General features: G+C 71.4%; 105 protein-coding genes, 1 tRNA gene and 2 pseudogenes (2 of these 108 only partly in view). 53 read left to right on the top strand and 55 right to left on the bottom strand.

Going from position 1 to position 113,497, the window contains the following annotated elements; genetic code table 11:
* Positions 1–278: the 5' portion of a nicotinate-nucleotide--dimethylbenzimidazole phosphoribosyltransferase gene (locus tag O7614_RS27400; RefSeq protein WP_278142395.1), read on the bottom strand. It extends 886 nt beyond the left edge of the window; the window shows 278 of its 1,164 coding nt (coding positions 1–278); it begins with the start codon at positions 276–278; its stop codon lies beyond the left edge, outside the window.
* Positions 278–1,345, bottom strand: a complete 1,068-nt coding sequence (cobC, locus tag O7614_RS27405) for an Rv2231c family pyridoxal phosphate-dependent protein CobC (RefSeq protein ID WP_278141296.1) — start codon at positions 1,343–1,345, stop codon at positions 278–280. Before cobC ends, O7614_RS27400 begins: the two co-directional genes overlap by 1 nt.
* A gap of 121 nt (positions 1,346–1,466) precedes the next feature.
* Here cobC and O7614_RS27410 point away from each other — a divergent pair, with 121 nt between their 5' ends.
* On the top strand, positions 1,467–3,599 hold the full coding sequence (locus O7614_RS27410) for a transglycosylase domain-containing protein (RefSeq protein ID WP_278141297.1): 2,133 nt from the start codon (positions 1,467–1,469) through the stop codon (positions 3,597–3,599).
* 16 nt (positions 3,600–3,615) lie between these two features.
* Here the strand turns inward: O7614_RS27410 and O7614_RS27415 are convergent, their stop codons facing one another.
* On the bottom strand, positions 3,616–4,185 hold the full coding sequence (locus tag O7614_RS27415; protein WP_278141298.1) for a GNAT family protein: 570 nt from the start codon (positions 4,183–4,185) through the stop codon (positions 3,616–3,618).
* Positions 4,182–5,585 (bottom strand): cobyrinate a,c-diamide synthase, encoded by a 1,404-nt coding sequence (locus tag O7614_RS27420; RefSeq protein WP_278141299.1) that lies wholly within the window; start codon positions 5,583–5,585, stop codon positions 4,182–4,184. The genes O7614_RS27415 and O7614_RS27420 overlap by 4 nt, the downstream gene beginning before the upstream one ends.
* Positions 5,586–5,767: 182 nt before the next feature.
* Here O7614_RS27420 and O7614_RS27425 point away from each other — a divergent pair, with 182 nt between their 5' ends.
* On the top strand, positions 5,768–6,592 hold the full coding sequence (locus O7614_RS27425) for an SURF1 family protein (RefSeq protein WP_278141300.1): 825 nt from the start codon (positions 5,768–5,770) through the stop codon (positions 6,590–6,592).
* Positions 6,593–6,610: 18 nt separating this feature from the next.
* On the opposite strand, the gene O7614_RS27430 is transcribed toward O7614_RS27425, so the two are convergent.
* From O7614_RS27430 to O7614_RS27450, 5 genes are all read right to left on the bottom strand, one after another.
* Positions 6,611–8,203, bottom strand: coding sequence for an ATP-dependent DNA ligase (locus O7614_RS27430; RefSeq protein ID WP_278142396.1), 1,593 nt, complete (start codon positions 8,201–8,203; stop codon positions 6,611–6,613).
* A 190-nt stretch (positions 8,204–8,393) separates the two neighbouring features.
* A complete protein-coding gene (locus tag O7614_RS27435) occupies positions 8,394–8,600 on the bottom strand; it encodes a hypothetical protein (RefSeq protein WP_030333429.1) in 207 nt (68 codons plus the stop codon).
* Between the two features lie 220 nt (positions 8,601–8,820).
* Positions 8,821–10,173 (bottom strand): dipeptidase, encoded by a 1,353-nt coding sequence (locus O7614_RS27440; RefSeq protein ID WP_278142397.1) that lies wholly within the window; start codon positions 10,171–10,173, stop codon positions 8,821–8,823.
* A 36-nt stretch (positions 10,174–10,209) separates the two neighbouring features.
* Positions 10,210–11,355 carry a M48 family metallopeptidase gene (locus O7614_RS27445; RefSeq protein WP_278141301.1) on the bottom strand — a complete coding sequence of 382 codons (1,146 nt, stop codon included), beginning with the start codon at positions 11,353–11,355 and terminating at the stop codon, positions 10,210–10,212.
* A gap of 118 nt (positions 11,356–11,473) precedes the next feature.
* Positions 11,474–12,088, bottom strand: a complete 615-nt coding sequence (locus O7614_RS27450) for a hypothetical protein (RefSeq protein ID WP_278141302.1) — start codon at positions 12,086–12,088, stop codon at positions 11,474–11,476.
* A 381-nt stretch (positions 12,089–12,469) separates the two neighbouring features.
* On the opposite strand from O7614_RS27450, the gene O7614_RS27455 reads away from it, so the two are divergent.
* Positions 12,470–12,871 carry a rhodanese-like domain-containing protein gene (locus O7614_RS27455; protein WP_145785474.1) on the top strand — a complete coding sequence of 134 codons (402 nt, stop codon included), beginning with the start codon at positions 12,470–12,472 and terminating at the stop codon, positions 12,869–12,871.
* 309 nt (positions 12,872–13,180) lie between these two features.
* Here the strand turns inward: O7614_RS27455 and O7614_RS27460 are convergent, their stop codons facing one another.
* From O7614_RS27460 to O7614_RS27470, 3 genes and pseudogenes are all read right to left on the bottom strand, one after another.
* The gene (locus tag O7614_RS27460; RefSeq protein ID WP_278141303.1) at positions 13,181–14,722 is read right to left on the bottom strand and encodes a cobyric acid synthase; all 1,542 of its coding nucleotides are present in this window, start codon (positions 14,720–14,722) and stop codon (positions 13,181–13,183) included.
* Between the two features lie 215 nt (positions 14,723–14,937).
* Positions 14,938–15,903: pseudogene (locus O7614_RS27465) on the bottom strand (cobalamin biosynthesis protein); the annotation flags it as partial.
* A gap of 254 nt (positions 15,904–16,157) precedes the next feature.
* Entirely contained in the window at positions 16,158–16,907 is a 750-nt protein-coding gene (locus tag O7614_RS27470; RefSeq protein WP_278141304.1) for a single-stranded DNA-binding protein, read from the bottom strand.
* Between the two features lie 305 nt (positions 16,908–17,212).
* Here O7614_RS27470 and O7614_RS27475 point away from each other — a divergent pair, with 305 nt between their 5' ends.
* Both O7614_RS27475 and O7614_RS27480 read left to right on the top strand, forming a co-directional pair.
* Complete coding sequence (locus O7614_RS27475) at positions 17,213–17,659, top strand: HPF/RaiA family ribosome-associated protein (RefSeq protein ID WP_278141305.1); 447 nt, start codon at positions 17,213–17,215, stop codon at positions 17,657–17,659.
* A 172-nt stretch (positions 17,660–17,831) separates the two neighbouring features.
* Positions 17,832–18,827, top strand: a complete 996-nt coding sequence (locus O7614_RS27480; protein ID WP_278141306.1) for an alpha/beta hydrolase — start codon at positions 17,832–17,834, stop codon at positions 18,825–18,827.
* 29 nt (positions 18,828–18,856) lie between these two features.
* Here O7614_RS27480 and O7614_RS27485 read toward each other — a convergent pair whose 3' ends face one another.
* Positions 18,857–19,552 carry a hypothetical protein gene (locus O7614_RS27485; RefSeq protein WP_278141307.1) on the bottom strand — a complete coding sequence of 232 codons (696 nt, stop codon included), beginning with the start codon at positions 19,550–19,552 and terminating at the stop codon, positions 18,857–18,859.
* Between the two features lie 160 nt (positions 19,553–19,712).
* Between O7614_RS27485 and O7614_RS27490 the strand changes: the two genes are divergently transcribed.
* Both O7614_RS27490 and O7614_RS27495 read left to right on the top strand, forming a co-directional pair.
* Positions 19,713–19,785: transfer RNA gene (locus O7614_RS27490), tRNA-Arg, on the top strand.
* A gap of 69 nt (positions 19,786–19,854) precedes the next feature.
* Positions 19,855–20,235, top strand: coding sequence for a VOC family protein (locus O7614_RS27495; protein WP_278142398.1), 381 nt, complete (start codon positions 19,855–19,857; stop codon positions 20,233–20,235).
* Positions 20,236–20,282: 47 nt separating this feature from the next.
* Here O7614_RS27495 and O7614_RS27500 read toward each other — a convergent pair whose 3' ends face one another.
* Positions 20,283–20,603, bottom strand: a complete 321-nt coding sequence (locus O7614_RS27500; RefSeq protein ID WP_278141308.1) for a hypothetical protein — start codon at positions 20,601–20,603, stop codon at positions 20,283–20,285.
* Between the two features lie 509 nt (positions 20,604–21,112).
* Between O7614_RS27500 and O7614_RS27505 the strand changes: the two genes are divergently transcribed.
* From O7614_RS27505 to O7614_RS27515, 3 genes are all read left to right on the top strand, one after another.
* Positions 21,113–21,343, top strand: coding sequence for a GntR family transcriptional regulator (locus tag O7614_RS27505; RefSeq protein ID WP_278141309.1), 231 nt, complete (start codon positions 21,113–21,115; stop codon positions 21,341–21,343).
* 222 nt (positions 21,344–21,565) lie between these two features.
* Positions 21,566–22,063: a SigE family RNA polymerase sigma factor gene (locus tag O7614_RS27510; RefSeq protein ID WP_278141310.1), complete on the top strand. Its 498-nt coding sequence runs from the start codon at positions 21,566–21,568 to the stop codon at positions 22,061–22,063.
* Positions 22,063–23,112, top strand: coding sequence for a hypothetical protein (locus tag O7614_RS27515; protein WP_278141311.1), 1,050 nt, complete (start codon positions 22,063–22,065; stop codon positions 23,110–23,112). The genes O7614_RS27510 and O7614_RS27515 overlap by 1 nt, the downstream gene beginning before the upstream one ends.
* Before the next feature lie 184 nt (positions 23,113–23,296).
* Here O7614_RS27515 and O7614_RS27520 read toward each other — a convergent pair whose 3' ends face one another.
* Together O7614_RS27520 and O7614_RS27525 are read right to left on the bottom strand one after the other, a co-directional pair.
* Positions 23,297–23,719, bottom strand: a complete 423-nt coding sequence (locus tag O7614_RS27520) for a VOC family protein (protein WP_278141312.1) — start codon at positions 23,717–23,719, stop codon at positions 23,297–23,299.
* 30 nt (positions 23,720–23,749) lie between these two features.
* Positions 23,750–24,751 carry a hypothetical protein gene (locus O7614_RS27525; RefSeq protein WP_278141313.1) on the bottom strand — a complete coding sequence of 334 codons (1,002 nt, stop codon included), beginning with the start codon at positions 24,749–24,751 and terminating at the stop codon, positions 23,750–23,752.
* A gap of 102 nt (positions 24,752–24,853) precedes the next feature.
* Between O7614_RS27525 and O7614_RS27530 the strand changes: the two genes are divergently transcribed.
* The 6 genes from O7614_RS27530 (at position 24,854) to O7614_RS27555 (ending at position 29,796) form a co-directional block, all read left to right on the top strand.
* Complete coding sequence (locus tag O7614_RS27530) at positions 24,854–25,321, top strand: hypothetical protein (protein ID WP_278141314.1); 468 nt, start codon at positions 24,854–24,856, stop codon at positions 25,319–25,321.
* A 106-nt stretch (positions 25,322–25,427) separates the two neighbouring features.
* Positions 25,428–25,823, top strand: coding sequence for a VOC family protein (locus O7614_RS27535; protein ID WP_278141315.1), 396 nt, complete (start codon positions 25,428–25,430; stop codon positions 25,821–25,823).
* Between the two features lie 118 nt (positions 25,824–25,941).
* The gene (locus tag O7614_RS27540; protein ID WP_278141316.1) at positions 25,942–27,120 is read left to right on the top strand and encodes an ATP-binding protein; all 1,179 of its coding nucleotides are present in this window, start codon (positions 25,942–25,944) and stop codon (positions 27,118–27,120) included.
* Between the two features lie 52 nt (positions 27,121–27,172).
* Complete coding sequence (locus tag O7614_RS27545) at positions 27,173–28,315, top strand: hypothetical protein (protein WP_278142399.1); 1,143 nt, start codon at positions 27,173–27,175, stop codon at positions 28,313–28,315.
* Positions 28,288–29,001, top strand: a complete 714-nt coding sequence (locus O7614_RS27550) for a response regulator transcription factor (protein ID WP_278141317.1) — start codon at positions 28,288–28,290, stop codon at positions 28,999–29,001. The genes O7614_RS27545 and O7614_RS27550 overlap by 28 nt, the downstream gene beginning before the upstream one ends.
* Before the next feature lie 72 nt (positions 29,002–29,073).
* Positions 29,074–29,796: a hypothetical protein gene (locus O7614_RS27555; protein WP_278141318.1), complete on the top strand. Its 723-nt coding sequence runs from the start codon at positions 29,074–29,076 to the stop codon at positions 29,794–29,796.
* Positions 29,797–29,838: 42 nt separating this feature from the next.
* On the opposite strand, the gene O7614_RS27560 is transcribed toward O7614_RS27555, so the two are convergent.
* The 4 genes from O7614_RS27560 to O7614_RS27575 form a co-directional block, all read right to left on the bottom strand.
* Entirely contained in the window at positions 29,839–30,591 is a 753-nt protein-coding gene (locus O7614_RS27560; RefSeq protein WP_278141319.1) for a lysophospholipid acyltransferase family protein, read from the bottom strand.
* Positions 30,592–30,684: 93 nt separating this feature from the next.
* On the bottom strand, positions 30,685–32,745 hold the full coding sequence (locus O7614_RS27565) for a glycogen debranching N-terminal domain-containing protein (protein WP_278141320.1): 2,061 nt from the start codon (positions 32,743–32,745) through the stop codon (positions 30,685–30,687).
* Complete coding sequence (locus O7614_RS27570; protein ID WP_278141321.1) at positions 32,745–33,116, bottom strand: SCP2 sterol-binding domain-containing protein; 372 nt, start codon at positions 33,114–33,116, stop codon at positions 32,745–32,747. Before O7614_RS27570 ends, O7614_RS27565 begins: the two co-directional genes overlap by 1 nt.
* A gap of 217 nt (positions 33,117–33,333) precedes the next feature.
* A complete protein-coding gene (locus O7614_RS27575) occupies positions 33,334–33,750 on the bottom strand; it encodes a CBS domain-containing protein (protein ID WP_145779288.1) in 417 nt (138 codons plus the stop codon).
* Between the two features lie 211 nt (positions 33,751–33,961).
* Here O7614_RS27575 and O7614_RS27580 point away from each other — a divergent pair, with 211 nt between their 5' ends.
* Complete coding sequence (locus tag O7614_RS27580; protein WP_278141322.1) at positions 33,962–34,543, top strand: nucleotidyltransferase family protein; 582 nt, start codon at positions 33,962–33,964, stop codon at positions 34,541–34,543.
* 19 nt (positions 34,544–34,562) lie between these two features.
* Here O7614_RS27580 and O7614_RS27585 read toward each other — a convergent pair whose 3' ends face one another.
* The 4 genes from O7614_RS27585 to O7614_RS27600 form a co-directional block, all read right to left on the bottom strand.
* Positions 34,563–35,003 (bottom strand): PPOX class F420-dependent oxidoreductase, encoded by a 441-nt coding sequence (locus O7614_RS27585; protein ID WP_278142400.1) that lies wholly within the window; start codon positions 35,001–35,003, stop codon positions 34,563–34,565.
* Between the two features lie 139 nt (positions 35,004–35,142).
* Positions 35,143–36,168, bottom strand: coding sequence for an aspartate-semialdehyde dehydrogenase (locus tag O7614_RS27590; protein ID WP_278141323.1), 1,026 nt, complete (start codon positions 36,166–36,168; stop codon positions 35,143–35,145).
* A gap of 264 nt (positions 36,169–36,432) precedes the next feature.
* Positions 36,433–37,770, bottom strand: coding sequence for a pitrilysin family protein (locus O7614_RS27595; RefSeq protein ID WP_278141324.1), 1,338 nt, complete (start codon positions 37,768–37,770; stop codon positions 36,433–36,435).
* Complete coding sequence (locus O7614_RS27600; RefSeq protein WP_278141325.1) at positions 37,767–39,056, bottom strand: pitrilysin family protein; 1,290 nt, start codon at positions 39,054–39,056, stop codon at positions 37,767–37,769. Before O7614_RS27600 ends, O7614_RS27595 begins: the two co-directional genes overlap by 4 nt.
* Positions 39,057–39,156: 100 nt before the next feature.
* Between O7614_RS27600 and O7614_RS27605 the strand changes: the two genes are divergently transcribed.
* Positions 39,157–39,891 (top strand): phosphodiesterase, encoded by a 735-nt coding sequence (locus O7614_RS27605; RefSeq protein ID WP_278141326.1) that lies wholly within the window; start codon positions 39,157–39,159, stop codon positions 39,889–39,891.
* Here O7614_RS27605 and O7614_RS27610 read toward each other — a convergent pair.
* Positions 39,858–40,076: a hypothetical protein gene (locus tag O7614_RS27610; protein ID WP_278141327.1), complete on the bottom strand. Its 219-nt coding sequence runs from the start codon at positions 40,074–40,076 to the stop codon at positions 39,858–39,860. The two genes, O7614_RS27605 and O7614_RS27610, sit on opposite strands and share 34 nt — an antisense overlap.
* A 271-nt stretch (positions 40,077–40,347) precedes the next feature.
* On the opposite strand from O7614_RS27610, the gene O7614_RS27615 reads away from it, so the two are divergent.
* The 3 genes from O7614_RS27615 to O7614_RS27625 all read left to right on the top strand — a co-directional run bounded on the left by O7614_RS27615 (position 40,348) and on the right by O7614_RS27625 (position 42,351).
* Complete coding sequence (locus O7614_RS27615) at positions 40,348–41,442, top strand: 3-deoxy-7-phosphoheptulonate synthase (protein WP_278142401.1); 1,095 nt, start codon at positions 40,348–40,350, stop codon at positions 41,440–41,442.
* A 465-nt stretch (positions 41,443–41,907) separates the two neighbouring features.
* Complete coding sequence (locus tag O7614_RS27620; RefSeq protein ID WP_278141328.1) at positions 41,908–42,132, top strand: hypothetical protein; 225 nt, start codon at positions 41,908–41,910, stop codon at positions 42,130–42,132.
* 24 nt (positions 42,133–42,156) lie between these two features.
* Positions 42,157–42,351, top strand: a complete 195-nt coding sequence (locus O7614_RS27625) for a hypothetical protein (protein ID WP_278141329.1) — start codon at positions 42,157–42,159, stop codon at positions 42,349–42,351.
* Positions 42,352–42,400: 49 nt separating this feature from the next.
* Here O7614_RS27625 and O7614_RS27630 read toward each other — a convergent pair whose 3' ends face one another.
* Genes O7614_RS27630 through O7614_RS27640 form a run of 3 tightly spaced genes read right to left on the bottom strand, consistent with a single transcriptional unit; the run spans position 42,401 to position 43,667 of the window.
* Positions 42,401–42,937: a DUF1360 domain-containing protein gene (locus tag O7614_RS27630; protein ID WP_278141330.1), complete on the bottom strand. Its 537-nt coding sequence runs from the start codon at positions 42,935–42,937 to the stop codon at positions 42,401–42,403.
* Positions 42,938–42,990: 53 nt separating this feature from the next.
* Positions 42,991–43,329: an SRPBCC family protein gene (locus tag O7614_RS27635; RefSeq protein WP_278141331.1), complete on the bottom strand. Its 339-nt coding sequence runs from the start codon at positions 43,327–43,329 to the stop codon at positions 42,991–42,993.
* A complete protein-coding gene (locus tag O7614_RS27640; protein WP_278141332.1) occupies positions 43,329–43,667 on the bottom strand; it encodes a DUF6158 family protein in 339 nt (112 codons plus the stop codon). Before O7614_RS27640 ends, O7614_RS27635 begins: the two co-directional genes overlap by 1 nt.
* 124 nt (positions 43,668–43,791) lie before the next feature.
* Here O7614_RS27640 and O7614_RS27645 point away from each other — a divergent pair, with 124 nt between their 5' ends.
* Both O7614_RS27645 and O7614_RS27650 read left to right on the top strand, forming a co-directional pair.
* Entirely contained in the window at positions 43,792–44,217 is a 426-nt protein-coding gene (locus O7614_RS27645) for a hypothetical protein (RefSeq protein WP_278141333.1), read from the top strand.
* 25 nt (positions 44,218–44,242) lie between these two features.
* Positions 44,243–44,572, top strand: a complete 330-nt coding sequence (locus O7614_RS27650) for a DUF3817 domain-containing protein (protein WP_278141334.1) — start codon at positions 44,243–44,245, stop codon at positions 44,570–44,572.
* A gap of 48 nt (positions 44,573–44,620) precedes the next feature.
* Here the strand turns inward: O7614_RS27650 and O7614_RS27655 are convergent, their stop codons facing one another.
* Positions 44,621–45,142 carry a DUF6232 family protein gene (locus tag O7614_RS27655; RefSeq protein WP_278141335.1) on the bottom strand — a complete coding sequence of 174 codons (522 nt, stop codon included), beginning with the start codon at positions 45,140–45,142 and terminating at the stop codon, positions 44,621–44,623.
* A 491-nt stretch (positions 45,143–45,633) separates the two neighbouring features.
* On the opposite strand from O7614_RS27655, the gene O7614_RS27660 reads away from it, so the two are divergent.
* Positions 45,634–46,611 (top strand): C40 family peptidase, encoded by a 978-nt coding sequence (locus O7614_RS27660; RefSeq protein WP_278141336.1) that lies wholly within the window; start codon positions 45,634–45,636, stop codon positions 46,609–46,611.
* 70 nt (positions 46,612–46,681) lie between these two features.
* Here O7614_RS27660 and O7614_RS27665 read toward each other — a convergent pair whose 3' ends face one another.
* The 4 genes from O7614_RS27665 to O7614_RS27680 all read right to left on the bottom strand — a co-directional run bounded on the left by O7614_RS27665 (position 46,682) and on the right by O7614_RS27680 (position 51,010).
* On the bottom strand, positions 46,682–47,671 hold the full coding sequence (locus tag O7614_RS27665) for a sigma-70 family RNA polymerase sigma factor (protein WP_088987946.1): 990 nt from the start codon (positions 47,669–47,671) through the stop codon (positions 46,682–46,684).
* Positions 47,672–48,050: 379 nt separating this feature from the next.
* Positions 48,051–49,007, bottom strand: a complete 957-nt coding sequence (gene murQ / locus O7614_RS27670; RefSeq protein WP_278141337.1) for an N-acetylmuramic acid 6-phosphate etherase — start codon at positions 49,005–49,007, stop codon at positions 48,051–48,053.
* The gene (locus O7614_RS27675) at positions 49,004–49,918 is read right to left on the bottom strand and encodes a MurR/RpiR family transcriptional regulator (RefSeq protein ID WP_278141338.1); all 915 of its coding nucleotides are present in this window, start codon (positions 49,916–49,918) and stop codon (positions 49,004–49,006) included. The genes murQ and O7614_RS27675 overlap by 4 nt, the downstream gene beginning before the upstream one ends.
* Positions 49,919–49,993: 75 nt before the next feature.
* Positions 49,994–51,010 carry an NAD-dependent epimerase/dehydratase family protein gene (locus tag O7614_RS27680; protein ID WP_278141339.1) on the bottom strand — a complete coding sequence of 339 codons (1,017 nt, stop codon included), beginning with the start codon at positions 51,008–51,010 and terminating at the stop codon, positions 49,994–49,996.
* Positions 51,011–51,175: 165 nt separating this feature from the next.
* On the opposite strand from O7614_RS27680, the gene O7614_RS27685 reads away from it, so the two are divergent.
* Positions 51,176–51,865 carry an SDR family NAD(P)-dependent oxidoreductase gene (locus O7614_RS27685; protein WP_278141340.1) on the top strand — a complete coding sequence of 230 codons (690 nt, stop codon included), beginning with the start codon at positions 51,176–51,178 and terminating at the stop codon, positions 51,863–51,865.
* On the opposite strand, the gene O7614_RS27690 is transcribed toward O7614_RS27685, so the two are convergent.
* On the bottom strand, positions 51,850–52,521 hold the full coding sequence (locus O7614_RS27690) for a thymidylate kinase (protein WP_278142402.1): 672 nt from the start codon (positions 52,519–52,521) through the stop codon (positions 51,850–51,852). The two genes, O7614_RS27685 and O7614_RS27690, sit on opposite strands and share 16 nt — an antisense overlap.
* A 119-nt stretch (positions 52,522–52,640) precedes the next feature.
* Between O7614_RS27690 and O7614_RS27695 the strand changes: the two genes are divergently transcribed.
* The 5 genes from O7614_RS27695 (at position 52,641) to O7614_RS27715 (ending at position 55,118) form a co-directional block, all read left to right on the top strand.
* Entirely contained in the window at positions 52,641–53,288 is a 648-nt protein-coding gene (locus O7614_RS27695; RefSeq protein WP_347404380.1) for a nucleotidyltransferase, read from the top strand.
* The gene (locus O7614_RS27700) at positions 53,285–53,560 is read left to right on the top strand and encodes a hypothetical protein (protein ID WP_278141342.1); all 276 of its coding nucleotides are present in this window, start codon (positions 53,285–53,287) and stop codon (positions 53,558–53,560) included. The genes O7614_RS27695 and O7614_RS27700 overlap by 4 nt, the downstream gene beginning before the upstream one ends.
* A gap of 10 nt (positions 53,561–53,570) precedes the next feature.
* On the top strand, positions 53,571–54,347 hold the full coding sequence (locus O7614_RS27705; RefSeq protein WP_278141343.1) for a metallophosphoesterase: 777 nt from the start codon (positions 53,571–53,573) through the stop codon (positions 54,345–54,347).
* Complete coding sequence (locus O7614_RS27710) at positions 54,338–54,481, top strand: GPGG-motif small membrane protein (RefSeq protein ID WP_007464364.1); 144 nt, start codon at positions 54,338–54,340, stop codon at positions 54,479–54,481. Before O7614_RS27705 ends, O7614_RS27710 begins: the two co-directional genes overlap by 10 nt.
* A 142-nt stretch (positions 54,482–54,623) precedes the next feature.
* Positions 54,624–55,118: a TspO/MBR family protein gene (locus O7614_RS27715; protein WP_278141344.1), complete on the top strand. Its 495-nt coding sequence runs from the start codon at positions 54,624–54,626 to the stop codon at positions 55,116–55,118.
* Positions 55,119–55,173: 55 nt separating this feature from the next.
* On the opposite strand, the gene O7614_RS27720 is transcribed toward O7614_RS27715, so the two are convergent.
* Complete coding sequence (locus O7614_RS27720; RefSeq protein ID WP_278141345.1) at positions 55,174–55,947, bottom strand: peptidoglycan DD-metalloendopeptidase family protein; 774 nt, start codon at positions 55,945–55,947, stop codon at positions 55,174–55,176.
* Positions 55,948–56,198: 251 nt separating this feature from the next.
* Between O7614_RS27720 and O7614_RS27725 the strand changes: the two genes are divergently transcribed.
* The 5 genes from O7614_RS27725 to O7614_RS27745 all read left to right on the top strand — a co-directional run bounded on the left by O7614_RS27725 (position 56,199) and on the right by O7614_RS27745 (position 62,450).
* Positions 56,199–57,545, top strand: a complete 1,347-nt coding sequence (locus O7614_RS27725; protein WP_278141346.1) for an ABC transporter substrate-binding protein — start codon at positions 56,199–56,201, stop codon at positions 57,543–57,545.
* Positions 57,546–57,614: 69 nt separating this feature from the next.
* A complete protein-coding gene (locus O7614_RS27730) occupies positions 57,615–58,661 on the top strand; it encodes a sugar ABC transporter permease (RefSeq protein WP_278141347.1) in 1,047 nt (348 codons plus the stop codon).
* A 1-nt stretch (position 58,662) separates the two neighbouring features.
* Positions 58,663–59,631, top strand: a complete 969-nt coding sequence (locus O7614_RS27735) for a carbohydrate ABC transporter permease (RefSeq protein ID WP_278141348.1) — start codon at positions 58,663–58,665, stop codon at positions 59,629–59,631.
* A gap of 65 nt (positions 59,632–59,696) precedes the next feature.
* Positions 59,697–60,743 carry a LacI family DNA-binding transcriptional regulator gene (locus tag O7614_RS27740; RefSeq protein WP_278141349.1) on the top strand — a complete coding sequence of 349 codons (1,047 nt, stop codon included), beginning with the start codon at positions 59,697–59,699 and terminating at the stop codon, positions 60,741–60,743.
* 33 nt (positions 60,744–60,776) lie between these two features.
* Positions 60,777–62,450: a glycoside hydrolase family 13 protein gene (locus O7614_RS27745; protein WP_278142403.1), complete on the top strand. Its 1,674-nt coding sequence runs from the start codon at positions 60,777–60,779 to the stop codon at positions 62,448–62,450.
* 407 nt (positions 62,451–62,857) lie between these two features.
* On the opposite strand, the gene O7614_RS27750 is transcribed toward O7614_RS27745, so the two are convergent.
* The 3 genes from O7614_RS27750 to xylA all read right to left on the bottom strand — a co-directional run bounded on the left by O7614_RS27750 (position 62,858) and on the right by xylA (position 67,028).
* A complete protein-coding gene (locus tag O7614_RS27750) occupies positions 62,858–64,312 on the bottom strand; it encodes an MFS transporter (protein WP_278141350.1) in 1,455 nt (484 codons plus the stop codon).
* Between the two features lie 91 nt (positions 64,313–64,403).
* Positions 64,404–65,831, bottom strand: coding sequence for a xylulokinase (gene xylB, locus O7614_RS27755; RefSeq protein WP_278141351.1), 1,428 nt, complete (start codon positions 65,829–65,831; stop codon positions 64,404–64,406).
* A 9-nt stretch (positions 65,832–65,840) separates the two neighbouring features.
* Positions 65,841–67,028, bottom strand: coding sequence for a xylose isomerase (gene xylA, locus O7614_RS27760; protein WP_278141352.1), 1,188 nt, complete (start codon positions 67,026–67,028; stop codon positions 65,841–65,843).
* 78 nt (positions 67,029–67,106) lie between these two features.
* On the opposite strand from xylA, the gene O7614_RS27765 reads away from it, so the two are divergent.
* Together O7614_RS27765 and O7614_RS27770 are read left to right on the top strand one after the other, a co-directional pair.
* Positions 67,107–68,345 (top strand): ROK family transcriptional regulator, encoded by a 1,239-nt coding sequence (locus O7614_RS27765; protein ID WP_278141353.1) that lies wholly within the window; start codon positions 67,107–67,109, stop codon positions 68,343–68,345.
* 124 nt (positions 68,346–68,469) lie between these two features.
* A complete protein-coding gene (locus tag O7614_RS27770; RefSeq protein WP_278141354.1) occupies positions 68,470–70,080 on the top strand; it encodes a PP2C family protein-serine/threonine phosphatase in 1,611 nt (536 codons plus the stop codon).
* Positions 70,081–70,155: 75 nt separating this feature from the next.
* On the opposite strand, the gene O7614_RS27775 is transcribed toward O7614_RS27770, so the two are convergent.
* Entirely contained in the window at positions 70,156–70,809 is a 654-nt protein-coding gene (locus O7614_RS27775; protein ID WP_278141355.1) for a MarR family transcriptional regulator, read from the bottom strand.
* A 57-nt stretch (positions 70,810–70,866) separates the two neighbouring features.
* On the opposite strand from O7614_RS27775, the gene O7614_RS27780 reads away from it, so the two are divergent.
* Positions 70,867–71,991: a PP2C family protein-serine/threonine phosphatase gene (locus tag O7614_RS27780; RefSeq protein WP_278141356.1), complete on the top strand. Its 1,125-nt coding sequence runs from the start codon at positions 70,867–70,869 to the stop codon at positions 71,989–71,991.
* A gap of 15 nt (positions 71,992–72,006) precedes the next feature.
* Here the strand turns inward: O7614_RS27780 and O7614_RS27785 are convergent, their stop codons facing one another.
* The 7 genes from O7614_RS27785 to O7614_RS27815 form a co-directional block, all read right to left on the bottom strand.
* Positions 72,007–73,488, bottom strand: coding sequence for a sugar transferase (locus O7614_RS27785; protein WP_278141357.1), 1,482 nt, complete (start codon positions 73,486–73,488; stop codon positions 72,007–72,009).
* A 210-nt stretch (positions 73,489–73,698) separates the two neighbouring features.
* A complete protein-coding gene (locus tag O7614_RS27790) occupies positions 73,699–75,456 on the bottom strand; it encodes a substrate-binding domain-containing protein (RefSeq protein ID WP_278141358.1) in 1,758 nt (585 codons plus the stop codon).
* A 157-nt stretch (positions 75,457–75,613) separates the two neighbouring features.
* Positions 75,614–76,651 (bottom strand): lactonase family protein, encoded by a 1,038-nt coding sequence (locus O7614_RS27795; protein WP_278141359.1) that lies wholly within the window; start codon positions 76,649–76,651, stop codon positions 75,614–75,616.
* Between the two features lie 88 nt (positions 76,652–76,739).
* Entirely contained in the window at positions 76,740–77,342 is a 603-nt protein-coding gene (locus O7614_RS27800; RefSeq protein ID WP_278141360.1) for an ATP/GTP-binding protein, read from the bottom strand.
* Positions 77,323–77,712, bottom strand: a complete 390-nt coding sequence (locus O7614_RS27805; RefSeq protein ID WP_278141361.1) for a DUF742 domain-containing protein — start codon at positions 77,710–77,712, stop codon at positions 77,323–77,325. Before O7614_RS27805 ends, O7614_RS27800 begins: the two co-directional genes overlap by 20 nt.
* Positions 77,702–78,124: a roadblock/LC7 domain-containing protein gene (locus tag O7614_RS27810; protein WP_278141362.1), complete on the bottom strand. Its 423-nt coding sequence runs from the start codon at positions 78,122–78,124 to the stop codon at positions 77,702–77,704. Before O7614_RS27810 ends, O7614_RS27805 begins: the two co-directional genes overlap by 11 nt.
* On the bottom strand, positions 78,124–80,706 hold the full coding sequence (locus O7614_RS27815; protein ID WP_278141363.1) for a nitrate- and nitrite sensing domain-containing protein: 2,583 nt from the start codon (positions 80,704–80,706) through the stop codon (positions 78,124–78,126). The genes O7614_RS27810 and O7614_RS27815 overlap by 1 nt, the downstream gene beginning before the upstream one ends.
* A 381-nt stretch (positions 80,707–81,087) precedes the next feature.
* Here O7614_RS27815 and O7614_RS27820 point away from each other — a divergent pair, with 381 nt between their 5' ends.
* The 5 genes and pseudogenes from O7614_RS27820 to O7614_RS27840 all read left to right on the top strand — a co-directional run bounded on the left by O7614_RS27820 (position 81,088) and on the right by O7614_RS27840 (position 85,307).
* Positions 81,088–81,681 (top strand): hypothetical protein, encoded by a 594-nt coding sequence (locus O7614_RS27820; protein ID WP_278141364.1) that lies wholly within the window; start codon positions 81,088–81,090, stop codon positions 81,679–81,681.
* Positions 81,682–82,022: 341 nt separating this feature from the next.
* Positions 82,023–82,211: pseudogene (locus O7614_RS32270) on the top strand (hypothetical protein); the annotation flags it as partial.
* 641 nt (positions 82,212–82,852) lie between these two features.
* Positions 82,853–84,511, top strand: a complete 1,659-nt coding sequence (locus tag O7614_RS27830; RefSeq protein WP_278141366.1) for a sodium:solute symporter family protein — start codon at positions 82,853–82,855, stop codon at positions 84,509–84,511.
* Positions 84,512–84,526: 15 nt separating this feature from the next.
* On the top strand, positions 84,527–84,835 hold the full coding sequence (locus O7614_RS27835; RefSeq protein WP_278141367.1) for a hypothetical protein: 309 nt from the start codon (positions 84,527–84,529) through the stop codon (positions 84,833–84,835).
* An 85-nt stretch (positions 84,836–84,920) separates the two neighbouring features.
* Positions 84,921–85,307 carry a hypothetical protein gene (locus O7614_RS27840; RefSeq protein WP_278141368.1) on the top strand — a complete coding sequence of 129 codons (387 nt, stop codon included), beginning with the start codon at positions 84,921–84,923 and terminating at the stop codon, positions 85,305–85,307.
* Positions 85,308–85,456: 149 nt separating this feature from the next.
* Here the strand turns inward: O7614_RS27840 and O7614_RS27845 are convergent, their stop codons facing one another.
* Positions 85,457–87,250 carry a glycoside hydrolase family 6 protein gene (locus tag O7614_RS27845; protein WP_278141369.1) on the bottom strand — a complete coding sequence of 598 codons (1,794 nt, stop codon included), beginning with the start codon at positions 87,248–87,250 and terminating at the stop codon, positions 85,457–85,459.
* Between the two features lie 612 nt (positions 87,251–87,862).
* Between O7614_RS27845 and O7614_RS27850 the strand changes: the two genes are divergently transcribed.
* Together O7614_RS27850 and O7614_RS27855 are read left to right on the top strand one after the other, a co-directional pair.
* On the top strand, positions 87,863–89,053 hold the full coding sequence (locus O7614_RS27850; protein WP_278141371.1) for a hypothetical protein: 1,191 nt from the start codon (positions 87,863–87,865) through the stop codon (positions 89,051–89,053).
* Between the two features lies 1 nt (position 89,054).
* Positions 89,055–89,753, top strand: a complete 699-nt coding sequence (locus O7614_RS27855; RefSeq protein WP_278141373.1) for a class F sortase — start codon at positions 89,055–89,057, stop codon at positions 89,751–89,753.
* 72 nt (positions 89,754–89,825) lie between these two features.
* Here the strand turns inward: O7614_RS27855 and O7614_RS27860 are convergent, their stop codons facing one another.
* Positions 89,826–94,907, bottom strand: coding sequence for an NAD-glutamate dehydrogenase (locus tag O7614_RS27860; RefSeq protein ID WP_278141374.1), 5,082 nt, complete (start codon positions 94,905–94,907; stop codon positions 89,826–89,828).
* A gap of 289 nt (positions 94,908–95,196) precedes the next feature.
* Between O7614_RS27860 and O7614_RS27865 the strand changes: the two genes are divergently transcribed.
* The gene (locus tag O7614_RS27865; protein ID WP_278141375.1) at positions 95,197–97,161 is read left to right on the top strand and encodes a penicillin-binding transpeptidase domain-containing protein; all 1,965 of its coding nucleotides are present in this window, start codon (positions 95,197–95,199) and stop codon (positions 97,159–97,161) included.
* A 50-nt stretch (positions 97,162–97,211) separates the two neighbouring features.
* Here O7614_RS27865 and O7614_RS27870 read toward each other — a convergent pair whose 3' ends face one another.
* From O7614_RS27870 to O7614_RS27880, 3 genes are all read right to left on the bottom strand, one after another.
* Positions 97,212–98,549, bottom strand: coding sequence for an arginase family protein (locus O7614_RS27870; protein WP_347404381.1), 1,338 nt, complete (start codon positions 98,547–98,549; stop codon positions 97,212–97,214).
* 66 nt (positions 98,550–98,615) lie between these two features.
* Positions 98,616–99,530, bottom strand: a complete 915-nt coding sequence (locus O7614_RS27875) for a tetratricopeptide repeat protein (RefSeq protein ID WP_278141376.1) — start codon at positions 99,528–99,530, stop codon at positions 98,616–98,618.
* A gap of 170 nt (positions 99,531–99,700) precedes the next feature.
* Positions 99,701–101,389 (bottom strand): methylmalonyl-CoA mutase family protein, encoded by a 1,689-nt coding sequence (locus tag O7614_RS27880; protein ID WP_278141377.1) that lies wholly within the window; start codon positions 101,387–101,389, stop codon positions 99,701–99,703.
* 170 nt (positions 101,390–101,559) lie between these two features.
* Here O7614_RS27880 and O7614_RS27885 point away from each other — a divergent pair, with 170 nt between their 5' ends.
* Positions 101,560–101,760 (top strand): hypothetical protein, encoded by a 201-nt coding sequence (locus O7614_RS27885; protein ID WP_278141378.1) that lies wholly within the window; start codon positions 101,560–101,562, stop codon positions 101,758–101,760.
* Positions 101,761–101,790: 30 nt separating this feature from the next.
* On the opposite strand, the gene O7614_RS27890 is transcribed toward O7614_RS27885, so the two are convergent.
* From O7614_RS27890 to O7614_RS27900, 3 genes are all read right to left on the bottom strand, one after another.
* Positions 101,791–102,192, bottom strand: coding sequence for an Asp23/Gls24 family envelope stress response protein (locus O7614_RS27890; RefSeq protein WP_278141379.1), 402 nt, complete (start codon positions 102,190–102,192; stop codon positions 101,791–101,793).
* Positions 102,193–102,627: 435 nt separating this feature from the next.
* The gene (gene meaB, locus O7614_RS27895) at positions 102,628–103,632 is read right to left on the bottom strand and encodes a methylmalonyl Co-A mutase-associated GTPase MeaB (RefSeq protein WP_278141380.1); all 1,005 of its coding nucleotides are present in this window, start codon (positions 103,630–103,632) and stop codon (positions 102,628–102,630) included.
* The gene (locus O7614_RS27900) at positions 103,629–104,813 is read right to left on the bottom strand and encodes an acetyl-CoA C-acetyltransferase (RefSeq protein WP_278141381.1); all 1,185 of its coding nucleotides are present in this window, start codon (positions 104,811–104,813) and stop codon (positions 103,629–103,631) included. Before O7614_RS27900 ends, meaB begins: the two co-directional genes overlap by 4 nt.
* Before the next feature lie 83 nt (positions 104,814–104,896).
* On the opposite strand from O7614_RS27900, the gene mce reads away from it, so the two are divergent.
* The 4 genes from mce to O7614_RS27920 all read left to right on the top strand — a co-directional run bounded on the left by mce (position 104,897) and on the right by O7614_RS27920 (position 111,078).
* Positions 104,897–105,373, top strand: a complete 477-nt coding sequence (mce, locus tag O7614_RS27905; RefSeq protein ID WP_278141382.1) for a methylmalonyl-CoA epimerase — start codon at positions 104,897–104,899, stop codon at positions 105,371–105,373.
* Positions 105,374–105,729: 356 nt separating this feature from the next.
* Positions 105,730–107,085: a crotonyl-CoA carboxylase/reductase gene (gene ccrA, locus O7614_RS27910; protein WP_278142404.1), complete on the top strand. Its 1,356-nt coding sequence runs from the start codon at positions 105,730–105,732 to the stop codon at positions 107,083–107,085.
* 313 nt (positions 107,086–107,398) lie between these two features.
* Complete coding sequence (locus O7614_RS27915) at positions 107,399–108,661, top strand: DivIVA domain-containing protein (RefSeq protein ID WP_278141383.1); 1,263 nt, start codon at positions 107,399–107,401, stop codon at positions 108,659–108,661.
* Between the two features lie 176 nt (positions 108,662–108,837).
* The gene (locus tag O7614_RS27920; RefSeq protein WP_278141384.1) at positions 108,838–111,078 is read left to right on the top strand and encodes a hypothetical protein; all 2,241 of its coding nucleotides are present in this window, start codon (positions 108,838–108,840) and stop codon (positions 111,076–111,078) included.
* 65 nt (positions 111,079–111,143) lie between these two features.
* Here O7614_RS27920 and O7614_RS27925 read toward each other — a convergent pair whose 3' ends face one another.
* Positions 111,144–112,457, bottom strand: coding sequence for a hypothetical protein (locus tag O7614_RS27925; protein ID WP_278141385.1), 1,314 nt, complete (start codon positions 112,455–112,457; stop codon positions 111,144–111,146).
* A 101-nt stretch (positions 112,458–112,558) separates the two neighbouring features.
* Between O7614_RS27925 and O7614_RS27930 the strand changes: the two genes are divergently transcribed.
* Entirely contained in the window at positions 112,559–112,753 is a 195-nt protein-coding gene (locus O7614_RS27930; protein ID WP_278141386.1) for a DUF397 domain-containing protein, read from the top strand.
* 126 nt (positions 112,754–112,879) lie between these two features.
* Positions 112,880–113,497, top strand: partial view of an AI-2E family transporter gene (locus O7614_RS27935; protein ID WP_278142405.1) — the 5' portion only. Its footprint extends 462 nt past the window's final position; 618 of the gene's 1,080 nt are visible here — the first part of the coding sequence; the start codon lies at positions 112,880–112,882; its stop codon lies off the right edge, out of view.

The raw sequence follows: 113,497 nt of genomic DNA on the forward strand, positions 1-113,497 counted from the left end.
CCGGCCAGGAAGTTGCCGATCATCTGCGCGGTGACCTCCTGCGGCCACGGGCTGACCCCCTGGGCGTGCACCCCGTGGTCGCCCGCGAAGATCGCCACCGCGGCCGGCTCGGGCAGCGGCGGTGGGCAGGCTCCGGCCAGACCGGCGAGGCGTACCGAAAGGTCCTCCAGCGCGCCCAGCGAGCCCGCCGGCTTGGTCAGCCGGCTGTGCAGCTCACGGGCTGCGGCCATGGCCGTCTCGTCAGCCGGGCGGATCGCCGCGATCGTGGTCTCCAGCATCATGCCTCCATGGTCTCGTGCAGCACCTCGATGAAAGCGTCTGTGGTGTTTCGGTCGCGCACCGCCACCCGCAGCCAGTCCGGCCCGAGGCCGGGGAACGTGTCGCCTCGGCGCACCGCCCAGCCGCGCTCACGCAGGGCGGCTCGGATCGCGCTCGCGCCCGGCAGGTGCAGCAGCACGAACGCGCTGGCGGGACGGCCGACGACACGTACACCGGGCAGGTCTTCCAGGCGGGCGACCAGGTGGTCGCGGTCGGCGGCGAGCTCGGCGGCGATCGCGCGTTCGGCCTGGACCGCGGCGGTGGTGGCGCAGGCCGCCGCGGCGGCCAACGCCGGCGTGGAGACGGCCCAGAGCGGCTGGACGGCGGCCAGCCGGGACAGCAACTCCGGGGCACCGAGCAGGTAGCCGATCCGGAGGCCGGCCAGGCCCCACGTCTTGGTGAGGCTGCGCAGGACGAGCAGCCCGGGCAGGTCGCGGCGTTGGGCCAGGGACTCCGGTTCGCCGGAGCGCCCGGGGGCGATGGTGGTGTCCGCGAACGCCTCGTCGACCACCAGCACCCGGCCGGGGCGGGCCAGCGCGGCGAGCGTCGGTGCCGGGTGCAGCACCGATGTGGGGTTCGTCGGGTTGCCGATCATCACCAGATCGGCGTCGGCGGGCACCCGCGACGGGTCGAGCCGGAAGTCGTCGGCGGGGTCCAGCAGCACCCGCTCGACCGGGTGTCCGGCGGCCCGCAGCGCCGCCTCCGGCTCGGTGAACTGGGGGTGCACCACCACCGGCCGGCGCACGCCACGAAGGGCCTGCGCGATCAGCACGAAGCCCTCGGCGGCACCGGCGGTGAGCAGCACCTCGTTCGGGTGACGGCCGTGTCGGGCGGCGACCGCCGCCCGGGCCGGCGCCGGGTCCGGGTAGTGGGCCAGGTCGGACAGGGTGGCGGCGATCGGGTCGGCCAGCCACGCGGGAGGCCGCGCCTGGCGGACGTTGACGGCGAGGTCGATCAGGCCGTCGCCGACCTCGACGTCACCGTGGTGCGCCAGGTCGGGCTCGGGAGCGTCGATCGACTCGGGCATGTCCGCGATCCTGCCGGGAAGGCGGCCGGTGGGACAGACGATCTCGGCGTAAGCCACGTCACCACTAGCCGGTTTATGAGTTCTTCTCAGGTACGAATCGGAAATGTCATAACTTGGCCATGTGAGTAACCGACCCCTTACTGCCGCAGGTCGACTCGTCCCTCTCCTCCGCGCCGGGCTGATCGCCGGGATCGTGATCGCCGCCGCCGCGTACCCACTGGTAGCCCTCACCGGGCTCGGCGCGAAGGCCACCGCGCACGCCGTGGAACAGAAGACCCGGATCCTGACCACCGCGATGCCCGCCGAGACGTCGTACGTCTACGCGCCGGACGGCAAGACCGTGCTGACCATGTTCTACGAGGAGTACCGGCAGTACACCAAGCTGTCGGACATGTCGCCGAACATTCTCCAGGCGATCGTCGCCGCCGAGGACAACCGCTTCTACCAGCACCACGGCGTCGACCCGAAGGGCGTGGCCCGGGCCTTCGTGGCGAACGCCCGGTCCAGCGGGGTCTCCCAGGGTGCCTCGACCCTGACCATGCAGTACGTCCGGATGGCGCTGCGCGACAGCGCGACCACCCCCAAGGAGGTCCAGGAGGCCACCCAGCAGACCAGCCTGCGCAAGGTCAAGGAAATGCGGATGGCGCTGGACCTGGAGAAGGAGATGAGCAAGGACCAGATCCTGGAGCGCTACCTGAACTCGGCGTACTTCGGGCACCGGGCGTACGGCATCTACGCGGCCAGCGAGATCTTCTTCTCCAAGACACCGAAGAACCTCACCCCGGTCGAGGCCGCCACCCTCGCCGGCCTGGTCAAGTCGCCGTCCGAGTACGACCCGGCCGACTCCGACCAGAAGGAGGCCACCGGGCGACGCAACTACGTGCTGGATCGGATGAGCCAACTCGGGTACCTCTCCCCCGACTCGGCCGCCGCCGCCAAGTCCGAACCGATCCGGCTGAAGCTGACGACCCCGCCGCACGACTGCGCCGCCGTGTCGGAGAAGTACAACAGCTGGGGCTTCGCCTGCGACTACCTGAAGAACTGGTGGAGCGCGCAGCCCGCGTTCGGGGCGAACCGGCTGGAACGGATGGACAAGCTGCGCCGGGGCGGCTACCGGATCGTGCTCAGTCTCGACCCGAAGATCCAGGCGGCGGCGGAGAAGAACGTCGGCGCCAAGGAGGCCACCGGCAGCCCGTTCGCCAACGGGATCGTCGTCTCCGAGCCGGGCACCGGGCGGGTCAAGGCGATGGCGGTGAACCGGACGTACTCGCTGGACCTGGCCGACAACCCACCCAGCTCCAACCCGGAGGCCGGGCCGAAGGTGAAGGCCAACTACCCGAACACGGTGGCCCCGCTGCTCGGCGGCGGCGACCTGGCTGGCTACCAGGCGGGATCGACGTTCAAGATGTTCCCGATGCTCGCCGCGCTCGACGCGGGAATGCCGCTCTCCACCTCGTTCAACGCCCCGCACCGCTACCGGTCCGAGGTCTACGACGGCTGGGCACCCTCCAACGCCAGCGGCGCGATGACCGGCCAACAGACCATGTGGTCCGGCTTCGGCAAGTCGGTCAACACGTACTTCGTCTGGCTGGAGGAGAAGGTCGGCGCGGACCGGGCGGTCCGGTTGGCCGAGCAGCTCGGGCTGCGGTGGCGCACCGACGTCGACCGGGACCACGCGTCCCCGGAAAAGGCGAAGAAGTGGGGCGCGTTCACCCTGGGCGTCTCCGACGCCACGCCGCTGGAGATGGCGAACGCCTACGCCGCCATCGCGGCCGACGGCCGCTACTGCGAGGCGATCCCCGTGCAGGCGATCATGAACCGGGACGGCACCCCGGCCACCTACGCCACCCCGGGCGGCATCCACCGTGAGGTGGCCAAACCCCGCTGCCGGCAGGTGGTCAGCGCCGACGCCGCACGCGCAGCCACCGACGCGGCCCGCTGCCCGACCGGAGACACCCCGGCGCGCGGAAGCTGCGGCGGCTGGTCCACCGCCGACAGCGTGCGGGGCACTGTCGGCCGCCCGGTGGCCGGTAAGACCGGTACCACCGACAGCACCCGGTCCGCCTGGTTCGTCGGCTACACCCCGGAGTTGGCCGCGGCGAGTTTCATCTCCGACCCGGACAACCCGTTCAACGCAGTAGGTGACGGGCAGTCCCAGATCCCCATCGCGGCGGTCGCCGAGACCCTGCGCGACGGCCTGAAGGGCACACCGACCCGCCAGTTCACCCCACCATCCGACGCGATCGTCGGCTGACCCGGCGCGAGCCAGGTCAGCGCAGGTCGGCGGCGACGAACGACCAGATTTCGAGGTCGACCCGGCTGCCGCCGACCTGCCCGGCGTTACGCAGCAGGCCCTCGTAGCTGAACCCGGCCTTCTCGGCCACCCGACGCGAGGCCAGGTTGCCGGGCGCCACCCGCAGCTCGACCCGCTGGAATCCGTGCTCCAGGATCAGCGCGATGGCCACCGCGTCGACGGCCTCGGCGGCGAAGCCGAACCCTCGCGCGTGCGGGGCCATCGCGTAGGAGACCTCGGTGAGACGGGCTCCCCAGTCGGTACGCCGAGTCCAGAGCGAGCCCACCATCTGATCGTCCTCGCGGCGGAGCACCGCGTAGTGGTCACCCTCGCCGCTGTCCCGCCGCTGCCGGGCCAGCTCGGTGCACCAGGCGTGCCCGTCGATCGGGCCGGAGTCGTCCGGCAGAGGCAGCCAGCGCCGGGTCAACTTGTCGGCGAAGATCTCCCCGGCCGCCTCCGCGTCCGCGGCGGTGAGCCTTCGCACCTCCGTACGTGGGGTGGAGACGGTCAACGCCGGGAAGCGGCGTACCGCCACCTGACCGATCACACCGGCACCCCGCCGGGTTGCGCCGGCACCGCCTCGGTCGTCGGGTCGGCCGCCGCGGCGGCGACGAACCGGGCCGCCGTCACCGGGTGACCCGCCCAGTGCAGGGTGAGCTGTGAGGCGTGCACGTTTCGCCAGACGAACCCCTCCGGCGTGCCGCCGTCCCAACTCCACGCCGGGCGCTGACCAGCACGAGGGGTCAGGACCGCCCGATGCGCCTTGTGGCCGACCAGCACCGTGCCCTGGGCGGCGACCACGCTGTCGGTCTGGGCGGTGGCCTCCCGGTAGCCGGCCACCAGACCGTCCCGGCTGACGCCGACCGCGTCCAGGACACCGCACATCGGCAACCCGTCCAACTCCCGGGCCAGCCAGAGCAGCCCGGCGCCCTCGGCGATCACCGGACGCCCGGTCCGCGCCAACTCGGCCACCGCGATGCAGAGCCGCCGGTTGGCCGACAACTGCTCGGCGTACGCCTCGGGAAGCGCGCCACCGACGACCAACGCGCGGGTGCCGACCGGCAGCGCCTCGTCGCGCAGCGGATCGACGGTGACGATCTCGGCGCCGGCGGCCCGCAGCAACTCGGCGGTCTCCGGGTGGCCGAAGGTGCCGCCCGGTCCGCCGGCCAGTGCCACCAGCGGGCGGTCCGCCGGGCTGGTGAACGCACCGAGGGCCTCCTCGGGAGACCAGGCCGGGGCGGGCAGCGGCGGCGCGGAGCGGGCCAGCCCCAGCAGACGTTCCAGGTCGACCGTGGCGGCGACGGCCTCACCCAGCCGTCGGACCGCACGGGCGGCGTCGGCGGACCCGTCGACCACCGGTGCCACACCGTGCCGACGCGATGGCAACACCGCCGGCAGGTCCTGGCGGCGCAACGCCCCGTAGACGGGCACTCCCACGTCGTCCAACGCCTCGCGCAACATCGCCTCGTGCCGCGACGACGCCACCCGGTTGAGGATCACCCCGCCAAGCCACAACTGCTCGTCGTACGAGCGGAAACCGTGCACCAGGGCCGCCACCGACTGACCCATCGCGGCCACGTCGACGACGAGCACCACCGGGCTGCGCAGCGCAGCGGCGGCAGCGGCGGTGGACTCCTGCTCGGGGCGACCGCCGACCGCGTCGTACAGCCCCATGCTGCCCTGCACGACGGCGAGGCCGGCACCGGCGGCACCGTGCGCCACCAGCGGGGCGAGCCGGTCCACGCCGACCAGGCGGGGATCGATCACCCGACCCGGGCGACCGGCGGCGAGACCGAGGTAGGCGGCGTCGACAGGGTCCGGCCCCAACTTGAACCCGGCGACGTCGACCCCCCGCTCGGCCAGGGCGGCGAGCAGCCCGATCGCCAGCGCGTTCTTACCGTGCCCGGAGGACGGCGCGCTGAGCACCAGGCGCGGCACGACGGTCATCATCGACTCCTCGCGAGCGGCGGCGGGTACGCGACGGGACGACCGGGGCCGATCCGTCGGCGTGACGATACCCGCCCGGCTGGAGACGCGAGCACCGCCAACCGGGGCCACCGCCAAGACCCTGCCGTCGTGCCGGCCCGGTCCAGGTCAGTGGCGCCGGTCATACGGGTAGCCTCGGTGCCGTGTACCGGTTCCTGCTGAGCCCACGCTGGCTGGGCGCTCTCGCGCTGACCCTGGTCGCGGCCGCCGTCATGGTGTTCCTCGGCAACTGGCAGCTGGACCGCTACCGGGGGCGTACCGAGGTCAACGAGCGGATCGACGCGGGCCAACGAATGGCTCCCGCGCCGCTGGCCGACGCGCTGTCCGCCCCCACCGGCGGCGCGGGCTCGGTCGGCCCGGCCCCCGCCAAGGAGAAGGTCTGGACCCGGGTCACCGCCACCGGCAGGTACGACCCGACGAACACCGTGCTGGTCCGCGGCCGGACGGTGGACAGCCGGGTCGGTTTCGAGGTGCTCACCCCGTTGGTCCTCGCGGACGGCACGGCGCTGTTGGTGGACCAGGGCTGGATCCCGCCGGCGCCGGGTGGGGCGGCGACCGCCCAACCGCAGGTTCCGGCCGTGCCGACCGGCGACGTGACGGTGGTCGGTCGGGTGCACGAGACGGAGAGCGGCGCCCGGGCCGCCGAGCGACGTGACGGGCGCCTGGAGATCCGCCGGATCGGGGTGTCGCGGCTGGCCGACGAGCTGCCCTACCCGGTCTACGGCGCGTACCTGCTGCTGGACGAGCAGACCCCGGCGGCCGACCCGGTGTTCAAGGCGGTGCCGGTCGGGCACGCCAACAACTGGCAGAACTTCGGCTACGTCGTGCAGTGGTGGCTCTTCGCGGTGATGGCCCTGTTCGGCTACGGCTGGGTGGCCCGCCGCGAGGCGCGTCGAGCCGCCGGCCTCGGCGCTCCCGAAGCCCCACTGGACCGGGCGGCCGAGCCGGCGCCGAGCGCGTCCGTCTGAGCGGGCCGGGGTTGCCGGTCAACCGGTGACTCGGCCGGCGTGGATGGCCCGGACGGCGTCGATGGTGTCCGCCTCGGCGGCGGACTTGTCGTCGCGATATCGCACCACCCGGGCGAACCGCAACGCCATCCCGCCGGGATAGCGGGAGCTGGTCTGCACCCCGTCGAAGGCGATCTCCACGACCTGCTCTGGTCGGACCCGGACCACCCAGTCGCCGCGCTCCACCGTGAGGCCGAGGAAGCGCTCGGTCTGCCAGCGCAGCAACTCGTCGGTGAGCCCCTTGAACGTCTTGCCGAGCATGACGAAGCCGCCGGTGTGCGGGTCGCGGGCACCCAGGTGCAGGTTGGACAGCCAGCCTTTGCGCCGACCACTGCCCCACTCGACGGCGAGCACCACCAGGTCGAGGGTGTGCCGGGGCTTCACCTTGACCCAGGCGGCACCGCGCCGGCCGGCGTCGTAGGGAGCGTCCGGCGCTTTGACCACCACGCCCTCCTGCCCGGCGTCGAGGGCTGCGGCGAACGCGGCGGCGGCCTGCTCGGGGCCGTCGACCTCCATCCGGCCGACCAGCAGCGACGAATCCACCGAACCGGCGAGCGCGGCCCACCGCTCCCGGCCGGGCAGGTCGATCAGATCCTCGCCGTCGAGGTGCAGCAGGTCGAAGAAGTACGGAGTGAGCACCGTCGCGCCGGTGCTGGCGGCTGCCGCGAGCACCGCCGGGGCGACAGGTGTGCCCCCTGTGGTGCTGGGGGTGGTGCGTCGGGCGGCCCGACTGGAGGTCTGTTGGAACGGCAACGGGCGGCCCGTCTCGTCCAGACCGATCGCCTCGCCGTCGAGCACCAACTCGCGGCCCGGCAGGGCACGGACCGCGGCGACCACCTCGGGCACTCGCGCGGTGATCTCGTCGAGGCTGCGGGTGAAGACGGCGATGTCGGCGCCGGAGCGGTGCACCTGGATGCGGATGCCGTCGAGCTTCACGTCGACCACCGCCGGCGTGCCGGTCGCGGCGAGTGCCTCGTCGACCGAGGGGGCGCTCTGCGCGAGCATCGGTGCCAGCGGCCGGCCGACCTGGAGGCCGAACCCGGCCAGCTCCGCGGCTCCTCCGGCCAGCGCGGCCACCGCCACGGCGCGCAGGTCACCGGCGAGCAGCAGGGCCCGCCGGACGGTCGCCACCGGCACCTCGGCGGCCCGGGCCACCGCGTCGGCGAGCAACCCCGCCTGCGCGCCCTGGCGCAGCTCCCCGCTGAACAGACCGGTGAGCAGGCGCTGCTCGTCGACGGTCGCCGCCGCGTAGAGGGCCTCGAGCAGTGCCCGCCGGCGGGCCTGCGAACCGGTGCCCCGCACGACGGAGATCTGCTCAATGGCCGCGTCCACGGCCGCCACGGTCAGCGTCGGCTCGGCGGCCGGTGCCGGCAGGTCACGCAGGCTCGCGTAGCCCACCCCGGTCTGCCGTTGGCGCAGCTCACCGGCGAGATAGCCGGCGCCGGGCTCGACCTCGCCCGGGTCGAGCCGGCGCAGCGCATCGGCGAGCAGCTCCACCTTGGCCCGCCGGCCGCTGGTGGCGCTGACGGCGGCGGAGGTGGCCGCCAGGTCGAGAAACCGCACGCAGCTCATCCTGCCAGTCACCACCGACACCGCCCGGGCATTGCCGTGCCCGGGCGGTGTCGGCAGGGTGCCGCCCGCCCATGCGGACGACGATCAGGGCCTGTTTCATGAGGGCGGTCGAGCCGAGGCGGGAGTCCGGGCGGCGATCCGGCGGCGTCGCGGTCCCGCCGCAGGCCGGCCAGTCCTCATGAAACAGGCCCTACGCCGAGACGGGCTCCTCGATGCGCAACCCCCGGGCGCGGACCTCGCCGGCGACGCGGGAGAGCACCGAGTCGAGGGCGACCAGTGCGGCGGAGAGCTCACCGAGCTGCTCGTTGAGCGTGTCCTCGGACCACGCGGAGACGTCGACGTCCCCCAACGCGCTGACAGCGGCCCCCAACCGGGCCATCACCTCGTTCGTACTCATGTTCGAAAGGCTATAACAGCTGACCATGCGACACGCCGTAAAGCGCCAGATCAAGCGCAAAGTTGCCGTGTCGGTACCCAACTGCCGGGGCAGGACGACCCGCCCCACCCACCCCGCCGCCAAGATCCGCGCAACTTCCCGGTTGTTGCAGCCTCCGAGAAGCGGGAGGCACCAACAACAGTGATGTTGCGCGAATCTTGGGTGTGGTGAGGGTGCTGGCCTAACGGCCCGCGCCTCCCGCAGCGGCGACGTTGCCCAGCAGCAGCGCCTCGGCGAGGCAGACCCGGGCGAACTCCCCCAGGTGCAGACTCTCGTTCGGGCCGTGTGCGCGGGCGTGCGGGTCCTCCACACCGGTCACCAGGATCGCCGCCTTCGGGAACATCTCCTGGAAGGTCGCGATGAACGGGATCGACCCACCGATGCCGATGTCCACCGGGTCGGTGCCGTCCCAGGCGGCCCGGAAGGCCGAACGGGCGGCGTCGAACATCGGCCCGGACGCGTCGATCACACACGGGTTGCCGTCGTGTTCGAAGCTGACCGCCACCTGGGCGCCCCACGGCGCGTGCTTCTCCAGGTGCGCGCGCACGGCCGCGTACGCCCGCTTGGGGTCGTCACCCGGGGCCAGGCGGATGCTGAGCTTCGCCTTCGCGGCCGGCACCAGGGCGTTCGGCGCCTCGCCGGTGGCCGGCGCGTCGATGCCGAGCACCGCCAGCGCGGGCTTGGTCCAGATCCGGTCGGTGATCCGGCCGGTGCCGATGAACTGCACGCCGTCGGCCAGCCCGGCCTCGGCCCGCACCCGGTCCTCGGGGTAGTCGACGGTGGCGCCCACCCGGGCGACCAGCCCTTCCACGGCCACGTCACCGGCGTCGTCGTGCAGGGTCGCCAGGAGCCGGACCAGCGCGGTGAGCGCGTCCGGCACGGCACCGCCGAACATGCCGCTGTGCACGGCGTGGTCGAGCGTGCGCACCTCGACGAAGCAGTTGACGATGCCGCGCAGCGAGGTGGTCAACGCCGGTACGCCGATGTCCCAGTTGCCGGAATCGGCGATCACGATGACGTCCGAGGCGATCTGGTCGCGGTGCTCGATCAACAGTTGCTCCAGCGAGTCGGAGCCGTACTCCTCCTCGCCCTCGATGAAGAGCACCACACCGACCGGCAGCGCGTCCCCGTACGCGCGCAGTGCCGCGACGTGCGCCATGATGCCGGCCTTGTCGTCGGCCGCGCCCCGGGCGTAGAGCCGACCGTCGCGCTCCACCGGCTCGAACGGGTCGGACTCCCACAGCGACCGGTCGCCGACCGGCTGCACGTCGTGGTGGGCGTACAGCAGCACGGTGGGCGCACCGGGTGGGGCGGCCCGACGGCCGATCACGGCGGGCTGACCGCCGGAACGCACGATCTCGACGTCCAGACCGCAGCCGCGCAGCAACTCGGCGACCGCCTCGGCGGAACGTTCCACGTGCGAATGGTCGAAGCCCTCGAAGGCGATGCCGGGAATGCGGACGAGGCGTTCCAGGTCGGCGCGGACGCCGGGCATCTCCCGCTCGACGGCGGCCCGCACCTCGGACTCGGACATGATCGGTGAGGTCATGACCGGCATCGTATGCCGGCCTTACCGGGGTGTGCCGCCGGAGCCCGTACCGTCACCTCCGCCCGCCTTACCGCTGCCCGCCTGCGCGCCGGGGGCGGCCCGGCCGGCGCGGTGTGCGCGACCGGCAGCCTCGGTGGCGGCGTCCACCCACGAGCGGGCCCGTCCGGCGGTGCCGCCCACCCACTCGCCGACGTCACTGGCACCGTCGCCGAGCCGGCGCAGCAACCCGACCAGCGGATCGCTGGACCGGCTGAACTCCTCCCGGTACGACTCCGCAGCCGCCTTGATCTCCTCGGTCAGGCTGGTCGAGTTGTCGTCGTCGCGGCGCGGATAGTCCCCGGCCAGCACCTGCCCGTACGCCCCGGAGTCGATCCACTGCCGCAGCTGCGCCGCCCGGGCCACCGGCACCGGGTGGGTGCTCCACGCCGTCATCCGGATCTTGTGCAGGCTGTCGCGCAGGTCGCCGCCGCCGGCGTACTCGGCGGCCTGCTCCAGGAACGCGGTCGTGTCGACCTGGGACAGGTCCCCGCCGCCGGCGAGCTTCATCAGCAACCGCAGCGCGGCGGCCGGATCCTGGCCGGCGAGCAGACCGGCCCGGTCGGCGGAGAGTTCCGCCTTGCGCCACCACTCCAGCATCGCCGCGATGATCGCCCGCAGCGCGATCGCGCCCACCGGCAACCAGCTCAGGTTGGCCGCCCACCGGGTGAGGATCATGAGCATCGTCTTGTAGACCGCGTGTCCGCTGCCCACGTGCCCCAGCTCGTGGCCGAGCAGGCAGCGCAGCTCGTCCTCGTCGAGCTGCTGCACGCACGCGGAGTTCAGCACGACGAACGGCCGTTCCAGGCCGACCGCCTCGGCACCCAACCAGGGCGACTGGGTCACGTACAGCTCGGGCAGTTCGACCACGTCCAGGGCCGCCGCGGCCTCGGTGTAGCGCTGCCACACCGCCGGGTACTGCCGGTGGTCGACCCGGATTCCCGAGGCCAGCACGGACAGGCGGAAGCCACGCTCGTTCCACATGCCGAAGAACGCCCGCAGCACGTCGTCGAAGCCGCGCAGCTCCCGCAGCGCGACCAGGGCGCCCCGGTCGGCCGGATGTTCCCAGGCCCGCGAACTGATGCCGGTGAGAGTGATCCGGCGCCGCGCGGGCGTGTCCGTTGCCGACATGATGAGTCCCCCGATCGCCGTGCCCTTGGTCTTCGCACACCGGGCCTTCCGCATCGCACCGTGCCGATGGCGGCCATCTCGCATCGTGCCGTAGCCGATGGCGGACGTCCATGCCCCCTCAGCGCAGGCGCACGTAGTACCGGTCCGCATCGTGCGGGAGCACCGGCGCGCCGTCCACCAGCAGGTCCGCCCGGTTCGCCGTGTCGTCGGCGGCGAAGTGCGCCCGCTCCCCGGCATGCCATCGACGCAGCTCGGGCAGGATCTCCGGCCCGTCCCGGGCGACCGCGCGAGCCAGCCGCAACGGCGCGGGCGCGGTGACGAACACCGCCAGGGTCAGCTCCGGCCCGATCACCGCCCGCGCCGCGCTGACCCCCTCCAGCACCAACACCGACGCCACCGGAACCGGAACCGGTCGGGCCAGAAAGCGTCGCCGCACCCAGCTGTACCGCTGGTAGGCCCCCGGCCTCCCCGCACGCAGCGGGCCAAGCACCCCCTCGTCGAGCCGGGGCCAGAAGGTGACCTGGTCGTCCCACCCGTCGAGCAGGTCGTCGGTGTGCACCACCGGTGGTCGGCCGCCGGACAGCGACGCCAGGGCGTCCGCGAGGCGCGCGGCGAACCGGCTCTTGCCCGCGCCGCTCGGCCCGTCGACCGCGACCAGCCGGGTCCGCCCCAACCGTGCCGGGCCCGCGAGCACCCGACAAGCCAATTCGGCGTACGCCTCGACAACCGCCACGGTCGGCCGACCAGTTTCCGGATTCAGTGCAGCCTCGCGTCGTGCAGCCTCGCGTCGTGCAGCCTCGCGTCGTGCAGCCTCGCGTCGTGCAGCCTCGCGTCGTGCATCACCGCAGTATGCCGCCAGGGCCGTTGGACAGGGCTATCGACTCCGGATCATCGAAATCGCGGTATCCAGGTCGCTGGGACACCGCGATTCCGTGAAGCCGAGTGGATCATCGGTCTCTGCGCGCCCGCCGGGCGGACTGACACGTCCGGCTGACCGCCCCTGGCCGGCCGCCGTCACGTCCGGGGGAATTGGGGCGGCGACGGGTGACGGGCGGCCCGTTCGCCGCCGTGGCTGCCACCGAATCGGCATCATCGGGTGGTGCTCCGAGACGTAATGAGCCCCGGTATCGACGCCCTGCTCGAACAGGCCCGAGCCGGGCTGCACCGACTGACTCCGCAACAGACCGTCGAGGCGGTCCGCGGCGGTGCGCTGCTGGTCGACACCCGCACCGAGCTGCAACGCCGTGAACAGGGCGACCTGCCGGGCGCTGTCGTCATCGACCGGACCGTACTGGAATGGCGACTCGATCCGGCCAGCGCCTGGCGGATCCCGGAGGCCACCGGTTACGACCGGGAGATCGTGCTGGTGTGCCGGCAGGGCTACAGCTCCAGCCTGGCCGCCGCCAGTCTGCAGACCCTCGGGCTGCGCCGGGCAACCGACATGATCGGCGGTGTTGACGCCTGGCTGGCCGCCGGCCTGCCGACGACCGACCGCCCCGCCGACATCCGCCCCTGATTGCCCCACCCGCCCACCCGGCTGAACCTCACCACTCACCTAGTCACGCCCATCCGCTCAGGCGGCCGGTTCAAGATCGTGCTCGATCCAGGGAAGAGGCCCCTCCCGTCGCCCATGAGGCCACTACAACAAGGATCGAGCACGATCACTCGTCGCTGCCCGCACCCCACGCTCCGCATGGAATGGACGGCCGTCAGGCCGGTGGCGCTCCGCATGAAATGGACGGCCGTCAGGAGTGACCGGCCGGGTGGGATAGGGCGACGGGCCGCCAGGACGGTGGCCCGCCGGGCGGGATAGGGCGACGGGCCGTCAGGACGGTGGCGGGCCTGGTGGGATGAACGGGAGGCCGGCGGGTGGGCCGGCTTCGATGAGTTGCCAGAGCCCGTCGGTGTCCAGGTGTTCCTCGACCAGGTCGCCGAGCAGGTCGAGCGAGCGTTCCCGGGCGACGGCGAAGCTGGTGGCCGGTGCCACCCGGAACCCGGTACGGCCGGCGAGGCGAGCCGCCTCGGTGAGGAACCATCGGCGGAACTCGTCGGACTCGAACGCCCCGTGCCAGTGCGTGCCGTGCACCACCCCGAGCACGGCTCCTTCGCCGACACCGTCGTCGCCGGTCAGCAGTGGAGTCAGGGTGGGTTCGGTCTGCGAGACGTACCCGTGGTGAATCTCGTAGCCACGCACCGGGAGGCCGCCCTGCGCGGTGCCCGCCGACTGCCGGACGGTCTTGCGCGGATCGAAGGTGATCTCGATGGGCAGCAGGCCGAGCCCCGGCACACTGCCCCGTCGGCTCTCCACCGGGTCGTGGATGGCCCGGCCGAGCATCTGGAAACCGCCGCAGAGGCCGAGCACCGGTTTGCCCGCCGCCACGTGAGCGGTCACCGCGTCGGCGAGGCCGGTCTCGCGCAACCAGGCGAGGTCGGTGACAGTGGACTTGGAGCCGGGCAGGACGACGAGGTCGGCGGCGGCCAGTTCGGCTGGTTCGATGGTGAGGCGTACGCGGACGCCCGGCTCGGCGGCCAGCGCCTCCACGTCGGTGGCGTTGCTGATCCGGGGCAGCCGCACGACCGCCACGTCGAGCCATTCGGTGCCGTGCGGGGCGGCCGGGCGGCCCAGCACCCGGCCGTAGGCGAGGGAGTCCTCCGCGTCGAGCCACAGGTCCAGCGCCCAGGGCACCACCCCGTACGTGCGGCGGCCGGTGACGTGACGCAGCATGTCCAACCCGGGCTGGAGCAGCCCGAGGTCACCCCGGAACTTGTTGATCACGAAGCCGGCGATCAGCGCCTGGTCGGCGGGGTCGAGCAGCGCCACGGTGCCGAACATCGAGGCGAATACGCCGCCCCGGTCGATGTCGCCGACCACGATGGTGGGCAGGTTGGCGTGTCGGGCCAACCCCATGTTGACGTAGTCACCGGCCCGCAGGTTGATCTCGGCAGGGCTGCCGGCACCCTCGCAGATCACCACGTCGTACGTGTCCCTCAGCTCGGCCAGCGCCGCGTACGCGGTCTCGGCGAGGCGGGGACGCAGGTGCCGGAACGTGCCGGCGGTGATGGTGTCGACGGCCTCGCCGAGGAGCACCACCTGACTGGCCAGGTCACTGCCCGGCTTGAGCAGCACCGGGTTGAACCGCAGGTCGGGTGCGAGCCCGCAGGCGGCGGCCTGCATGGCCTGGGCGCGCCCGATCTCACCGCCGCGCCCGTCCGGCCCGACGACCACCGCCGAGTTGTTGGACATGTTCTGCGCCTTGTACGGGGCGACCTTCACGCCCTGGCGGTGCAGCCAGCGGCAGATCCCGGCCGTGAGCACGCTCTTGCCGGCGTCGGAGGTCGTGCCCGCGACCAGCAGGCCGCCGTTCACCGGCTGCTCCCCCGCGCCGCCCGGCCAGCCCGCCGCTCGTGCTCGCCGACCGCAGCCAGCCCGCGCCCTCCGGCCACGACACCGAGCCCGCTGCGACGCACCACGGCGCCCAGCCCACGCGGGCCCACGGCGATGAGCCCACGCGGGCCCACGGCACCCAGCCCACGTCGACCCACGGCGCCCAGCCCACGCCGACCCACGGCGCCCAGCCCACGCCGGCCCAGCGCGCCGGCCAGGCGGCCGAGGGTCACCGGGTACGCGGCGGCCAGCCCGACCGCTGCCAGCCCGACCGCGCCGGAGATCCGGGCGGCGCGCTTCAGGTGTCGCGCCTCCGGGCGGGGGCCGTCGCCGAGGAAGGGCCGCACTTCGGAGCGCCCGAAGTAGACGTTGCGGCCACCGAGACGGACGCCGAGCGCCCCGGCCATCGCCGCCTCGCACTGACCGGCGTTGGGGCTCGGGTGGTCGTTGCGGTCACGCCGCCACACCCGCCACGCCTGCTGCCGATCCCCGTGTGCGACAGGCGCGACGGCGATGGTGAGCAGCCCGGTCAGCCGGGACGGCACCAGGTTGAGCACGTCGTCCAGCCGCGCGGCCGGGGTGCCGAACCGCGCGTACCGCGCCGACCGGTGCCCGACCATCGCGTCGAGGGTGTTCGCCGCGCGGTAGCCCAGCAGCCCGGGCAGGCCGGCGACCGCACCCCAGACCAACGGGGCCACGACCGCGTCGGAGGTGTTCTCGGCGACCGACTCGACCGTGGCGCGGGCCAGCTCCGACTCGTCCAGCGTCGACGGGTCACGCCCGCAGAGGTGACCGAGGCGTCGACGGGCAGCGGGCAGGTCACCGGCGCGCAGCGTCCGACCCATGACGGTGGCTTCCTGCCGCAGCGTGCGCCCACCCAACACGCTCCACGTGCCGGCGGCCACGAGCACCGCGCGGGCCACCGGCCGGTTCCGGGTAGCCGCCGCGGCGGCCACCCCGAGCAGCACCGGAGCACCCACGGCCAGTGCGGTGAACGCCGTACCCGCCGACCGGTCCGGCCGGTAGAGGCGGCGTTCCAATGCCCCGGCGGCCTGACCGAAGCCGGCCACCGGATGCCACCGGCGCGGGTCACCGAGCAGCCTGTCCAGCGCGTACCCGGCCAGCAACCCCACCGCGTTCGCCACCGGCGCTGTTCGTCGCACCCGCACCACCTCCGGCCGGCCAGCCTAGACGAGCACCCGGTGAACCAGCCCGGCCCACGGTGCCTCACCACCCACGTGCGGCTCGCGCATCGCCCGGACGGACCAGCCCTGGGCAGGCTGCCGCCACGCGGGGTGGCGACGCCGCTCGCGCCGCCACCCCGCCCCCGTCGTGCCGTCCGGCCTCCACCACGCCGCAGACCGCCGACCGCTGACCGCCCGGCTGTGGCCCGACCCGCGGTGGCCGGACCGACCGGTCAGGCCGGCTGCGGCAGCCGGCCTCGGCCGCGCCGCCCCCGACCGGTCGGCGCGGGCTCCGGCTGACGGTCGTCGGGTGCCGAGGCCAACTCGTCGTCCGAGTCGTCGTCGGTGTGATCGTCGTCCTCCCCGGGTGGAGGGGCGAACTCGTCGTCGAGGTCCGGCAGGACGCTGGCCGGGCCGATCTGGCTTCCGGTCGCGGCGCCATCGGCGTCGAGGAACGGGCTGGTACGCACCGCGACGTAGTCGGGTAACTCGAACTCGTCGTCCAGCGCGCGGTCGTCGGACAGCACGGGCGCCTGCTCGGCCGGCACCGGCTCGGTCGGTTCGCCGTGCACACGGCCCTCGGCCTCCGCGTCCTCCACGGTGCTGGTCGCGACGCTGGGCCGGTTGCGCAGGAACCGGGCTCGGCCCCGGGACAGGTCGTGACCGACGGCGACCGCCTCCAACTCGTAGAGGGTGCGGTGGTTGCCGGCGTCGTCGGTCCAGTCTCGGGTGTAGAGCCGGCCGCAGACCACCACCGGGTCACCGACCATGACCGAGGCAGCCACCCCTTCGGCGAGCTTGCGCCAGCAGTTGACGCGGACGCGCAGCGAATTGCCGTCGACCCACCGGCCGGTGTCGCGGTCGAGCCGTCGGGCGGTCGAGGCGACCTTGAAGTTGGCCACCAGGGTGTTGCTCTGGGTGGTGCGCCGCCACTCGGGTGCGGTCAGAACATTACCGACAATAGTGACATAAGTGTCGAACATCGTCCCTCCAGGGAAGATCGGGGCCTGCCAGCGCGAGTCGACTCGACACCGAGCCTCTGCGCTGCGGGCGACCGCCACCAGCGCCCATCCGCGACCTGTGGACGACGAACCCACCTGTGGACAAAGCCCTGATCATGCCCCGATGTGGTACGCCCGACCCGCCCGGATGACCGTCGGCGGTTTCCGGGGCTGCCCGAACTGGGTATGGATTTGATCAACGCACCACCGACAGCTGCACGTCGACGAGAGGTCAGCGCCATGATGATCACCAACATCGGCTCCGCGAACGCTTCCGAGGCGCGGCGATGAGCGCCGTGGCCAACCCCGCCACCGTGGCCGAGTGCCTGCGGGTTGGTGCCGGGTTCTCGCAGGGTGACCGCAACTGGATCGCCGAGCAGTTCGCCACCCTCGACGCCCGGCTGGCCAGCTTCCACGCGGACGCCACCGAGCTTGAGGTGTCGGTGAAGGACCGGGAGGCCCGTGGCCAGAAGGTCACCCTGGAGTGCTGGATCGCCGGCCGACAGAAGATCGTCACCACCTCCGCGGAAGAGGACCTGCACGCCGCGCTCAACGACGTCCGCGACGACCTGCGCCGCCGACTCAACGACGCGAAGACCCGCCAGGAGCCCCGGCACAACAAGCACCTGCGCGACCTCCCGCAACCGCAGGCCGAGCTGAACCCGGAAAACGACCAGGAGCAGATCCCGGCCGCCGACCCGAGCCGCGAAGCGCCGACGCCGACGCCGAACTGAGCTGACTTTCACCCCTCCGAGTCGATCATGGAATTGTGGTGGGCACTCGATCCACAATCACCCCTTTTGCGGGCCACCACAACTCCATGATCGACCGGGGCGGGCGGGAGGGCTGCGGGGGCGCGGGGGCGTGGGCTACCGCTGGGTAGGTTGGCGGCGTAGCGTCGCGGTCGTGGAACCGGACGTGTTGGGGCCGCCGTACGAGCGGCAGACGATCGACCTGGGCACCGACGACGAGGGCCCGGTCGTCGCGACACTGGTCCGGCGGCGCGCCGAGCGCCCGACCGGGCGGGCCGTGCTCTACGTGCACGGCTTCGTCGACTACTTCTTCCAGACCCACCTGGCTGACTTCTTCGCCGAGCGCGGATGGGACTTCTACGCGCTCGACCTGCGCAAATACGGTCGCAGTCTGCTTCCCGGCCAGACCCCGAACTTCTGCCGCGACATCAGCGACTACTTCCCCGAGCTGGACGCCGCCGCCGAGATCATCCGCAAGGACGACGGCCACGACACCCTGTTGGCGATGGGCCACTCCACCGGCGGCCTGATCCTCTCGCTCTGGGCGGACGCCCGCCGCGACTCCGGCACCGTCGACGGCCTGGTGCTCAACAGCCCCTTCTTCGACCTGAACGCTCCCTGGGCGGTCCGTCGACCCCTCGCGGCCGCCGTCGCCCGGCTGGGCCGCAGGGCGCCGCACCGCATCCTGCCGTTCGGGCTCGGCACTGTGTACGGCGAGAGCCTCCACTCCGACCACCGCGGCGAGTGGACCTATGACCTGGCGTGGAAGCCCCTGGCCGGGTTCCCGGTGCGGGCGGGCTGGCTGAACGCGATCCGCACCGGTCAACGCCGGCTGCGCGCCGGCCTGGACATCCAGGCGCCGGTGCTGCTGGCCTGCTCGACCCGCTCCTTCCGGGGCACCCGCTGGAACGACAACGCGACCCTGGCCGACGCCGTGCTGGACGTCGAACACATGGTCAGGTACGCGCCCCGCCTCGGCCGCCACGTCACCCTCGCCCGCTTCGACGGCGGGCTGCACGACCTCACCCTCTCCGGCCCCGCGGTACGGAAGAAGGTCTTCGACGAGGTGGGCCGCTGGGCCGAGGCGTTCCTCGCCGCCGGCCCCACCGCCCCCGCCGACCAGAGGCGTGTGCCCAACCAGCGCGGCTGAGCAGAGTGGGCGGCGGTCCGGGACGTCGCTCAGACGTCGCCGGGCGTCACCGGGAGGACCGCGCGGATCCGGTCGAAGGTCGCCACCGGGTGACCGTCGACGCCGGGTAGCACCAGCCCGAGGCAGTACAACGAGACCTCCCCCGTCGCGTCGGGCTGCACGATGAAGACCGGCGCGCCGACGTACCCAGGTGGCAGTTCGGTGGTGATCCGCACGGCGTCCCCGGCGCGGACCACGCGCTCGATCGCGACCTCGAGCGGCCGGGAGCCGTCTTCGCGTACCCCCAGGGCCAGCACGAAAGCGGAACCGGCGTCGGCGCCGAGGCGGGCGACCACCTCGGGCCCGGCGGCGATCCCCGCCGGCACCGGCTGGACGCGCCAGCGCCAGCCGCTGTCGCCGGCGTAGCGGTGCAGGCCGCCGGTCGGCAACACCGCGACCCCGTCACCCGGGAAACGGGCCCAGCCGGGCACGATCTCGGCCTCGGACACGACCGCCGGGGCGACCCCGGCCGGCTCGGTGACGCTCGCCCGCAACCCCAGCTCACCACCCGACGCGCCCACCAGGTCGGCCGCCGTCAGCAGCGACTCCCCCACCGGGTCGTCACCGTCCTGGAAGAAGAAGGCGGTGCCGAAGGCGTCGCCCGACCGGTACGGCAGGATGGCGCGACCGACGACCTGGCACAGCTCGTAGGCGACGTCGCTCTCGGAGTCGGAATCCAGCAACACCAGGCAACGGTACGGTCCACGGTCACACCGGTTCCGGGTAACCCGGATGCCCGCCGCAGGGCCGACGTGAGACCCTGCTCGGCAACGTGGACGCGGGCACCCTTTACGCCGCCGGGCACCAGGACGGCGGTACCCTCTGGGCGCGACACCCACGCCACACGCGCCCGTAGCTCAGCGGATAGAGCAGGGGACTTCTAATCCCAAGGCCGCAGGTTCGAATCCTGCCGGGCGCACCGCTCTCCTCCTGCTCGCTACCAGCGTCGTTGCGGCAAACCCTGCGCTGATAGCGTCGGGCCGTGTCGATGTTCCGCGCTCCTCAGGTGATCCTCTTCAGCGAGAACGTGTCCCGCACCGCCGAGTTCTACGCGGGCCTGGGCTTCACCGAGACCTTCCGGGTGCCCACCGAGGGCGAGCCCGTTCACGTCGATCTCGTGCTCGACGGCTACAAGATCGGCATCGCCTCGGTGACCTCCACCCGTGATGATCACGGGCTCGACCCGGTACCCCAGGGCCAGCGGGCCGCCGTGATCCTCTGGACCGAAGACACCCCCGCCGCGTACGCCGAACTCACGGCGAAGGGCGCCCCCGCCCTGGTCGCACCGCACCGGTGGCTCGATCGCCTGCTGATCGCCTGGGTGGCTGACCCGGACGGCAACCCGATCCAGATCGTCCAGCAGCTCTGACGGCATCGTCTGCACGCATCGCTCGGCAGTTGCCGCGACACCGAAAGCTAGCCCGTTCTTCGGGCAAGCCCGCCCCGTTCTCGAATCACACGGGTCTGAGACGAGACTGGCAGGCCGCTCCGACCTGCGGGTAGCGAAGCCGGCGGTTTCTGCTCGACGATGATCCCTGCTCGTTGCACGTAGACCTCCCTTCGATCCGTAGCTGCGCCCTTCGCGTCAAGCACGTAGCCCGTCAGCCACACCCAGCCGTGGTACGAGTCGACGTCGCCGATCGACACGAGCCGAATGCGGAGCGCCCGATCACGGCTGAACTGCACCGAACACGCCGACCCGATCAGCACGACATCGCCGGATTTGAGGGTGGTCACGGGATCCACCCGAGGAAGCGGTGCCGGAGGGCGTCCGGCGGGGCCCAGCTCATGTCCTGCCGAGCGGACGCCAGACACGTGCCCATGTAGAGAGTCAGCGAGCGTGAAGCGTTGGCGTACTCGCCTATCAGCTCATCGCGTCGTGGAGAACAGGGCCATGGCCGGTCGCACACCTCACACAGCCAGATCGGCAGGACCGGCCCGTGCCGCGTCATTGGTCTTCACCGGGCCAGTGCCCCCGGTTGATCGGGATGCGATGACGGGATCGACAGGGGAGCTGCGCGCCACAGCGGCACATGTAACGCCATTGCGACCAGCTCCACCGTGGACGATGACGCCGCGCGAGGGTCAGCGCCACTGACAGCAGGTACTCGTCATAGCGCACCCTTCGCATCCAGCCTCCTACGGTCCGTCACGCTTCTCGCGTTGACCGTAGCGCTGTACGTACCTGTACGTCTATAGACGTACCGACGACCTGGACGTTCATGTACGTGCCCTAGGTTGCGTCCATGATCGATCCACTGTCTCCGACGCCGATGTACGTTCAGCTCGCAGACGTGATCGCCAAGCGGATCGAGGCCGGAGAGCTGCAACCTCGCCGACCGATTCCGAGCGAATCGACGCTTCAGCAGGAGTACGGCGTCGCTCGCGGCACGGTACGCGCGGCAGTGCGCCTCCTGCGGGAGCGCGGCCTGGTGATGACCGTGCCGCAGCGGGGCACCTACGTCAGCGACAAGTAGGCGGGGTCGCAACTGTTCGACGTCCGCACGGCGGAATGGTGATGTCCACGCGAGGTGCTCCCGCTCCTGCCGCCGCCCCATAGATGGGGCAGCTCTACAGGTGCCACGTGGACCGATGCCAACCGGCCTGCCGCAGAACCTGCTGCCCCTGAGTGCGGAGGCCGGGGCAAGAACCGCCCGGCCGGTGTCTACGGGCCGGTTGCCCTACGGCGTTAATAGGGCGTGACGTTCGAGGAGTACGCGTTCGCTCGCACTTCGGCGCTGGTGCGGCTCGCCCGACTGCTGACCGATGACGAGCATCGAGCCGAGGACCTGGTTCAGGAGGTCCTCGCCAAGGCGTACGCCCGCTGGGGGCGTATTTCCCGGACGGACCGGCCCGACGCGTACGTCCGTCGGATGCTCGTCAACGCCCACCACTCGTGGTGGCGGCGGCGGAGCAGTCGGGAGGTCTCGGTCGCGGCGGTGACCGACCGGGCGGGCGCCGCGGACGAGGCGGCCGTAGTGGCCGAGCGTGACGCGTTGTGGCGGCTCGTCCGTGAGCTGCCGAGGAGTCAGCGCACCGTGATCGTGCTGCGCTACTACGAGGATCTCGACGACTCGTCGATCGCCGAGATCCTGGCCTGTTCGGCCGGCACCGTTCGCACGCACGCGAAGCGCGCCCTGGCAACGCTGCGCAAGCGGCAGGAAGCGCCAACCCCCGCACGGACAGGAGAGTTCTGATGTTCAGTGACCTCGATCAGCAGCTCACCGCGACTCTCCAGCACCGCGCGGGTGGCGACGTCGACCCGACGCCAATCGTGGAGCAGGCCCGTCATCGCGGTCGCCGGCTCAAGTTGCGTCGGCGTGGGCTGATCGCCGGGGGCGTGGCAGCGGCGTTTGTCGCCGTCACCTCGGTCGTCCTGGCGTTCCCCACCGGTCGGGGCAGCGACGACCCGATCATGCCGGCTGCGGCGCTCATGCTGCCGGAAGCCTCTGGCCAGAGCGGTGCCGCCACACGACCCGAGGAGGTCGGTGCCGATCCCAGCACTGTGCACTTCTCGACCAACGCCCTGGTCGACGGCGCCGAGCACGCGACGTGGACCGCCGGTCGCGGCATCGAGAGCGTCGAGTTCCGGGGCCCGAAGGGGCAGGCACGTTTCGCGTTGGCGCGCAGCGCGACGGCGCTGGACGGGTTGCAGCAGACGCTGTCCTCGGCCGGGCGACCGCAGCCACGCACCGAGGCGCGGGTCGGTGACCGCCCGGGGGTCGCCTGGTTCGATCCGTCCGGTGATCGCAAACTGTGGTTCGTGCGGTGGCAGCCCGCCGACGGGCTGTGGGCCCAGTTGGATACGTACGCGACCACCCAGGACGAGGCGACTGGCACCGCCGCCCGGGTCCGGTTCGACAGTGCCCACCGCTGCGTCGTGCCGTTCCGCCTGGAGTCGCTGCCATCCGGCGGACGGCTGCTCGGATGCTCGGTCACGCTCGGCCGCTCGCAGGACAGTCGCTTCGTGGACGGCTCACTCGTGGTCGGTGACGATGCCGGTCGCTGGTTGACAGTGCGGGCGCAGCGCGCGCCGGACGGCTACGAAGCCAGATCCGGTGACCTCGTCGCGGGCCCCTACCGGGCCCGACGGCAGGGCAGCGACGTGCTGGAGATGACCGTCAGACCCTGCGTCGTGGAGGCGTTCCGCAAGGGCTGGGGCAGCGGCTACACCGAGGCGGAGGGCCTGACGATCCTCGGCGGTTACCAGCAGGCCGGAGACCTCGACCGCCCGGACACCTGGTGACACCCCTCGGACCCAGCAGGGTGTTGGCACGCCTGCCGGGGTCCGATCGTGCCAGCGGCGCTCGTCGGGGCGCGGAAGAGAGCTGGCGGGGTAGATCTTGGACAGTTTCCGTTCTGACGGAACGGAAACTGTCCAAGATTGCCAGCTCTGGCGCGTGAGAGGGCCTGGCGCGCGCGTAAGAGCCTCAGGCTGAGGTTGCCGCCACGCAGAACTCGTTGCCCTCCGGGTCGGCCATCACCACGTGCTGCCAGTGGACCTCCTCCAGGACCTTCCCGCCGGCCTGCACCAGACGAGCGGCCTCGGCCCTGATCCGCGCCCACCGCTCGTCGGGACTGCCGTGGCCCGGCACCCGGATGTCGATGTGCAGCCGGTTCTTCGCGGTCTTGGGCTCGGGGACGTTGAGGATGGAGAGGAAGGGGCCGACCCCGTCCGGGTCGCACAGCCATACGCCGTGCTCAGGAGGCTCGTCCTCCGGTAGGTCGAACTCCTCCCGAGTGGCGGAGTGCGGTGCTGGTGGCTCGTCGATGTAGCCCAGGGCGGTCTTCCAGAACGCGGCGAGCACCTGGGCGTCGGTGGAGTCGAGGGTCAGGGAGATCCGAGCTGCCATGAACGGGACGGTAGCGCGACCCCACGACCGTCAGACCGGTCCCAGCAGTTTGGCCAGTGCGTCGTCGCCCTGACCGAGCTGCGCGCCACCGGCGGGGGCCGCGACCAGGAACCGAAGGCACCCGTCGAGTTCCACGTACCGGTCGGGTCCGGCGGTCCCGTCCAGCGGACGCAGCACCGCGAAACGGGACGCCGGGGTGGAGCAGTCGACCACCGCTCGACGGTTGGACAGCCCGCGGAGCACGCCCGCCTGGCGCTCGGCGGGCAGCGGCCCGCCGTACACGAAATCTCCCGCCGGTTTGTCGCCGCCCTGTTGCGACGCGGGCACCTCGTAGACGCAGAGGCGCAGCGGCCCGGCGGCCGGCGACACGGCCGCGGCGGGGGGCCCCGGGCGGCCGTGGCGGGTCTCGACCCACACCATGTCCGACCACCGCTGCGCGCATCCGGCGGCCTCGGCCGCCGGGGATTCGACCTGCCCGACGGTACGGGTGTCCACCGTCTTCCAGGACAGCCCGGCCAGTGCGGCGGTCACCTCGGTACGCGGCTTGCGGCAGGAGTCGGTCGGGAGGTACGGCCGCAGCCAGCGCCCCCGCTCGTCGACGAGGGCCAACCAGGGCGGGATGACCAGGTCGAGGGTGCAGGCGATCTCCCCGTCGGCCCGTTGGTCGGGCAGCCGCAGCGCGGCGAGCAGCCCATCGATGTCCTCGGCGCGCCGCTCGGTGGCGGCCTGCTCCTGCCCCCCGCCGGCACCCGGCCGGATCTGCCGCCCGCAGAGCACCACGGCGACCGGGGTGAACGCCGGGTCGATACGTCCGATCGTCGGCTCGGGCACTGCCGGCGCCGACGTCTGCGTGCCCCGCCCGGTGATCACCTCGCCAGCCCGCGGTGCCGCCTCGGCACAGGAGGTCCACCCGTCGACGATCTCGGCCGGGCCGGGCTCCTCGCCCCCGCCCGGTGCCGTTGTCGTGCCACCGCAACCACCCAGGGCCACGCCGAGCAGCGCGATCGCCAGTGCCGTCCGGGACGAGCGCATCCGGTTCACCACCTCTCCACCCGAGGATGGGACGGACGACGGGCACGCTCGGTTCCGCGCTGAGGAACGGAACCGACAACAACCTTCGGGCGTCACAGCGGAATGGACCGACTGCGTGCCGCGACCCTCACCGTGACGGTGCTCCTCGCCACGACGGGGTGCACCGAGGAAGACGGCCCCCCACCGCCGCGCCAAGCCGTGTCGCAGAGCCCGGACGCCGCGGCCGTGCGTCTCGTGGAGAGGGACCAGGCGGATCTGCATCTCTGGGTGAGCAACCAGTCGTTCGCGGACGACCCGGTCGCCCTCACGGTCGGCATCGACGGCACGAAGATCGTCGATCGGCACTTCGCGGTCGGGAGCCAGCACAACTGGGTCCTGTTCCCGGTGCGGGTCGCCCCGGGCCACCATGTGGTGCGCATCGTCGCCGGCACGGGAGTCGAGAAGCAGGAGAGCTTCACGATGCCCGAGACCGGGCGCCGGTACGCGGCCATCGACTACGGCAACGCCGTGGACGAGCGTCAGCGGCACGTCAACTGGTTCATCCGGTCCACCCCTATCGGGTTCGCCTGACGAATCGGGGGCGTGAGGCAAGGCGAGCGCGGCCGGCCGGGTGACGTGGGCGACCGGTGGGCATGCCGCCGGTTCGGCCCGCGACGCCCGCCGGGATGATGGCCGAATGGCACATCTGGGACTTGTCGCACTGCTGGTCAGGGAGTACGACGAAGCGATCGACTTCTACGTCGGTGGCCTCGGTTTCGAGTTGGTGGAGGACAGCGCCCGACCGGATGGTTCGCGGTGGGTGGTGGTCCGCCCGAGCGGTGCCCGGGAGACGGCGTTGCTGCTGGCCCGGGCGAGCACCGCCGAGCAGCGTGCACGGGTCGGCGACCAGACCGGCGGCCGGGTCGGGCTGTTCCTGTACACCGAGGACTTCGCCCGGGACCACGCCCGGATGGTGGCCGCCGGCGTACGTTTCCTGGAGGAGCCGCGCCACGAGGCGTACGGGTCGGTGGCGGTCTTCGCCGATCTCTACGGCAACCGGTGGGACCTGCTCCAACCCCGCAGCACAGAGTGACACATTAGCGACACTATGCACTCAACTAGTCAGCGCTCGCAGTAAAGCATGCTATTGTCCGATGTCGATCTCCGCCCGCGCGGACCCGGATGGGTCGTTGTCGGAAGGACACCTCCCGATGCCGGCCACTGCCGCTCCTTCCGTGCCGCCGCCCACGCTGGACAACCCGGCCGGCGGGGCGCTCGGCCTCATCTTCACCACGTTGCCGGCCATCCTGCGGCTGACCTGCGGCGTGGTCGGCGCGGCAGTGGCCCTGTCGGTGCGAACCCCGCCGGTCGAGCCAGCCGTGTTGCTGCCCGCTGTGGCCGCGCTGACCGGCTGGTCGATCTGGTACGCGCACCGCGCGCTACGCCACGGGATCGGCCCGCACCTGGTCGCCGGTGACGTCGCCGTCACCGCACTGGCCTGCCTCCTCATCCCCGTCCTGGTGGCGCCCGGCGTCCTGCCCGGCGAGGGCAGTTGGATCGCCGTGCTGGCCAGCACCACTGTGATCAACACGCAGGCCACCGCCCCGGCGCGCTGGTCCATACCGGCCGGGCTGCTGGTCGTCGCGACGTACGCGACGGGTGCGCAGGCGGCCGGCAATCCCGCCGAGGCTCGGGCGCACGCGGCCACCCTGCTGATGCAGACCGCCTGCACGGCCATGATGGCGGGGGTGATGCGCCGACGGATCGGCCGGGCGGACCGCGCCTTCGTCGAGCATCAACTGTTGACCCGGGAATCGTTGGTGGCGCGGGCCGCCCGCGACGCCGAACGCCAGCAGAACCGCGACCTGCACGACACCGTGCTCGGCACGTTGACCATGGTGGGGCTCGGTGCGGTGCACGGGCCTTCGGCCGCCTTCCGCGAACGATGTGCCGCCGACCTGCGTACCCTCGTGGCGCTCACCGACGTCGGCCCGGTGGCCGGCGACGGCCCGGTGCCGCTGGACGAGAGGCTGCGGTTGGCGGCGGACCGCCTGCCCGAGCTTCCGGTGCGCCTGGACCTGGACGCGTACGCGGTCCCGGCGGGTGTGGCCGACGCGATCGGCGAGAGCGCCTACGCCGCGCTGTCCAACGTGGTCCGGCACGCGCCGGGCGCGCAGGTCACGCTGCGGATGAGCCGGGACGCGATCGGCGTCGTGGTCGAGGTCGCCGACGACGGTCCCGGCTTCGACCCGGCCACCGTCCCACCTCACCGGTACGGGTTACGCGAGTCGATCCGCGGCCGGATGGCGGCGGTCGGCGGACGGGCCGACGTGCACTCGACACTCGGCGCGGGCACCCGGATCCGACTGGAGTGGCCCGGTGTCGGCTGACCTCGGCACGCCGACGCAGGCCGGCGAACTGGAGGCACTGGACCGGACCAGCGTGCCGGCGCCCCGGGAGCCGGTGGTCGCCGAAGGGCTCGCCGCGCCGGCGGCCGTCGCGCACGCGTCCGACCGGGGTGCCCGGATCGCCGCCGTCGCCATCGCGCTGGCCTGGCATGTCGCGATCGGGCTGCCGGCGGTGTTGGCCGCCCGCACGGAGTTCGCCGCGCCGGCCGTGGTGCTCGGTGCCTGGGTGCTGGTCGCGGTGGTCGGTGGGGTGGCCGGGGTACGACTGCTACGCGGCTCGCCGCTGCCGCCATGGCCGTTGGCCGGGCTTCTCCTCGTCGTCGACGCGGTCGTCTTCGCCGCCGCCGGCGAGGGGCAGTTGTTCACCGCCGCCAACTGGGTGTGGGGCACGCTCGGCTGGTTCTTCGTGCTGACCGTGTGGGGTCGCCGGGTCGTCGGGCTGATCGCGTTGCTGAGCACGCATGCGGTGATCGCGCTGGTCGCCGTGCTCAGGCACGGAGCCGACCCGGCCGACGTGGCCCGCTACGTCATGTACGTCTACGGCACGTTCTCCCTACCGGTGGCGGTGTTCGTGGGCAGCACCGCGATCGTCGCCCTGGCCCGGGAACGGGCCGCCGTCTCGGCTGCCGGCCATGCGCTGGCGGCGGAGCGCGACGCCGCGGAACGTGGCCGAAGAGACCGCCGGGACCGGCTCGCACTGGTCAGCTCAGCAGCCGGGCGGGTGCTCGGGGAGTTGGCCTCCGGTCAGGCCGATCCGGACGACCCGGAGGTGCAACGCCGCAGCGTGCTGGCTGCCGCCCGGCTACGCCGTCTGATCGCCGAGTCCGACGACGTGCCCGACCCGCTGTTGCACGAGTTGCGGGCCGCCGCCGACCTGGCCGAACGCAACGGCCTACCGATCGACCTGGTCACCATCGGCAACCCGCCGCCACTGCCGGTGGAGATCCGGCGTCGGCTGGCCGACCCGCTCACCGCCACCCTCGCCGACGCCCACGGCTGGGCCCGACTGACAGTGGTCTCCGGCCCGAACGAGGTGGTGGTCAGCCTGGTCACCCCGGAACGGGAGGGGCAGGAGGCGACCGGGCCACCACTCGCGGAACACGACGACGGGCAGGTGGAGCACCTCTACGAACGGGACGGGGACATCAGATGGGCGCAGACCCGGTGGCGGCGATGACCGGCGAACGGCCGATCGGGGTGGCGATCGTCGACGACCACCCGGTGGTGGTCGAGGGTGTACGGGCCTGGCTCGCCACCGAACCGCGTCTGACCGTGCTGGCCACCGGCGACGACCCGGACGAGGTGCTGCGGGCCGCGCCGGACGCCGATGTCATCCTGCTCGACCTGCGACTGCACGGGCGGATGGCGCTGGACAAGTTGGCCGAGCTGAGCGCCGCCGGGCGTCGGGTGGTGGTCTACTCGGAGCACACCGACCCGCAGACGATGCTCGCCGCGCTGGACGCCGGGGCGGCGGCGTTCCTGGCCAAGCACGAGGGGCGGGAGCACTGCGTGGCGACCGTGCTGGCCGCCGCGAGTGACCGCCCGTACGTGCCGCCGGCGTTGGCCGGGGCGATGGTCGGCGACCCCCGGCCGGACCGGCCGATGCTGTCCGACAAGGAACGTGAGGCGCTGCTGCTCTGGTTCCAGTCGATGTCCAAGGCTTCGGTGGCCCGCCGGATGCAGATCAGCGAGCACACGGTGAAGCAGTACGTGGACCGTGCGCGGATCAAGTACACCCGGGCGGGGCGGCCAGCCGCCACAAAGGCGGCACTCCTCGCCCGCGCGATCGAGGACGGCCTCGTCCGCCCGGAGGAGATCGGCATCTACCGGTCACAGGCGACGCACGACCGGCCGACCCCCTAACAGGCGTCATGACAGCGGCCCTCCGATCCGACAGGCTTCTCATCACAGCCAGCTGACCGGGAGGTCGTGACGATGCACGCCGACGCGTCCCCCTTTTTCATCGGTCCCCACCGGTTCGACGCGCCCGACGACGATGTGGGACCGACCCTGGACCGCCGCTACAGCCTGCGTCCGGTCCCCGGCGAGCGGGTCCTCGGCCGCCACCGCCTGCTGGTCGCGGGTTACCTGCTCGGTCCGAGCGAGGCGCAGCGCCGTTGGCAGCTACCCGAGCCGGTCGCGGTGACCATCACCGACCAGCGGATCTGCTGGGTGGGCAGCGGATCGCACCTGTCGCTGGTCGTCGACGACACGACCCGGGCACGGCCCTCCGCTCGACTCAACGGCCTGATGAGCGGGCAGATCCGCTGGCAGTGGCCCTCCCGGTTGGAACTGCCGGCGACCAAGCAGGACGGGCCGTCGCAACTGCTGATCGTCTGCGACGCGTTACGCACCATCCAACAGCCGGCGCTGGCCCTCGGCGGGCCGGCCGGCGCGGTCGTGGCGCTGGCCCAGCAGGTCCGCCGGGCGGTGGCCATGTTCCGGCTCACCCACCCTCAACTGGTCGACCTCTCGGCGCAGGAGCGCGACACGCTGTTGCTGCGGGCCGGCCCCGCCCTCCTCGCCGGGGAAACCCGGGTCACGCTGCCCGGCTCGCTGCCGGTGGAATTCCACTCGCGGGACGACTACTACCGCTCGGGGCCGGAGCCGACCTCGTGGGGCGGGCTCGCCGGCGGCGCGGCATCCGGGCATCGCTGAAGCCGGCGGTCCGACGCGGCGGCAGGTGCACCTGCGGGACCGTCAGGCGCGGGGAGTGCTGTGCTCACTGGCGGCGTCCAGGGCGGCGGCCTCCTCCGGCGTGGGCGCGGTGCCGCCCAGGTGCGCCGGCTGCCACCAGGCGTCGTCCGGGCCGGCCGGCTGTTCCGGATAGTCCCGCTGGGCCCGGTCGACGAGAGCGCTGAGCCGGGTGGTCAGCTCGGCGGCCAGCACGTTCGGGTCCGGGAAGTCCGCCGGGTCGATCGGCTCGCCGATCAGGATGGTGATCGGCGTGTGCCGGCGGGTGAGCGTGCGGGGCCGGCCCTTGGTCCAGAGCCGCTGGGTGCCCCACAGCGCGACCGGCAACACCGGCACCTTCGCCGAGCGGGCCATCCGGACCGTGCCGCTCTTGAGTTCCTTGACGGTGAACGACCGGCTGATCGTCGCCTCGGGGAAGACGCCGACGACCTCCCCCTGCTTGAGCGCGTTCACGGCGGCGCGGAACGAGGCCGCACCGGCCTGCCGGTCCACCGGGATGTGCCGCATGCCACGCATCAGCGGACCGGAGATCCGGTGCGTGAAGACCGAGTCCTTGGCCATGAAGCGGACCAGCCGACCCGACGCGTTGGCGCCCAGACCGGCGAAGATGAAGTCGAGGTAGCTGACGTGGTTGCTGGCCAACACCGCCCCGCCGGTGCGCGGTACGTGGTGGGCGCCCTCGATGGTGATCTTCAGGTCGAGGAGACGGAACATCGTCTTGGCGGTGGCGATAACGGGCGGGTACACGAGCTCCGGCATCCGCAGAATCTACCCTGCCGGGCTGGGTTCGGCCGGGTGGCGATCCGGCGGCGACACGATCCGCGTGCCGCCACCGGCTCGTCCGTCGATTTCTCAGTCGGCGAGGTTGTTCAGGTCGATTCGGCCCCGGGCGAACGCGTCCACCCGACCCCAGCGGCCCGGAATGTCCAACACCTCGATCCGACCCATCCCCACCGGCAGCCGCGGCTCGACCGCCAGGTGCCCCTCGTGCGGCTCCAGACCGAGCATGGTGCGCAACAGCAGCAGCGGCGTGCCCGTGGACCAGGCCTGCGGGCTACACGCCGTCGGATACTCCACCGGGAACTTCGTCAGCTCCCTCGGGTAGCCACCGAACGCCTCCGGCAACCGCCCGTCGAAGTACGTCGCCGCGTCCAGGATGCCGTTGGCGATGGTGGCGGCCTCCTCGGCGAAGCCGTACCGGCGCAGACCCCAGGCGATGAAGGAGTTGTCGAACGGCCAGATCGTGCCGTTGTGGTAGCCGATCGGGTTGTACCGGGTCTCCCCCTCGGCGAGGGTGCGCACCCCCCAGCCGGAGAACAGTCGTGGGCCGACCAGGTGCTCGGCGAGCTTCTCCGCCCGGTCGGGCTCGACGATCCCGCTCCACAACAGGTGGCCGATGTTGGAGCTGAGGATGTCGCACTGGCGGCCGTCCGGGTCCAGGGCCAGGGCGAAGTACTCGCCATCGGCCACCCACCAGTCCCGGTTGAACCGCGCCTTCAACTCTGCCGCCTCCCGCTCCAACTGGTCGGCGAACTCCGGGTCACCCCAGAACTCGCGGGCCAGCCGGGCCGCGCGGACCTTCGCGTCGTACGCGTACCCCTGCACCTCACAGGTGGCGCGCGGGAACGGCGGCAGGGTGCCGTCGGAGTAGGAGATCGAGTCCCAGGAGTCCTTCCAGCACTGGTTCTCCAGACCGGTGTCGGTGTTGCGGCGCTCGTACCAGATGTAGCCGTTGCCGACCAGGTCGGCGTAGTTGTCGATCCACCTCAGCGCCGCCCGGGACTCCTGCTCCAACTCCTTGACCAGCGCGACGTCCCCGCTCCACCGCTCGTACTCGTCGAGCAGGATGACGAACAGCGGCGTCGCGTCCACCGAGCCGTAGTACGGCGAGTGCGGCTGCTCCTCGAAGGCCGCGGTCTCGCCGTAGCGCATCTCGTGCAGGATGCGCCCCGGGTCCTCGTCCCGGAAGTCGTCGAACCGGCTGCCCTGCAGCGACGCAAGGATGCGCAGCGTCGTCTTCGACAACTGCGGGGTGAACGGTAGCGTCTGTAGGCAGGTCAGGATGCTGTCCCGGCCGAACATGGTCATGAACCAGGGCAGACCGGCGGCCGGCAGAGTGGCACCGCCCAGCGACAGCGGTGAGAAGCGCAACGCCGCCAGGTCGATCAGGCTGCGCCGGTAGGTGCTGGCCACCCGGCCGTGCTCACTGTTGACCTTCGGGGCGTCGGCGATCCACTGTTCCAGGTCGTGCTGGAGGGCGAGCCGCTCGGTGCCGTGCGTACGCAGCCCGAGACGCAGGTCGCGGCCGCCGGGCCCGACGGCGTTGGTCTGGACGTCGATCGAGGCTTCCCACTGCTCGTTGGGCTCCAGGTGGACGGTGTACGTGAAACCCGTGTTGTCGTACCGGGCCGACATCGACGAGGAGATGACCGTCTCGCGTCGGAAGTTGCCCCGCCGGTACCCCAACCGCAGTCGGTCCGTCTCGACCTCGGTGTAGATCTCGCCCTTCTTGTTCAGGATCTCGTCCTTGACCTGGAACAGGTCGGCGAAGTCCGAGGCCGCGTCCATCCGGACTTCCAGGTCGACCGGCTTCTCGTCGTGGTTGAGGATGGTGATTTGCTCCCGGAAGCTGCCGCCCACCGCCCGTTCCCGGACGATCGACAGCTTCGCGTCCACATAGTGCGTGGCCATGCCCGGCACCAGGAAGAACCTCGACTCGAAGTACTGCAGGTCGTCGAAGGAGAGCGAGTTGAGCCGCTCGCCGTTGACGGTCAGCACCCACGTCGACAGGAAACGGGTGTCGATGGAGAAGAGCCCGGTGGGCTCGCTCGGCGTCGCCTCGATGTCGCCGGTGTCCTCGCAGACGACGAATGTGTTGCCGTCCAGGATCCGGATCGTGTTGCTCTGCCCCATCAGTGCACCTCCCCGGCGAAGCGGCGACGGGGCCCCCGGGAGTCCGGGGAACCCGGGAAGATCCGCTCGACCTGCACGACCAGACGAGCGTCACCCGACACCGTCATGTCCCCCCGCAGCAGCGCGGCCAGGCCGTGCTCACGCCCGGCGGCGATGTCGTCGAAGAGGACCGGGTTCGCCCCGATGACGGTGTCGGCCTCCTGATCCTCCTGGCTCACGTTCAGCCGGCCGTGGTCGATCCTCAGCAGCCAGTGCCGGGTCTGCGCCCCCTCGTTCAGGTCGATGCGCAGTGTCCCGGAGGTCTTCGCCAGCAGGGGTTCGTACCCCCGCCGGTCCAAGTCCTCGAAGAACCTCGTGGTCGCGTCCACCATCGGGTCCACTCCTCCCAGTTGCCGGGCCCGGGATCCCACCCACCGCGCTCGCGTGGCGCGGACGGCCGGCGTTGCACGTCCTCGCACGGGTCCCCACACGGCCTCAGCCCAACCTCGCCCAGATCGGGTGACCCCACTCCCCCATGAGTCCTGGGAACGCGAAGCGCCGGCCCTCCCCCGGGGTGAGGGGAAGGGCCGACGCTCCCGCGGCGGACGGTCAGTTGTTCGGGTCGTCGGCGCTGATGTCCGCGAGCACCGACTGCGGTTCACGTTCGACCGCGAGGTCACCCATCGAGACCAGGCCGACCAGACGCCCGTCGTCGATCACCGGAAGCCGGCGTACGGCGTACGTACGCATCAGGTCAGCGGCGGCGACCGCGTCGTCGTACTGGCTCACCGTGATCACGTCACGGGTGGTGATCTGGTTCAGCCGCGTCGAGCCCGCGTCCATGTTCTCCGCGACACCCCGGACCGTGATGTCCCGGTCCGTCACGATGCCGACCACACTGTCTCCGTCGGTCACCACCACATCACCGATCGCGCTGTCACGCATCTCCTGCGCGGCCGCGATGAGTGTGTCGTTGCCGTCCATCGTCACCAACCGGGTCGTCATGAACTCTCCGACCGTTGTCATGGTGCTCCCCTCTCGGTGTCGGCACGGCCCGTCTACCCGCCGCTCGCCACCGGCTAACGCGCACGACCCGACGCCTGTCGGCGCCCATCCCGCCACTCCTCCCCCGTGCCCTGGGCGGCGCCGCCAGCGCGGGAGGCGGGTACACCCGGTGACCCTCCGGGCACCCGGCGGCGGGGCAACGCATTGCGCCACCGTTGCCTACCGTGGGCGGATGATGGCGGTCGAGGAAGAGCTGCGGGAGCTGGTCGTCGCCAGCGGTTGGCTGACCCGGGCGCTGACCGTGGTGCGGGAATCCGGGCTGCCGGACGCCTGGATCGGCGCGGGGGCCCTGCGCGACCTGGTCTGGGGCGAGCGGTACGGCGACGGGTTCGACCCGGCGCGGGTCCGGGATCTGGACGTGGTCTTCTTCGACCCGACGAGGCTGACCCGAGCCGACGACGACCGGGCCACCGCCCGACTGGCGGGGATGTGGCCGCAGCCGCCGTGGCAGGCACGCAACCAGGCGGCGGTGCACACCTGGTACGCGGCGAAGTTCGGCGGCGACCCGATCGAGCCGTACCGCAGCGTGGCCGAGGCGGTCGCCACCTGGCCGGAGTACGCGACCGCGGTGGCCGTCCGGTTGGATCCGGCCGAGCGCCTGGAGGTGTGCGCCCCGTACGGCCTGACGGATCTTCTCGGCGGCATCTGGCGACACAACCCCGCCCGGGTGGACGTGGCCCGGTCCCGGCAGCGGTTGGCCCGGCACCGGCCGGCGCAGCGCTGGCCCGGGGTGACCGTGATCGCTCCGAACTGACGGGCGAGCGACGGGCGGGTCAGCCCCGAGGCGGCATCCCGTAGAGCCGCTCCACGTGCAGGCGCAGCACGAGGCGCCCCTCGTCGACCATCGCCTGGCGGTACTCCTCCCAGTCCGGGTGCTCGCCGCGCAGCGCACGGTAGAGACCCACCAACTCCTCGACGGTCGCGTCGCCGTGCTCGGCGGCCGGCGGGGTGAGTTCGACGCGACCCTCGACCACCGCGTACGCCCAGCCGTCCTCGCTGCCGACGTGGAAGCTGGCACGCGGGTCGCGGCGCAGATTGGCGGTCTTGGCGCGCCCATCGGTGACCGACACCCGGATCAGGCCCGCGTCCCGGTCGAAGGAGTAGACCACTGTCGACAACTGCGGGCGGCCGTCCCGCTTGATGGTGGCGAGCACGCCCATCGAGCGGCCGGCTACCAGATCGGTCAACGCCTGCTGGGTGCCGTCATCCGGCATGGTGTCCTCCAGGTTGGACGATCGTCTCCGACCCATCCAAGCACGACCAGCGGGACCGTCGCCTGCGACCGCCCGGAACGGCCGAGCCCCCGCCGGCGTACGGCGAGGGCTCGGCGGTGGCGACTGCGCCGGGTGCCGGTCAGCGGCGTTCGGCGGCGACCAGCTCGGCGAGTTGCACCGCGTTCAGTGCGGCGCCCTTGCGCAGGTTGTCGTTGGAGCAGAACAGGGCCAGCCCGTACTCCACGGTCTCGTCGGCGCGGATCCGTCCGACGTAGGTCGGGTCCTGCCCGGCGGCCTGCAGCGGCGTCGGAACGTCGGTCAGTGCCACGCCGGGCGCGTCGGCCAGCAGCTCGTGCGCGCGTTGCGGGGTGAGCGGCCGGGCGAACCGGGCGTTGATCTGAAGCGAGTGGCCGGTGAAGACGGGCACCCGGACGCAGGTGCCGGACACCTTCAGGTCAGGGATTTCCAGGATCTTGCGGCTCTCGTTGCGGAGCTTCTGCTCCTCGTCGGTCTCGAACGAGCCGTCGTCGACGATCGAACCGGCCAGCGGGAGGACGTTGAAGGCGATCGGCTCGGCGAACGACCGCGGCGCGGGGAACTCCACGGCCGAGCCGTCGAAGGCCAGACCGGCGGCGTGCTCGGCGACCTTGCGGACCTGCTCGTCCAGCTCGGCGACACCGGCCAGCCCGGCACCAGACACCGCCTGGTACGTGGAGACGACCAGGCCGACCAGCTCCGCCTCGGCGTGCAGCGGGCGCAGCACCGGCATCGCCGCCATCGTGGTGCAGTTCGGGTTGGCGATGATGCCCTTCGGGCGGTCGAGGGCCGCGTGCGGGTTGACCTCGGCGACCACGAGTGGCACCTGCGGGTCCATCCGGAACGCCGACGAGTTGTCGATCACCACGGCGCCGGCCTCGGCGACCCGGGGAGCCAACTCCCGTGCCGTGCCCTTGCCGGCGGAGAAGAGCACGATGTCCAGCCCGGAGTAGTCCGCTGTCGCGGCGTCCTCCACGGTCACCTCACCGTCGCGCCACGGCAGCGTACGCCCGGCGGACCGCGCCGAGGCGAACAACCGCACCTGCTCCGCCGGGAACTCCCGCTCCGCCAGCACCTGCCGCATCACGCCACCGACCTGGCCGGTGGACCCCACAATGCCGATCCTCATGCCCGGAGGCTACCCAGCCCACCCCCGAAACCGGGAGCCCTTTCCCACCCCCCGGGTCCCGCATCACACGCCACCCCGTCCCCGCCCCACCCCGCCCCCGACCGTCCCCTCCCCCGACTCACCCCGTTGATCATGAAGTTATTGCCGCGACACGCCGTGGCAGGTGGCAACAACTTCATGATCGACGCGGGAAGGGGGAAGGGGGAAGGCGGGGGCGGGGGCGGGGGCGGAGGGGAGAGAGGGAGAGAGGGAGAGAGGGAGGGGTCAGGCGATCAGGTCGCCCAGGTTCGCGGCGGTCAGCTCGTCGCGGATCACGGCGGCGTCGCCCTCGACGACCAGGGTCAACGCGTCCGGGTGCAGGTGGGTGGCGGCCGCTGCGGAGACCTGGTCCACGTCCGCCGCCAGCAGCGACTCCCGCAGACGGGCGTGGTAGTCGTCCGGCAGGTCGTGCACCACGAGCGTGGTCAGCGCGGAGGCGATCGCCCGGGGGCTCTGCAGCTCGACCGAGAGCTGCCCGGCCCGCCAGGACCGGGCCACCTCCAACTCCTCCTCGGTGACCCCGGTGGCCTGGGTACGGGTGATCTCACCCACCGCCTCCACCAGGGCCGGCGCGGTGACCGCCGTCTGGACGCCGGAGCTGACGGCGAACCGCCCGAACCGCCGGGACGACGCGAAGTCACCCCGGATGCCGTACGTGTAGCCGTGCACCTCGCGGAGCAGGTGGTTGAGTCGGGAGGTGAACGCCCCGCCGAGCACCGTGCCGGCGAGCGTCATCGGCACGTGGTCGGGGTGCGCCCGGTGCGGCGACGGGTGGCCCAGCCGCAGCGTGGACTGCACCGAACCGGGGCGGTCCACCAGGATGATCCGGCGCTCGGTGTGCAGCGGCACCTCGATCGGGCCGCCCCGCTCGGCCGGGCCGCCGCCGGAGCCGGCGAACGCCGCCGCGGCCAGCGCGTCCAGGTCGATCCGGTCCAGGTCCCCGGCGACGATCAGGGTGCCGGGGCGCAGGAACCACTCGGAGTGGAAGACCGTCACGTCCTCCACGTCCAACCCGGCGACCGACTCCGGATCGCCGTGCATGGGACGCCCCCAGCGGTTCTCCGCGCCGAACAGGTCGGCGCGCAACGCGGCGTCGGCGCGCGGACCCGGGTTGGCCCAGTCCATCCGCAGCGCGGTCGCCTCGTCGTCGCGGACCCGGCGCACGTCGGCGGGATCCAGTCGGGGCGTCCGGACCGCCTCGGCGAGCAGTTCCACGGCCGCGCTGAGGCGGTCCACCGGGATCACCACGCTCGCCTGGAACGAGTCCCAGTCCAGCCCGGTCGTCAACGCGGTGCCGAGCCCTTCGACGGCGAGCGCGTACGCGGCGGCGTCGCGCTGCGCGGTCCCCTCTTCGAGGGCCTTCGCCAGCACGCCGGACAGGCCCTCCTTGCCGACCGGCTCCTGGCCTGCGCCCACGTCGAGCAGCAGCAGGGCCACGGCGAGGTTCTGCCCGGGCAGGTGCGCGGCGACGACCTGACCACCGGCCACGGCGCGGCGGACCACCGGCGGGAACCGGTACGGGCGTGCGGCGCCCGGGCCGGGACGGTCGGCGATCAGCGTCATGAGGTCTCCTCGGGCAGGTAGGTCAGGGTCACCCGGTCGGTGGCGAGCACGTCGGCGGCGGCCTCGGCGATCTGCTCGGCGGTCACCGCGAGCAGGCCCGGCAACTGGTCGGCGATGCGGGCCGGGTCACCGAACTGGGTGGCGTACCGGCCGAGTAGGTCCGCACGACCGTCCACGGTGGACAGCTGACGCCACCAGCCGGTGCTCAGCAGCGCCTTGGCCCGGTCGAGTTCGGCAGCGGTGACCGGCACGGTGGCCAGCTCGTCGACGACCTGGGCCAGCCCTTCGGCCAGCCGCTCGGCGCTCACTCCGGGGCGGGCGGTGGCGGTGGCGATCAGCGGTGCCGGGGCGTGCGCGAGGTCCACCCCGTACGCCCCGATCAGGTCCGGCTGGGCGATCCGCTCGCCGTCGGCGAGCCGCTGGTAGAGCCGGCTGCCCCGGCCGCTGCCGAGGACGGTGGCGAGCACGGTGATCACGTTGTATTCCGGGCTGCCGAACGGGTAGCTGCGGTGGGCGATGTAGACCCGGGGCGCCGGCACGTCGGCGCTCACCGACTCGACGGCCGCCTGCCCGGTGGTCGGGACGGTGCGGCCGTCCGGGGCCGGCGGGATGTCGTCGCGCGGGGGCAGCGCGCCGAAGTACTTGTCGGCCAGCGCGAACACGTCGGAGGCGGTGGCGTCGCCGACCACGGTGAGCACCGCGTTGTTGGGCGCGTAGTAGGTCTGGTGGAACGCCTGGAAGGTGGCGAGGTCAGCGGCGTTCAGGTCGGCCATCGAGCCGATCGTCGCGTGGTGGTAGGGGTGCCCCGGCGGGTAGAGCAGCGGCAGCAACCGCAGCCAGGCGTCCCCGTACGGAACGTTCTCGTAGCGCTGCCGGCGCTCGTTCTTGACGACGTCGCGTTGGTTGTCGAGCGTCTCCTGGGTGAGGGCCGGAACCAGGCCACCCATCCGGTCGGCCTCCAACCAGAGCGCCAGCTCCAGGTGCTCGGCCGGGACCGTCTCGAAGTAGTTGGTCCGGTCCGGGTTGGTGGTGGCGTTGAGCGAGCCTCCGGAACCCTGGATCAACTTCATGTGCTCGGTCTTCGCCACGTTGACCGAGCCCTCGAACATCAGGTGCTCGAAGAGGTGGGCGAAGCCGGTCTGCCCGGCCGGCTCGTGTCGGGAGCCTACGTCGTACCACAGGTTGACGGCCACGGCCGGCGCGGTGCGGTCCTCACTCACCACCACGCGCAGGCCGTTGTCCAGTCGGGACGTCTCGATGGGCCAGGGGTAACCGCTGTCGGGCATGCCCCGACGCTATCCGATCTACCGGGCCGAAAGGTGACGTGCGCTCCGTCGGCGAGCCGACCCACCGCATCAGGAGGGCCGATCGGGGTATCGGGGGGCGGTGACCGTCAACCCGCCCCCGTCCCGGCTCGCCACCGCCGTCGAACGCGCCAGCGCCGCACTCAGCCGGCGCCGCGGCCGGTTGCTGCATCCGGCCGGTCGCTCCTTCACCGCCGAGCTGATGATCTGGGGTACGCCCGGACCGCCCACCGGGGCCGGTCTGCTGGACGACCCCGGCCGGTACCGGGCCACCGTCCGGATCTCCAAGGGCACCCCCACGCCCGGCAGCTGGCCGGACGTGCTGGGCCTGGCGCTGCGTCTGCACCGCGACGGCGGCCATCCCTTCGACCTGCTGGTCAGTTCCAGCGGTGCCGCCCCGCTGCTGCGCAACCTGCCGCTGCCCCGGCGCGGCTTCACCGGGACGTACACCTCGATCATGTGTTACCGGGTCGGTCCCCGCCGGATCTGGCTGGCCGCGCTGGCCGACCCCGACTCGGTCGGTCTCGGACGCAGCCTGAGCGCGGTGGCCGCCGCGACCCGGACGGACACGCCGCGAATGGTGCTCGCGGTCGCGTCCGCCGTGGGGCCGTGGCGGCCGGTGGGGCAGATCAGCATCGGCGCCCAACTCGACGCCGAGGAGGACGCCGCGCTCGCGTTCGAGCCGGTGCGCAACCTGCCCCCCGACCTTCGGGTGGCCGGCCCGTTGGCCTGGCTGCGGGAGCAGACCTACCGGGGGTCACGCCGGGCTCGCGGGGCGAGCGCTCAGTCCGGAGGCTCGACCGCGACCACCGTCTGATCCGAGGTACGACGTTCCAGCACCGTGTCCGGTGCCGCGTTCTGGTCCTCCTCGCGGATGTCCGACTCGGCGAGGATGGCCTGCGCCTGCGCCTCCGGGTCGTCGCTGCCCACGGCCTCCTCCTCGGGCAGGAGGTGGTGGGCGCGGGACTCCACCCGGTCCTGATCGCTCTGTTCGTCAGTCATGGCACCCCTGTTACCCCGCCGTCGACGCTGACACGCGATGTTCACTCCGCATCTTGGGACGACGCGGTGGCTCCGCATCGGGTCGGGTACGCTGTGCGACGTGACGCGTTCGTATCGATGGTTTAGGCAGCCGGCTCGCACGCCGGTGACTTCACCATGATCTGACGTCACCACGGACCGAGCCGGCTGGGCAGGAGCTTCGTTCCTGCCCTTTTGCGTACGAGCAGCCGGCTCGTCCCGGGCACCGGCCCCGGGCGCGGTCGGCGGAAGGATTCCCACCGTGACGACCCCGGAGACCGATCGGGTCAGCGATCAGCGGATCGACCGCGTCGTGCCGCTGACCACGCCCGCTCTGCTGCACCACGAGTTACCCCTGGACGCACCGCTCGCCTCGGCCGTGCTGGACGGCCGCCGTGCGGTAAGTCGGGTGCTGGACCGCGAGGACGACCGCCTGCTGGTGGTGGTCGGCCCCTGCTCGGTGCACGATCCGGCCGCCGCCCTCGACTACGCGCAGCGCCTACGCGGGACCGCCGACCGGCTGGCCGACGACCTGCTGATCGTCATGCGGGTCTACTTCGAGAAGCCACGTTCCACGGTCGGCTGGAAGGGCCTGATCAACGACCCCGGCCTGGACGGCAGCGGGGACGTCAACACCGGCCTGCGGCTGGCCCGGGCGCTGCTGCTCGACGTGCTGCGTCTCGGCCTGCCGGTGGGGTGCGAGTTCCTCGACCCGATCACGCCGCAGTACATCGCGGACACGGTGGGCTGGGGCGCGATCGGTGCCCGCACCGTGGAGAGCCAGGTCCACCGGCAGCTCGCCTCCGGCCTGTCCATGCCGATCGGCATGAAGAACCGCCCGGACGGCAGCATCGGCACGGCCGTGGACGCGATCCGCGCCGCCGGTGTGCCGCATGTCTTCCCCGGCATCGACTTCTCCGGCACCCCGGCGATCATGCACACCCGCGGGAACACGGACGGTCACCTGGTGCTGCGCGGCGGGGGCGGCCGGCCCAACTACGACGCCGAGTCGGTGGCCGGGGCGCTCGACCTGCTCCGCGCGGCCGGGCTGCCGGAGCGGCTGGTGATCGACGCCAGTCACGCCAACAGCGGCAAGGACCACCGCAACCAGCCGCTGGTCGCCGCGGACGTGGCCGCCCAACTGGCCGCCGGGCAGCGTGGGATCACCGGCGTGATGCTGGAGTCGTTCCTGCTGCCCGGCCGACAGGAACTCGACCCGACCCGGGAGTTGGAGTACGGCCGTTCGGTCACCGACGCCTGCCTCGGCTGGGACGACACCGCCGAGGTGCTCGACCATCTGGCCTCGGCAGTGCGGGCCCGCCGGGCCACAGTGCCCACGACGGTGTGACCGCCGACACTGCTACGTCCGGAACACGAGCGGGGGTCGCCTCGTTGACTGGGGTGTCGGTGTGTCCAGTGTCCCCGGGCCTCACCTAAATAGCCTTCGCGGAATACCGTCCGGCTGGAGCCGCGTAGCGCCACTCGCCGAGAGGCGACCTGCACACCGACACCAGCGCCGCCCCCGTCCCACAAGGCCGGGGGCGGCGCTGTCGGCATCCGGCGAGGCCCGACCGAACCGAGGGCGGCGGCCCGCCGCGACAACCCAGCGGACCCCTAACGGTCGCGACGAGCGCGACCAGCGCCGCAGTATCAGCCACCGCCTTGCTCTGCATCCACCGATGCGACGCACACGATCCGTAACTGGTGCATGGATGGGTGCAGAGCAAAGGCGGTGCATGGGGTCATCGACCGGCGGCGCAGGCGGCCCACTGGCGCGACGTTTGACCGATTCCGGCCCGGGTAGCTGATCGAGGTGACCGACGACGCATCAGTGGCCGGCGAGCCGGACACCCGGGCCCTCGACGACCTGCTCAACGACGTCTTCAGAGCACAGGAGCGGGTCGACCAGGGCGAGATCTACCGCAGGGCGGTGGCTGCCGGGCTCCCGGCCGACCTGCTCGCCCGAATCGACGCGCTACCCGAGGGTGAGTACTCGGTGGACGAGGCCAGCGACCTGCTGGGCGGCTCCGTCGCGTGAGCAACCGCAGAAAGGGACACCGACATGACCGACCACGAGGACCACGGCGAGAAGGTGCCGGCGCTGGGTCAGCCGCCGAAGGGCAGGGACACCACCCCTGAGCCGGACTTCGCCAACGAACACGACCGCACCGCTGTGGACCGCGACATCATCACCGGCGCGGACGAGGACGAGCGGGAGCCGGAGTCGCCGCGCGGCTGGTCCGGTATGCAACGGTGAGGGCAGACAACAACGGGGGGCCGGCGCAAGCCGGCCCCCCGTTTGGCTTTCAGTCGTCGTGCCCGCCCTCGGCGGCCTGCTGCGCCGTCGCGTACGCCATCTGCAGGAAGTCGGACGCGGCGACCGCGGTCAGCGCGGTGGCCACCAGCCGGGTCAGTCGGGGCGCGAGCACCAGGCCGCCGGTCAGTCCGGTGGCCACCCACACCGCCAGGCAGAACGGGCAGCTCAGCAGCTCGCCGATGGCGTGCCGGGTAGGGCTGCCCGAGTCGCGGACCTGCTCCATGACCTCGCCGCTGCCGATCGGGCGGTCATACCGGGTGAACGGCGCCCGCAGCGGGCTCGTCACCGCATCCTTGGACAGCAGTCGGCTCAGCTTGTGGGTGGCGATGGAGAGCAGCACCACGTCGGACGGGGCGGGGCGCTCCGGCACCGGCCGGCCGGTCACCTTGACCAGACCCGCGAGTGCGCCGGTCACCCCGGCGTAGGCGCCCATCGCCACCAGGTAGCCGCCGAGCGGCCGGTGTTCGTGCGGCGCGTACGCCCGCCGCAGCCGCGCCGCCTTGTGTCGCAGGCCAGTGTCGCTCACCCGTACTCCTCCCCTGTCGTGGTCGTGCGGAACCGGCGTCCCGGGTGGCCCGCTCAGCCGGCCTGGAGGTTGTCGGCGACCTCGCGTGCCAGGTTGCCGAGTGCCTCGTCGGCCAACTGGTCCGGGCCGGGCCCACCCGACCCGTCGGCCAGGTCGAGCTGGATCCGGGCACCGCCGGAATCGGCCGGCTCCACCCGGATCTCGGCGGACCAGTCGTCGCCCCCGCCGTCGCCCCAGCGGGCCCGCAACTCCTCCCCGCTGATCTCGGCGGCGGGACTGCCGTCGCCGCGCAGCGGCTCCGGCAGCCAGGCCGAGGCGCGGTCCGGGTCGGTGGCCGTGTTGAAGACCACCTCGGGTGGCGCGGACATGCCGCGGACGGCGCGCGCCGGCATCAGGCGTCCCGCAGGCGGCTGGGGTCGACCTCCCGGCCCGGGTGGCGGGCCAGGTATTCGGTCTCGAGTTCCGCCGTCCGTCGCAGGTGGTTGGCGAGCGCCGAGTCTGCCGCGTGCCGCAGGGTGTCCAGGCGGGTGCGGTGCAGGCTGTGCATCTCGCGGATCAGGTCCTCGTCGGTCAACTCCGTCGGGTCGATGCCGGGCAGATCACCATCGAGGCCCGATGTGCCGGCCGGGTCGGCGAGGTCGTCGCCGCCCCACTCGGGCACCCGCTGCTCCGGGCTCATCTCGGCGTTGCCGCTGGACGCGAAGCCGTCCTCACGTACCGATCCGGTCATGATCGCCCCCCTTGATCTCGTTTGGGCTGGCGTCTAGACGATTGCCCAGGCGCGGGAACGCCAAACCCGAGTCAGCTACGACACGGTGTCGGAGACCGACGCCGCCCCCGGTACCCTCGATGCCATGAGGCGGCTCTGGACCCCGGCGTGGATCGCGCGCCACGTGGCCATGGTCGTGCTGACCGTGGGCTTCCTCGGGCTGGGCTGGTGGCAGGTCAGCCGGGCCGCCGCCGGCAACAGCCTGAGCTGGGGGTACGCGGTCGAGTGGCCGATCTTCGCCGGCTTCGTGGTCTACGTCTGGTGGCGCGAGGTGAAGCTGGCCCGCCGTCGGACCGCGGAGGCCGACGCGCCGTCGGTGAACACGGACGCGGACACCGACCCCGCGCCCGAGGCGACCGGTTCCCGACCGGCGGTACGCCGACCGGTGCGGGTGACCCGGGTGCCCGCCGGCGGAGGCGCCGTCGAGGACAGCGACCTGGCCGCCTACAACCGCTACCTGTCATGGTTGAACGCCAATCCGGGCGCCAAGCCCGGTGACTATCCCGGCTGAGCCGGGCTCGGAAGGACGGACGAAGGTGGGCGCTGCCCTTACCCGGTACCGCGTGATCGCCTGGATCGTGGGCGTGGTGCTGATCCTGCTGGTCGTGATCGGCATGCCCCTGAAGTACGTGTTCGACAACCCGGTCGTGGTGGAGACGGTAGGGCCGGCCCACGGCTTCCTCTACATGATCTACCTGGTCGCCGCGTTCGACCTGAGCCGTCGAGCCGACTGGCCGCTGAAGCGGATGCTGCTGGTGATGTTGGCGGGCACCGTGCCGTTCGTCTCGTTCTACGCCGAGCGCCGGGTCAGCGCCTGGGTGGCGGCGCCGCAGCAGCAGCGGGCGCCGGAGCCGGTCGCCCGCTGAGCGGTCGGTGGGCTGACGCCAATTCGGCGCCGGCCCACCGCCGTCGGGTCAACGGCTCGGCCGCCACGGTTCGGCCGAGGCGAGCGGGTCGACCCAGCCGCCGTACCGGTTGACCTCCCGCGCCCTCAGCAGCGCCCGCGTGACCTGGCCGAACTGCCGCTCGTCGTCGGCGCTGAACAGCAGCACCTCGGCTCCCCGGTACCACCCCCACAGTTCGTAGGGCGGTGGGCGCCAGCGGTCGCCGATCATCGCCAGCGCGGCCGGAAGCAGGAACACCGCGCCGAGGATGAAGTACGCCCCAGCGGTCAGGCGGTGCAGACCACCGGTGAAGCCGAGCAGCAGCCCGACACCGCCGAGCATGCTGGCGGTGACGACGACGGCCCGGACGGCGATCCGGTCGTGCGGACCTCGGGTGGTACGCAGGTGGGTCAGGTCGGCCACCTGGTAACTGGTTCGACCGGCGGTGAACCGGTCGACGGTCACGATGATGCCGGGCCGCGCGTACAACAGGGTCGACCGGGTGCCCGGCACCGTTCGCGGCGGCCGCGTTCCTGCGCCTTCACGTTCCACGGTTCCTCCCGCGGGGGACGGTTGGCCGAGGTGACCCGGGGAGGCATCGCTACCTGTCGACGGGATTCCCGGCTCCGTTCATTGTGTTGCGGCGACGCCAGCTGACCTGTGTATTTGTCGACTCTCGACCGCACCCCCAACCGGTGACATCGCCGAGAAACAGCATCCATTTCAGGTTTTATCGGTTATGGCGGCCAGATATCCGGCGGCATGCGCCCGGAACGACGAAAGTCGTGTATCCGTCAATTCCTCACCGAAGGGACGGTTCGCCCTCCGTGCCAGGCGTCATCAGTCACGATGACGCCACCCAGCGCAGAGGTACGACCCGCCACTTCGCCAACATTCGCCCCTGCTTCAACTGCGAGCGACAGCCGTCCCGGGTTAGGTTGGGCGAGCCGGTCCGGCCCAGCGCCGTCCGCCCGGGTGGCCCCGGCCGGTGTCGCCGAGGGCGTCAGCAGCCCCGGCGGCCGTGGGAGAGGGGCCTTTCGCTCTTGTCATCCCTGAGAAACCTGCTGCGCACCATGGCACTGGCCGGCATGTCGGCCGCGCTGATCGCCCCGACGGCGGTGGCCCGCGCCGAGCCGTCTCCCGCCGACCTGACCCGCCGGATCGAGACGTCCTCGACCGAGTTGGAGCGGGTCGTCGAGTCGTACAACAAACTGCGCGAGGAGATCAAGACCAACGAGGCCGCGGTGGCCCGATTACAGGCCCGTATCGGCCCACTGGAAGAACAGGCCAAGCAGAGCCAGGCCGACGTGGCCGAGTTGGCCAGCACCGCGTACAAGAGCGGAGGCCTGCGAACCGCCGACGCCCTGCTGGGCTCCGACGGCGCCACGGCACTGCTGGACCGCCTCGGCACGCTTGACCAACTGACCCGCCAGCGGCAGGAGCGCATCTCCGGCTACACCGCCGACCAGCGACGGCTGCTGGGCGAGAAGGCCCGACTGGATGCCACGCTGACCCGGCAGGCCGCGCAGGCCCGTCAGCTCGCGACGGCCAAGAAGCAGATCGAGCAGGATCTGGCCGGGCTGTACGAGCTGCGCCGGCAGGCGTACGGGGCGGCGACCGAACGACCCGAGCCCAAGGCCGCGGTGGCCGAGGCCAAGAACGTGCCCGCGGTGGCCGGCGACGCCGGCGCGGCGGTGCGCTACGCGTTCGGCGCGATCGGCAAGCCGTACGTCTGGGCCGGCGACGGGCCGAACGGCTACGACTGTTCCGGGCTCACCTCGGCGGCCTGGCGGGCGGCCGGAAGGTCGCTACCGCACAACACGCGGATGCAGTGGAGCGCGGTGGCCCACATCGGTCGCGGCGATCTGCGCCCGGGTGACCTGGTGTTCTACAGCGGGCTCGGGCACGTCGCGCTGTACGTGGGCGACGGCCAGGTGATCGACGCGCCGAGTGCCGGCCGCAATGTGCTCAAGCGGGGCATGAACATGATGCCCATCCAGGGCTACGGCCGGGTCCGCTAGCCGGCCGACGACGCTGAACGGCCGGCGTCCCCCTATCGGACGCCGGCCGTTCGCCGTCATTACTACCAGGTCAGGCTGCCTGCAGCCCCTCCGCCCGGGCCAGCTCACGCAGCCGGCCGAGCGCCTGGATCTCCAGCTGTCGGATCCGCTCACGGGACAGCGAGAACCGGGAGGCGACCTCGGTGAGCGAGTGCTCCCGGCCGTCCTCCAGCCCGTAGCGGGCCCGCATGATGCCGGCGGACCGGTCGTCGAGGTGGTTGAGCAGCCCTTCGATGCGCTGCCGCTCCAGACCGCTGAGGACGATGTCCTCCGGCGACGGCGCGTCACTGTCGGCGACCAGGTCACCGAGGTTGGTGTCGCCGTCGTCGCCCACCGGGGTGTCCAGCGAGACGGTGTCCTGCGACCAGCGACGCAACTCGTTCACCCGCTCGACGGTGACGCCGAGCGCCGCCGCGATCTGCTCCGGCTCAGGGTCGCTGCCCAACTCACGGGTCAGCTGCCGGGCGACGTTGCGCATCCGGTTGACGTCCTCCACCAGGTGCACCGGCAGACGGACGGTGCGTTCCTGCTGGGCGATCGCCCGGCTGATCGCCTGGCGGATCCACCACGTCGCATAGGTGGAGAACTTGTAGCCGCGCTCGTAGTCGAACTTCTCGACCGCCCGGACCAGGCCGGTGTTGCCCTCCTGGATCAGGTCCAGCATGGGCATGCCCGACCGCACGTATCGGCGGGCGATCGACACGACCAGTCGGAGGTTGGCGCGGATGAAGAGGTCCTTCGCCCGCTCCCCCTCGACGACCAGCCACTCCAGGTCGGCCCGGTCGACACCGGCGGGGACAGCGTCCTCACCGAGCAGGTGCTCGGCGTAGAGGCCGGCCTCGATCGCCTTGGAGAGATCAACCTCCTTGGCGGCGTCCAGCAGTGGCGTCCGGGAGATCTCGTGCAGGTAGACGCCGACCAGGTCGCGCTCCTCGGCAACCTCGTCGGTTCGCATGCCGATGTTCTTGTCCACGTTGCCCACGGTCCCCTCGCTCGCGCCGGTTGCCCGGTTCCTTGCCATTCCCCACGTCCGTCAACCCCTGGTAACTTCTGCTGTGCCCAGCGGTGCTGACACCTACACAACAGATGAGACGTGTCGGGGATTCCGTCTCGTGAGTCGAAAGTGTCACGAATGCCTGAGTAGTAGCTGAGAGCACGGTCCATGTTTGCTGTCAGCACCCCGTCGGGCGGCTCACCTTTGGGCACCACGCACGGGTCACCGCACCATGGCAACACCACCAGCCGCGAAGGCACAGCGACCCGGGTCACCACCGCGCTGCGATCCTGGTCACTGGCAGATACGCAGCGGCGGACCGGTCGGTTCATCCATCGGGAGTGTTATTACCCCCGGGCCAGATGAACAATCCGAGGGCCGGTTCGCTTCCCGATGGCGGGCGGCGTCAGCGGGCGAGCAGGGCGAGAGCTCCGCGTACCTGGTCGGCGGAGCGGGCCAGCGCGGCCCGGGCGGCGTCGACCTCGGCCCCGGAGACCAGGGAGACGAGCGCAGTCTTCAGGTCGCCGTCGGCCTCGGCGAGGGCTTGCTGGGAGACCTGCTCGGAGCAGCCGGTGGCCTCGACCAGAATCGAGATCATTCGGCCCCGGAGCTTCGCGTTGGTGGCGACCATATCGATCATGAGGTTCGAGTAGACCCGCCCCAGGCGCACCATGACGGCTGTCGAGAACGCGTTGAGCACCAACTTCTGCGCCGTGCCCGCCTTCATCCGGGTCGACCCGGTGACCACCTCGGGTCCGGTGTCCACCCCGATGAACACGTCGACCGACCGGGCGGCCTCCGCCTCCGGATTGGCGCAGAGCAGCACCGTCGAAGCACCCTTGGCGCGCGCCGCGGCGAGCGCCCCGAGGACGTACGGGGTGCGTCCACTGGCCGCCAGACCGACCACCAGGTCACCGGCGCGTACGCAACTGGCCGCCTCGACCGCGCCGACCCGGTCGTCGTCCTCGGCGTCCTCCACGGCCCGCCACATGGCGTCCGGGCCACCGGCGAGGTGGGCGCAGAACCAGTGCCGGGGCGAGTTGAAGGTGGGGGCGAGTTCGGCCGCGTCCAGCACACCGAGGCGGCCGGAGGTGCCGGCACCGAAGTAGTGCACCCGGTGACCGCCGCGCAGTGCCGCGACCGCGAGGTCGACGGTGGCGGCGATCTCGTCGAGCACCGCGGCGACCGCCGCCGGCACCCGCCGGTCCGCTTCGTTGATCACGGTGAGGACGTCCCGGGTCGACATCAGGTCGAGGTCGACGCTGAGCGGGTTGCGCCGCTCGGTGGGCGCGCCCACCCGGACCGTGGGGCGGGCGGGCGGTGCGGGCATGTCCTCGTCCGGCTCCACCGCGCCGGCCGTCATGCCCGCCTCCGGTTCGCACCCACCCGGTGCGACTGGACCGCCTCGGCGGTCGCCTCGAGCGCCTTACGGGCCCGTGCCCGGTTGCGGGCGGCCACCCCGACGAAGAGGCAGTCGACCACGGTGAGCTGGGCCAGCCGGCTGGCCGTCGCGCCGGAGCGGTAGGTGGTCTCCCGGGCCGCTGTGGTCAGCACGAAGTCCGCCACCTCGGTGATCGGTGAACGGGGGAAGTTGGTCAGCGCCACGGTGACGGCGCCCCGGGTGCGGGCCTGCTCCAACACCTCGATCACGTCGGAGGTGGTGCCGGTGTGCGAGATGCCGATCGCGACGTCGCCCCGGCCGAGCAGGGCCGCCGAGGTCAGTGCGGTGTGCACGTCCGGGAAGTAGAAGGCGATCCGGCCGATGCGGTGCAGCTTCTGCTGGAAGTCCGAGGCGACGAACCCACTGGCGCCGGCACCGTAGATGTCGATCCGACCGGCGCCACCGATCGCCTCGACCACCTGCTCGCACACGGCCGGGTCGAGTTGCTCGGCGGTCTCCTCGACCGCTCGGGCGTCGTTGAACGCGATGGTGGCGATGATCTGGGCGAGGTCGGCACCGGGCGGGATGTCACCGCCGACCACCCGGGCGTCCGGCGGCTCGATCCGGCGGGCGGCCTCGGCAGCGAGGCGGATGCGCAGTTGGGGGTAACCGTCCATGCCCACCGAACGGCAGAATCGGATGACGGTCGCCTCGGATGTCTCCGCTGCGGTGGCGAGGTCGGTGATGGTCCGCCGGGCGGCGGCTGCCGGGTCGGACACGACCAGCCGGGCCACCCGCTGCTCGGCGGGCGACAGCGACGGCAACAGCCCGCTGATGTGGACGATCAGCCCACCGGGCTCCTGGCTCGCAGAAATCTTCGGACTCTTCGCCACGGATGAAACTTACTTTCACCAGGCGTGAGCGTCAACTATGACTGTCCGGGTGGGGAAAAGTGTCGACAGCCGAGATCACCGGTCCCGCACAGCCTGCCACTCCCGCAGGACCGCCGCCTCCTCCGCCGGGTCGAGACCACCCTGCCGTACGGCGGCCGGCTGTGCTGCCATCCAGGACGCGGTCGCCCGAACGGTGTCGGACAACGGCCGGACCGCCAACCCGGCCTCCAGAGCCGGTCGAGCGTCGCGGTCCATCAGGCCGCCGGACTCCGGCAGCCGCACCCAGAGCGGCAGCGCCCGCTCCCCCGACCACTCGCGCACATCATGGGCGGCCAGGAAATCCTGATCGACCCAGGTCAGGACCGGGTCGGGCAGGTCCAGCCCGGCAGCTACCCCGGCCAGGAAATCGGCCCGGGTCATCGCCGGCCCGGTGCCGTCGTACGTGCCGCCGAGGCGGGTGCCGGCGGCGTGCAGCAACCAGCCCGCCAGGTCGGCGACGTCCACGAACTGCACCCGGTCGGTCGGACGTCCGGGCGCGAGAACCTCGCCGCCGGCCGCCAGTCGCCGCACCCAGTACGGGAAGCGGTCGCTCGGGTCCTCGGCACCGACGATCAGCCCCGCCCGGCAGACGAACGACCGGTCCACGCCCACCCGCTCCCGAACCGCCTGCTCGATGCTCACCTTGCATTCGCCGTACCAGCGGTGGTCCGGGCCGAGCGGTCCGTCCACGCCCGGCGGGGCCGCTGCCAGCACCGGCGCGTCGACAGCGGTCTGCCCCGGGGTGGTGTTGTCGGCGTACACCGAGATCGTGGACACGAACGACCAGTGGCCGACGTGGTCGGCGAGTGCGGCGAGCGCGTGCCGGGCGTGACTGACCTGGCGGGTCACGTCGACCACGGCGTCGAAGCCGGCGTCGGCGAGCGGAACGAGCGCGTCCGGATCATCCCGGTCGACCGGCACGAACGTGGCCCCGGCCGGAACGACGCCGGACACACCCCGGGCGGCACAGGTCACGTCGTGGCCCTGCTCGACGGCGAGCCGGGCCAGGGTCCGGCCGAGGAACCGGGTGCCACCAAGAATCACAATCCGCATCCGCCGATCCTGCGCCCCCAACCACCGAACGAACCAACCACTCTGCCCACGGCAGATCGCGATCATGACGTTGATGCCACGCAGGTCGGCGTGTCGCGGCACCAACGTCCTGGTTGACGGGGAGGGCGCGGGGTGGGGGCGGGGGTGGGGCGCTAGCGTGGGCGCATGGTGGGGCGCAGCGTGTTGGTGACCGGGGGGACCGGCGGGCTCGGCGGGGCGGTCGTTGCCGCGTTCTTCGAGGCGGGCTGGCGGGTGGTCGTACCGGAGCGGCAGGCCCGGCCCGGGTCGGAGCCGGCGGCGGGAGTGGTCCGACTGGTCGCGGACCTGAGCGATCCGGCGGACGTGACACGGGCGGTCGAGGTCGCCGACGGCGAACCGACAGCGCCACTGCGGGCCGTGGTCAACCTGGTCGGCGGGTATGCCAGCGGTGGCCTGGTGCACGAGACGCCGGTCGAGGTCTTCGAGCGGATGCTCACCGTCAACCTGCGGCCGACCTACCTGGTCACCCAGGCCGCGCTGCCGCACCTGGAATCGGCCGGCGGCGGCGCGGTGGTCTGCGTCTCGGCCCGCGCGGCGGTCGCCCCGTTCCCCGGCGCGGCCGGCTACGTGACGGCCAAGGCGGCGGTGCTGGCTTTCGCCAACGCGGTCGCGGTGGAGTACCGGCACCGCGGTGTGCGCTGCAACACCGTGCTCCCCAGCGTCATCGACACCCCGGCCAACCGGGCCGCCCAGCCCGACGCCGACCACTCGCGCTGGGTGCCCCCGGCCGAGATCGCGTCGGTGATCCGCTTCCTCGCGTCGGCGGAGTCCGCGCCGACCAGCGGCGCCACCGTCCCGGTCTACGGGCGGGCCTGAGTCGCCAACGGGCCGGCGTCTCGCGGCCGGACCGACGACGAGGGCGGCAGCCAGGTCTTCAGGTGCGCCTGGATCTGCTCGGTGACCTCCTCGGCCGGGCGACCCGCGTCCACCAGCACGAAGCTCGGGTATTCGGGAAGGGCGCGGTAGGCGGTGTCGGCGGCGGTCAGCCAGCCCATTGTCTCGTGGTCGGTGCCGCGCTCCTCGATCCGCCGGTACGCCTCCGCCGGGTCGACGGCGAGCAGGAACGTCACCTGCGGCGTCGGAAAGAGCCGGTAGCCGGCCCGCGCCAACCGCTCCCAGCGTTGCCCGCCGTGGGCGCGGATGCTCGCGTACTGGCAGGCCGAGTAGCGGTCCATCACCGCTGTCCGTCCGGTGAGCAGGCAACTGACCAGAGCTATGGCGATGGCGAGCCAACGCAGCACCGACTCCACCGCCAGCACGCCGTCGCGCCCGACGAGCCGTTGCGCGTCCGGCCGGCCGAGCCGGTGGGCGAGCCGGCCGAGCCAGCGCCGGCCGCTGGCGTTACGGCGGTAGGTGGCGGGGCGCCCGGCGGCGGTCAGCGCGTCAGCCAGCCGGTGCGCCTGAGTGGTCTTGCCCGAACCGTCGATGCCGATCAGGGCGACGGTGCGCAATCGGGCCTTGCGTCGTCGCATCCCCGATGATCTGGCCACTCTCCACAGGTTATCCGACCCACGCACCTACTCCGCGAGCTTTGCACTGGTTCATCCCTGTTGACGCCCGACCGCGACACCAGCAGGTGTGACCGACCGGAATGCCGGGTACCGGAGTTCGAAATCCAACCGCCGGTCCACCAACACGACGACGGAGGAACCAGATGGCTGAGCGCGGGGACGAGAGTCTGGTGCACACCCTCAAGAAGGTCGCCGCCGTGCTCAAGCAGTCCGAGATTCCGTTCGCCCTGGGCGGCAGCTTCGCGGTCTACGCCCACGGGGGCCACTCCAGCGATCACGACGTCGACTTCCTGATCCGGGAGACCGACGTCGAACAGGCGCTGGAGGCTCTGGAGGCCGCCGGGTTCGTCGCCGAGCGCCCGCCGGAGGACTGGCTGGTGAAGGTCTTCGACGACGGTCGGATGGTGGACCTGATCCACCGGCCGATCGAGACGCCGGTGACCGAGGAGACGTTCGCCGACACGGTCATCCGACCGGTGGACGCGATCCACATGCCGGTCCTGTCCGCCACCCAACTGATGGTGCACAAGCTGCTCAGCTTCTCCCAGCACTACTGCGACTTCGCCCGTGGCCTGCCGCTGGCCCGCTCACTGCGGGAACAGATCGACTGGGAACGGGTACGCAAGGAGACGCAGCACTCGCCGTACGCCGAGGCGTTCCTGGTGCTGCTGGACCGGCTGGAGGTGGTGCCGGCCACCGGCACCCCGACCGGAGAGGGGACATCGTGACCCACCATCGCGACATCGACGCCGGGCCACCGGACGAGTACGTCGAAGCGGAGATCCAGCGGCTCCTCGCCGAGGATCCCGCCGTCGCCGAACAAGGGATCACCGTGGTCCGGCGGGAGCGCGCCATCGTGCTCTACGGCGAGGTGGAGAGCCCGCACCGGCGGGAGGAGATCCTGCGCCGGGTGTCCGAGCGCTTCCCGGACGTGCCGATCACCAGTGACATCGGGGTGATCCGCGCCCAGGCGCCCACGGAGATCGAGCAACTGCCCTGAAGGAGGTTCCATGGTGATCCGGATCGCCGCCGTGGGCGACGTACATCTGGACGAGGACGTGGTCGGCCGGTTCCGCCCCGCGCTGGAGGAACTGCCGGACTGCGCCGACGTGCTGCTGCTGGCCGGTGACCTGACCCGGCACGGCACCGAGGCCGAGGCACGTTGCGTGGCAGAGGAGTTCGGCGGCCTGGCCGTGCCGGTGGTGACCGTGCTCGGCAACCACGACCACCAGTGCGATCAGGTGCCGCAGGTGGTCAAGGTGCTGGAGGACGCCGGCATCACCGTACTGGAGGGCAACGGCGTCGTGCTCGACTGCGCGGGCGGCCGGCTCGGCATCGCCGGCGTCAAGGGCTTCGGCGGCGGGTTCGCCGGGCGGTGCGCGAGCGACTTCGGCGAGCCGGAGATGAAGGCGTTCGTCCGGACCACCAACGAGAGCGCCGACCGCCTCGGCTCGGCGCTTCGTTCGCTGGACTGCGACATGCTCGTCGCACTCACCCACTACTCGCCGGTGCCGGACACGCTGGCCGGCGAACCGCTGGAGATCTACCCGTTCCTGGGGTCGTACCAGTTGGGGCAGGCGATCGACTCGGCCCCCACCGCGCTGGCCCTGCACGGGCACGCGCACGCCGGCACCGAGCGCGGCACGACCCCCGGCGGGGTACGCGTGCGCAACGTCGCGCACCCGGTGATCAAGCAGGCGTACAGCGTCTTCCACGTCGGCGATCAACTCGACACCGACCAGGTTTCCCCGATCGGCCAGTCGGGTAGTCAGAGGTCATGGAGCTGATTCTCTGGATTCTCGCAGTCGTACTCGTGGTCGCCGGCATCCTCGCGCTGTTCCGCCGGCAGATCCTGTGGGGCATCGTCCTCATCGTCGTCGGGCTGTTGGTCGGCCCGGGTGGTGTCAGCATCTTCAATTGACGTCCGCACCGCGTACCACCGGGACCCGCCGGGGTCGCCGCGACCGGAGCTCCGTCCTCCCGACAGGAGCACCGGCTGCGGCGATCCCGGCGCCTTCTTGTCTGGGCGGTTTGACCCGCCGTTGTGCGGAAACATCTTGACTATGGAGAGATCTCGGGACACTCCGACGACGTCCGGCCGCCGACAGTGGTGGGCCCTCGTCGGCTTCGCGGCTGCCGTCTTCGTCGCGGCCGCCGTCGGCGGACTGGGCGTGCAGGGCACCACCGACGAGTACGCGAGCCTGCGGCAGCCCGCCTGGGCGCCGCCCTCGTGGCTGTTCGGTCCGGTCTGGTCGCTGCTGTACGCCCTGATCGCGGTGGCCGGCTGGCTGGTGTGGCGGCGGGTCGGCTTCTCCCCCGCCCTCTGGGCGTGGAGCGCCCAACTGGTGCTCAACGCCATCTGGACGCCGCTGTTCTTCGGCGCCGGGCAGTACGGGTTGGCGTTCGCCGAGATCGTGGTGATGTGGTTGGCCATCGGCCTCACCGTGGTGCTGTTCGCCCGGGTGTCCCGGGTCGCGAGCGCGCTGTTACTGCCCTACTGGGCCTGGGTCACCTTCGCCGCCGCGTTGAACCTGTCGATCTGGCGGCTGAACTCCTGACCCGGGGGCCTCCGACGGGCGGCTCAGCCCGCCGGAGACCGTCATCCGGTCACCCTCAACAGCGTGGGACGCCCGGGATGTAGCCGTCGTGCCCGGTGTACACGTACGCGTCGGCGATGAACCTGCCGGAGCCGATCCGGTCCCAGATCGAACTGGTCCCGTACGTGCCGGTGACCGTGGTGCCGCTGGTCTGACAGGCGATGGTCACCCGGGTGCCGTCGGCGACGGTGCCCACCGAGGCGTACCCGGTGCCGGGGCCGGAGCGGACGGTCAGCGGGGTGCCGCTGGTGTCGACCGTGCCGTTGCCGCTGCCCGAGGAGCACCCGTTGTCGCTGGTGTAGGTCTTGGTGCCCCAGTAGAGGGCGAGGGTGCCGTTGAAGCGCACCTTGATGTCGCCGCCGTTGAGGCGCTGCTCGTAGTGCAGGTGCGGGCCGGTCGAGCCACCGGTGCTGCCAACCCAGCCGAGCACCTTGCCGTACCCGACGGTCTGGCCGACCGAGACGTTGAAACCGTTGAGATGGGCGTAGTAGGTGCTGTAACCGCCCCCGTGGTTGATTCGGACGTATTTGCCATAGCTGGTGCCACCCAGGTCGGTCACCCGGTCGACCGTGCCGGGAGCGCTGGCCACGACCGGGTCGCCGAGGTCGTCGGTGCGGTTGAAGTCGACGGCGTTCGCCGGGCTGTGACCCGACCGGGTCTGCCCGGACCAGGACTGGCCGCACGGGAAGGGCACCTTGAAGGTCGGTGCGGCCAGCGCCGGGCTCGCCGGCGCCAGTACGCCTCCGACGAGCAGACCCGTCACCAGCAGGCTGATCCACCGCTTTCGCATACAGCTCCTCCTATGTCGAAAACCTTCGATGGGGTGGCCTCAGCCTGACAGATATCGTCAATCTTCGAAAGAGCCCGGGATTCCTGCCGGGAGCGCGCCCACCAGGCAGCCCGCAGGTTTCCGGATTGTTACTCGCTCGTGTCTGACAGGGGGTGGACCGGACCGGATGCAAGCGCTTACATGTGTGGCACGCCCAATCGGACCGGCGACGGGTCATCAGCACGACCGCGCCGGCTAGGAAGGAGGACGGCATGGCGGTCTTTACCAGACCACGCCAGGCCTTCGTGATCGCCGGTGTACTCGGGCTGGCGCTCAGCGCCACCGCCTGCGGTACCGGCGACGACAAGAAGAGCGACAAGGCGGGCTCCGCGGAGTGCGCCGCATACGAGAAGTACCAGGGCAACGACGGCAAGAAGGTCTCCATCTACGCGTCCATCCGTGACGCCGAGGCCGACCTGCTGGAGCGGTCGTGGTCGCAGTTCACGGACTGCACCGGCATCGAGATCGACTACGAGGGCAGCGGCGAGTTCGAGGCGCAGCTCCCCGTCCGGGTCGACGGCGGCAACGCGCCCGACATCGCCTTCGTGCCCCAGCCGGGCCTCGTGAAGCGTTTCGCGGACGCCGGCAAGCTGAAGGGCCTGAGCGCCGACACCAAGGCCCTCGCCGAGCAGAACATGCCGGCCGACTGGCTGAAGTACGGCACCGTCAACGGGACGCTCTACGGCGTGCCGCTCGGCGCCAACGTGAAGTCGTTCGTCTGGTACTCGCCGAAGACGTTCAAGGAGAAGGGCTGGGAGGTTCCGACCAGCTGGGACCAGCTCATCGCCCTGAGCGACAAGATCGCCGCCAGCGGCATGAAGCCGTGGTGCGCCGGCATCGAGTCCGGTGACGCCACCGGCTGGCCGGCCACCGACTGGATCGAGGACGTCCTGCTGCGTACGCAGGGCCCCGAGGTCTACGACCAGTGGACCACCCACGGGATCCCGTTCAACGACCCGAAGGTCGCCGACGCCCTGGAGCGGGCCGGCACGATCCTCCGCAACGAGAAGTACGTCAACGGCGGCTTCGGTGGGGTGAAGAGCATCGCCACCACCTCCTTCCAGGAGGCGGGCGTGCCGATCACCAACGGCAAGTGCGCGATGCACCGGCAGGCGTCGTTCTACGCCAACCAGTTCCCCGAGGGCACCAAGGTGGCCGAGGACGGCGACGCGTTCGCGTTCTACTTCCCGGCCATCGACGCGGCCAAGGGCAAGCCGGTCCTGGGCGCTGGCGAGTTCGTCGTCGCCTACGCCGACCGCCCCGAGGTGCAGGCGGTGCAGACGTACCTCGCCTCGGCCGAGTACGTGAACAGCCGCGCGAAGCTCGGCAACTGGGTGACGGCGAACAACAAGCTGGACATCGCCAACGTCGCCAGCCCGATCGACAAGCTCTCCGTGCAGATCCTGCAGGACAAGACCGGCGTCTTCCGCTTCGACGGATCCGACCTGATGCCGGCCGCTGTCGGCGCGGGGACCTTCTGGAAGGGCATGGTCGACTGGATCAACGGCAAGGACACTGCGACCGTGCTCCAGGGCATCGAGAGCAGCTGGCCTAAGTGATCCCGGCGGTGGCCCGGCCCGCGATCGCGGGCCGGGCCACCGGCCCAGGTGGACCGAAAGGGAGGGTTGATGGAGTTCGACTTCGCCGCTGAGCAGCCGAAGCTCCTCATGCTGCTGTACGGGCTGGTCGCCTTCGTGGCGGTGGTGGGCGGCCTGCTGCTGCTGCTCGACGTCGTGCCGGCGTGGTTTGCCCGACGACGGGAGGCGCAGCTCGTCGCCGCCTCGACGAGTGGGAATCCACTTCCGCGCCGGCCCAAACAGCGAGAGGGCATCTTCGCGCTGTTCTTCCTGCTGCCGACGCTGCTGCTACTCATGATCGGCCTGGTCGTACCCGCCATCCGCACCACGATCCTCTCCCTGATGGACCGGGGTGGCGACAACTGGGTGGGGCTGCGCAACTACGGCTGGATGTTCTCCGACGACTCGATCGTCCGAGTCCTGACCAACACCCTGGTATGGGTGCTCCTGGTCCCACTGGTGGCGACCGTGTTCGGCCTCATCTACGCCGTACTGGTGGACAAGGTCCGGTTCGAGGCGGTGGCAAAGTCGCTGATCTTCCTGCCGATGGCCATCTCCTTCGTCGGCGCCAGCATCATCTGGAAGTTCGTCTACGCCTTCCGCGGCGTCGGCGACCAGATCGGCCTGCTCAACCAGATCGTCGTCAGCCTCGGTGGCGAGCCCAAGCAGTGGCTCCTGAACTCACCGCTGAACACGCTGCTGCTGATCGTCATCATGGTCTGGATTCAGGCCGGTTTCGCCATGGTGATCCTCTCCGCCGCGATCAAGGCGATTCCCGGAGACATCGTGGAAGCCGCCCGGCTCGACGGGGTCACCCCGTGGCAGATGTTCTGGCGGATCACCATGCCGAGCATTCAGCCGGCGCTGATCGTGGTGGTGGTGACGATCTCGATCGCCACACTCAAGGTCTTCGACATCGTCCGGACCACGACCAACGGCAACTACGACACCAGTGTGATCGCCAACGAGATGTACAACCAGGCCTTCCGGTACGGCGAGAGCGGCCAGGGCTCCGCGCTTGCGGTCTTCCTCTTCATCCTGGTCATCCCCATCGTGATCTACCAGATCCGCAACCTCCGTCAACAGCGGGAGGGCTGAGATGACGACCGCAACGCCCACCGTCGCCGCCGGCACACAGAAGACCGACGGCACCCCGTCGACCACCGCCGGCCGGGTCCGCAGACGATTGACCAGCCGAACCGCGACGCTCGTCTCGATCGTCATCGCTGTGGTCTGGACCATCCCGACCTTCGGTCTGTTCATCTCCTCTCTCCGTCCCGAAGACGAGATCAAGACGACCGGCTGGTGGACCGCGTTCACCAATCCGCAGTTCACGCTGGAGAACTACCAGCAGGTCCTGTTCGGGCGGTCGTCGTCCTCCGGGCAGCTCGCCAGCTACTTCATCAACTCGCTGGCGATCACCATCCCGTCGGTGCTCTTCCCGCTCGCCTTCGCCTCGCTCGCCGCGTACGCACTGGCGTGGATCAACTTCCGGGGTCGGGACTGGCTCTACATCGCGATCTTCGCGTTGCAGATCGTGCCCCTGCAGATGGCCCTGGTTCCGCTGTTGAGGTTCTTCTCCACCGGCGTATCCCTCGGCGGCGTCACCCTGATGCCGGCCTGGGACCTCGTCGACGAGCAGAAGTTCGCCCAGGTGTGGTTCGCGCACACGTGCTTCGCACTGCCGTTCGCGGTCTTCCTGTTGCACAACTTCATCTCGCAGCTGCCGGGAGACCTGATGGAGGCGGCACGGGTCGACGGGGCCACCCACCCGAAGATCTTCCGCACCATCGTGCTGCCGCTGATCACCCCGGCGCTGGCCGCGTTCGGCATCTTCCAGTTCCTCTGGGTCTGGAACGACCTGCTCGTCGCGTTGATCTTCGCCGGTGGCGGCGACGAGACCGCCCCGCTCACGGTGCGGCTGGCCGAGCTGGCCGGAACCCGGGGCAACGAGTGGCAGCGGTTGACCGCCGGAGCGTTCGTCTCGATCGTCGTACCTCTCGTTGTTTTCCTGTCCCTGCAGCGCTTCTTCGTGCGAGGTCTGCTCGCCGGCAGCGTCAAGGGCTGACCCGCGCCCGCCGCCGCCTGGCCCCTCGGGCGGCGGCGGGTGCCGGGCACCGAGCGGGGGAAACCGTGACGAGGATTGATGATGTCGCCCGGCTGGCCGGGGTCTCCACGGCCACCGTCTCCCGGGCACTACGCGGGCTGCCGACCGTCTCGGCCGCCACCCGGCGCAGAGTGCTCGCCGCGGCCGAGCAACTCGACTACGAGGTGTCGCCGAGCGCGTCCCGGCTCGCCGGTGGCCGGACCGGCACGGTGGCGGTGGTGGTCCCCCGGATCACCCGGTGGTTCTTCAGCACCGTCGTCGAGGCGGTCGAGGAGCACCTCCACGATTCCGGCTACGACCTGTTGCTCTACAACCTGGGCGGGCGGGAGCAGGTACGCCAGCGGGTGCTGCGCACGGCCAACCTGCACAAGCGGGTCGACGCCATCATGCTGGTCGCCACCCCGCTGCGTCCGGCCGACCTGACCGCGCTGGCCAGCCTGGACCTACCCGGGGTGACCATCAGTTCAGGCAGCCGGGTGCCCCGGTGGCCGTGCGTACGGATCGACGACGTGGCCGCCGCGCGAACCGCCACCCGGCACCTCATCGACCTCGGCCACCACCGGATCGCGCACATCTCCGGCGACCCGGACGACGAGTTGGCCTTCACCACCCACCTCGACCGGCGCCGGGGCTACCAGGCGGAGCTACGGGCGGCGGGTGTGCGGCTCGACCCGAGCCTGGACGTCGAGTCGACGTTCACCATCGACGGCGGCAACCGGGCCACCGCCGAACTGCTGGCCCGGGGCGCGCCGCCGACCGCGATCGTCGCGGCCTGCGACGAGATGGCGATGGGCGCGCTGACCGCGTTGCGCGACGCCGGTTTGCGGGTACCGCAGGACGTCAGCGTGATCGGTATCGACGACCACGACCTGGCGGGCGTACTCGGGCTCAGCACCGTCGCCCAGCCCGCGGCCGAGCAGGGCAGATTGGCCGCGCGGATCCTGCTCGACCCGCTCGGCGCCCGCACCCTGGGACCGGTCGTCGGCCAGCGCGGCGCCGGTTGCGACACGCCGGTGATCCTGCCCACTCGGCTGGTGGTCCGGGAGTCCACCGCACCACCCCGGGCACACTGAAACCTCAACCACGGCAAGACACGGGAGAAGACCCTGAACACCGATCCGACGCAGCAGACCCCCGCCGGTCCACCGGTCACCGGCTGGTGGACCGAGGCGACCATCTACCAGATCTACCCCCGCTCGTTCGCCGACTCGGACGGCGACGGCATCGGTGACCTGCCCGGCATCACCGCCCGCCTCGACCACCTGGTCGAGCTGGGCGTGGACGCGGTGTGGCTCTCCCCGTTCTACCCGTCACCGCAGGCCGACGCCGGCTACGACGTGGCCGACTACCGCGACGTCGACCCACTGTTCGGAAGCCTCGCCGACGCGGACAAGCTGATCGCCGAGGCCCGGTCCCGCGGCCTGCGGGTGATCGTGGACCTGGTCCCGAACCACACCTCCTCGGCACACCGCTGGTTCCAGGATGCCCTGCCCACCCCGCCCGGAAGCCCGGAGCGCTCCCGGTACATCTTCCGCGACGGGCTCGGCCCAGCCGGCGACCAGCCGCCGAACGACTGGCAGAGCGTCTTCGGTGGACCCGCCTGGACCCGCACGGTGGACCCGGACGGGCAGCCCGGCCAGTGGTACCTCCACCTGTTCGACACCGGCCAGCCGGACCTCAACTGGGACAACCCTGAGGTGCACGCCGAGTTCCTGGACGTGCTGCGGTTCTGGTTGGACCGTGGGGTGGACGGCTTCCGGGTCGACGTGGCGCACGGCCTGGTCAAGCAGGCCGACCTGGCCGACTGGCAGGAACCGCAGGAGATCCTCTCCGGCAACGAGATCGACAAGCCGCGCCCGCCGATGTGGGACCAGGAGGGTGTGCACGAGATCTACCGGCAGTGGCGGCAGGTCCTGGACAGCTACCCGGGCGAGCGCGTGCTGGTCGCCGAGGCGTGGGTCGAACCGGCGGAGCGGCTGGCCCGCTACGTCCGGCCGGACGAGATGCACCAGGCGTTCAACTTCGAGTACCTGCTCGCCGCGTGGACCGCGCCGGCCCAGTACGCGGTGATCACCCGCTCGTTGGAGGCGACCGACTCGGTCGGCGCACCGACCACCTGGGTGCTGTCCAACCACGACGTCGTACGGCACGCGTCCCGGCTCGGCCTGCCGATCGGCGGTGGCCGCCCCAACGGCATCGGCATCGGCGACCCGCAGCCGGACGCCGCACTCGGCCTGCGCCGGGCCCGGGCAGCAACCATGCTGATGCTCGCCCTGCCCGGCTCGGCGTACCTCTACCAGGGCGAGGAGCTGGGGCTCCCCGAGCACACCACGCTGCCGGACGAGGCTCGGCAGGACCCGACCTGGGCACGCACCGGGCACACCCAGCGCGGCCGGGACGGCTGCCGGGTGCCGATCCCGTGGGAGGCCGACGCCCCGTCGTACGGCTTCGGGCCCACCGACGCGAGCTGGCTGCCGCAGCCGTCGCTGTGGGCGGAGTACGCGCTGGACCGCCAGCGCGACGTGCCCGGCTCGACGTACGAGCTGTACCGCACGGCATTGCGCCTGCGCCGCGACCACAAGCTGGGCCGCGGCACCCTCGAGTGGCTGTCCTCCGGCGACGACGTGCTGCGCTTCCGCAACGGTGGGCTCACCGTGCTGACCAACTTCGGTGCCGCCCCGGTACCGTTGCCCGCCGGTGCCGAGGTGCTCGCCACCAGCGCACCCCTGGACGACGACGGCGCGGTCCCGACCGACGTGACCGTCTGGCTGCGCGGCTGATCCCCACCGACCGACCCGCCACCCGACCGACCCGCCGTGTGAGCGACGCTCGCAGGGCTGGTCGGTCGGGTGCTTTGGAGCTGATGCCGCAAACGAGTCACGAGACACCCCGCCGCCACGCCCGACGCCCGACGCCCGACGCCCGGAGCCTGACGCCTGACGCCCGACGCCAAGATCGTGCTACTTCCGGGATGTAGGGGCATCCTGCCGCGTGGAAACCACTACATCCCGGAAGTAGTGCGATCTTGGGCATTGGGAGGGGCGCCGGGCGCGGACGCGGTCCACGCACGGACCTGGCCACGCACGGACGCGGTCCAGCGCGGTCACGGGAGGGCGGGGGCCAGCGCGGGCGGGCGCAGGCCAGCGCGGGCGGGCGCGGGCGGGCGCGGGCGGGCGCGGGCGGGCGGTTAGAGGCGGTCGGCTCGGGTGTGCAGCAAGTCGTGCACGTTCTCGATGTCGGCCGGTGAGGTCCGCGAGGCGAGCCAGTACATGATTCCTGTGGGGATGAAGAAGAGCTGGAACGCGGCCAGCCCGACAGCGAAGTTCAACGGCGGCGGGAATGCCGCGCGCAGTCCCTGGAACGCCACCCCGACCAGCCCGTTGCCGGCCGCCCGACCGACCCCGTTGACCAGGTTGCCCAGGCTGTAGACAGTGCCCCGGTGCTCCGGCGGGTTGACGTCGGCGATCAGCGCGAACCAGTTCGGCGAGTTGGCCGAGGTCAACGCGAGCGCCACGACAGCGGTGAGCAGGCTCAGCCCGACCGACGGCTCGGTGAAGACGCTGGCCAGCACGGCGCCGACCACCGCGCCGCCGCTCGCGCCGTCGGGCACGTCGATGGTCACCGGGACGAAGAACAACACCAGGTAGAACGGCAACGCGGCGAGGATGCCGACCGCGGCGACCAGAGCGCGCCCTCTCGGCGTACGCCGCTGCACCGCGTCGCCGACCAGCCCGCCCACGATGGAGAGCACCCCGCCGAGCTGGAACAGTGTGGCGAAGACGCTCCCCACCACCACCGCCGTCGACGTCGAGTAGCCCTGCGCCTCGGCCCGTTCGGCGAAGAGCACCGGCAACCACACCAGTGAACCGAAGGCGGCCTGCGCGGTGAGCCCCTGCAGGATCAGCCACCGGTTGGTGCGTCGGGCCAGGATGCGCGGTAGGTCGGCACGGCTGATCCGATAGTCGTACTCGGCGCCGGCGTCCAGCCGGGAGGCCAACTCCGGTTCGCTCTGGCCGCGCCGGATGTCGTACGTGAACAGGTAGGCCACTGTGGCGGCCAGGCCGACGCCGGTCAGGATCAGGAACGGCCGCCGCCAGTCGGTCGCACCGAGGAGCCCTCCGACGAGGGTGCCCGCCAGGGTGCCGACTCCCTGGGAGAGCCCCCAGAAGCTCATCACCAGCCCGCGCCTCGTCGGTGAGATCAGGTCGGTGACCACCGAGAAGCCGACCGAGCCGACCGCCCCGAGGCCGACCGCCGCGACCAGTTGCGCGGCGAGGAACGTCAGGTAACCGCCGGCGAGCGCGCTGCCGCCGGTACCCGCCGCCCACAGCAGTGTGCCCACCATGAGCAGGGGCTTGCGGTTGGTCCGGTCGCCCACGTACGCCCAGCCGACCGCGGCCACGGCGCTGACCAGGAAGCTGACGGCGGTGACCAGACCGAGCAGTCGCCCCGACACGTCGAACGCGTCGGAGATCGGGCCGTACAGCGGCGGGACCAACCCGATCGCCACGTTGTCCAGTGAGGCGAGCAGCACGAACACCACGACGCTGTACAACCGGTGCGCCGGGCCGCCGCCCCGGCCGTGCGGGCGTTGGCCGGGCTGCGCCCCGCCACGGCCGGGCCCGCCACTGGTCACCGTCATGACCGGCAGCAAACCAGACGCGACTCAGGACCTCGTCACGCGGGTGGGTGCCGGTCGGCTTCCCGGGCACCCACCCGCGTCGATCCGATGGTCAGCGCCGGTCGAGAACCAGTCCGCGCGCCGCGGCGTACTGCTCACGCACGGCGGGGACGGGCTCGTCCGCGTACTCCTCGGTGCCCTTGAGCTGCCACACCGGCGGTGTCGCACCGCCCAGGGCGACCCAGGCGGCCTGCCGGGCAGCACCGTCGGCAACGTACTCCCCCGCTGGTGGGACGACCACCGGGCAGCCGAACACCTGCGGTGCGATCCGGCGGACGGCGGCGGACCGGGCTCCGCCGCCGACCAGGATGACCCGGCGGGCGGTGGCACCCTGGGCGGTCAACGCGTCCAGCCCGTCGGCGAGCGCGCAGAGCATGCCCTCCACGGCGGCCCGCGCGAGGTGCGCGGGGGTCGACGTGCGCAGGGTCAGGCCGTGCACCGCGCCGGTGGCGAGTGGACGGTTCGGCGTCCGCTCCCCCTCCAGGTACGGCACCATGACCAACCCGTCGGCCCCGGCCGGCGCGGAGAGTGCCAACTCGGCCAGCTCGTCCAGCCCGACGCCGAGCAGCGCGGCGGCGGCGTCCAGCACCCGGGCGGCGTTGAGCGTGGCGACCAACGGCAGGAAGCGACCGGACGCGTCGGCGAAGCCCGCCACCGCACCGCTCTCGTCGGCGGCCGGCACGTCGGCGACGCTGAACACGGTGCCGGAGGTGCCGATCGAGACGATCACGTCACCCGGCCCGGCGCCGACGCCGAGCGCGGCGGCGGCGTTGTCCCCGGTGCCGGCGCCGAGCAGTGCGCCGCCCCGCCCACCGAACTCGTCGGCCAGCTTGCCCGCCGACTCTCCCGGACCGAGCACCTGGGGCACCACCAGCCGCCGGCCGAAACCCCGCTCCAGCAGGTCCATCCGGTAGTCGCCGGTGGCCGGCGACCAGTAGCTGGTGCCGCTGGCATCACCCCGGTCGGTACGCAACGCGTCCAGCCCCGGTGCGCCGGCCAGCCGCCAGGTCAGCCAGTCGTGCGGCAGGCACACCGCCGCCACCCGGGCGGCCCGCTCCGGCTCGTGCGTGGCCAGCCACCGCAGCTTGGTGAGGGTGAAGCTGGCCACCGGCACGCTGCCCGTGGCCTCGGCCCAGAACCGACGCCCGACCGGGCCGCCGCCGGCCTCCTCCACGAGGTCGGCGGCGGCGTCGGCGGATCGGGTGTCGTTCCACAGCAGCGCCGGGCGGACCACCCGGCCGTCCTCGTCGAGGCAGACCATGCCGTGCTGCTGGCCGGCGACGGAGATCGCGGCCACGTCGGCCAACCCGCCGGCCTGGTCGGCAGCGCTACGCAGCGCCTGCCACCAGGCTTCCGGGTCGACCTCGGTGCCATCCGGATGTGCGGCGCGACCCTGCCGGAGCAGGGCACCGGTCTCCGCGTCCCGGATGACCACCTTGCAGGACTGGGTGGACGAGTCGACGCCTGCGACCAACGGCATGGCGGGGCCTCAGCGGGCGCCGAGCAGGTGCTCGACGGCGAGCTGGTTGAGCCGGACGAAGGCGAAGCCCCGGGCGGCCACCGCGTCGACGTCGACGTCCTCGAACGCGGACCGGTCGGCCAGGAACTCCTGGTAGCCCTCGCCGTCGTTGAGCGTCGGCGTGCTCAGCTCGCCGACCTTGCTGGCGGCCAGCGCCTCGACCACCTCGGGGTCGGCGCGGAACGCCGCCGCCCGCTCCTTGAGCAGCAGGTAGGTGCTCATGTTGGCGGCCGCGGAGGCCCACACCCCGTCCATGTCCTCGGTGCGGGACGGCTTGTAGTCGAAGTGCCGCGGCCCGTCGTAGGTCGGCCCGCCGTTGGGGCCGCCGTTCTCCAGGAGGTCCACCAGGGCGAACGCGTTCATCAGGTCACCGTGGCCGAAGACCAGGTCCTGGTCGTACTTGATGCCGCGCTGGCCGTTGAGGTCCAGGTGGAACAGCTTGCCCTGCCAGAGCGCCTGGGCGATGCCGTGCGCGTAGTTGAGCCCGGCCATCTGCTCGTGGCCGACCTCCGGGTTGAGGCCGACCATCTCCGGATGGGCCAGCTGGGAGATGAAGCCGAGCGCGTGCCCGATGGTGGGCAGCAGGATGTCGCCGCGCGGCTCGTTGGGCTTGGGCTCCAGGGCGAACCGCAGGTTGTAGCCCTTGTCGATGGTGTACTGGGTGAGCAGGTCCACCGCCTCGCGGTAGCGGTCCAGCGCGGCGTGGACGTCCTTGGCGAGGTCGTACTCGGAGCCCTCGCGGCCACCCCACATGACGAAGGTGCTGGCGCCCAGCTCGGCGGCCAGGTCGACCTGGCGCAGCACCTTGCGCAGCGCGTAGCGGCGAACGTCGCGGTCGTTGCTGGTGAAGCCGCCGTCCTTGAAGATCGGGTGGGTGAAGAGGTTGGTGGTCACCATCGGCACCACCAGACCGGTCTCGTCGAGGGCCTTGCGGAACCGCGCGATGTGCTGGTCACGGGTGGCGGCGTCGGCGCCGAACGGGATCAGGTCGTCGTCGTGGAAGGTGATGCCGTACGCGCCCAGCTCGGCGAGCCGGTGCACTGCCTCGACCGCGTCGAGCTCGGGGCGCGTGGCGTCACCGAACGGGTCACGGGCCTGCCATCCGACGGTCCAGAGCCCGAAGGAAAACTTGTCGGCGGGAGTGGGACGGGGTGCCATGAGCAACCTCCGGGGTGGTGTTGTCCGCTATTTGTTCAGCCATTGAATTATTTGCCCGCCCTATGGCACTGTCAAGGGGTGAGCCTCACCCACGCCCCGGTCGGCGCAGTCCGTCAGGGCAGTCTGCGCGAGCTCAACCTCGCCCTGGTCCTCGGCCGCATCGCCGCGGCCGAGCGCCCTCCGTCCCGGGCCGACCTGGCGACCGCGACCGGCCTCACCAGAGCCACCGTGTCCGCGGTGGTCGAGGACCTGCTCGCCGGGCGCCTGGTCAGCGAATCCGACCCGGCTCCCCGCTCCGGCGCCGGCCGCCCGGCACGGGGGCTGGTCCTGGCCGACCAGGGGCCGGCCGGGCTCGGTCTGGAGGTCAACGTCGACTACCTGGCGGTCTGCGTGGTGGACCTCGCGGGTGAGGTGCGGCACCGCACGGTGCACCGGGCCGACCTGCGTCCGGTGGCCCCCGCCGACGCCCTGGCCCAGCTGGTCGAGATGGCCGGGGTCGCCCGTGCCGACGCCGCGGACCAGGGCCTCACCCTGATCGGAGCCGCGCTCGCGGTGCCCGGCCTGGTGGACGACGCCGGCCTGGTCCGGCTCGCGCCGAACCTCGGCTGGCAGGACGTGCCGGTGCCCGCTCTGCTCGCCGAGCATCCTCCACTGGTCGAGCAGGTGCCCGGCGTCCCCGTCCTGGTGGTGGACAACGAGGCCAACCTCGCCGCGCTCGGTGAGCTGCACGCCCGGCCGCCCGGCCCGTCCAGCTTCCTGCACATCTCCGGGGAGGTGGGCATCGGCGCGGGCATCGTGCTGGACGGGGCGCTGTTCCGTGGCGTCCGCGGTTGGAGCGGCGAGATCGGGCACCTCCCGGTCCACCCCGAGGGTCGTCCGTGCCGTTGCGGCGGTCAGGGCTGCCTGGAGCAGTACGCCGGCCAGGAGGCGATCGTGACCGCCGCCGGGCTGGCCCGGGCGGAGCTTCCGGCGGACACCGCGACGGCGCGGCTGGCCGAACTGGCCGAGGCCGGCGACGCCGACGCGCTTCGGGCGCTGCACGACGCCGGAACCGCGCTCGGTGTGGCGGTGGCCGGCGTCGTCAACCTGCTCGACCTGGACACCGTGGTGCTCGGCGGCGGTTATGCGGCCCTGGCGCCCTGGCTGTGCCCTCCGGTGCTCGCCGAGATCGCCAGCCGGGTGCTGACCGCCGCCTGGTCACCGGTGACGGTCCGGCCGTCCACGCTCGGCGCGGAGGCCGCAGCGGTGGGAGCCGCCGGCTCGGTCGTCCGTCGGATCGTCGCCCAGCCCGCCGGTTGGCTGGCCCGCTGCGGCTGACCGCGGCCGCGCCCTGGGAGCCTGTCGGAGGGAATCGCTATCCTTGCCCCACAGCAACGATGCCGGGTGAGGAGTCGAGAAGCAGCATGCGCAGGAGTCGTCAGTCGCGAGCCGGCGTCCGGCGGTGACCACGACCCGGCAACCCAGCGACACTCCGCTGCCCGCCGACGCGCCGCTGGCCCGCGAGCTGCTCGACGGGCTCGGCGAGGCGGTCCTGACAACGGACGAGACCGGCCGGGTCACCTTGCTCAACACCATGGCGGCGGAGCTGCTCCCGGAGGTCACCATCGGCACCGAGCTGGCCCGATGCACGGTGGCGGCCTTAGCCCGGGCGGTCGCCGCCGACGCCGACCGCTTCGACGCCGACCACCACGGCCGACGGCTGCGCGGTCTCCGGCGGCAGCTCGCCGGTCCCCGCTTCGCGTGGTACGTCCGGGACGTCACCGAAGAGCACGACCGCACCGACGCCCTACGTGCCGAACGATCCCGCACCGCGTTCCTCGCCGAGGCGGGCAGCCGGCTCGGGACGTCCCTGCACCGGGACCAGGTGCTCCTGGCCGCCACCGCGCTCGCCGTGCCGTACCTGGCCGACGTCGCCGTGGCACTGCCCCGACCGGCCACGTCGGCGGAGCCGTACGCCCGTTGGATCCGGCAATCCGACGGCGAGCCCGCCCCGGTCAGCGGGCTGGCCCCGGCGACGCTGACCCGCACCGTGCCAGTGCTGGCCGAGGCGCTGGCCGGTGATCTCGCCGGGCCGGTCCCTTGGCGGAACGCCGAGCTGACCGACCTGGCCACCACGCTGCCGCCCGATCTCGACTGCCCGGGCACGGTGCTGGTCTGTCCGATGCCCGGCGCCGACGGGTCGGTCGGTGCTCTGCTGCTCGTCCGGCGCGCCGGGCGGCCCGACTTCGGCGAGCGCGAAATCGAGCTGGCCCGGGAGTTCGCCGCCCGGGCGGGTGCCGCGCTGGCAACCGCAGACCTCCACGGCGAGCAGGCCCACCTGGCACGGGTGCTACAGACCAGCCTGCTCCCGCCCGACCTACCCACCGTTCCCGGCGTGACGCTGGCCGGCGGCTACCGGGCCGCCGGGGACACCCTGCGCATCGGCGGCGACTTCTACGAGGTGTTCCCGCACCCGCGCGGTGCCCTGTTCGCGCTCGGCGACGTGTGCGGCCGGGGCGTGAGCGCGGCCGTGCTGACCGGCCGGGTCCGCCAGTCCCTGCAGACGCTGCGGCTCGTCGAGCAACGCCCGCTGGAGCTGATCCACCTGCTCAACCGGGCGTTGTTCGACGCCCCGGACGCGGCGCGACGCAGCCAGTTCACCACCCTGCTTCTCGGATCGCTGGACCGAAGCCCCGCCGGAGTGGACGTCCGGATCGCCGGCGGGGGTCACCCGGCACCCCTGCTGGTCACCCGCGACGGCACGGCCACCCCGGTCCCGGTGGGCGGCACCGCGGTCGGGGCGCTGACGGCCGCACGATTCGCCGAAACCCGGGTGCACCTCGACCCCGGCGACCTGCTGCTCGCGTACACCGATGGGGTCACCGAGGCGCGCGGCCCGCGCGACGCGGAAATGTTCGGCGAGGCCCGGCTGCGTGCGGTGGCCGCGTCGGCGGCCGGGCAGTCACCGGCGGCCCTGATCGACGGGGTGCTCCAGGCGGTCGACGACTGGCTGGACGGGCAGGCCCACGACGACATCGCGATGCTCGCCATCCGCGCGTCGGTGCCGGCGTGATCGACGGTTCCGGCCTGGCGACGGCATCGCTGATCGCGGCGAGGGGCCGGCGGACCTCACCCCCGACCTGCTCGATCAGGCGGTCCGTGCCACCGGCCCGCCGGTCGGCCACTCCCGGGTGCTGCCGACCGACCGTTCCGAGGCAGCCGACGGGTCGGCCCACCGCACACTGGTCTGCCGGCTCCGGTCGGCCGGCCCACCCGGCCCACCCGGGCCGTCCGGGTCGCCCGGCCAGTCCTCCCGCTCCGCCGACTCGCCCGCCGGCGTGGTGTCCGCCTGCTGCCGGCGCGCTACCTCGTCGAACTCCCGCATCCCGCGCAGCAGCGCGTCACGGCCCTCCGGGCCCATCCCGGCCAGCACGGCGGCGAGCTGTGCCTGCCGGTCGGCGCGCAGCTCAGCGAGGAGCCGGCGGGCCTCCGGGGTGAGGTGCAGCGAGATCTCCCGCCGGTCGAAGCGGCCCGGCTCACGTTCCAGCATGCCGGCGGCGACCAGCCGGTCGCAGAGGCGGCTGGCAGAGCTGAGCAGCATGTCGAGCTGGGTGGCGAGCCGGCGCAGGTTGATCCCGTCGGTCTGCTCCACCACCATCACTGCCCGTAGCTGCGCACCGGAGACGCGGTTGGCGGTCCCCTCGCGGGCGGATTCCCAGATGCCCAGCAGGGAAGCGGCCACCGTGTCCAGCGCGGCAGCCATACTCGTCTCGGGGTCCGTCGGACCGTTCAGTTCGGCCATGGTGGCCCGAGACTACTCCGAACCCACAGGTGGTCGAGCTTTAGCGAGGGAGCCAGCATGAGTGAACCGGTCAGTCGGGCACGACAGGCCCTGAACGAGACACCGGCCGACCGGATCGTCGGTGGTATCGGGGACGTGCTGGCCCGGTCGTACGGCATCACCGACGTCGAGCTGTACCAGGTCGACTACCGTCTCGCCGAGCTGATCCCGCTTACCGACGGTGAAGCGATCACCACTCCGGGGCACCCCGCCTGGCGCGCGTTCGACCACCAGTCACCCGTGGTCTCCGACGGCAACGCCTGGCTCCCGGTCAGCATGCGCGGTGAACGTCGGGGCGTCCTCTTCCTGTCACCCGTTCCGGACGACCCGGAGGCCGTCGCCCCGATGGCCGACATCGCCACCGCGCTCGCCCACGAGTTGGCCGCGGTCTCCGCAGGCACCGACGTCTACCGGGCGGCCCGGCGCGCTCAACGCCTCACCCTGGCCGCCGAGATGCAGTGGGACCTGCTCCCCGGCCGCAGCCGGATCCGGCCGTCGTTCAGCCTGGCCGGGCAGTTGGAACCGGCGTACGCGGTCCGGGGCGACAGCTTCGACTGGTCCGACGACGGGCAGTCGCTCTGGTTGTCCACGATCAACGGCAGCGGTGAGGGCGTGGCCGCGTCCCTGCTCACCTCGTTGGCCACCCACGCGCTGCGCAACGCGCGCCGCGCCGGGCTCAGCCTGGCCGACCAGGCCGCCCTCGCCGACCAGGCACTCTACGACCTGTACCGGGGCGAGCAGCACCTCTCGGCGTTGCTGATGCAGTTGGATCTGCGCTCCGGGATGATGACCGTGGTCGACGCGGGTTCACCGCGGCTGGTCATCCTGCGCTCCGGGAACGTCATCGAGCAGCCTCTGGAGGCGCAGTTCCCGCTCGGCATGTTCGAGGCGACCGACTACCACGAGCAGAAGTTCCCCCTGGAACGCGGCGACCGGATCTTCGTCGTCGGCGACGGGGTGCTGGAGGCCACCGGGCAGCACAGCCGCTACGGCGAGACGGCACTTGACCGGTTCCTGCGCCGGACGGGGTCGATGGAGCCACTGGACGCCGTCCGGTCGCTGATCGGTGACCTCCGCGCCTTCGTGGCAGGTGACCTGGTCGACGACGCGGTGGTCGTCTGCTTGGACTGGACCGGCCCGTAACCGCGACCGGCGCGGTCAGTAGGCGCCGCGGCCGTTCAGGACCGCACCGAAGGTCTTCCAGAGGATGGTGAGGTCGGCGGCGAGCGACCAGTTCTCCACGTAGTAGAGATCGAGCCGGATGCCGTCCTCCCAGCTCAGGTCGGAGCGGCCACTGACCTGCCAGAGGCCGGTCATGCCGGGCTTGACCAACAGCCGCCGGGCCACGTCGCCGTCGTAGCGGGCCACCTCCGAGGGCAGCGGCGGGCGGGGCCCGACCAGACTCATCTGACCCAACAGGACGTTGACCAGCTGCGGTAGCTCGTCCAGCGACCACTTACGCAGCAAGCGGCCGACGCGGGTGACCCGAGGGTCCTGGCGCATCTTGAACATCAACCCGTCGGTCTCGTTGCGGGCGGTCAACTCGGCGAGCATGGCGTCGGCGTTCACCACCATGGTGCGGAACTTGAACACGCCGAACTCCTGCCCGCCCCGGCCGACGCGGACCTGTCGGAACAGCACCGGCCCCCGGCTGTCCAGTTTGATGGCCAGGGCGACGAACGCGATCAGCGGCAGCAGCAGCGCCAACGCGAACGACGAGGCGGAGCGGTCCACGAGGCCCTTCACCAGCTTGCGTGCGCCGCGGAACTCGGGGGCCTCGACGTGGATCAGCGGCAGCCCGGCAACCGGGCGGGTGTGGATTCGCGGGCCGGCGACGTCGGTCAGCGCGGGTGCCACGACCAGGTCGACGCCGGTCCCCTCCAACTGCCAGCCGAGGCGACGCAGTCGGGTTGCGGTCAGCTCGCCGGACGCGGTTACCGCGACCGTGTCCGCGCCGATCGCGGTGGCGGCCTCCGGGATGCCCCGGAACGACCCCACCACCGGCACGTCACCCAGCCGTTGCGCCACCGGTGCGAGCAACGCGTCCGGAATGCACGCGCCCACCACCTGATAGCCGGCGTACGGTTCGCGGCGCAGCGTGTGCACCAACTCCAACACGTGGGCGGTGTCGCCGACCACCAGCACCTTGCGGGACCAGCCGGCGCCCACCGAGCGGGCCCGGTGCAGACGCTTGCGGGCGGCGAACCGTGCCACCTCCAGCCCGACGGTGCCCACCGCGAAGGTGATTCCGAGGAAGCCCCGGGAGACGCCGACGTCAGCGATGTAGCCGATGATGGCGATCGCACCGGCCAGCCGCAGGCTGGCGGAGCTGACCCGCCGGTACTCGTCCGCCCCGTAGCCGATCACCCGGTCGTCGTAGCAGCCGAGCGCTTTGAGCGAGATCAGCCAGGCCAGCACTAGCCCGGGGGCGACCAGCACGTACGGGACCTCCGAGCCGGTCGGCTCGTCGTCACCGAAGCGGGTGACGTACCCGATGAGCAGCGCGGTGATGAGGATGGTGGTGTCCAGGACCACCAGAACCCGGACGTAGGACCGTTCGTCGGCCCGGGCCACGAGCCCGGCAGGACGGCCGTCCGACTCCGCCGACGTGGCGGGGGTCAACAGTGTCGCCGCGCTCACCGGCCCTCCCACTCTGTTCAGGATGGCCCCGGCTGACGGGTCGGACCGGAGGCGGACCGACCATGCCGGAACAGTCGACATCCTGCCTTGACAACTATGAAGACCGATTGCTTCCGACGTATTGCCGTCACTTTTCTTCAACCCGGCGGCCAAAAGGGCCCGCCACACCGATCGACGGTACGGCGGGCCCTTTGGCGTCTGAGCCTCGGATCAGCGCGGCGCTGGTGGACGCCGTGCGATGGCGCTGAGGAAGATGCTGCCGATCTCGCTCGGGTCCTTGGTGACGAAGACGTCGCCACCGGTCACCTTGGTGATCGACTCCAGCTCGGCCTTGCTGACGCCCTCGCCGATACCGATCATGATGACCTGGACCGGCCGCTCCGGGTCGGCGGCCTGCTTGAGCTTGGCGAGCAGCTGCTCCTGGTTGAGGCCGTCGTCGTCGTCGTTCTTACCGTCGGTGAACAGCACGATGGAGTTGACCCGACCGGGCTGCCAGTTCTCCTGCACGGCCTGGTACGCGGCCAGCATGGTGTCGTAGAGGCCGGTGTCGCCGCTGGACGGCTTGACGGTCGCGAGCGCCCCCTCCAACTGGGCCCGCTGGGCGGAGAGCGGCCCGATGGGCACCAACTGTCGATAGTCCCGGTTGCCGACGAGCTTGGTGGAGAAGGTCCACAGGCCGATCGACCAGGAGTCGTCGAAGAGGCCGAGGCCACGGCGCGCCGCGTCCACGGTGACCTCTTCCCGGCTGCGGTTGTTGGCGGAGGGCACCGGGTTCTTCATCGAGCCGGAGACGTCGATGACGGCCAGCATCCGACCGGACTGGGTGGCGATCGACCAACTGGAGACGACCCGCTGGATGGCGGCCGGGTCGAGGCCACCCGCCGCAGTGCCACCATTCGCCGGTGCGGTCGGCGCGTCGCCCGACGGGCTGGGGGCACCCTGCGGTGCCTTGAAGCCCTCGCCCCAGTTGCCGTCCGGCGCACGCAGCGACTGCGCGGCCAACCGGTTGCGGAAGGTCGGGCTGGTGAGCAGTTCGAACAGCACCTTGGCCGCCGACGCCTTGCTCGGCTCGATGCCGGGCAACACCGCGTACGGGTAGTCCAGCGGCATCGGCGCCGGCTCCATGTAGAGCGCGGCGAGCGAGACCGGCGGCTTCTTGCTGTTGTAGGCGATCACGTCTTCTTCGGACAGAGCCGCCGCGCCGAGACCGCTGGCGATGGACGTCGCGTCGTTGGCGGTCGGGAAACGAGCCAGCAGGTCGTTGCGCAGCGACGAGCGCCCGGTGGCCAGTGCCCGAAGCGCGCCGACGGTGTTGCGCTGGGCGTCCCCGCCGGCACCGTTGGCCGCTGCGGTCAGCGAGAGCAGGCCGGACAGACCCGCCGCGTCGCGGGTCGGCTCGACGATCCCGGTCCGCAGGGGCGCGCTGGGGTTGTTGACCTGCTTGAGCAGATCGGTCCAGTTGAACTTCTTGTCCGGCCACCCCAGCCGGGTGGCGATCGGCTCAGGCATCGCGACGACGATGGGGCTGCGCGCGATGGACGCGCCGTTGGTCGGAGCGAACGCCGTCGCGTCCTTCTTCAACCGCAGCAGCCAGGTCGAGGAGTCCGGCACCCACACGTCGGGGCTGACGGCGGTGCCGCTGGCCTGCCCCACACCAGCCAGCACAGCACCGTGCTTGGCCGCCACCACGGCCGCCACGTCGACCGGGTCGGACGCGGAGACGTCGACGCGGATGCAGGTCGGGCCTACCGCGGCGCCGTCCTTGACCCACTGGGACGCGGCGGCGTCCACCGCCGGCGCGAGTTCGGAGGCGACCGCCACGGCAAGTCGGATCTCCCCCGAGCAGCTGGGTTGGACCAACTCCCGATAGCCGAACCACGCGCCCGTCGTCACGACGAGCACCCCCGCCGTTGCGGCGGCGGCGGCTAGGTGGAGTTTCGAACGCATGCGATGGCGGCCTGCTGACACGGTGACCATCTTGCGTACAAGGTGCCCTCTCTGCCACATCCGTTCGGACTAAAGTTACGGAGGAGAAACAGTTGACCACCTTTTAACAACACAGAGTGATGCTGCAGCCCCGTGGCGTTGCCGAACCGGTGCTGTCCTCACGTCTCGGCTCGGTTGCTCAGGGCAACACACAGGTCGGGCTCGGCACCGGCACCGGCTCGCCGACCGCCTCCGGGACGCCGGTGTCGGCGTCGCGCCGGAAGACCCGCACCATGTCCGCCCGCTCGTCGGCGACGTAGAGGTGGTCCCCGATCAACGCGAAGTGTCGGGGCCACTCACCACCGGTGTCCACCTCGGCCACCAGCTCGGGCAGGTCCCCCGCGAGGGTGAAGACCGCCACCGTCCCCACCCCGCGGTTGCCGACATAGAGAAACCGCCCGTCCGGGGAGACCGCGACCTCCGACGGCTGGACATGACCGGACCGCCCGCTCGCCTCGACCCGACCGTGCTGGTGCAACGCACCGTCGTCGGTCAGCTCGTACGCGGTGACCGACGCATCCAGCTCACCGACCAGGTAACAGCGCCGTCCGTCCGGGTGCCGGGCCAGGTGCCGGGGCCCGGTGCCGGGCGTCGTGCGGATCCGCGGCGCGCGGGGCACCAGTCGTCCGCTCGCGCCGTCCAGGTCGTAGCGGTAGACCGAGTCGGTGCCGAGGTCGACCGCGAAGATCGGCCCTCGACCGGAACCCGGGGAGACCATGTGGGCGTGCGCGTGGTCCTGGCGGTCCGGGTCGGGGCCGTGCCCCTCGTGCACCACCAGGTCGCTGCGCTCGCCGGGCACGCCCCGCGCGTCCAACGGGAAGACCGCGATGCTGCCGCTGCCGTAGTTGGCCGCCAGCAGGTGGCCGCCGTCGGGCATCACCGCCAGGTGGCACGGCTCGGCGCCGCCGGTGGAGCGGTTGCCGAGCGGAGCCAGCTCACCCTCCGACCCGACCTGCCAGGCGCTGATCTCGCCGTCCGTCAACTCGTTGACCGCGTAGAGCACCGGCCGGCTGGGGTGCCGCGCCAGGAAGGAGGGGGACGCGGTGACGGCCACCGTGCCGAGCGGAGTCAGCGCCCCGGTCGCCGGATCGCGGCGCGCCGCGACGATGCCGCTGCCCCGCCCACCACTCTGGGCGGTGTAACCCCCGATGTGGACAACCTCGTCCTGACCACTCACGTCCGACTCCTCCGCTGGCGTCCTCCGTTGATCCAACCAGAGGCTGCCCGCGTTGCCCGGCCGTTAACCGCTTTCCGGCTCCCGGTTCTCAGGCCGTCGGCACCGGCTCCCCGCGCTGTCGGGCCACATGCTCGACCAGTGAGATCAACACCATCTTCCCGGACTGCCGGTCCCGGGCGTCGCAGAGCACCATCGGCACGTCCGGGTCCAGGTCGAGGGCTCGGCGTACGGTCTCCAGGTTGAAACGGCGGGAGTCGTCGAAGCAGTTCACGCCCACCACGAACGGGATGCCCCGCTGCTCGAAGTAGTCGATGGAGGGGAAGCAGTCCGCCAGCCGGCGGGTGTCGGCGAGGACCACCGCGCCCAGGGCACCGAAGGCCAACTCGTCCCAGAGGAACCAGAACCGGTCCTGACCCGGGGTGCCGAACAGGTAGACCTGCAGGTCTTCGTTGATGGTGATCCGGCCGAAGTCCATCGCCACGGTGGTGGTCGACTTGCCCTCCACCCCGGAGACGTCGTCGGTGCCGATCCCGGCACCGGTCAACACCTCCTCGGTCTGCAACGGACGGACCTCACTCAGGGCGCTCACCAACGTCGTCTTGCCAGCTCCGAAGCCTCCCGCGATGAGGATCTTCAGCGCCAGCGGGATGGTGGTGCTGGTGCCCACCTGGTCATAGCGCACGGAGTCCACTGACCACCGCCTTGAGAATGTCGTCGTCGGGAAGGATGCCGGCGGCCGGCGGCTCGTGCACCGCGACCAGGCCCTCGGCCAGGAGATCACCGAGCAGGACCCGGACCACACCGACCGCGAGGTCCAGCTCGGCTGCCAGTTCGGCCACCGACACGGGCCGGCGGGACAACGCGACCAGCCGTCGATGCTCCGGGAGCAGATGCGGATGACTCGCCGCGTCGACGTCCGAACCGGCCAGTACGAACGCGACCAGGTTGAAACCGTCGACGGCGGAGCGTACCCGTCCTCCGGTGAGGGTGTACGGGCGCACTACCGGGCCGGCTTCGCCGTCCAGCCACTCGTGCTGCGGCCCGGGCGGTTCAGTCCGCATCACCGGCTCCCGCCGACGAGCGGGCCGGCGCGGAGAGGCTCTCCCCCACTCGGATGACCAACATCGCCATCTCGTACGCGACCAGCCCGATGTCCGCGTCGGCGTCGCTCACCACCGCCAGGCAGGCACCCTGGCCGGCGGCGGTGACGAAGAGGTACGCCGACTCCATCTCCACCACGGTCTGTCGGACCGGACCGCCGTCCACGTGTCGGCTGGCGCCCCGGGCCAGGCTGGAGAAGCCGGCGGCGAGCGCACAGAGGTGCTCGGCGTCGGAACGCTCCAAGTCGGCCGAACAGCCGAGCAGCAGGCCGTCGGCGGAGAGCACCACGGCCTCGCGGGCGGCCGGAACCCGTTGCACCAGCTCGTCGAGCAGCCAGTCGAGGCCAGCGCTCTGCTTCGTCGATTGCCGCACTAGGCGTCCCTCTCAGTCGCGGTCGGGTGTTCGGGGGTTGTCTTCGGGCCAGCGGGAGCGGCCGGGATCGCCGGACCGGTTGGCGCTGCCGGTGCCGTTCCCGCCTGCGGTGCCGCTGGCGCTGCCGTCGCTGGCGTTCCTGTCGGCGGGGACGCTGGTGCCGTCCGCGCCGTTCCTGCCGCCGGTGCCGTCGGAGTGATCACGGTGGCGCGTCCGCGCGCGGTCCCGGCCTGGAGGGCGGCCATCACGCGGCGGACCTCCTCCGGGGATCGGGGTGACGGGGTGTCGTTGACGGCCGACCGGGGTTGCGCGGTAGGAGTGTGGCGTCGCACCCGGCGCGGCAGGCCGTCCAGCTCGTCGTCGAGCGCCTCCGGGGAGGCCGTCGACTCGGCGTCGCCGTTCCCGTTCGCCGGCGACGTGTCCGAGGTCGACACTCCGGCCCCCGACCCGGGCAGAGCCGCGACAGCGGCCGAGCCAGACGGAGCCGCGACAGCGGCCGAGCCAGACGGAGCCGCGACAGCGGCCGAGCCAGACGGAGCCGCGACAGCGGCCGAGCCGGACGGAGCCGCGACAGCGGACAGGGCGGTCAGCGGGCGGGTGCGGGCGCGGGGCACGGTGTCCCGCCGCGCCGGGCGGGCCAGCCGTCGGCGGGCGTCGGCCGAGGCGGCATCCAGCGTGGCAGGGTCGGGGCCGGCGGGGGGTTCGGTGGTGACGAGGTCGGTGGGGACCAGCACCACAGCGGTCACCCCGCCGTCGCCGGAGGGTCGCAGCCGCACCCGCACGTTGTGTCGGGCCGCGAGCCGGGCCACCACGAACAGGCCGAGTCGTGCGCTCTGCGCCGGGTCGAACTCGGGTGAGCTGGCCAGCCGGGTGTTGGCGGTCTCCAGCGCCGCGACGGACATGCCCAGCCCCTGGTCGGTGATCTCCAGTGCGTAACCGTTGGCCACCTGTTCCCCGACGACCGTGACACGGGTGTCCGGCGGGGAGAAGGCGGTGGCGTTCTCGACCAGCTCGGCGAGCAGGTGGATGATGTCGCCGACCGCCCGGCCCAGCACCCCGGCCGGCTGCACGGCGGCGATGTCCACCCGGTCGTACGCCTCGACCTCGGAGATCGCGCCGCGGATCAGGTCGACCATCGCGACGGGGTTCCGCCAACCGCGGCCGGGCGCGGAGCCGGCGAGGATGACCAGATCCTCGGCGTGCCGACGGAGCCGGGTCGCCAGGTGGTCGACCTGGAACAACTGGGCCAACTCGTCCGGGTCCTCCGCCCGGCGTTCCATCCGGTCCAGTAGGTGTAGTTGGCGATGTACCAGGCTCTGGCTGCGTCGGGCGATGTTGAGGAAGACCTCGTTGAGCCCGCGACGCAGGGTGACCTCGTCGACCGCGGCTTGGACGGCGGTGCGCTGCACCTCGGTGAAGGCGCGCCCGACCTCACCGATCTCGTCGTGGCCGTACTCCAGAGGCGGCGCCTCCCGGGCGACGTCGACCTGCTCACCCCGACGCAGCCGGGTCACCACGTCCGGCAGACGGTGCTCGGCCAGGTCGAGCGCGGCGGTGCGGACGCCGCTGAGCCGCCGGACCAGTGTGCGACCGACCCGCAACGCCACCAGCACCGAGACCACCACCGCGACGAGCCCGAGCACCCCGGCGGCGGCCAGCCGGGCCAGGATCCCGACCGCCATCGGCACCGACCGGTCGGTGAGGTTGTCGGCCTCGTCCAGCTCGAAGTCGCGGAGCTGCTGCTGGACGGCGTCGTGGCCGGCCTGCCAGGCCGCCGCGTCCACGGGTGGTCGACCCGACCTGTTGGCCCCGATCAACGCGTCCTGCATGGCACGCACGCTGACGAAGTCCGGGCTTTCGCTCAGCCGCTGGTACGCGGTGCGCCCCGCCTCGGGCAGGTCGGCCACCGCGTTGTCGGTGAGCCACCGCTGGTTGCCGATCGTCTGCACGAGCTGGGCGTGCTCACCCGTGGCGAACCGGCCGGCGGTCAGCACACCGGCCAGCATGGCGTCGGTCTGGCCGAGCAGCTCTCGGGATCGACCCAACGCGGTCAGCGCCAGAGCCTGCCGGTTGATGGCGGGGTCGTTCAGGTTCGCCATCGCGGAGAACGCCTGGAAGGCCGCGGTGACCATCCCGCTGTAGAGGCCGATCACCCCCGGGCGGTCCATCATGCGGTCGTCGATGAAGTCCCGCCCGGTCGGCAGCGCCGACAGGGCGGTGACCAGCCGGTCGACCCGGTCCTCCAGCAGGTCGTCGGCGGCGTCGCGCAACGCCTCCCCGTCGACCCGGCGGCGCAGCTCGGCGATCGCCCGATCGGTGCGCTGACGCTGCTCGATCAGCGCCGGCAGTTCGGTGGTCCCGGCGAGCTGCACCACCGAGAGCCGGCGTTCGCGTTGCAGCTCGGTGACCACGGCCTCGCCGGGACGACCCAGGTCGTACAGCAGCGTGCGCGCGGAGAGCAGGTTCAGCGCGGGACCGAAGGTCAGTGTCGTAGCGAAGATCCACAGGGCCAGCAGCGCGGTCACCGGTGCGACGACCAGTGCGGTCAGCTTCGAGCGGATCGGCCAGTCGCGGGTTCTCATCAGACCTCGCCCGTGCAGGGGTGGCAGGAGGGGCGCCGGCACCGCCGGGCAACGCGCCGGCCGGGAGCGTGCCCGGCGTCGACGCCGGGCACCGGCGCGGGCGCCTTGGGCAGGATACGTAATCAAGGGCCGTCGCACTACCGCCCGTCGCGCCAACATCGACGCTCCGAAAGCTGCGTCCGGTAGCCGGGTGGTCAGCCGGGTTGCTGCCCGCTGGTGCATCACCCCCGCCAAAACGCTTTCTGGATCGAGTCAAGTTCAGCGCCGCGGCGGGCTGCGCCCTCCGTTCAGGGCGGGCTGCGCCCCTCGTCAGGAAAGTGTCCCGGATCGGGATTGGCGATCAGTGTGCGGAGGGAATACCAGATGACGAAGGAGGAGCCCATGTCGCCCACTCAGGTAATCGTCATCGTGCTCGTCGTGCTGGTGGTCGTCGCGGCGCTGGCCGTGGCCGCCCGGTCACTCAGCCGCCGCCGCGCGCTGCGCTCCCGGTTCGGGCCGGAGTACGACCGGGTGGTGGCCGAGCAGGACAGCCGGTCCGCCGCGGAGCGCGAGCTGCGTGACCGGGAACGCCGGCACGCCGAACTCTCGCTCACCCCGCTCAGCCCGGAGTCCCGGGCCCACTACAGCGCCGCCTGGGAGGAACTCCAGGTCCGCTTCATCGACTCGCCTGGCGAGACGGTGGGCGACGCCGACGAACTGGTCACCCGCCTCATCGAGGAGCAGGGCTACCCGACCGGGGACTTCTCCGACCAGATCGCCCACCTGTCCGTCGAGCACGCCCGCACGCTGACCAACTACCGGGACGCGCACGACATCCACCTGCGCAACAACCGGGGCGAGGCGAGCACCGAGGAGCTGCGGCAGGCAGTCGTGCACTACCGGGCGCTCTTCGCCGACCTGCTCGGCGAGGAGCCGCTCGGTCACCGTACGCCCGAACAGCGCCACCACCCGGACCACGACGCCACGAGCCGCTGAGGAGGCCACCGATGCGCCAGGAAGAGCAGCAGGTGAGCAACGACCACCCGGAGGCGGTTCGCTCCGCCCCCGTGCCGGTACCCCCGGCCGGAGATCGGGCCGGCCGCTCCGACGTTCCGGAGGACGCCCTCGACGATCGGGGCACCTTCGACGACCAGAGCACCGACCGAGAGCTGAGCACCGACCGAGAGCTGAGCACCGACCGAGAGCTGAGCACCGAGGGCGAGCGGACGAACGGCACCGAACGAGATGCCGCGTACGCCCTGGCCGACGACGACGAGCGGGGCGACGACCCGGACCCGGGCCACCGGCGCGACGACCGGTCCACCGACGACGGCGGCTTCCACGAGCCGGGGCCGCTGCCGACGACGTTCGGCGCCACCACGGTGGCCGATGCGGTGGCAGCGTCCGCGCTGGCCAGCCCGAGCCCGCAGGACCAGCCGGATCCCCGGGCGGAGCGGACAGCCCAGCCGGGCGACGGCGCCGAGGACGGCGAGCGGGAGGGTCAGCGCGCCGATCCGACCGCCGAGCTGCACCGCCGCGACGCCGACTCCGACGACGCGAGGCGCGATGCCCCGGTCGACGCGGACGCGGCTGCCTACGGCAGTGCGACACCGGAGATGGTCGACCCGGACGCGGACGGCGAAGCGGTCCAGACCGAGGACAGCGACACCTCGCTGGAGTCCGCCGGAACCTCACCCCCCGCAGGATCGACCGTCGCGACCGCGGCGGCCACGCTCCTGGACACGGACACCGCGCAGGGCTTCCGGGACCGCTGGCGCGACGTGCAGTTGCGTTTCGTCGACGATCCGCACGCGGCGGCCGGCGAGGCGCAGTCGCTCGTGGAGGAGGCCATCCAGGCTCTCTCCTCGGCGCTCGCCGCGCAGAAGAACACGCTGGGTGGGTGGCAGGACGCCGGCTCCGCCGACACCGAACAACTGCGAATGGCGGTACGCAACTACCGGGACTTCCTGGACCGCGTACTGGGTCGCTGAGTCACACGATCAACAGGGGCGCCTCGGCCGTCTGGCCGAGGCGCCCCTGCGTCGTGTCAGAGCGCCCGAACGGGGCGGAACCCACCGGATTCGTCTAGCGGGAGTGAAACCGCTCCTCCGGGGTAATAGGGCGCGCGCCGTAAATCGGCGCGGAGTTCGGGACGAGGAGTGAAGGCATGGACGGCGGCGGTCTCCGGCTCAACATGAACGGGCTGGACTACCTGATTCTCGCGCTGTACTTCGTCACCGTCCTCGGCGTCGGCTTCGCCGCGCGCCGGGCGATCCGGACCAGCGTCGACTTCTTCCTCTCCGGCCGATCCCTGCCCGCCTGGGTGACCGGTCTCGCCTTCGTCTCGGCGAACCTGGGCGCTCTGGAGATCATCGGAATGGCCGCGAACGGGGCCCAGTACGGCGTCATGACGCTGCACTACTACTGGATCGGCGCGGTCCCGGCGATGGTCTTCCTCGGCATCGTGATGATGCCCTTCTACTACGGTTCGAAGGTCCGCAGCGTGCCGGAGTACCTGCGGTTGCGGTTCAACCGGCCCACCCACCTGCTGAACGCGCTCAGCTTCGCCGTCGCCCAGGTGTTGATCGCCGGGGTGAACCTCTACGCGCTGGCCCTGGTCATGCAGGCACTACTCGGCTGGCCGCTCTGGACGGCGGTCGTGGTCGGCGCGGCGATCGTGCTGGCGTACATCACCATCGGCGGTCTGTCCGGCGCGATCTACAACGAGGTGCTCCAGTTCTTCGTCATCCTGGCCGGTCTCATCCCGGTCACCGTGATCGGTCTGGTCAAGGTCGGCGGGGTGAACGGTCTGATGGACGCGGTACGCGAGTCCAAGCTCGGCGAGGCCGGCCTGCACGCGTGGCAGGACACCGGCGGGACCGCAAACCCGCTCGGCGCGCAGTGGATCGGCATCGTCTTCGGCCTGGGCTTCGTGCTGTCGTTCGGCTACTGGACGACGAACTTCGCCGAGGTACAACGCGCCCTCTCGGCGAAGAACATGAGCGCCGCCCGGCGTACGCCGATCATCGCCGCGTACCCGAAGCTGTTCATTCCGCTGATCACGGTGATTCCCGGTCTGGTGGCCCTGGTCACGGTGAACGGGCTCGGCGCGGAGAGCGGCGACCTGCAGTACAACAACGCGATCCCGCTGCTGATGCGCGACCTGCTTCCCAACGGCGTGCTCGGGGTGGCGGTCACCGGCCTGCTCGCCTCGTTCATGGCCGGCATGGCGGCCAACGTGAGCGGCTTCAACACCGTCTTCACCTACGACATCTGGCAGGCGTACATCCGTCCCGGCCGTTCGGACGACTACTACCTGCGGATCGGCCGGTGGGCGACGGTCGCCGCGGTGGTCGTCGGGATCGGCACCGCGTTCATCGCGGCCGGGTTCAGCAACATCATGAACTACATCCAGGCGCTCTTCTCGCTGTTCAACGCGCCGCTGTTCGCCACGTTCATCATCGGCATGTTCTGGAAGCGGATGAGCGCGCTGGCCGGCTTCTGGTCGCTGTTGCTGGGCACCCTGGCGTCGCTGGCGACGTACCTGCTCTACAAGGGCGGCGTGATCGACTTCAACTCCGACCTGGAGGAGAGCTTCTGGGGCGCGGGCATCGCGTTCGTCACGGTGGCGATCGTCGCAGCGATCCTCACCCCGCTCACCGCGGCGAAGCGCGACGAGGAGCTGCGCGGGCTGGTGTACGGCTTGGGCGGCATCGACCTGAAGGGCGACGTGCTCGCCGGGGACGCCGTCTGGTACCGCTCACCGGTGCTGCTCGGTGTGATCGCGGTCGCGCTGGCCGCCCTCTTCTACATCCCGGTCTTCTAGGAAAGGGTTCGGCAGATGAGCAACGAAGGTCAGCCAGCGCAGGACCCGCTGATCGACGAGACGCAGGCGGAGCAGAGACGTTCCGCCGCCGCCCGGCTGTTCGACATCCGCCGGGTGATCGGTGGTCTCTTCGTGGCGTACGGGGTCATCGTGACGCTGATCGGCGTCTTCGACAGCCGGGCTGAGATCGACAAGGCCCAGGGTGTCCGGATCAACCTGTGGGCCGGGCTGGTGATGCTCGCATTCGGCCTGCTCATGCTGCTCTGGCAGTGGCTGCGCCCGGCGGAGCCGCCGGCCCCCAACGAGCAGCCGCCCGCCGGCTGACCACCGCCGGGCGGGGCGGCATGAGCACGGCACGAGGGGGTACGCGAGGGGATCAGGCACCGTGTCGGACACAGGAGGCAGCACCATGACCGATCGCGATCGCCAACCGCCGTTGGAGGACAGCCCGGAGGTGGCCTCGGCGGTGGACGATGACATCACCGTCACGCAGCTGCGCACCGGAGGCGGCCCGGACCAGGACAACCCGGCCTTCGCCGAGCCCCGCGACCGGCCGGCCGACCTCGCGCCGGGCACCGACGAGCTGATCGGCGACCCGTACGCTGCCGGCACCGGGGCGACCGGGACGGGCACCGGTGCCGGCGGGGACAACATCCGCACCGGGGCGGAGCAGCCCTGGGAGCCGGAGGACCTGGTGCTGGCGCGTGGGCAGGACCTCACCCCGGAGAACCTGGAGAAGGCGCGCCGCGACCTGGCCGAGCAGGGCCAGGCGGCGATCGAGCGCACCGTGCCCTGACGACGTGCACGTCGATCAGCGGCCCCGGCCCTGAGCACGAGGGGGGTCCCCGACCCGACCAGAGCGGTCGGGCCGGGGACCCGGGGGGAACCTGCCGCCGGCAGTGCCTCACCTACTGCCGGCGGCGGGTGGGTGTGGAAGCGTTCCGGTCAGAGCGCCGGGTACGCGTTGCGCATGAGCTCCTGGAACTGGGCGGAGAACCACGCACCGGAGATCGGCGCGTCGGCCAGGGCGCCCGACGGGTTGTTGCCGTTGCGGGCGTTGCCGCCGTACGTCGGGTCGCACATCCGGTCGAAGCCCTTGCCCTCGTTGTTCGGGATCTCCTTGCTGGAGCCGTCCGACTCGCCCGGAGGCTTCACCCAGACGTAGGCGTCGATGCCCGTCGCCGGGTTCGCCCGGGGCCGCTCACCGAGACCGGCGCCGGCCTGGTTGCACCAGTTGCCGAGGTGCAGCCGGCGGTCGACGCGGCCACCGTCGACGTACGTGTCCACGCTGGTCGTCGCACCCGGGCCGGTGGGCCGGGCGGAACCGCCCCAACCGTTGCGGGAGGTGTCGATCAGCATGCCGATGTTGGAGTTGAAGCCCAACGAGACCAGCTTGGTCCGGAACGCCTGGGCGAACGACAGCTCGTCGACGTAGTAGTTCCAGTCGATCCACTTGGACTGGCGCACCGTCTGGCCGTTCACGTTGTCGGTGACCTTGAAGTACGGCTCCTGCAGCGCCGAGTAGTTGGCGGTGTTGGTGATGAAGCCGTGCACGTTGTTGACAGTGCTGCCGGAGGCGACCGCGGCGGTCTTCAGGATCTCGGCGGACGGGTTGAAGTTGCTGTCCCACCCGAGCCAGCCGTGGTGCCCGGCGTCGACGTAGTTGTAGACGTTGCCGATCGCGCCCAGCTTGGCCAGGGCGTAGCCGACGCCGTTGACGTAGGCGCCGTTGGCCTTGACCGTGTCGCACATGGCCGTGCCGCCGGGCTGACCGGAGGTGTTGGTGACCAGGTTCGGCAGCGAGTCGATCTCGATGATGTTGATGATCCGCAGGCTGCTGTACTTCGAGTCGCCCTGGATCGCGGCGATCGGGTCGATGTACTGGGACTTGTACTTCGGCAGCTCGTCCGGGCCCAGCTCACCGTTGGAGGCGAGTGCCGAGCAGTCCCGGCCGGGCAGGTTGTAGATCACGAACTGGATGTAGCCGGCGCCCTGGCGCAGTGCCTCGTCCAGGTGGTCCTTCACCCCGAAGGCACCGTTGGAGCTGCTGTCCGGCGTGCCGTTGATCGCGGCGATCCGGTCCAGCCAGACGGCGGTGGGGTTGTTGGAGATCCGGCTTCCGCCAGCCTCCGCGTTCGCCTTGGCCTTCCACTCCGGGTTCACGTAACCGGGCACCCCGGCGTACGGGTTGTCGACCTTCGTGCCGGGCGGCGGGTTGGTGGTGGGCGGCGGGTCGGTGGGCGGCGGAGTGGTGGGCGGCGGGTCGGTGGGCGGGGGCGTGGTCGGCGGGGGCGTGGTCGGCGGGGTCGTGCCACCGTTGCAGACCACGCCGTTCAGGGTGAACGAGGTCGGCTTCGGGTTACTGCCGCTCCACGCGCCGTTGAAGCCGATGCTCGTCGACGCGCCGGTGGCCAGGGTGCCGTTGTAGGACAGGCTCCGGGCGGTCACCTGGCTGCCGGACTGGGTGTACGTGGCCGACCAGCCCTGCTGTACACGCTGGCTGGAGTTGGGGAAGGTCCAGCCCAGGGTCCAGCCGTTGACCGGGTCGCCGAGGTTCTTGATGGTGATGTTCGCGGTGAACCCACCCTGCCAGTCGTTGGTCGTGTAGGCGATGTCGCACTGCGTCGCGGCCTGCGCCGCGGTAACCGGAATCGTCACCAGCCCACCGGCGACCAGGGCACCTGCGCCAGCGAGCGCAAGGGCCCGGCGTGGGCCGGTTAGCCTTCTCCACACATTCATGCCACTGATCTCCTTGGGCGAGACCGGGCTCGCGTACGGCCCGGCGAGACGGCCCGGTGAGCGTCCTGTGACGGACGGCTGCCGGCGCCAACGGGATTTCGGGGGTGCCCGGCCCGGACGGGCGAGGGTGGTGGTGGTGCGTGACCGACCGGTGCAGCGGCCGATCAATCGGCGGATCGTCGCCCGGTGGACCGGTGCCCTCGACTCCCTGCCTGCGCGGTATGGCTCCCCGAACCGCGTTCGCCGATTCTTGCATGGGAGCGCTTCCATGGCAATGGCTCGATGCCTCTCTGCGGAGATCAGCGCTGCGCCCGTTTCGGACGATACCCCCGGATGAGCGCGGCGAGCCCTGGCGGGACCGTGCTGGCCGCTACCGGACGACCAGCCGGAGCTGACCATGCGTGTCCCAGACCGTCGCGCACCACCCGGACAGGCACCCGAAGCCTGAGGCGGCACTCAGAGCACTGAAAGCCGCTTAGCTCGTCTTCAGCACCTACTGGAGCAAAAGCCAAAACGCGAATCTTTCACTTCATAAGTCATGAAACGGTCTAACGTCGGTCTTAGCTCGGTTGTCGCCGGGCTCAGGACAACAGGGATGGAGTGACGCAGGTCATGGCTAAGAAGATGCTCGGGAAGGTCGTTGCGGGTGCCGCGCTCGGCGGCGCGTCGCTCCTGGTGTTCGCACCGGGGATCGCGTTCGCCGAAGGTCACCACGACGGCGGCAAGGACCGTGACGGCAAGGTCTACGCCAAGCCGCACGTCGTCAAGGCCGGCGACGAGGTCAAGCTCCTCGAGATCTGCCCGGATCGGCAGGAGCACGCGTACGTGTGGTCCAAGGTCACCGGCAAGGTCAAGCTCAAGCCGGCGCATGAAGACCGGGGCGAGGACCGCGAGTGGCGCGAGGAGGAGAACTCCTCCGACCACGAGAACGGCAAGGACGACAAGGGCAAGGACGACAAGGGCAAGGACCACGAGGGCAAGGACGAGAACGGCAAGGACGACAAGGGCAAGGACGAGCACGCCAAGGACGACAAGGCCGAGGACGACAAGGCCAAGGACGAGCACAAGGACGAGAACGGCAAGGGCGGCCAGGGTGGCGGCGCTGCCGCCGACGCCTACGGCGACGAGGGCAGCAAGGACTGGAAGGGCGAAGAGCACGGCCAGGACGCCGAAGAAGGCCGTGACAAGAAGGACTGGGACTCCAAGGACGAAGACAAGAAGGACTGGGAGTCCAAGGACGAGCACGGCTCGGACTACGGCTCGGACAAGGGCTGGGAGAACAAGGACGAGCACGGCTCCGACTACGGCTCGGACAACGGCTGGGAGAACAAGGACGAGCACGGCTCCGACTACAGCTCGGACAACGGCTGGGAGAACAAGGACGAGCACGGCTCCGACTACAGCTCGGACAACGGCTGGGAGAACAAGGACGAGCACGGCTCCGACTACGGCTCGGACAAGGGCTGGGAGAACAAGGACGAGCACGGCTCCGACTACGGCGGTTACGGCGAGGACGAGCGCGGCTCGGACGAGCGTGACTGGGACAAGGAGCGCGAGTTCGTCTACTACGGCGAAGCCAAGGTCGACAAGGACGCCAAGCCGGGTCGCTACGAGCTCAAGGGCTCGTGCGGCGAGGGCGAGCTCGTCGTGCTGCCGCACGGCGGGGTCGACGGTGGTGACGGTGGCGCCAGCACCGGCACCGACCGCGGCCTGGCCACCGGTGGGGCGGGCCTGCTCGGCGCCGCCGCGCTGGGCGGGATCGTGCTGATGCGTCGTCGGCGGACCGATGGTTCGCTCGTCTGACGTGTCGGCGACACGGGCCGGCGGCCGTCACGGGAAACCGTGGCGTGCCGCCGGCGCGGCCGTCGTCGTCACCATGGCCATGATCGGCGCCGGCATGATCGGCGCTTCCCTGAAGACCACGCCCGCTCCCCGACCGCCGCAGCCGCTGGCCCAGGCCGGCCCCGAGGCCACCGCGCCGGACAGCACCGCCGACGACGCCCCGCCGGTCGATGGGCAGCCGGTCGGCCAGGCCGCGGTCGGGCTGTCCCGTTCGGCACCGACCAGCATCGAGATCCCCCGGATCGGTGTCGACGCGACGATCATGTCGTTGGGCACCAACCCGGACGGCACCGTCCAGGTCCCCCCGCTGGACCAGGCCGACAAGGCTGGTTGGTACGAGCCGGGTGCCAGCCCCGGCGAGACGGGTAACGCGGTCATCGTCGGGCACGTGGACTCGGCAGTGCTCGGCCCGGCCGTCTTCTTCGACCTGGGCGCCCTCGTCCCGGGCGACACCATCACCGTGCGACGGACCGACGGGATGCCCGCCACCTTCACTGTCGACTCGGTGAAGTCGTACCCGAAGACGGCCTTCCCCACCGAGTTGGTGTACGGACCCAGCGACCGGCCCGGCCTGCGGGTGGTCACCTGCGGCGGTCAGTTCGACCAGGCCGCCAAGAGCTACCCGGACAACATCGTCGTCTTCGCCACTCTGGCGGCGTGAGCCACGACGAACGGGAGCGGTCCGGCCGATCGGGGTGACCCGATCGGCCGGACCGCGTCCGGCGTACCTGACTCAGGCGGCTGCGGAGGTCCGCACCAGGGTGCGGATCTGGCGCAGCAGCACCGACAGGGCGGCGAGGTCCGCCCGCGACTCGTCGAACTCCCCCATCGCCCGTCGAGCACGGTGGATCGAGGTCGCGTTCGACTGCTCCCACTGCTGCACCCGCTCGTGCGGCGGCAGGTCGTCCGGGGTGGAGTCGAGGACCTCGGCGGTGAGCGCGGCCAGCGCGGCGTACAGGTCGTATCGCAGCGCCATCCGGGCCAGCGTCTGCCAACGGTCCTCCCGCGGCAGCAGGGAGATCTTCGACAGCAGCGAGTCCACCCGGAACAGGTCGGACAGCACGAAGTAGACCGAGGCCACCTCGCTGACGTCCCGTCCGCTGGCGTTGGCGGTCTCCACCACGTCCATCAGACCGAAGCTGTACATCAGCCGGGTCGCCCGCTCGGCCAGCTCACGGGGCAGCCCACGCTCGGTCATCGAGTCCATGTGCGCGGCGATGCCCTGCCGCTCGTTGCCGTAGAACAGGTCCTCCAGCCCCGGCAACAGGCGCGTGACCCCGTCGCGCAGCCGGTCGATCTCGGCCGGCACGTCGATCGGCGAGCGCCGGTTGGAGACCAGCCACCGCACCGCCCGGTCGAGCAGCCGCCGGGTGTCCAGGTAGACGCTCGTCTGCAGCTCCGGTGCCACCTTGTTGTCCAGCGCCTCGACCGCGTCCCACAGGTCGCGCAGGCCGAACACCTCGCTGACCACCACGTACGCCCGGATCACGTCTGCCGCGCTCGCCGCGGTCTCCTCGACCACCCGGAAGATGAACGAGATGCCACCCCGGTTGATCGCCTCGTTGACCAGCACGGTGGTGACGATGTCCCGGCGCAGCCGGTGCCGGCCCATCCGGTCGGCGAACCGCTCGCGCATCGGCGTCGGGAAGTAGTTGACCAGGACCTCGGTCGTCCACTCCTCGTCGGCCAACCCCTCGGTGAGGATCTCCCGTTCCAGGACGATCTTCACGTACGCGAGCAGCACCGCGAACTCCGGCGCGGTCAGGCCGGATTCGCTGCGGACCGCCAACTCCTCGTCCGGCGGCAGCGCCTCCAGCGCCCGGTCCAAACCGCCCGACCGCTCCAGCTCGTTGATCATCCGGCGATGCACCGGGAGCAGCGAGGCCGCCTGGGCCTGGGAGTTGTTGATCGCCCGAGCCTGGTCGTAGTTGTCCCGCAGCACCAGCTCCGCGACCTCGTCGGTCATCCCGGCCAGCAGTTCGTCGCGGTCGGCCGTGGTCAGCTCCCCGTCGGCCACCGCCGTGTTCAGCAGGATCTTGATGTTCACCTCGTGGTCGGAGGTGTCCACCCCGGCCGCGTTGTCGATGAAGTCCGTGTAGATCCGACCACCGGTCAACGCGTACTCGATCCGGCCGAGCTGGGTCCAGCCCAGGTTGCCGCCCTCGCCCGCCACCCGGCAACGCAGGTCGCGGCCGTCCACCCGGATCGCGTCGTTGGACTTGTCGCCCACCTCCGCGTTGGTCTGGCTGGACGCCTTGACATAGGTGCCGATGCCGCCGTTCCAGAACAGGTCCACCGGAGCGGTGACGATCGCCTTCATCAGGTCCTGCGGCGACAGCTGCGTGACGTCGTCGCCCAGGCCGATCGCCGCCCGGACCTGCGGCGTGATCGGGATCGACTTCGCGGTACGCGGGAAGATGCCGCCACCGGCCGAGATCAGCTCCGGGTTGTAGTCCTCCCAGGAGGAACGGGGCAGGTCGAACAGCCGCCGCCGCTCCGCGTACGAGGTGGCCGCGTCCGGCTCCGGGTCGAGGAAGATGTGCCGGTGGTCGAAGGCGGCCACCAGCCGGATGTGCTCGGACAGCAGCATCCCGTTGCCGAACACGTCGCCGGACATGTCGCCGACGCCGACCACCGTGAAGTCCTGGGTCTGGGTGTCCAGGCCCAACTCCCGGAAGTGCCGCTTGACCGACTCCCAGGCGCCCCGGGCGGTGATGCCCATCTTCTTGTGGTCGTAGCCGGCCGAACCGCCGGAGGCGAACGCGTCGCCCATCCAGAAGTGGTGGGCCGTGGAGATCTCGTTGGCGATGTCGGAGAACGTCGCGGTGCCCTTGTCCGCAGCCACCACCAGGTACGGGTCGTCGCCGTCGTGCCGGACCACGTCCTCGGGCGGCACGATCTGCCCGCTGACGATGTTGTCGGTGACGTCCAGCATCGCGCCGACGAACTCCTGGTAGCAGGCGACCGCCTCGTCCCGGTCGCCCGGCTTCTGCTTCAGCACGAAGCCGCCCTTGGCGCCCACCGGCACGATCACGGTGTTCTTCACCATCTGCGCCTTGACCAGGCCGAGCACCTCGGTCCGGAAGTCCTCCCGGCGGTCGGACCAGCGCAACCCACCCCGGGCCACCGGCCCGAACCGCAGGTGCACACCCTCGAACCGGGGCGAGTAGACGAAGATCTCGAACTTCGGTCGCGGTGCCGGCAGGTCCGGAATGGCCTGCGGGTCGAGCTTGAACGCCACGTACGCCTTGGGCCGCCCGTCGCCGCGCTTCTGGTAGAAGCTGGTCCGCAGGGTCGCCTCGATCAGCGTCAGGTACGAGCGCAGGATCCGATCCTGGTCGAGGCTCGCCACGTCGTCCAACGCGCCCCGGATCGTCTCCACCAGCTCACCGCTACGCTGCTGCCGCTGCTCGGTGCTCGACTCACCCGGCGCGAACCGGGTCTCGAAGAGCTCCACCAGCAACGCGGCGAGCTTCGGGTACGCGATGAAGGTCTGCTCCATGTAGTCCTGCGAGAAGACCGTGCCGGCCTGCCGCAGGTACTTTGCGTACGCCCGCAGCACCACCACCTGCCGCCAGGTCAACCCGGCGCGCAGGACCAGTTCGTTGAACCGGTCCACCTCGGCCTCACCACGCCAGGCCGCCGCGAAGGCGTTCTCCACGTGCGGGCGCACCTCGGACAGCTCGTGGTGCCCCTCGGGCAGCATGAGGCCGAAGTCGTACAGGTAGACCCGACCGTCGATCCGGTCCACCTCGTACGGGTGCTCGTCGACCACCCGGACACCGAGCGAGTGCAGCACCGGCAGCACGGCGGAGAGCATCATCGGCTCGCCGTACCGGTAGACCTTGAACCGGACGTCCATCGCCTCGGCGAGGTCCGCACCGGGCACCCGGGTGCCGGGCCGGGGCGCGAGCTGCTTACGGAACAGGTGCATCTCCAGCTGGCCGGGCTCCTCCAGCAGCTCCAGCTTCGCCAGGTCCTTCATCGCCTCGTACGGCGTGTGCCCGTCCTTGTAGCCCTCCGGGAACGCGTCGGCGTAGCGGGTGAACAGGTGCTTGGCCTGCTCGTCGCCGAGCTTGCGCTCCAGCACCAGCCGGTAGTCGTCGTCCCAGAGCCGGGTCGCGTCGGCCAACTCCTCGGCCAGCAGGTCGGCGTCGATGTCACCGGGCGGCCGGGTCGGGTCGGTGCGGACGATGAAGTGCACCCGCGCCAGCATCGACTCGGTGACCCGGGTGGTGTAGTCCACCCCGACACCGTTCAGCTCGCGCAGCAGGATGTCCTGCATGCGTAGCCGGTTCTGGGTGGTGAACCGGTCCCGGGGCAGGTAGATCAGGCAGGAGATGAACCGCCCGTACGCGTCCCGACGCAGGAACACCCGCAACTGCCGACGCCCGGCCATGCGCAGCACACCGATCACCGCGTGGTACAGGTCGTCGGTCTTGATCTGGAACAGCTCGTCGCGAGGGTAGGTCTCCAGGATCTGGATCAGATCCTTGCCGGAGTGGCTGCGCTGGCTCAGGCCGGAACGGTCCAGCACCTCGGCCACCTTGCGGCGTACCACCGGTAGTTCACGGACGCTGGTCCGGTAAGCGGCCGTGGAGAACAGGCCCAGGAACCGCCGCTCGCCGATCACCTCGCCGGCGGAGTTGAAGATCTTGAAGCCGATGTAGTCGAGGTAGGCCGAGCGGTGCACGGTGGCCCGCGAGTTGGCCTTGGTGATGATGAGCAGGCGCTTCTCCAGCACCTTCTCGTGCGCCTCGGGCGTCATCGACGACAGCGACCGCGCGTCCGGCGAATCGGAGCGCAGGATGCCCAGGCCGGTGCCGAGCACCGCCTCCAGCGCCTTGCCGTCGACCGGGTCGGTCGCGTCGCCCCCGGGGGCGTCCACCAGCCGGTACTCGCGGTAGCCGAGGAAGGTGAAGTGGTCGTGGGCGAGCCACCGCAGCAGCTCCACCGAGTCGGTGATGTCCTTCTCCGGCACCGGTGGACGGTTGTCGGAGGTGCGGGCCGAGGCCAGCTCGTCGGCGAGCGCGAGGGCCCGCTGACGCATCTTCGGCCAGTCCTCGACCGCTTCCCGCACGTCGGTGAGCACCCGCTGCAACTCGCGGCGCAGCCGCTCCCGCTCGGACACGTCCCGGACCGGGTCGATCTCGATCCGCATCCAGCTCTCGATGATGTCGCCGGCGATCGCGTCGTCCGGCTCCACGTCCGCGGAGACCTCGGTGAGCCGGCCCAGCGGCTCCCGCCGGACCACCACGAGCGGGTGCACCAGCAGGTGCACGTCGAGGTGGTACGAGTTGAGCAGAGCGGTGACCGAGTCGACCAGGAACGGCATGTCGTCCGTGACGATCTCGACGACGGTGTGGTGCTGGTCGGCGTGCGGTTCGTGGATCCGCAGCTTCAACTCGCCCGGAACCCGCTGCTGGGCGAGGTCCCGGTGCGCCCGGGCCGCGTCGAGCATCTCCTCGGCCGTGAAGCCGACCAACTCCTCGTCCGGTGCGAACCGCCAGAAACGGCCGACAAGTGTCGCCGCGTCGTGGTCGTCCCCCGCGAGCGCGACAGCCTGGGCCACCAGGCGCTCCGCGTTGGGGACGGGCTCGTCGAGCTCGGCGTCCTCCACGTCGTCGGCCAACGCCTCGGTCGGCAGGCCCAGATCGTAGATGGTGTCGATGCTCGACCCGGTCAGCCCGGTGACTCCCGTGTCGAGCCGGCCGTAGCCGTCTCCGTCGGTCGCCGAATCGAAGTTGTCGTCGTCCCGGCCGGAGTCATCCTGCCGGAGGTCGGGTTCCGGTTTGATCGCCGGACGCCGGTCCATCGGTGCCACTCCCCTCGACCCACCGCGTTGTGGGTCACTCTGCCGCCCAGCCTAGGCCCTGCCGTTCTGCGCCTTCGTCGGCGGACCATCGACCAGACGTCCGGATCGGGACTTTGTCCTTTCACCCGTTGCGGGTCCGAGGTTGGCCGGCTGCGGGATACCCCGCCACGCGATGTTCATCACACGGGCTCGGCCCGTCTTTGACCGCCTTCGCGCTCGCGGGGGACGTTGGGGACGGCGCTCACGTATTACCGTGCGAGGGCACTCTGAGATCGGAAGGACCAGCTCCATGCCCTTGTCGTACCCCCGGCCCCACCGGCCGAACCACGCCCGCCGTCTGCTCGCCGCCCTCACCACCGCGGCGCTCACGGCCGGCGTTCTGGCCGGCTGCTCGGGTGACGACGGGCCGGAGCGCACCGTCGACGCGTTCCTCTCCGGTTGGCGCAGCGGTGACCTCCACGCGGTCGGCCTGATCGACCCGACCGGCAGCAAGCTGCCGTCGGCCGACGTGACACGCGAGATCAAGGAGCTCTCCGGTGAGTTGGCGGCCACCCCACCCAAACTGACGCGTCGCGGCGAGCCGAAGGTCACGGCGGACATCGCGACCGCGACCGTCCAGGTGGAGTGGACCCTGCCGGGTCAGACCCGCTGGGCGTACGACCGGGAGGTACGCCTCGCCCAGGGCGATGGCGACCAGTGGCAGGTGATCTGGGAGCCACGGGTGGTGCACGATCAGCTCACCAAGGGTGACCGGTTGGGGTTGCGCCGCGACGCCGCCGCCCGGGCCGGTGTGCTGGACAGCGCCGGGAACCCGATCGTGACGCCCCGCCCGGTGGTGCGGGTGGGTGTGCAACCCAACGGGGTCGCCGACATGAAGACCCTCGTCAAGGATCTCGACGCCGCGTTCAAGGCGATCCGTCCGGCGCTGGTCCCCGCCGTCGACCTGGGTGACCTGCCCGAGCGGGTGGCCGAGGCCGAGCCGGGGGCCTTCGTCGAGGTGGTGTCGCTGCGCGAGGAGGCGTACCTGCAGATCAAGCCCCGGATCTACGACCTGCCCGGCACCAAGTTCATCTCGGGCAAGGTCGACCTGGCGCCGACCCGCGAGTTCGCCCGGGCGGTGCTCGGCACTGTCGATCCGGCGCAGGCGGACGACCTCGCCGCGCACCCGGACCGGTACGTCGCCGGTGACCTGGTCGGGCACGGCGGGTTGCAGGGTCGCTACGACGAACGGTTGCGCGGCGGCCCCGGGCTGACCGTGCTGGTCGAGCGTCCCACCGAGGGCGGCAAGCTGGAGCCGACCGGCGCGGAGCTGTTCCGGCGGGAGCCGCAGCTCGGCCAGCCGTTGAAGACCACGCTGGACGTCGCCGTCCAGAACGCGGCCGACGGGGCCTTGCGCGCGGAGTCCCGCCGGTCCGCCCTGGTGGCGGTCCGGATCAGCGACGGCGCGGTGCTCGCCGCGGCGAACGGCCCCGGGCCGGCCGGTGAGAATCTCGCCTTCAACGCCCAGGTGCCGCCGGGCTCCACGTTCAAGATGGTCAGCACACTCGGCCTGCTGGACCGGGGCGCGGTCACGCTGGACGGGCCGGTGGGCTGCCCGAAGACCTTCACCGTTGACGGCCGGTCCTTCAAGAACTCCGACAACTTCGAGCTCGGCTCGGTGCCGTTCCGCACCGACTTCGCCAAGTCCTGCAACACGGCGTTCGCCTCGCTGGCACCGAAGCTCGGCGGCGACGGGTTGGCCGCCGCCGGCCGCTCGTTGGGCCTGGAGGGCCAGTGGGACCTCGGCACCGACGCCTTCACCGGCAAGGTGTCGACAGGCGGCAGCCTGGCCGAGCAGGCTGCGGCGTCGTTCGGGCAGGGCACCACGTTGGTCAGCCCGCTGGCGATGGCCGGGGCCACCGCAGCCGTCGCCCGAGGCCGTTTCGAACAGCCGAAGCTGGTGCTCGACCCGGCGCCGGCCAAGCCCGCGCCGGCCGGCGAGCAGCTCAAGCAAGAATCGGTCACCGCGCTGCGGTCGATGATGCGCGAGGTGGTCACCACCGGCACCGGCAGCGCGCTCAAGGACGTGCCGGGTGAGGTCCACGGCAAGACCGGCACCGCGGAGTACGACGACAACCCGGCCCACACTCACGCCTGGTTCGTCGGTTGGCGAGGCGACGTGGCGTTCGCGGTGTTCGTGGAGAAGGGCGGTGCCAGCACGGCGTCGGCCGTCCCGATCGCCGAGCGTTTCCTCCGCGCCCTCCCGGCTGCCTGACCTCGACCGCGGCCCCTTCGGCCTTGATCGACTCGCGGACCGCGAGCGAGTCAGGCAGTGTCAGCTTTGTGCAGATCTGCGCCGTTTTCGCTGGCGGAGTTCGGGCCTGAAGGGTCCTGGGCGGGCGGCGAGGTTCGCCGGAGGAGACCTGGGCCGGCCGAAGCGGGCGGGCCGACCGGTTCACGCTCGACCGCAACCGGGATCACGGCCGCCACCCCCGACGGCTCGGCGTAGGCAGGTCCGGGAATGCCCGACTGCTCCGCCTCGACCGCGCCGTCCCTGTCGGCATCAGCCATCCCGCTGCCGGATCCGTCTACGCCGGCAAGACCCACAGCGTCCAGCCCGTTCACCCCACCGGACCGCCCCGCGTCGAGCCGATCCACCCCGGCGGACCGCTCCGCACGGTCGGCGGGAGCGCCGCGCCGGGGGCCGGGGGCTGGCCGGGCCGACAGCAGTCGGGGCGGCACCGCCTCGGGGGCGGTGACCGGGGCCAGGCCGGCGACCACGGTGTTGACGATCTCGGCCGCGTACGAGCCGTCCGGATCGTAGTCGGGGTCGAAGACGGTCAACTCGACGCCGAGGCAGTGCGGGGTGTCGACCAGGCCGGCGAGCAGGATCTCCAGCTCGGCGAAGGCGATGCCGCCGGGGTCGGGGGCGTCCACGGCGGGCATCACCGCGGGGTCGAGAACGTCCACGTCGATGTGCACCCAGTAACCCGCGCAGTCGGCGAGTTGCTCGTGCGCCCACTGGGCCGTCCGGGCGGCGCCCTCGGCCCGCAGCGCGGGGACCGGGCGGGTGGTGATCCCGGCGGCCTGGAGGTCGAGACGGTACTCGTCCTGGGCGCGGATGCCGAGCACCACCACGTCGATGTCGCGGAAGTAGGGCCGGCGTCCTTCCAGTGCGGCCAGATCGGCCTGGCCTCGCCCGGTGACGAGGGCGAGGTCTTCACCGGCGGCCGCGCCGACGTAGGAGGCGTTGCCGGGATGCCGGAAGTCGGAGTGCCCGTCGACGAAGACCAGCCCGATCCGCCCGCCGACGGCCTCACCGAGGCGGTGCATGGCCAACGCCGAGCCGAGCAGCACCGAGCAGTCGCCGCCCAGCACCACCGGGAACTCTCCCCGGTCGATGATCGAGCCGATCCGTTCGGCGAGCGCCAGCGAGTAGTCGGCGATCTCCCGAGCGTGGCACACCCCGTCGCCGGGCCGCCAGTCGCCCGGGTCGTAGCGGGGTGGGGTGATACAGCCGGCGTCGCGGGCGCGCAGCCGGGCCAGCAGGTCGTGGTCGCGCAGCGCGCCGGGCGCCTTGGCACAACCGGGGACCGACGTGGCCGTCGGCGGCCGTAGTCCAAGGTTTGTCGGCGCGTCGAGGACGGCGATCCGGCGCATCATGAGCTCCCGTCCTCGGTGGTCGGGCGGGCCGGCCGGAACGCCGGCCCGCGCTGGCGTGCTACGAACTCAGAACAGGGCGCTGGCCAGGGCGCGGCGTGCCGAGGCGACCGCCGGATCGTCCGGGCCGGCGATGGAGAAGAGCGAGACCAGGTGCTGGCGCACCGTCTCACGGTCCTCGCCGGCGGTGCGCCGGACCAGGCCGACGAGCCGGGAGTAGGCCTGCTCGGCCAGGCCGCTGAGCACCTCGATGTCGGCGGCCAGCAGCTGGGCCGCCACGTCGTCGGGGGCGCTCTCGGCGGCGGCCAGCGCGGTGGAGGGGTCCGCGCCGGCCACCCGGCGGGCCACCCCGACCTGGGCCAGCCCCGCCGTTGCCGCCGCGTCCGCCGGCGCGTCGGCCAGGATCTTCCGGTACGCCTGCTCGGCGGCGTCCAGGTCACCGCTCATCAGCGCGTCGTCCGCCTCGTCGAGGCGGGGGTCCTCCGGTTCGGCGACGGTCACGCCGCCGGCCTTGAGCACGGCCTGGAGCCACTGCCGCAACTGCGCCTCGGGCACCACCCCGGAGAACGCGTCGACCGGCTGCCCACCGACGACCGCGTAGACCATGGGGATGCCCTGGACCCGGAACATCTGGGCGATTCGCGGATTTTCCTGCACGTCGACCCGTGCCAGCACCCAGCTGCCGTCGCCCTCGGCGTTCAGTCGCTCCAACACCGGTGCGAACTCGTCGCTCTCCGGGAAGCCGGCGGCGCCGAAGAACACGACGACGGGCATGGCCATCGACCGTTCGAGCACGTCGGACTGGATGGTCGCCTCGGTGACGTCGACGATGGCGGTGTTACCGCCGGCGGCGGGCGCGCCGCTGGACGGGCCGCCCTGCGGAGGCGTGCCGGGGCGGGAGCTGGCTGGTGCGGGGCCGCGCAGTGTGCTGAGGTCGACCGCGCCGCGGGTGAAGATCGACGAGGTGATCCGTGGGTCGCTCATGGTTACCTAGTCTCGCACGTGAGCCCGGATTCTCAGCTCACCCGCAACCCCGACGTTGCAACTCTCACGCCCCGCCGCACACCCCCGCGATCGTGCACTCCCGGAGGGCGAACACGCGCCGTTTGCCGCATTCATTCGGCCGGAAATGCACGATCGCGGAAGGGTGTCCGTCAGAAGCGGGCCGGCTCGCGGTAGGTGCCCCACTCGGCGCGGAGCGCGTCGCAGATCTCGCCCAGGGTCGCCTCGGCGCGGACGGCGTCCAGCATCGCGGGGATCATGTTCCCGTCAGTGCGGCTGACCTCGACCATCCGGGTCACCGCCGCACGGACCGCCGCCTCGTCCCGGGCGCTCTTGCGCTCGGCGAGCACCCGGCGCTGCTCCAGCTCCACCTCGTGCGAGATGCGCAGGATCTCCAGCTCCTTGGCGACCGTGCCGGTGTGGCAGTTGACCCCGACGATCTTCTTGTCGCCCTTTTCGAGGGCCTGCTGGTAGACGAAGGCCGACTCGGCGATGTGCCCGGTGAACCAGCCGTCCTCGATGCCGCGCAGGATGCCCGAGGTCATCGGGCCGATCTGGTGCGGCCCCTCCCCGCCGAGCTGCCGGATCCGGGCGAAGATCTCCTCCGCCTCGGCCTCGATCTTGTCGGTCAGCGCCTCGACGTACCAGGAGCCGCCGAGCGGGTCGGCCACGTTGACCACACCGGTCTCCTCCATCAGCACCTGCTGCGTACGCAGGGCGATCTCGGCGGACTCGTCGGTGGGCAGCGCCAGCGTCTCGTCCAGCGCGTTGGTGTGCAGCGAGTTGGTGCCACCGAGCACCGCCGCGAGCGCCTCGACGGCGGTGCGTACGACGTTGTTGACCGGCTGCTGCGCGGTCAACGACACGCCTGCGGTCTGCGTGTGGAACCGCAGCCAGAGCGCCTTCTCGCTGGTCGCGCCGTAGACGTCGCGCAGCCAGCGGGCCCAGATCCGGCGAGCGGCGCGGAACTTGGCGATCTCCTCGAAGAAGTCGACGTGCGAGTCGAAGAAGAAGCTCAGCCCCGGTGCGAACACGTTGACGTCCAGCCCGCGGGAGAGACCCAGCTCCACGTAGCCGAAACCGTCGGCCAGGGTGTACGCCAACTCCTGCGCGGCGGTCGAGCCGGCCTCGCGGATGTGGTAGCCGGAGACCGACAGCGGCTTGTAGCGCGGGATCTCGGCGGCGCAGTATTCCATCAGGTCGCCGATCAGGCGCAGGTGCGGCTCGGGGTCGAAGAGCCACTCCTTCTGCGCGATGTACTCCTTGAAGATGTCGGTCTGGAGCGTGCCGTCCAGCGTGGACAGGTCGGCGCCCTGCCTCTCGGCCGCGACCAGGTACATGCAGAACACCGGCACGGCCGGGCCGGAGATGGTCATCGAGGTGGTGACACCGGCCAGGTCGATGCCGTCGAAGAGCGCCTGCATGTCGGTGGCGGTGTCGATGGCGACGCCGCAGTGCCCGACCTCGCCGAGCGACTGCGGGTCGTCCGAGTCGCGACCCATCAGCGTGGGCATGTCGAACGCGACCGAGAGGCCGCCACCACCCGCGCCGAGGATCATCTTGTAGCGCTCGTTGGTCTGCTGGGCGTTGCCGAAGCCGGCGAACTGCCGGATCGTCCAGGTCCGTCCGCGGTAGCCGGTCGGATACAGACCTCGGGTGTACGGGTACTCGCCCGGCCAGCCGATCCGCTCGAAGCCCGGGTACGTGGCGCCCTCCGGCGGCCCGTAGACCGGGTCCACCGGCATTCCGGAGAGCGTGGTGAAGTCGGCGTCCCGCTTGCGCGCGGCGTCGTAACGGGCCTGCCAGCGCGCCCGTCCGGCGTCGATCTCGTCGGCGTCCATGAGCAGGGCTCCTCCTCGGGTCCTCGACTGCACGTCGAGTGTAGAGCCCTTACCTGAACGATCGCTAAGTCGCGTCGTACCGACGGGTAACCGTCACCGGAGCGACCGCCGGGCGCATGGGCCGTCGTGGTCGGCCCGCAGCAGGCAGCGCCGGCCGCCGCAGCGCCTCCTTGCTCCGGGCAGCCTCGCGGCGCACCACTGTCGAACTCGCCGCCGGCAGCTCGGTCATCGCCCGGATGCCGGGCGGCATCAAGCGGCGAGCGATGCAGCTCGACGAGGGCGCGCCGATCCTCGAGGTCCGGGACGCGACGGGCGAGGTGAAGCTGCTACCCGGCGACGAGGTCGAGTTGACCCGGCCGGGCCAGGGCTGACGGCCGGGTCTTCACTGTCTCGACGCGCCTTCAGGCGGCCGGGCCGCCCATCGCCACGTCGTCGACCCGGATGTTGACCTCGTCGACCCGCAGCCCGTACGCCTCGACGGCCTCGGTCACCCGCGCCCGCACCTCGTTGGTGACCTGCGGCACCGGCTGACCGGCGTCGATGACGAGCACCAGGTTGATCACTGCCGCGTCGCCGGTCACGTGGGCCGAGCAACCCCGCCGGGCGTCGCCCACCTGGTCCAGCCCGACCCGGTCGAGCACCGAGTTGAAGAAGCGGGCCACGTCCCCGCCCAGCTCCGCCACGCCGGGCACCGCGCGGGCCGCCGCGACAGCGATCTTCTCGATCACCTCGTCGGAGACGTGCGTCGTACCACCGGCCGGCACAGACACCCCGGCCAGATCCTGCGTCGCCTCGTGATCCATGCCCGCTCCCCTGCTCGCCGCATCACCGCCCAGCCCCGACCACGGTCGGGCGGGTGCGAGCGTACCGACCTGGCCGGAGCGACGCGGACCCGCGGTCGCAAGTAGAGCCGCCAACTCTCTGACGATCAATTTCAACGGCTCGCCGGGACCAGCTCGCCTGGCCTCGCGATCATGAAGTTATTACCATCGATGTCGGCGTGTCGGCGCTGCAACTTCATGATCACCCGAAGCGGGGCCCGGGCAGCGCGACGGCAGGAGAGATCTTGGAGTGAAACGGCCCCTCCAGGGGCGGATTCATTCCAAGATCTCTGTGTAACCGACTTCGACACCGGCCTGGGGCCCTCACCGAGGCGGTCCAGGTCAGGTCGAAGAGCTACGCGATCTCGCTGCATGAGGCCCGCTGCACCCCTCCCAGTGAAGGCGCCGCCTTCCTGTTCAGCGGGCGAGCTGGGCGAGCAGTTCGTCCGCCGCCGTGTACGGGTCGGTCGCGCCCTCGGCGACCTTGGTGGCAAACGTGGCCAACTCCGTACCGTCGCGCAGTGAACCGATCCGGGCGCGGAGGATGCCGAGCGCGATGGCCTCGATCTCGGCGGCGGCCCGCGCCTCCTGGCGGCGGCGCAGTTCGCCGTGCTCGACCAGCCAGCCGCGGTGCTTGTCGATCGCGGCGGCGATGTCGTCGATGCCCTCGCCACGGGCGGCGATCGAGCGGACCACCTGCGGCCGCCACTGGCCCGGCCCGCGCTCACCGAGGGCGATCATGCCCTGGATGTCGCGAACGGTGGCGTCGACGCCGTCCCGGTCGGCCTTGTTGACCACGAAGACGTCGGCGATCTCCAGGATGCCGGCCTTGACCGCCTGGATCGCGTCGCCCATCCCGGGCGCGAGCAGCACCAGCGTGGTGTCGGCCAGCGAGGCGACCTCGACCTCGGCCTGCCCGACGCCGACGGTCTCCACCAGCACCACGTCGCAGCCGGCGCCCTCCAGCACCCGGACCGCCTGCGGCGTCGCCGCGGCCAGCCCGCCGAGGTGACCCCGACTGGACATGGACCGGATGTAGACACCCGGATCGGTGGCGTGGTCCTGCATGCGCACCCGGTCGCCGAGGATCGCGCCGCCGGTGAACGGGCTGGACGGGTCGACCGCCAGCACGCCGACCCGGTGCCCGCGCGCACGCAGGGCCCGGACCAGTTCGTTCGTGGTGGTCGACTTGCCCACCCCGGGCGAGCCGGTCAACCCGACCACCTGGGCCTGCCCGGCGTACGGGGCCAGCGCCGCGGCGATCTCCGGCAGCAGCGTGTCGCCGTTCTCCACCAGCGTGATCAGGCGGGCCACCGCGCGGGGGTCACCCGCGCGGGCCCGTTCCACCAGCAGCGGTACGTCCCGACTGCGGCGCACCGACGTGGTGCCCGCAGCCGGCACGTGCTCGGCCGCTCCGCTCACTGGCCCGGCACGTGGATGATCAGCGCGTCGCCCTGGCCACCGCCGCCGCAGAGGGCCGCCGCGCCGGTGCCGCCGCCGCGCCGCTTCAGCTCCAGGGCGAGCGTGAGTACGAGACGAGCACCGGACATGCCGATCGGGTGCCCGAGCGCGATTGCGCCGCCGTTGACGTTGACCTTGTCCGGACTGATGCCGAGGTCACGGGTGGACTGGATGCCGACCTGGGCGAACGCCTCGTTGATCTCGATGAGGTCCAGGTCCGCGACGCTCAGGCCGCCCTTCTTCAGGGCGTGGTTGATCGCGTTGGAGGGCTGCGAGTGCAGGGAGTTGTCCGGCCCGGCGACGTTGCCGTGCGCACCGACCTCGGCCAACCAGGTCAGCCCCAGCTCGGTGGCCTTGGCCTTGCTCATCACCAGCACGGCGGCGGCGCCGTCGGAGATCGGCGACGAGCTGCCGGCGGTGATGGTGCCGTCCTTGGCGAAGGCCGGACGCAGCTTGGCCAGCGACTCGACGGTGGTGTCCGGGCGGATGCCCTCGTCCTCGCTGATCACCAGCGGGTCACCCTTGCGCTGCGGGATCACCACCGGGGTGATCTCGTCGGCGAAGTGGCCGTTCTTCTGCGCGGCGGCGGCCCGCTGGTGACTGGCGGCGGCGAACGCGTCCTGCTCCGCACGGGATATGCCGTGCTTGGCGCCGAGTCGCTCGGTGGACTCGCCCATCGAGCAGCAGTCCCAGGCGTCACTGAGCCCGTCGTGCGCCATGTGGTCCTTGACCACCACGTCGCCGTACTTGTACCCGGTGCGCTGGCCCATCAGCAGGTGCGGGGCGTTGGTCATCGACTCCATGCCGCCGGCCACCACGATGTCGAACTCGCCGGCGCGGATCAACTGGTCGGCCAGGGCGATGGCGTCCAGGCCGGAGAGGCAGACCTTGTTGATGGTCAGCGCCGGCACGGACATCGGCACACCGGCCTCGACCGCCGCCTGTCGCGCCGGAATCTGACCGGCTCCGGCCTGCAACACCTGCCCCATGATCACGTACTGGACCTGGTCCGGGCTGACGCCGGCACGCTCCAGCGCCGCCTTGATGGCGATTCCGCCGAGCTTCGTGGCCGGGAGGTCCTTGAGGTTGCCCAGCAGCCGCCCCATCGGGGTCCGCGCGCCGCTGACGATCACCGAAGCCATGCCTGCCTCCGAAGGGGGTGCCGAACTGTTCAAGGGGGGTGCCGAGCTGTACGCCTTAACGATTATTCGGTCAGACTAACGCCATGGCTGAGAACTCCCCCGCCGAGCCCGGTGCGGACTACGTCACAGACATCGGGCTTCGCAAGATTGACCACGTCGGGATCGCCGTGGCCGACCTGGACGCCGCGATCGACTTCTACCAGCGGACGTTCGGGATGCGCTGCGTACACGTCGAGACGAACGAGGAGCAGGGCGTTCGCGAGGCGATGCTGTCCGTCGGGCCGACCACCGAGGGCGGCTGCGTGCAGTTGCTCGCACCGCTGACCCCGGAGTCGACGATCGCCAAGTTCCTGGACCGCAGCGGGCCAGGCGTGCAGCAGGTCGCGTACACCGTGGTGGACGTCGACGCGGCCTGCGCGGCACTGCGGGAGCGGGGCATGCGACTTCTCTTCGAGACGCCGCGACGCGGCACCGCGGACAGCCGGATCAACTTTGTCCACCCGAAGGACGCCGGCGGCGTCCTCGTGGAACTCGTCGAACCCGCCCGCACACCGCACTGACCCCACAGATCCCACCGTCGCGCCCCGTTGATCAAGAGGTTTGCGTCATCCCGCAGCTCGCGGGTGACCGAAAGCCCTTGATCGACGGGGCGCGCGCTTGTGGGCACACCGGGGGCGGAGCCGGCCCGGCGCGCACGTCAGTGCGCGGTTGGCGGGGTGGTCGGACACCTTCACGCATCGGCGGATGCAGTTTTTCACAGAGGACTTCCCGGCCTAGCTACCGTTCAGTAACGTCCGGCCCCACCGGAGCGCGACCAGGGTCGGATGTGTCGAATGCCGACATGGTGGTCGTGCCCACCGGCACCGACGATGGCAGCACCCAGGCCCGTGCGGGTGCGGACGAACCGGAGGTCACCGTGCAGGACATCCTCGAAGCGATCATGGCGGCGGAGGAATCGAACGATCCGGACCGCGAGCTCGCCGGCGTCGCCGGGCTACCCGTGCCGGAGAGCTACCGGGGCGTGGTGGTGCGCGCCGAGGAATCCCGGATGTTCGACGGCATGGCCACCCGCGACAAGGACCCCCGCAAGGCGCTGCACGTGCAGGAGGTGCCCACGCCCGAGCTGGCGCCGGGCGAGGCGCTGATTGCCGTGATGGCCAGCGCGATCAACTACAACACGGTGTGGACCAGCATCTTCGAGCCGGTGTCCACCTTCAAGTTCCTCCAGCGTTACGGCCGGGTGTCCGAGCTGACCCGTCGGCACGACCTGCCGTACCACGTGGTCGGTTCGGACGCGGCGGGCGTGGTGCTGCGCGTCGGCCCCGGGGTGACCCGCTGGGCACCCGGTGACGAGGTGGTCGCACACTGCCTCTCCGTCGAGCTGGAGGACGCGGCCGGGCACGACGACACCATGCTCGACCCGCAGCAGCGGATCTGGGGCTTCGAGACCAACTTCGGCGGTCTGGCCGAGCTGGCGGTGGTCAAGGCCAACCAACTGATGCCGAAGCCACGGCACCTGAGCTGGGAGGAGGCAGCCAGCCCCGGGCTGGTCAACTCCACCGCGTACCGGCAGCTCGTCTCGCACCACGGGGCCAACATGAAGCAGGGTGACGTGGTGCTGATCTGGGGCGCCTCCGGTGGCCTCGGCGGGTACGCCACCCAGATGGCGCTCAACGGCGGCGCGATCCCGGTCTGCGTCGTCTCCTCGCCGGAGAAGGCCGAGCTGTGCCGCCGGATGGGCGCGGAGCTGGTCATCGACCGGGCCGCCGAGGGTTTCCGCTTCTGGAAGGACGAGGAGACCCAGGACCCGGGCGAGTGGCGGCGCTTCGGCGAGCGGATCCGCGAGCTGACCGGCGGCGAGGACCCGGACATCGTCTTCGAGCACCCGGGCCGGGAGACGTTCGGCGCCAGCGTCTTCGTGGCCCGGCGCGGCGGGACCATCGTCACCTGCGCGTCCACCAGTGGTTTCCAGCACCAGTACGACAACCGCTACCTGTGGATGCACCTCAAGCGGATCGTCGGCAGCCACTTCGCCAACTACCACGAGGCGTGGCAGGCCAACCGTCTGGTCGCGCTCGGCAAGGTGCACCCGACGGTCTCCCGTACCTATCCGCTGGAGCGGACCGGCCAGGCCGCGTACGAGGTGCACCGCAACGCCCACCAGGGCAAGGTCGGGGTGCGTTGCCTCGCACCCACCGACGGGCTGGGCGTACGCGACGGGGAGCTGCGCGCCCAGCACGAGGACGCGATCAACCGGTTCCGGGGCCACTGACCGGCACCGCCGGCTTGGACGGCACTGACCTGGGCACCGGCCGGACGGACGAGCACCGGGTGGCCATTGTGGTGCTCGGCATTGTTCTTCCATCCGAATAGCGCAAGGCCGCCCCGGGATCGAACAAAGGGCCTCGGGGTTACCCCGGGGCCCTTTTCCGGATCACACCGCGTGGCGTGCGTCCCGCCCGGGACCTGCCAAGATCGCCGATTGGTCCGGCTCTGCCGATCGCCCAAGTTGACCATGTAAAGAGGGCACGAAAGCTCCGCACCGCTCTTGCGAACCACCCTGGGGCGTCTGCCAGTATGTCCCAATGCCCCAGCAGCAGTCCTCCCCTCTCGCGTTCTTCGATAACGCGAACTCGCAGCCAGATTTCACCGTGGGCCTGCGCGGATACAACACTCACCAGGTCGACGACTTCCTCGGCCGGATGACCGCCGCGCTCACCCAGTCCGAGCAGGCCCGTGCCGAGGCCGAGCAGCGGATGAACGACGCCCAGCGTCGGCTCCGCCAAGCCGAGCAGCGCATGAGCGCGTTGGAGCAGAAGCTCACCGACACGAACAAGCAGCTCGAAGAGAACAACCGGCCCACCCTCTCCGGGCTCGGCACCCGCGTCGAGCAGATCCTCCGGCTCGCCGAGGAGCAGGCCAACGACCACCGCAACGAGGCCAAGCGCGAGTCCGAGGGCATCCTCTCCGCCGCCCGCCTCGAGGCTCGCGAGATCACCGACAAGGCACGGGCCGAGGCCGCCGCCATGAAGGCCAGCGCCGAACGCGAGGCCGGCAACCTGCGTACGGCCGCCGAGCGCGAGGCCGCCGAGGTTCGGGTGCAGGCCCGCCGCGAGGCGGACACGCTGCGTGCGGACGCCGACCGTGAGACCAAGCAGCTGCGCACCGTCACCGCGCACGAGGTGGCCGAGCTGAAGTCGACTGTCGAGCGGGAGGTGGCCACCCTCCGGGCCACCGCCGAGCGCGAGATCACCCAGCAGCGGGCGAAGGCCGCCCGCGAGGCTGAGGAGAAGCGTGCCGAGGCGACCAAGCTGCTGACCGACGCCCGGGACAAGCGCGACAAGGACCTGCAGGCTCTGGAGCTCCAGCTTGCCGAGCGGCGCGAGAAGGCCGAGCGCGAGGAGTCCGAGCGCCACGCCGCCCAGGTCGCGCAGACCCAGAAGCTGGTCAGCGAGGCCGAGCAGCGTGCCCGGGCCGCGCAGGAGCGCGCCAAGGAGATCGAGCAGCGCGCCGAGGCTCGCCGGGTCGAGTCGGAGCGCAACGCCGCCGAGACGGTGGACAAGGCCAAGGCGCACTCCGAGAAGACGCTCAACGAGGCCAAGGCCGAGTCGCAGCGCCTGCTCACCGAGGCCCGCACTGAGGCGGAGCTGACCACGCAGGCCGCCCGCCGCGAGGTCGAGGACCTCACCCGGCAGAAGGACGCGGTCACCTCGCAGCTGGGCCAGATGCTCTCCGGGCTCGCCGGCATCGTCCCGGGGGCGCCGGCTGCGGCGGCTCCGGCGGCCAAGCCGGAGGCCAAGAAGACCGACGGCGGTCAGGACCGGGTTCCCGCGGAGGCCGCTGGCTGACGCATGGCGTAGGCCGGGGCATCGACGGCGCGAGGTGACACCGTGTGAACGGTTCCACCTCGCGCCGTATGCGTTTCCCAGCTCGTGGAAGGCCCCGCCCAAAACCGAGTGAAGTAGCTCGCACATGGCCCGTCCGTATCGCCCCAGCAGGGCCCGATGCGTGTGAGGATGGGGGCATGTCGCACGGCGAGGAACTGTTCGCTCTCGGCGGGGACGTGACGACGGAGCCCAGCTTCGAGTCCGCTCTGCGGGGGTACGAACGGAAACAGGTCGACCGGTATGTCGCACGTGCCGAGCACGAGATCGCGACCCTCGCCGCCGAACGAGAACAGGCGTACACACAGATCCACAAGCTCGCCGGCCAGGTCGAGGTGCTCCAACGTGACCTGACCCAGGTGCGCAAGCAGATGAACGTGGTGGACAAGGCTTCGTTCAAGCACCTCGGGCCGCTCGTGGGCTCGATCCTCGGCCAGTCCGAGGAGTTGGCCGAGCAGATCGTCGCCGACGCCAACGTGGAGATCGAGGCCCGTCGCGCCGCGGCCGAGCACATCATCGAGGAGGCCCGCGAGCAGGCCGCGCGGGCACTGAAGGACTTCGAGATCGCTCTCGCCGCGCGGCGCGCGGAGGAGGAGCGGCACAGCGCCGCCCAGCGGGCCGAGGCGGAGAAGACCCTGCGGTCGGCCCGGGACGAGTCGGCGCAGCTGCGTAAGGCGGCGCAGGACGCGCTGGCGAAGGCCCAGCAGGAGGCCACCCAGCTACGGGACACCGCCAAGGAGATCCACGCCCGAGCCCAGCAGGAGTCGACCAAGCTGCGCGAGACGGCTCGCGAGACGTTGGCCAATGCCCGGCAGGAGGCCAGCGACCTGCGCGACGCGGCCAAGGAGGTGCACGCCAAGGCGCTACAGGAGGCCAAGCGGCTGACCGACACCGCGACCGAGGCGGGCCGGGCCACACACGCCAAGGCGCAGCACGAGGCCAAGCAGATCATCGACGACGCGTCGATGGCCGGCCGAGCCACCCGCGCCAAGGCGCAGCAGGAGGCGGAGCGGCTGGTCACGCAGGCGTCCGAGTCGGCCAAGCGCAACCGCGCCGAGACCGAGGCGTACGTGCAGCGGATGCGCACCGAGACCGAGGCGTACGTCAAGCACACCCGGGAGCAGACCCAGCAGGAGCTGGGCGCGTGGCGGGCCGGGGTGGAGCAGGAGGTCAACTCCCGGCGGGAGGCGGCCGACCGGGAGCTGGAGCAGCGGCGGACCGCGGCCGAGCAGGAGTACGCCAAGCGCCGCGAGGAGTTGGACCAGCAGCACAAGTCCCGCCAGCAGGAGCTGGAGACCGGGTTCGCCAGCCGTCAGCAGGAGCTGGAGACGGGCTTCACCAGCCGCCGCGACGAGTTGGAGACCGAATACACCGGCCGCAAGAACGAGTTGGAGTCCGCGTACACCGCTCGGAGAGACGAGCTGGAGACCGAGTACACGGCCCGCAAGAACGAGATCGAGCAGAGTGCGGCCGGGATCATCCAGGCGGCCGAGCAGGACGCGGCCGACTTGCGTCAGCGGGCCGAGACGGAGGCGGCCGAGCTGCTGAGCCGGGCGAAGACCGAGGCCGGTGACAAGCGCCGCGAGGCCGACGAGCATGTCGCGGCGTCCCGCCGGCAGTTCGAGGAGTACGCGGCCACCACCCAGCAGCACCTGGCCACCACGCAGCAGCACCTGGCGGCCACCCAGCAGGAGGCGGCGGCGGGCCGGCAGCAGCTCGCCCAGGTGATGCTGGAGATCGCTCAGGCCCAGCAGCAGCTCGCGGACCTACGGCAGGAGACCTGGAAGTCCCGGCAGGAGTCCGACGATCTCCAGCGGCAGATGGCCGAGCTGCGGTTGCAGAGCGTCGCAGGGCCGATCGACGGCCCGACTGCGCCGGCCACCGACGACGGCGTGCGCAGCAGCGTGGCCGGCGAGGGCGACGACGGTGCCACCGTCTCCGGGTCGGCGACCATCGACTCCGACACGCCGGCCGGGTCGGCGACCATCGACTCCGACACGCCGGCCGGGTCGGCGACCATCGACTCCGGCACGCCGGCCGGGTCGGCGACCGTGGACTCCGACACGCCGGCCGGGTCGGGTGCGGCCACCGGTCTCAAGGCCGAGCCCGCCGACACCAGGCAGCCGGTGGACGCCAACGCGGAGGACGCCGGCCAGCCGACGGCTCGACCCGTGGCCGAGCCGGTGACCACCGTCGACGGTGGTGCGGCGAGCGCCGGGGTGGACGGCGAACCGACGGTCGCCGCGGTCCCGGGGGTGGGTGGCCGGGACGCCAAGCCCACCAAGATCACCAGCACCGGTGAGAACGGCAAGCGGCCCAGCAAGCCGACCACCGACGAGCGCAGCGCCAAGCCCAGCAAGGTCACCATCGAAAAGGACTGAGCCTGGGCGCGAGCTTCGAGATCTTGGACAGTTTCCGTTACGCGATGACGGAAACTGTCCAAGATTCATATCTGGGTCGGCTTGCGCGGCCCCGGGGTCGGGGTCCAGCCGGCTGCGACGAGCGCGCGCCGCACGGTGTCGGCGACCTCGTCGGGACGGGCACGGACCAGCCAGGCCGGAAAGCGCAGGATCCGGTCGCCGCTGGTCCACACGTCGTTCTGCCGACGCATGTCCTCCGCCCACTGTCGGGCGTCCATGTGGTGCGCACCGTCGATCTCGACCTGCACCCGCCACTGTCGCCAGTACGCGTCCAGCCAGCGGTTACGACCGGCCGCATCGATCCGCTGCTCCTGCAGATCAGGTAGCGGCAGGTGATGCCGCCGGCAGAGGCGCAGGAAGTCGATCTCGGAGAGCGCCTGCGCGCCGCCGGCGATGTCACCGAGCGTCTGTTGGATGAGGCGCCGACGTGGTGCCCGGGGCAGCACGTCGAGCACCGCCTGCAACTCCTCGGGAAGCACCCGACGCTGCTGGCAACCGGCTGCCAGCACCCCCTGCGCCTCGTCCACGCTGACCGCCCACCCCGCCGCGTCGACCAGCGCCCTGGCCGTCGTGGTGCGCGGCGGGCGGGCGAGTTGCCGGTGCGAGTCCGGCAGCACCGACGTGCGATGCACCAGCACCGCGGGCATGTCGATCGGGAGGCGGCGCAGGAAGGTCCGCGCGGCACGGCGGTAGGCCGGCACCAGCACGTGCAGCGGCTCGCGGCGCAGCCCGCGTACCCCCGCTTCGGTGGCGGCGGTTGCCCCGGCCAGCATCGCCCCTGGTCCGGCTGCCAGCACCGCGACCCAGAGCTGTTGGTCGCGGTTCAGTCGACCGTTGCCAGTCGACACGATGCCGCGGCAGATCGACCGCCACCGACCGGAACGGATACGGCCTCGTATCGTCCCCTCGCCGAGCAGCCCGGAGACCTGTGCGGTCGTCAGGACGCCCGCCTGCTCGAAGGCGAGCCAGTCGAGTGCGTCGGCGTCGTCGGTGGGTAGCATCCGAACAGCTTTCACCGCCGCGAAGCCAGCACACCACCAGATCTTGGACAGTTTCCGTTCACATGGCGGGCCCGCATAACGGAAACTGTCCAAGATCTGCGCGTGGTTCGGAGCCAGGAAGCGTTCGAACAGCTCCCGGGGTGCCGGCCCCGCATAGGGATTGAGCTGGTGCAGGTCATACGCCGCCTCGTGGTAGAGCCCGGCGAGGTAGGGGGTCAGCGCGGCCGGGTCGCTGTCGAACTCCGCGCGGTCCTGGCTGGCGACGGGATCCTCAGCGCCGACGGCTTGGACCGATTGCCGGCACTTGGAAAACCAGCTTGGCGGCACCGTGGTGGACACCGAGGATGGTCTGGCTACGCTGCTCGCAGGATGGGAGAGCGTGCGGAACGACGCCCTGTCCCGCGGCGGTCCATCGAGCTGATGAAGAGGATCGTGACGACATGGAGCTGAAGAGCGCTGAATGGCGCAAATCAACCCGCAGTGGCATTAGCGGGGGCGAGTGCGTCGAGGTGGCGGACAATCTGCCCGAGGTGGTGGGCGTGCGGGACAGCAAGGACCCGAACGGCCCGGTGCTGATGTTCGCGCCGGCCGCGTGGCGGGCGTTCGTCGCTGTCGCCGGTCGTCCGACGACCTGAGCCGGGAGGTCCCTGGTGCCACAGCACGACCCGTCGGCCGGCGAACCGCCGAACGACGACCCGGACCCGACGCCCGGTCCACCGTCAGCGGACACACCGCCGCCGGTGCCGGTCCCCGCGCCGGGGATCGACCCGGACGAGCCGCCAGCCGTCCCGTCCGGGAAGTTCGGCACTCCGGGACGCCCGCTGCGCCGTAGTAGCTTCCTGATCGGCTTCACGGGAGCGCTGGGCGTGCTGCTGGCGTACACCCTCTATCTGGGGATCCGCAATGCCGGCGGCATCCTGGTGCTGGTGGTGATCGCGCTCTTCCTCGCGGTCGGCCTCAACCCGGCGGTGGTCCGACTACGCCGCTGGGGTGTGCCGCACGGCCTGGCCGTGGCGGTGGTCGCGTTGACGGTGGTGCTGCTGCTCTGCGGCGGAGTGGTCGCGCTGGTCCCGCCGATCGTCACCCAGTCGGGGCAGTTCATCGACCAGATCCCGAGCCTGCTGGACGAGTTGCGCCGCAATCCGACGGTCAACGACCTGGTGGAGCGGTACGACGTGGTGGAGCGCGTGCAGGGCGCGGCCAACGCCGAGACCGTCGGCCGGGCGCTGGGCGGGGTGCTCGGCGGGGCCCAACTGATCTTCGGCACGGTGTTCCGGACGCTGACCGTGCTGGTGCTGACGATCTACTTCCTGGCCTACTTCAACAAGCTGCGCTCGCTGGGCTACTCGCTGGTGCCCCGCTCGCGGCGGGAGCGGGTG

The organism is Micromonospora sp. WMMD961, from assembly GCF_029626145.1.
In the GTDB taxonomy this organism is placed as follows: domain Bacteria; phylum Actinomycetota; class Actinomycetes; order Mycobacteriales; family Micromonosporaceae; genus Micromonospora.

Excerpts from the sequence above, each read along its gene's own strand:
- O7614_RS27540 (WP_278141316.1), top strand. The coding sequence starts at position 25,942 with ATGCCGGCCACTGCCGCTCCTTCCGTGCCGCCGCCCACGCTGGACAAC.
- O7614_RS27575 (WP_145779288.1), bottom strand. The coding sequence starts at position 33,750 with ATGACAACGGTCGGAGAGTTCATGACGACCCGGTTGGTGACGATGGAC.
- O7614_RS27590 (WP_278141323.1), bottom strand. The coding sequence starts at position 36,168 with ATGAGGATCGGCATTGTGGGGTCCACCGGCCAGGTCGGTGGCGTGATG.
- xylA (WP_278141352.1), bottom strand. The coding sequence starts at position 67,028 with ATGGCACCCCGTCCCACTCCCGCCGACAAGTTTTCCTTCGGGCTCTGG.
- mce (WP_278141382.1), top strand. The coding sequence starts at position 104,897 with ATGGCTGAGAACTCCCCCGCCGAGCCCGGTGCGGACTACGTCACAGAC.
- O7614_RS27860 (WP_278141374.1), bottom strand. The coding sequence starts at position 94,907 with ATGGACCGGCGTCCGGCGATCAAACCGGAACCCGACCTCCGGCAGGAT.
- O7614_RS27890 (WP_278141379.1), bottom strand. The coding sequence starts at position 102,192 with ATGGATCACGAGGCGACGCAGGATCTGGCCGGGGTGTCTGTGCCGGCC.
- O7614_RS27665 (WP_088987946.1), bottom strand. The coding sequence starts at position 47,671 with ATGGCAAGGAACCGGGCAACCGGCGCGAGCGAGGGGACCGTGGGCAAC.
- O7614_RS27775 (WP_278141355.1), bottom strand. The coding sequence starts at position 70,809 with ATGGCCGAACTGAACGGTCCGACGGACCCCGAGACGAGTATGGCTGCC.
- murQ (WP_278141337.1), bottom strand. The coding sequence starts at position 49,007 with ATGACGGCCGGCGCGGTGGAGCCGGACGAGGACATGCCCGCACCGCCC.
- O7614_RS27865 (WP_278141375.1), top strand. The coding sequence starts at position 95,197 with ATGCCCTTGTCGTACCCCCGGCCCCACCGGCCGAACCACGCCCGCCGT.
- O7614_RS27815 (WP_278141363.1), bottom strand. The coding sequence starts at position 80,706 with ATGAGAACCCGCGACTGGCCGATCCGCTCGAAGCTGACCGCACTGGTC.
- O7614_RS27570 (WP_278141321.1), bottom strand. The coding sequence starts at position 33,116 with ATGGTGGACGCGACCACGAGGTTCTTCGAGGACTTGGACCGGCGGGGG.
- O7614_RS27930 (WP_278141386.1), top strand. The coding sequence starts at position 112,559 with ATGGAGCTGAAGAGCGCTGAATGGCGCAAATCAACCCGCAGTGGCATT.
- O7614_RS27835 (WP_278141367.1), top strand. The coding sequence starts at position 84,527 with ATGAGCAACGAAGGTCAGCCAGCGCAGGACCCGCTGATCGACGAGACG.
- O7614_RS27875 (WP_278141376.1), bottom strand. The coding sequence starts at position 99,530 with ATGAGCGACCCACGGATCACCTCGTCGATCTTCACCCGCGGCGCGGTC.
- O7614_RS27445 (WP_278141301.1), bottom strand. The coding sequence starts at position 11,355 with ATGTCGGCAACGGACACGCCCGCGCGGCGCCGGATCACTCTCACCGGC.
- O7614_RS27505 (WP_278141309.1), top strand. The coding sequence starts at position 21,113 with ATGATCGATCCACTGTCTCCGACGCCGATGTACGTTCAGCTCGCAGAC.
- O7614_RS27520 (WP_278141312.1), bottom strand. The coding sequence starts at position 23,719 with ATGGCAGCTCGGATCTCCCTGACCCTCGACTCCACCGACGCCCAGGTG.
- O7614_RS27550 (WP_278141317.1), top strand. The coding sequence starts at position 28,288 with ATGGGCGCAGACCCGGTGGCGGCGATGACCGGCGAACGGCCGATCGGG.
- O7614_RS27695 (WP_347404380.1), top strand. The coding sequence starts at position 52,641 with ATGCCGGGTACCGGAGTTCGAAATCCAACCGCCGGTCCACCAACACGA.
- O7614_RS27845 (WP_278141369.1), bottom strand. The coding sequence starts at position 87,250 with ATGAATGTGTGGAGAAGGCTAACCGGCCCACGCCGGGCCCTTGCGCTC.
- O7614_RS27600 (WP_278141325.1), bottom strand. The coding sequence starts at position 39,056 with ATGCCCGACAGCGGTTACCCCTGGCCCATCGAGACGTCCCGACTGGAC.
- O7614_RS27880 (WP_278141377.1), bottom strand. The coding sequence starts at position 101,389 with ATGGACGCCGACGAGATCGACGCCGGACGGGCGCGCTGGCAGGCCCGT.
- O7614_RS27685 (WP_278141340.1), top strand. The coding sequence starts at position 51,176 with ATGGTGGGGCGCAGCGTGTTGGTGACCGGGGGGACCGGCGGGCTCGGC.
- O7614_RS27625 (WP_278141329.1), top strand. The coding sequence starts at position 42,157 with ATGACCGACCACGAGGACCACGGCGAGAAGGTGCCGGCGCTGGGTCAG.
- O7614_RS27525 (WP_278141313.1), bottom strand. The coding sequence starts at position 24,751 with ATGCGCTCGTCCCGGACGGCACTGGCGATCGCGCTGCTCGGCGTGGCC.
- O7614_RS27495 (WP_278142398.1), top strand. The coding sequence starts at position 19,855 with ATGTTCCGCGCTCCTCAGGTGATCCTCTTCAGCGAGAACGTGTCCCGC.
- O7614_RS27515 (WP_278141311.1), top strand. The coding sequence starts at position 22,063 with ATGTTCAGTGACCTCGATCAGCAGCTCACCGCGACTCTCCAGCACCGC.
- O7614_RS27680 (WP_278141339.1), bottom strand. The coding sequence starts at position 51,010 with ATGCGGATTGTGATTCTTGGTGGCACCCGGTTCCTCGGCCGGACCCTG.
- O7614_RS27735 (WP_278141348.1), top strand. The coding sequence starts at position 58,663 with ATGACGACCGCAACGCCCACCGTCGCCGCCGGCACACAGAAGACCGAC.
- O7614_RS27635 (WP_278141331.1), bottom strand. The coding sequence starts at position 43,329 with ATGCCGGCGCGCGCCGTCCGCGGCATGTCCGCGCCACCCGAGGTGGTC.
- O7614_RS27820 (WP_278141364.1), top strand. The coding sequence starts at position 81,088 with ATGTCGCCCACTCAGGTAATCGTCATCGTGCTCGTCGTGCTGGTGGTC.
- O7614_RS27805 (WP_278141361.1), bottom strand. The coding sequence starts at position 77,712 with ATGCGGACTGAACCGCCCGGGCCGCAGCACGAGTGGCTGGACGGCGAA.
- O7614_RS27690 (WP_278142402.1), bottom strand. The coding sequence starts at position 52,521 with ATGCGACGACGCAAGGCCCGATTGCGCACCGTCGCCCTGATCGGCATC.
- O7614_RS27475 (WP_278141305.1), top strand. The coding sequence starts at position 17,213 with ATGAGCGCCGTGGCCAACCCCGCCACCGTGGCCGAGTGCCTGCGGGTT.
- O7614_RS27920 (WP_278141384.1), top strand. The coding sequence starts at position 108,838 with ATGTCGCACGGCGAGGAACTGTTCGCTCTCGGCGGGGACGTGACGACG.
- O7614_RS27715 (WP_278141344.1), top strand. The coding sequence starts at position 54,624 with ATGGAGAGATCTCGGGACACTCCGACGACGTCCGGCCGCCGACAGTGG.
- O7614_RS27710 (WP_007464364.1), top strand. The coding sequence starts at position 54,338 with ATGGAGCTGATTCTCTGGATTCTCGCAGTCGTACTCGTGGTCGCCGGC.
- O7614_RS27420 (WP_278141299.1), bottom strand. The coding sequence starts at position 5,585 with ATGACCGTCGTGCCGCGCCTGGTGCTCAGCGCGCCGTCCTCCGGGCAC.
- O7614_RS27705 (WP_278141343.1), top strand. The coding sequence starts at position 53,571 with ATGGTGATCCGGATCGCCGCCGTGGGCGACGTACATCTGGACGAGGAC.
- O7614_RS27455 (WP_145785474.1), top strand. The coding sequence starts at position 12,470 with ATGAGCCCCGGTATCGACGCCCTGCTCGAACAGGCCCGAGCCGGGCTG.
- O7614_RS27560 (WP_278141319.1), bottom strand. The coding sequence starts at position 30,591 with ATGCCGGAGCTCGTGTACCCGCCCGTTATCGCCACCGCCAAGACGATG.
- O7614_RS27830 (WP_278141366.1), top strand. The coding sequence starts at position 82,853 with ATGGACGGCGGCGGTCTCCGGCTCAACATGAACGGGCTGGACTACCTG.
- O7614_RS27870 (WP_347404381.1), bottom strand. The coding sequence starts at position 98,549 with ATGATGCGCCGGATCGCCGTCCTCGACGCGCCGACAAACCTTGGACTA.
- O7614_RS27900 (WP_278141381.1), bottom strand. The coding sequence starts at position 104,813 with ATGGCTTCGGTGATCGTCAGCGGCGCGCGGACCCCGATGGGGCGGCTG.
- O7614_RS27585 (WP_278142400.1), bottom strand. The coding sequence starts at position 35,003 with ATGCCGGATGACGGCACCCAGCAGGCGTTGACCGATCTGGTAGCCGGC.
- O7614_RS27440 (WP_278142397.1), bottom strand. The coding sequence starts at position 10,173 with ATGTCCGAGTCCGAGGTGCGGGCCGCCGTCGAGCGGGAGATGCCCGGC.
- O7614_RS27565 (WP_278141320.1), bottom strand. The coding sequence starts at position 32,745 with ATGGGGCAGAGCAACACGATCCGGATCCTGGACGGCAACACATTCGTC.
- O7614_RS27530 (WP_278141314.1), top strand. The coding sequence starts at position 24,854 with ATGGACCGACTGCGTGCCGCGACCCTCACCGTGACGGTGCTCCTCGCC.
- O7614_RS27470 (WP_278141304.1), bottom strand. The coding sequence starts at position 16,907 with ATGTTCGACACTTATGTCACTATTGTCGGTAATGTTCTGACCGCACCC.
- O7614_RS27915 (WP_278141383.1), top strand. The coding sequence starts at position 107,399 with ATGCCCCAGCAGCAGTCCTCCCCTCTCGCGTTCTTCGATAACGCGAAC.
- cobC (WP_278141296.1), bottom strand. The coding sequence starts at position 1,345 with ATGCCCGAGTCGATCGACGCTCCCGAGCCCGACCTGGCGCACCACGGT.
- O7614_RS27850 (WP_278141371.1), top strand. The coding sequence starts at position 87,863 with ATGGCTAAGAAGATGCTCGGGAAGGTCGTTGCGGGTGCCGCGCTCGGC.
- O7614_RS27555 (WP_278141318.1), top strand. The coding sequence starts at position 29,074 with ATGCACGCCGACGCGTCCCCCTTTTTCATCGGTCCCCACCGGTTCGAC.
- xylB (WP_278141351.1), bottom strand. The coding sequence starts at position 65,831 with ATGCCGTTGGTCGCAGGCGTCGACTCGTCCACCCAGTCCTGCAAGGTG.
- O7614_RS27580 (WP_278141322.1), top strand. The coding sequence starts at position 33,962 with ATGATGGCGGTCGAGGAAGAGCTGCGGGAGCTGGTCGTCGCCAGCGGT.
- O7614_RS27640 (WP_278141332.1), bottom strand. The coding sequence starts at position 43,667 with ATGACCGGATCGGTACGTGAGGACGGCTTCGCGTCCAGCGGCAACGCC.
- O7614_RS27595 (WP_278141324.1), bottom strand. The coding sequence starts at position 37,770 with ATGACGCTGATCGCCGACCGTCCCGGCCCGGGCGCCGCACGCCCGTAC.
- O7614_RS27610 (WP_278141327.1), bottom strand. The coding sequence starts at position 40,076 with ATGACTGACGAACAGAGCGATCAGGACCGGGTGGAGTCCCGCGCCCAC.
- O7614_RS27645 (WP_278141333.1), top strand. The coding sequence starts at position 43,792 with ATGAGGCGGCTCTGGACCCCGGCGTGGATCGCGCGCCACGTGGCCATG.
- O7614_RS27780 (WP_278141356.1), top strand. The coding sequence starts at position 70,867 with ATGAGTGAACCGGTCAGTCGGGCACGACAGGCCCTGAACGAGACACCG.
- O7614_RS27435 (WP_030333429.1), bottom strand. The coding sequence starts at position 8,600 with ATGAGTACGAACGAGGTGATGGCCCGGTTGGGGGCCGCTGTCAGCGCG.
- O7614_RS27840 (WP_278141368.1), top strand. The coding sequence starts at position 84,921 with ATGACCGATCGCGATCGCCAACCGCCGTTGGAGGACAGCCCGGAGGTG.
- O7614_RS27730 (WP_278141347.1), top strand. The coding sequence starts at position 57,615 with ATGGAGTTCGACTTCGCCGCTGAGCAGCCGAAGCTCCTCATGCTGCTG.
- O7614_RS27430 (WP_278142396.1), bottom strand. The coding sequence starts at position 8,203 with ATGAGCTGCGTGCGGTTTCTCGACCTGGCGGCCACCTCCGCCGCCGTC.
- O7614_RS27750 (WP_278141350.1), bottom strand. The coding sequence starts at position 64,312 with ATGACGGTGACCAGTGGCGGGCCCGGCCGTGGCGGGGCGCAGCCCGGC.
- O7614_RS27720 (WP_278141345.1), bottom strand. The coding sequence starts at position 55,947 with ATGCGAAAGCGGTGGATCAGCCTGCTGGTGACGGGTCTGCTCGTCGGA.
- O7614_RS27535 (WP_278141315.1), top strand. The coding sequence starts at position 25,428 with ATGGCACATCTGGGACTTGTCGCACTGCTGGTCAGGGAGTACGACGAA.
- O7614_RS27725 (WP_278141346.1), top strand. The coding sequence starts at position 56,199 with ATGGCGGTCTTTACCAGACCACGCCAGGCCTTCGTGATCGCCGGTGTA.